The sequence below is a fragment of the Mucilaginibacter sp. P4_E8 genome (assembly GCF_056401495.1).
In genome coordinates this window covers 1-110,010 of record NZ_JBFUJG010000012.1, presented here as the reverse complement: position 1 = coordinate 110,010, position 110,010 = coordinate 1, and the positions used below count along the sequence as shown (strand labels likewise).

92 protein-coding genes, 1 tRNA gene and 1 pseudogene are annotated in these 110,010 nt (G+C 44.0%); 51 read left to right on the top strand and 43 right to left on the bottom strand.

Features of this window, described 5'->3' with window-relative positions:
• The 4 genes from AC1DRQ_RS07925 to AC1DRQ_RS07910 all read right to left on the bottom strand — a co-directional run.
• The coding region (locus AC1DRQ_RS07925; protein WP_477423445.1) for a DUF4974 domain-containing protein at positions 1-1,329 on the bottom strand (1,329 nt) is incomplete at its 3' end.
• Between the two features lie 203 nt (positions 1,330-1,532).
• The gene (locus tag AC1DRQ_RS07920; protein WP_477423444.1) at positions 1,533-2,579 is read right to left on the bottom strand and encodes a FecR family protein; all 1,047 of its coding nucleotides are present in this window, start codon (positions 2,577-2,579) and stop codon (positions 1,533-1,535) included.
• Positions 2,580-2,727: 148 nt separating this feature from the next.
• Positions 2,728-3,300 (bottom strand): RNA polymerase sigma-70 factor, encoded by a 573-nt coding sequence (locus AC1DRQ_RS07915; protein WP_477423443.1) that lies wholly within the window; start codon positions 3,298-3,300, stop codon positions 2,728-2,730.
• Positions 3,301-4,467: 1,167 nt separating this feature from the next.
• On the bottom strand, positions 4,468-5,358 hold the full coding sequence (locus AC1DRQ_RS07910; protein WP_477423441.1) for a winged helix-turn-helix domain-containing protein: 891 nt from the start codon (positions 5,356-5,358) through the stop codon (positions 4,468-4,470).
• Positions 5,359-5,600: 242 nt separating this feature from the next.
• On the opposite strand from AC1DRQ_RS07910, the gene AC1DRQ_RS07905 reads away from it, so the two are divergent.
• A complete protein-coding gene (locus AC1DRQ_RS07905) occupies positions 5,601-6,698 on the top strand; it encodes a WD40/YVTN/BNR-like repeat-containing protein (RefSeq protein WP_429393520.1) in 1,098 nt (365 codons plus the stop codon).
• A gap of 914 nt (positions 6,699-7,612) precedes the next feature.
• Positions 7,613-10,051 (top strand): TonB-dependent receptor domain-containing protein, encoded by a 2,439-nt coding sequence (locus AC1DRQ_RS07900; RefSeq protein ID WP_477423438.1) that lies wholly within the window; start codon positions 7,613-7,615, stop codon positions 10,049-10,051.
• A 320-nt stretch (positions 10,052-10,371) separates the two neighbouring features.
• On the opposite strand, the gene AC1DRQ_RS07895 is transcribed toward AC1DRQ_RS07900, so the two are convergent.
• From AC1DRQ_RS07895 to AC1DRQ_RS07875, 5 genes are all read right to left on the bottom strand, one after another.
• Positions 10,372-10,665, bottom strand: coding sequence for a hypothetical protein (locus AC1DRQ_RS07895; protein WP_477423436.1), 294 nt, complete (start codon positions 10,663-10,665; stop codon positions 10,372-10,374).
• Positions 10,666-10,841: 176 nt separating this feature from the next.
• Positions 10,842-11,528, bottom strand: a complete 687-nt coding sequence (locus tag AC1DRQ_RS07890) for a hypothetical protein (RefSeq protein WP_477423435.1) — start codon at positions 11,526-11,528, stop codon at positions 10,842-10,844.
• A gap of 13 nt (positions 11,529-11,541) precedes the next feature.
• Positions 11,542-12,183, bottom strand: coding sequence for a hypothetical protein (locus tag AC1DRQ_RS07885; protein WP_429393529.1), 642 nt, complete (start codon positions 12,181-12,183; stop codon positions 11,542-11,544).
• A gap of 150 nt (positions 12,184-12,333) precedes the next feature.
• Positions 12,334-12,597 (bottom strand): hypothetical protein, encoded by a 264-nt coding sequence (locus AC1DRQ_RS07880; protein WP_477423433.1) that lies wholly within the window; start codon positions 12,595-12,597, stop codon positions 12,334-12,336.
• Between the two features lie 86 nt (positions 12,598-12,683).
• Positions 12,684-14,204 (bottom strand): SGNH/GDSL hydrolase family protein, encoded by a 1,521-nt coding sequence (locus tag AC1DRQ_RS07875; protein WP_477423432.1) that lies wholly within the window; start codon positions 14,202-14,204, stop codon positions 12,684-12,686.
• Positions 14,205-14,504: 300 nt separating this feature from the next.
• Between AC1DRQ_RS07875 and AC1DRQ_RS07870 the strand changes: the two are divergent.
• Positions 14,505-14,922: pseudogene (locus AC1DRQ_RS07870) on the top strand (HAD-IC family P-type ATPase); the annotation flags it as partial.
• A 448-nt stretch (positions 14,923-15,370) separates the two neighbouring features.
• On the opposite strand, the gene AC1DRQ_RS07865 reads toward AC1DRQ_RS07870, so the two are convergent.
• Both AC1DRQ_RS07865 and AC1DRQ_RS07860 read right to left on the bottom strand, forming a co-directional pair.
• Entirely contained in the window at positions 15,371-16,735 is a 1,365-nt protein-coding gene (locus AC1DRQ_RS07865; protein WP_477423430.1) for a D-alanyl-D-alanine carboxypeptidase, read from the bottom strand.
• 68 nt (positions 16,736-16,803) lie between these two features.
• Positions 16,804-18,888: a S9 family peptidase gene (locus tag AC1DRQ_RS07860; protein ID WP_477423428.1), complete on the bottom strand. Its 2,085-nt coding sequence runs from the start codon at positions 18,886-18,888 to the stop codon at positions 16,804-16,806.
• A 339-nt stretch (positions 18,889-19,227) separates the two neighbouring features.
• On the opposite strand from AC1DRQ_RS07860, the gene AC1DRQ_RS07855 reads away from it, so the two are divergent.
• Both AC1DRQ_RS07855 and AC1DRQ_RS07850 read left to right on the top strand, forming a co-directional pair.
• Positions 19,228-22,359: a SusC/RagA family TonB-linked outer membrane protein gene (locus AC1DRQ_RS07855; protein ID WP_477423427.1), complete on the top strand. Its 3,132-nt coding sequence runs from the start codon at positions 19,228-19,230 to the stop codon at positions 22,357-22,359.
• 10 nt (positions 22,360-22,369) lie between these two features.
• A complete protein-coding gene (locus AC1DRQ_RS07850; protein WP_477423426.1) occupies positions 22,370-23,797 on the top strand; it encodes a SusD/RagB family nutrient-binding outer membrane lipoprotein in 1,428 nt (475 codons plus the stop codon).
• Positions 23,798-24,032: 235 nt separating this feature from the next.
• Here the strand turns inward: AC1DRQ_RS07850 and AC1DRQ_RS07845 are convergent, their stop codons facing one another.
• The gene (locus AC1DRQ_RS07845; RefSeq protein ID WP_477423425.1) at positions 24,033-26,051 is read right to left on the bottom strand and encodes a M13 family metallopeptidase; all 2,019 of its coding nucleotides are present in this window, start codon (positions 26,049-26,051) and stop codon (positions 24,033-24,035) included.
• Positions 26,052-26,810: 759 nt separating this feature from the next.
• Here AC1DRQ_RS07845 and AC1DRQ_RS07840 point away from each other — a divergent pair.
• From AC1DRQ_RS07840 to AC1DRQ_RS07830, 3 genes are all read left to right on the top strand, one after another.
• Complete coding sequence (locus tag AC1DRQ_RS07840) at positions 26,811-27,386, top strand: helix-turn-helix transcriptional regulator (RefSeq protein ID WP_477423423.1); 576 nt, start codon at positions 26,811-26,813, stop codon at positions 27,384-27,386.
• Positions 27,387-27,478: 92 nt separating this feature from the next.
• On the top strand, positions 27,479-29,170 hold the full coding sequence (locus AC1DRQ_RS07835; protein ID WP_477423422.1) for a serine hydrolase domain-containing protein: 1,692 nt from the start codon (positions 27,479-27,481) through the stop codon (positions 29,168-29,170).
• Between the two features lie 286 nt (positions 29,171-29,456).
• Positions 29,457-30,185, top strand: a complete 729-nt coding sequence (locus AC1DRQ_RS07830; RefSeq protein ID WP_429393555.1) for a hypothetical protein — start codon at positions 29,457-29,459, stop codon at positions 30,183-30,185.
• Positions 30,186-30,213: 28 nt separating this feature from the next.
• Here the strand turns inward: AC1DRQ_RS07830 and AC1DRQ_RS07825 are convergent, their stop codons facing one another.
• The 3 genes from AC1DRQ_RS07825 to AC1DRQ_RS07815 form a co-directional block, all read right to left on the bottom strand.
• Positions 30,214-31,068, bottom strand: a complete 855-nt coding sequence (locus AC1DRQ_RS07825; protein WP_477423421.1) for an ABC transporter permease — start codon at positions 31,066-31,068, stop codon at positions 30,214-30,216.
• Positions 30,984-31,235 (bottom strand): hypothetical protein, encoded by a 252-nt coding sequence (locus AC1DRQ_RS07820; RefSeq protein ID WP_477423420.1) that lies wholly within the window; start codon positions 31,233-31,235, stop codon positions 30,984-30,986. Before AC1DRQ_RS07820 ends, AC1DRQ_RS07825 begins: the two co-directional genes overlap by 85 nt.
• Positions 31,236-31,415: 180 nt before the next feature.
• The gene (locus tag AC1DRQ_RS07815) at positions 31,416-32,564 is read right to left on the bottom strand and encodes an acyltransferase family protein (protein ID WP_477423418.1); all 1,149 of its coding nucleotides are present in this window, start codon (positions 32,562-32,564) and stop codon (positions 31,416-31,418) included.
• A 118-nt stretch (positions 32,565-32,682) separates the two neighbouring features.
• On the opposite strand from AC1DRQ_RS07815, the gene AC1DRQ_RS07810 reads away from it, so the two are divergent.
• The gene (locus AC1DRQ_RS07810; protein ID WP_477423417.1) at positions 32,683-33,072 is read left to right on the top strand and encodes an Arm DNA-binding domain-containing protein; all 390 of its coding nucleotides are present in this window, start codon (positions 32,683-32,685) and stop codon (positions 33,070-33,072) included.
• On the opposite strand, the gene AC1DRQ_RS07805 is transcribed toward AC1DRQ_RS07810, so the two are convergent.
• Positions 33,056-33,343, bottom strand: coding sequence for a hypothetical protein (locus tag AC1DRQ_RS07805; RefSeq protein ID WP_477423415.1), 288 nt, complete (start codon positions 33,341-33,343; stop codon positions 33,056-33,058). The two genes, AC1DRQ_RS07810 and AC1DRQ_RS07805, sit on opposite strands and share 17 nt — an antisense overlap.
• A 20-nt stretch (positions 33,344-33,363) precedes the next feature.
• Here AC1DRQ_RS07805 and AC1DRQ_RS07800 point away from each other — a divergent pair, with 20 nt between their 5' ends.
• The 3 genes from AC1DRQ_RS07800 to AC1DRQ_RS07790 all read left to right on the top strand — a co-directional run bounded on the left by AC1DRQ_RS07800 (position 33,364) and on the right by AC1DRQ_RS07790 (position 35,262).
• A complete protein-coding gene (locus AC1DRQ_RS07800) occupies positions 33,364-33,546 on the top strand; it encodes a hypothetical protein (RefSeq protein ID WP_477423414.1) in 183 nt (60 codons plus the stop codon).
• A gap of 121 nt (positions 33,547-33,667) precedes the next feature.
• A complete protein-coding gene (locus AC1DRQ_RS07795; RefSeq protein ID WP_477423412.1) occupies positions 33,668-34,687 on the top strand; it encodes a metal-dependent hydrolase in 1,020 nt (339 codons plus the stop codon).
• Positions 34,688-34,692: 5 nt separating this feature from the next.
• Complete coding sequence (locus tag AC1DRQ_RS07790; RefSeq protein ID WP_477423411.1) at positions 34,693-35,262, top strand: CDP-alcohol phosphatidyltransferase family protein; 570 nt, start codon at positions 34,693-34,695, stop codon at positions 35,260-35,262.
• Positions 35,263-35,377: 115 nt separating this feature from the next.
• On the opposite strand, the gene AC1DRQ_RS07785 is transcribed toward AC1DRQ_RS07790, so the two are convergent.
• Positions 35,378-35,854 carry a hypothetical protein gene (locus AC1DRQ_RS07785; protein WP_477423409.1) on the bottom strand — a complete coding sequence of 159 codons (477 nt, stop codon included), beginning with the start codon at positions 35,852-35,854 and terminating at the stop codon, positions 35,378-35,380.
• Positions 35,835-36,140 carry a PRC-barrel domain-containing protein gene (locus AC1DRQ_RS07780; protein ID WP_477423407.1) on the bottom strand — a complete coding sequence of 102 codons (306 nt, stop codon included), beginning with the start codon at positions 36,138-36,140 and terminating at the stop codon, positions 35,835-35,837. The genes AC1DRQ_RS07785 and AC1DRQ_RS07780 overlap by 20 nt, the downstream gene beginning before the upstream one ends.
• A gap of 553 nt (positions 36,141-36,693) precedes the next feature.
• Between AC1DRQ_RS07780 and AC1DRQ_RS07775 the strand changes: the two genes are divergently transcribed.
• From AC1DRQ_RS07775 to AC1DRQ_RS07750, 6 genes are all read left to right on the top strand, one after another.
• Positions 36,694-37,377, top strand: a complete 684-nt coding sequence (locus AC1DRQ_RS07775; RefSeq protein WP_477423406.1) for a response regulator transcription factor — start codon at positions 36,694-36,696, stop codon at positions 37,375-37,377.
• Positions 37,374-38,741 (top strand): HAMP domain-containing sensor histidine kinase, encoded by a 1,368-nt coding sequence (locus tag AC1DRQ_RS07770; protein ID WP_477423404.1) that lies wholly within the window; start codon positions 37,374-37,376, stop codon positions 38,739-38,741. The genes AC1DRQ_RS07775 and AC1DRQ_RS07770 overlap by 4 nt, the downstream gene beginning before the upstream one ends.
• Positions 38,742-38,871: 130 nt before the next feature.
• The gene (locus tag AC1DRQ_RS07765; RefSeq protein ID WP_477423402.1) at positions 38,872-39,990 is read left to right on the top strand and encodes an efflux RND transporter periplasmic adaptor subunit; all 1,119 of its coding nucleotides are present in this window, start codon (positions 38,872-38,874) and stop codon (positions 39,988-39,990) included.
• A gap of 12 nt (positions 39,991-40,002) precedes the next feature.
• Positions 40,003-43,104: an efflux RND transporter permease subunit gene (locus AC1DRQ_RS07760; protein ID WP_477423400.1), complete on the top strand. Its 3,102-nt coding sequence runs from the start codon at positions 40,003-40,005 to the stop codon at positions 43,102-43,104.
• A gap of 11 nt (positions 43,105-43,115) precedes the next feature.
• Positions 43,116-44,414, top strand: a complete 1,299-nt coding sequence (locus AC1DRQ_RS07755) for a TolC family protein (RefSeq protein WP_477423398.1) — start codon at positions 43,116-43,118, stop codon at positions 44,412-44,414.
• Positions 44,415-44,425: 11 nt separating this feature from the next.
• A complete protein-coding gene (locus AC1DRQ_RS07750) occupies positions 44,426-44,800 on the top strand; it encodes a hypothetical protein (RefSeq protein ID WP_477423396.1) in 375 nt (124 codons plus the stop codon).
• Between the two features lie 37 nt (positions 44,801-44,837).
• Here AC1DRQ_RS07750 and mgtE read toward each other — a convergent pair whose 3' ends face one another.
• Positions 44,838-46,214 (bottom strand): magnesium transporter, encoded by a 1,377-nt coding sequence (mgtE, locus tag AC1DRQ_RS07745; RefSeq protein ID WP_477423394.1) that lies wholly within the window; start codon positions 46,212-46,214, stop codon positions 44,838-44,840.
• A gap of 593 nt (positions 46,215-46,807) precedes the next feature.
• On the opposite strand from mgtE, the gene AC1DRQ_RS07740 reads away from it, so the two are divergent.
• Complete coding sequence (locus AC1DRQ_RS07740; protein WP_429393617.1) at positions 46,808-47,389, top strand: Crp/Fnr family transcriptional regulator; 582 nt, start codon at positions 46,808-46,810, stop codon at positions 47,387-47,389.
• A gap of 101 nt (positions 47,390-47,490) precedes the next feature.
• Positions 47,491-48,207, top strand: a complete 717-nt coding sequence (locus AC1DRQ_RS07735; RefSeq protein ID WP_477423392.1) for an alpha/beta fold hydrolase — start codon at positions 47,491-47,493, stop codon at positions 48,205-48,207.
• A 371-nt stretch (positions 48,208-48,578) separates the two neighbouring features.
• Here the strand turns inward: AC1DRQ_RS07735 and AC1DRQ_RS07730 are convergent, their stop codons facing one another.
• The 7 genes from AC1DRQ_RS07730 to AC1DRQ_RS07700 form a co-directional block, all read right to left on the bottom strand.
• Positions 48,579-49,184: a hypothetical protein gene (locus tag AC1DRQ_RS07730; RefSeq protein ID WP_477423390.1), complete on the bottom strand. Its 606-nt coding sequence runs from the start codon at positions 49,182-49,184 to the stop codon at positions 48,579-48,581.
• A gap of 85 nt (positions 49,185-49,269) precedes the next feature.
• Positions 49,270-50,832, bottom strand: a complete 1,563-nt coding sequence (locus AC1DRQ_RS07725; RefSeq protein ID WP_477423388.1) for a M20/M25/M40 family metallo-hydrolase — start codon at positions 50,830-50,832, stop codon at positions 49,270-49,272.
• A 106-nt stretch (positions 50,833-50,938) separates the two neighbouring features.
• Complete coding sequence (locus tag AC1DRQ_RS07720; protein ID WP_477423387.1) at positions 50,939-51,424, bottom strand: GNAT family N-acetyltransferase; 486 nt, start codon at positions 51,422-51,424, stop codon at positions 50,939-50,941.
• 77 nt (positions 51,425-51,501) lie between these two features.
• Positions 51,502-52,305, bottom strand: coding sequence for a helix-turn-helix domain-containing protein (locus tag AC1DRQ_RS07715; protein ID WP_477423385.1), 804 nt, complete (start codon positions 52,303-52,305; stop codon positions 51,502-51,504).
• A 122-nt stretch (positions 52,306-52,427) separates the two neighbouring features.
• Positions 52,428-53,207: an ABC transporter permease gene (locus AC1DRQ_RS07710; protein WP_477423383.1), complete on the bottom strand. Its 780-nt coding sequence runs from the start codon at positions 53,205-53,207 to the stop codon at positions 52,428-52,430.
• Between the two features lies 1 nt (position 53,208).
• Positions 53,209-53,976 carry an ABC transporter ATP-binding protein gene (locus AC1DRQ_RS07705; protein WP_477423381.1) on the bottom strand — a complete coding sequence of 256 codons (768 nt, stop codon included), beginning with the start codon at positions 53,974-53,976 and terminating at the stop codon, positions 53,209-53,211.
• Positions 53,977-53,988: 12 nt separating this feature from the next.
• Complete coding sequence (locus AC1DRQ_RS07700; RefSeq protein ID WP_477423379.1) at positions 53,989-54,891, bottom strand: helix-turn-helix domain-containing protein; 903 nt, start codon at positions 54,889-54,891, stop codon at positions 53,989-53,991.
• A gap of 637 nt (positions 54,892-55,528) precedes the next feature.
• Between AC1DRQ_RS07700 and AC1DRQ_RS07695 the strand changes: the two genes are divergently transcribed.
• Positions 55,529-55,741 carry an FAD-dependent monooxygenase gene (locus AC1DRQ_RS07695; protein WP_477423377.1) on the top strand — a complete coding sequence of 71 codons (213 nt, stop codon included), beginning with the start codon at positions 55,529-55,531 and terminating at the stop codon, positions 55,739-55,741.
• 127 nt (positions 55,742-55,868) lie between these two features.
• Here AC1DRQ_RS07695 and AC1DRQ_RS07690 read toward each other — a convergent pair whose 3' ends face one another.
• The 4 genes from AC1DRQ_RS07690 to AC1DRQ_RS07675 form a co-directional block, all read right to left on the bottom strand.
• On the bottom strand, positions 55,869-56,477 hold the full coding sequence (locus AC1DRQ_RS07690; RefSeq protein WP_477423376.1) for an FMN-dependent NADH-azoreductase: 609 nt from the start codon (positions 56,475-56,477) through the stop codon (positions 55,869-55,871).
• Positions 56,478-56,627: 150 nt separating this feature from the next.
• Complete coding sequence (locus AC1DRQ_RS07685; RefSeq protein WP_477423374.1) at positions 56,628-57,326, bottom strand: SIP domain-containing protein; 699 nt, start codon at positions 57,324-57,326, stop codon at positions 56,628-56,630.
• 76 nt (positions 57,327-57,402) lie between these two features.
• Positions 57,403-58,260, bottom strand: a complete 858-nt coding sequence (locus tag AC1DRQ_RS07680) for a helix-turn-helix domain-containing protein (protein WP_477423372.1) — start codon at positions 58,258-58,260, stop codon at positions 57,403-57,405.
• Between the two features lie 29 nt (positions 58,261-58,289).
• Entirely contained in the window at positions 58,290-58,544 is a 255-nt protein-coding gene (locus AC1DRQ_RS07675) for a hypothetical protein (protein WP_477423371.1), read from the bottom strand.
• A gap of 284 nt (positions 58,545-58,828) precedes the next feature.
• On the opposite strand from AC1DRQ_RS07675, the gene AC1DRQ_RS07670 reads away from it, so the two are divergent.
• Complete coding sequence (locus AC1DRQ_RS07670) at positions 58,829-60,061, top strand: phospholipase D-like domain-containing protein (protein WP_477423370.1); 1,233 nt, start codon at positions 58,829-58,831, stop codon at positions 60,059-60,061.
• A 557-nt stretch (positions 60,062-60,618) separates the two neighbouring features.
• Here AC1DRQ_RS07670 and AC1DRQ_RS07665 read toward each other — a convergent pair.
• Entirely contained in the window at positions 60,619-64,089 is a 3,471-nt protein-coding gene (locus tag AC1DRQ_RS07665) for an ABC transporter permease (protein WP_477423368.1), read from the bottom strand.
• 113 nt (positions 64,090-64,202) lie between these two features.
• On the opposite strand from AC1DRQ_RS07665, the gene AC1DRQ_RS07660 reads away from it, so the two are divergent.
• Entirely contained in the window at positions 64,203-64,400 is a 198-nt protein-coding gene (locus tag AC1DRQ_RS07660) for a hypothetical protein (protein ID WP_477423367.1), read from the top strand.
• A gap of 158 nt (positions 64,401-64,558) precedes the next feature.
• Here AC1DRQ_RS07660 and AC1DRQ_RS07655 read toward each other — a convergent pair whose 3' ends face one another.
• Positions 64,559-64,942 (bottom strand): winged helix-turn-helix transcriptional regulator, encoded by a 384-nt coding sequence (locus AC1DRQ_RS07655; RefSeq protein WP_477423366.1) that lies wholly within the window; start codon positions 64,940-64,942, stop codon positions 64,559-64,561.
• Between the two features lie 103 nt (positions 64,943-65,045).
• On the opposite strand from AC1DRQ_RS07655, the gene AC1DRQ_RS07650 reads away from it, so the two are divergent.
• Entirely contained in the window at positions 65,046-65,789 is a 744-nt protein-coding gene (locus AC1DRQ_RS07650) for an SDR family NAD(P)-dependent oxidoreductase (RefSeq protein ID WP_477423365.1), read from the top strand.
• A gap of 424 nt (positions 65,790-66,213) precedes the next feature.
• Here AC1DRQ_RS07650 and AC1DRQ_RS07645 read toward each other — a convergent pair whose 3' ends face one another.
• The 4 genes from AC1DRQ_RS07645 to AC1DRQ_RS07630 form a co-directional block, all read right to left on the bottom strand.
• On the bottom strand, positions 66,214-66,408 hold the full coding sequence (locus AC1DRQ_RS07645) for an alpha/beta fold hydrolase (RefSeq protein ID WP_477423363.1): 195 nt from the start codon (positions 66,406-66,408) through the stop codon (positions 66,214-66,216).
• Positions 66,409-66,597: 189 nt separating this feature from the next.
• Positions 66,598-66,864 carry a hypothetical protein gene (locus tag AC1DRQ_RS07640; protein ID WP_477423361.1) on the bottom strand — a complete coding sequence of 89 codons (267 nt, stop codon included), beginning with the start codon at positions 66,862-66,864 and terminating at the stop codon, positions 66,598-66,600.
• A 60-nt stretch (positions 66,865-66,924) separates the two neighbouring features.
• Positions 66,925-67,158: a (4Fe-4S)-binding protein gene (locus tag AC1DRQ_RS07635; RefSeq protein ID WP_477423359.1), complete on the bottom strand. Its 234-nt coding sequence runs from the start codon at positions 67,156-67,158 to the stop codon at positions 66,925-66,927.
• Between the two features lie 194 nt (positions 67,159-67,352).
• Complete coding sequence (locus AC1DRQ_RS07630; RefSeq protein ID WP_477423357.1) at positions 67,353-67,937, bottom strand: Crp/Fnr family transcriptional regulator; 585 nt, start codon at positions 67,935-67,937, stop codon at positions 67,353-67,355.
• 442 nt (positions 67,938-68,379) lie between these two features.
• Between AC1DRQ_RS07630 and AC1DRQ_RS07625 the strand changes: the two genes are divergently transcribed.
• Positions 68,380-69,033 (top strand): hydrolase, encoded by a 654-nt coding sequence (locus tag AC1DRQ_RS07625; protein ID WP_477423355.1) that lies wholly within the window; start codon positions 68,380-68,382, stop codon positions 69,031-69,033.
• A 305-nt stretch (positions 69,034-69,338) separates the two neighbouring features.
• Here the strand turns inward: AC1DRQ_RS07625 and AC1DRQ_RS07620 are convergent, their stop codons facing one another.
• The 3 genes from AC1DRQ_RS07620 to AC1DRQ_RS07610 all read right to left on the bottom strand — a co-directional run bounded on the left by AC1DRQ_RS07620 (position 69,339) and on the right by AC1DRQ_RS07610 (position 71,325).
• Positions 69,339-69,551, bottom strand: a complete 213-nt coding sequence (locus tag AC1DRQ_RS07620; RefSeq protein WP_477423353.1) for a hypothetical protein — start codon at positions 69,549-69,551, stop codon at positions 69,339-69,341.
• Between the two features lie 423 nt (positions 69,552-69,974).
• Positions 69,975-70,547: a DinB family protein gene (locus AC1DRQ_RS07615; protein ID WP_477423351.1), complete on the bottom strand. Its 573-nt coding sequence runs from the start codon at positions 70,545-70,547 to the stop codon at positions 69,975-69,977.
• Positions 70,548-70,581: 34 nt separating this feature from the next.
• On the bottom strand, positions 70,582-71,325 hold the full coding sequence (locus AC1DRQ_RS07610; RefSeq protein WP_429393673.1) for an isocitrate lyase/PEP mutase family protein: 744 nt from the start codon (positions 71,323-71,325) through the stop codon (positions 70,582-70,584).
• A gap of 94 nt (positions 71,326-71,419) precedes the next feature.
• Between AC1DRQ_RS07610 and AC1DRQ_RS07605 the strand changes: the two genes are divergently transcribed.
• The 9 genes from AC1DRQ_RS07605 (at position 71,420) to AC1DRQ_RS07565 (ending at position 83,423) form a co-directional block, all read left to right on the top strand.
• Complete coding sequence (locus AC1DRQ_RS07605) at positions 71,420-72,382, top strand: GlxA family transcriptional regulator (protein ID WP_477423350.1); 963 nt, start codon at positions 71,420-71,422, stop codon at positions 72,380-72,382.
• Positions 72,383-72,492: 110 nt separating this feature from the next.
• Entirely contained in the window at positions 72,493-72,744 is a 252-nt protein-coding gene (locus AC1DRQ_RS07600; RefSeq protein ID WP_477423348.1) for an alpha/beta fold hydrolase, read from the top strand.
• Positions 72,745-72,910: 166 nt separating this feature from the next.
• Positions 72,911-73,171 (top strand): alpha/beta fold hydrolase, encoded by a 261-nt coding sequence (locus AC1DRQ_RS07595; RefSeq protein ID WP_477423346.1) that lies wholly within the window; start codon positions 72,911-72,913, stop codon positions 73,169-73,171.
• A 72-nt stretch (positions 73,172-73,243) separates the two neighbouring features.
• Positions 73,244-73,660 (top strand): BlaI/MecI/CopY family transcriptional regulator, encoded by a 417-nt coding sequence (locus AC1DRQ_RS07590; RefSeq protein ID WP_477423345.1) that lies wholly within the window; start codon positions 73,244-73,246, stop codon positions 73,658-73,660.
• A complete protein-coding gene (locus AC1DRQ_RS07585; RefSeq protein WP_477423343.1) occupies positions 73,661-74,794 on the top strand; it encodes a M56 family metallopeptidase in 1,134 nt (377 codons plus the stop codon).
• Between the two features lie 95 nt (positions 74,795-74,889).
• A complete protein-coding gene (locus AC1DRQ_RS07580; protein ID WP_477423341.1) occupies positions 74,890-77,283 on the top strand; it encodes an ABC transporter permease in 2,394 nt (797 codons plus the stop codon).
• Positions 77,284-77,312: 29 nt separating this feature from the next.
• Entirely contained in the window at positions 77,313-77,711 is a 399-nt protein-coding gene (locus tag AC1DRQ_RS07575) for a hypothetical protein (protein WP_477423339.1), read from the top strand.
• Positions 77,712-78,146: 435 nt separating this feature from the next.
• Complete coding sequence (locus AC1DRQ_RS07570; RefSeq protein WP_477423337.1) at positions 78,147-81,782, top strand: ABC transporter permease; 3,636 nt, start codon at positions 78,147-78,149, stop codon at positions 81,780-81,782.
• A gap of 87 nt (positions 81,783-81,869) precedes the next feature.
• Complete coding sequence (locus AC1DRQ_RS07565) at positions 81,870-83,423, top strand: alpha/beta hydrolase-fold protein (RefSeq protein ID WP_477423335.1); 1,554 nt, start codon at positions 81,870-81,872, stop codon at positions 83,421-83,423.
• Between the two features lie 555 nt (positions 83,424-83,978).
• Here AC1DRQ_RS07565 and AC1DRQ_RS07560 read toward each other — a convergent pair.
• Positions 83,979-87,542 carry an ABC transporter permease gene (locus AC1DRQ_RS07560; RefSeq protein ID WP_477423333.1) on the bottom strand — a complete coding sequence of 1,188 codons (3,564 nt, stop codon included), beginning with the start codon at positions 87,540-87,542 and terminating at the stop codon, positions 83,979-83,981.
• A gap of 846 nt (positions 87,543-88,388) precedes the next feature.
• Here AC1DRQ_RS07560 and AC1DRQ_RS07555 point away from each other — a divergent pair.
• From AC1DRQ_RS07555 to AC1DRQ_RS07535, 5 genes are all read left to right on the top strand, one after another.
• The gene (locus AC1DRQ_RS07555) at positions 88,389-91,808 is read left to right on the top strand and encodes an FtsX-like permease family protein (RefSeq protein ID WP_477423331.1); all 3,420 of its coding nucleotides are present in this window, start codon (positions 88,389-88,391) and stop codon (positions 91,806-91,808) included.
• Between the two features lie 430 nt (positions 91,809-92,238).
• On the top strand, positions 92,239-93,489 hold the full coding sequence (locus AC1DRQ_RS07550; protein WP_477423329.1) for a rhodanese-like domain-containing protein: 1,251 nt from the start codon (positions 92,239-92,241) through the stop codon (positions 93,487-93,489).
• A 7-nt stretch (positions 93,490-93,496) separates the two neighbouring features.
• Positions 93,497-93,868, top strand: a complete 372-nt coding sequence (locus tag AC1DRQ_RS07545) for a TSUP family transporter (RefSeq protein WP_429393706.1) — start codon at positions 93,497-93,499, stop codon at positions 93,866-93,868.
• Positions 93,869-93,915: 47 nt separating this feature from the next.
• Positions 93,916-95,079 carry a sensor histidine kinase gene (locus tag AC1DRQ_RS07540; protein WP_477423326.1) on the top strand — a complete coding sequence of 388 codons (1,164 nt, stop codon included), beginning with the start codon at positions 93,916-93,918 and terminating at the stop codon, positions 95,077-95,079.
• Positions 95,063-95,830, top strand: a complete 768-nt coding sequence (locus AC1DRQ_RS07535; protein WP_477423324.1) for a LytR/AlgR family response regulator transcription factor — start codon at positions 95,063-95,065, stop codon at positions 95,828-95,830. Before AC1DRQ_RS07540 ends, AC1DRQ_RS07535 begins: the two co-directional genes overlap by 17 nt.
• 56 nt (positions 95,831-95,886) lie before the next feature.
• Here the strand turns inward: AC1DRQ_RS07535 and AC1DRQ_RS07530 are convergent, their stop codons facing one another.
• Entirely contained in the window at positions 95,887-96,249 is a 363-nt protein-coding gene (locus AC1DRQ_RS07530) for a winged helix-turn-helix transcriptional regulator (RefSeq protein WP_429393715.1), read from the bottom strand.
• Positions 96,250-96,359: 110 nt separating this feature from the next.
• On the opposite strand from AC1DRQ_RS07530, the gene AC1DRQ_RS07525 reads away from it, so the two are divergent.
• From AC1DRQ_RS07525 to AC1DRQ_RS07515, 3 genes are all read left to right on the top strand, one after another.
• Positions 96,360-97,112, top strand: a complete 753-nt coding sequence (locus AC1DRQ_RS07525; protein WP_429393718.1) for an SDR family NAD(P)-dependent oxidoreductase — start codon at positions 96,360-96,362, stop codon at positions 97,110-97,112.
• 61 nt (positions 97,113-97,173) lie between these two features.
• The gene (locus AC1DRQ_RS07520; protein WP_429393721.1) at positions 97,174-97,797 is read left to right on the top strand and encodes an NADPH-dependent F420 reductase; all 624 of its coding nucleotides are present in this window, start codon (positions 97,174-97,176) and stop codon (positions 97,795-97,797) included.
• Between the two features lie 33 nt (positions 97,798-97,830).
• Positions 97,831-98,589, top strand: a complete 759-nt coding sequence (locus AC1DRQ_RS07515) for an SDR family NAD(P)-dependent oxidoreductase (protein ID WP_429393723.1) — start codon at positions 97,831-97,833, stop codon at positions 98,587-98,589.
• Positions 98,590-99,347: 758 nt separating this feature from the next.
• Here AC1DRQ_RS07515 and AC1DRQ_RS07510 read toward each other — a convergent pair.
• Positions 99,348-99,421, bottom strand: a tRNA-Ile gene (locus AC1DRQ_RS07510).
• 66 nt (positions 99,422-99,487) lie between these two features.
• On the opposite strand from AC1DRQ_RS07510, the gene AC1DRQ_RS07505 reads away from it, so the two are divergent.
• The gene (locus AC1DRQ_RS07505) at positions 99,488-100,117 is read left to right on the top strand and encodes an HAD family hydrolase (protein ID WP_477423319.1); all 630 of its coding nucleotides are present in this window, start codon (positions 99,488-99,490) and stop codon (positions 100,115-100,117) included.
• A 46-nt stretch (positions 100,118-100,163) separates the two neighbouring features.
• On the opposite strand, the gene AC1DRQ_RS07500 is transcribed toward AC1DRQ_RS07505, so the two are convergent.
• Positions 100,164-101,363: a proline dehydrogenase family protein gene (locus AC1DRQ_RS07500; protein WP_477423317.1), complete on the bottom strand. Its 1,200-nt coding sequence runs from the start codon at positions 101,361-101,363 to the stop codon at positions 100,164-100,166.
• Between the two features lie 58 nt (positions 101,364-101,421).
• On the opposite strand from AC1DRQ_RS07500, the gene AC1DRQ_RS07495 reads away from it, so the two are divergent.
• From AC1DRQ_RS07495 to AC1DRQ_RS07460, 8 genes are all read left to right on the top strand, one after another.
• Positions 101,422-101,628 (top strand): RNA-binding S4 domain-containing protein, encoded by a 207-nt coding sequence (locus AC1DRQ_RS07495; RefSeq protein WP_429393732.1) that lies wholly within the window; start codon positions 101,422-101,424, stop codon positions 101,626-101,628.
• A 2-nt stretch (positions 101,629-101,630) separates the two neighbouring features.
• A complete protein-coding gene (gene aroB, locus AC1DRQ_RS07490) occupies positions 101,631-102,689 on the top strand; it encodes a 3-dehydroquinate synthase (protein ID WP_477423314.1) in 1,059 nt (352 codons plus the stop codon).
• Between the two features lies 1 nt (position 102,690).
• Positions 102,691-103,590 carry a sterol desaturase family protein gene (locus tag AC1DRQ_RS07485; protein WP_477423312.1) on the top strand — a complete coding sequence of 300 codons (900 nt, stop codon included), beginning with the start codon at positions 102,691-102,693 and terminating at the stop codon, positions 103,588-103,590.
• A gap of 235 nt (positions 103,591-103,825) precedes the next feature.
• Positions 103,826-104,725 carry a prephenate dehydratase gene (locus tag AC1DRQ_RS07480; RefSeq protein ID WP_429393746.1) on the top strand — a complete coding sequence of 300 codons (900 nt, stop codon included), beginning with the start codon at positions 103,826-103,828 and terminating at the stop codon, positions 104,723-104,725.
• Between the two features lie 92 nt (positions 104,726-104,817).
• The gene (locus tag AC1DRQ_RS07475; protein ID WP_477423309.1) at positions 104,818-105,945 is read left to right on the top strand and encodes a chorismate mutase; all 1,128 of its coding nucleotides are present in this window, start codon (positions 104,818-104,820) and stop codon (positions 105,943-105,945) included.
• Between the two features lie 7 nt (positions 105,946-105,952).
• Positions 105,953-107,266: a 3-phosphoshikimate 1-carboxyvinyltransferase gene (gene aroA, locus AC1DRQ_RS07470; RefSeq protein WP_477423307.1), complete on the top strand. Its 1,314-nt coding sequence runs from the start codon at positions 105,953-105,955 to the stop codon at positions 107,264-107,266.
• Positions 107,267-107,512: 246 nt separating this feature from the next.
• Complete coding sequence (gene aroC / locus AC1DRQ_RS07465) at positions 107,513-108,607, top strand: chorismate synthase (RefSeq protein ID WP_477423305.1); 1,095 nt, start codon at positions 107,513-107,515, stop codon at positions 108,605-108,607.
• 121 nt (positions 108,608-108,728) lie between these two features.
• Positions 108,729-109,967 carry an MFS transporter gene (locus AC1DRQ_RS07460; RefSeq protein ID WP_477423303.1) on the top strand — a complete coding sequence of 413 codons (1,239 nt, stop codon included), beginning with the start codon at positions 108,729-108,731 and terminating at the stop codon, positions 109,965-109,967.
• Positions 109,968-110,010 lie beyond the last annotated feature (43 nt).

The window sequence follows — 110,010 nt, the reverse complement described above, 5'->3', positions numbered from 1 at the left end:
ACCCTGCAATGCACGATAATTTGCAGAAACCAGGTAATTTGTTGTGCTGTTTCCACCTTTTACAGTCAGGTTATGAACTTGTGTAAACGGTGTCCGGGTTGCTTCCTTTAACCAGTCGGTGTTGCTTCCGGCATCCCATGAGGCAAGTCTTGTTCCGGCTTTAATCTGATCGCGGTAATCTTGCGCGGTAAGCATATCCAGCTTTTTTGAAATAACCTGGGTAGTGGTGTAGCCACTGTAATCAACACTGTTGGTATTTGTTCCTTTTGCCCTTTTGGTGGTTATAATAATCACACCATTAGAGCCCCTAACCCCATAAATAGCCGCCGATGAACCATCTTTTAATACATCTATTGATTCTATATCTTCGGGAGCTACCGTTTTAAGATCGCCGGGGACCCCATCAATGATTACCAAAGGGTTAGAATTAGCACCAAATAAAGTGGTGTTACCCCGTAATAAAATCTGTGTACCATCGGTTGGGTTACCGCTTGGAGCTGCAACCGTTAAACCGGCAACTTTGCCCTGCAATAACTGCCCGGCATCCAATACAGGTCCTTTAACAAAGTTTTCGGCCTTTACTGTAGCAACTGAACTGGTTACATCCGCTCTTCTTTGACTCCCATAGCCAATTACAACAACTTCATTTAACGAGTTAGGCGATGCTTTAAGCAGTATATTAATGATACTACGGCCGTTAAGTACAACTTCCTGCTGTATATAACCAATAAAAGAAAACACCAGCGCAGCATTATCATCAGGAACACTTAAGGAGTACTTACCATCTGTATCTGTTTGTGTACCTAAACTGGTGCCTTTAATTTTAACGCTTACCCCGGGCATGGGCTTATCGTTTTCATCAGTTACCCTGCCGGTTATAGTTTTGGCATTTAATTCTGTTGCATTGACCTCTGCAGGTATAATCTGTTCCTTAGCAACAGGTAAACCGGTTGTGTTATCCTCTTTATTGACCTTACTTAACACAATACGGTCGCTAATRATCTCAAAGGTAATACCCCTTGACTGTAAAAGTTCAGTAAGTATTTCCTTTAACTTTTCCTGCTTTGCATCAATAGATATTCCCTGTTCCTTTTCAACAAGGCTTTTGCGGTAAACAAATTTTAAATTTGTTTCTTTCTCCAATTGTTTCAAAACTGTATTCAAGCTCGAGTTATGGATATTAAAATCAAGCCGCCGGTCCAATACAGCCTGTCCTTTGCTTGAAGTAGCATAGGACATTCCTGTAAAAATGAGCGCTATTACGAGCTGACTAAAAGTGACTTTCATAATTTTAAACCAGTCAAAATGGTTTTGTAAATAAATCTTCATACATTTAAGTGTTTCGTTTGATAAAAATTGAGACATAGAACTGCCCGGATCACCTGTATAAGGCGTCGCATTCCGGGTATAAAAGATTTAGGAGTGTCTCCAGCACTCCTATTCTTTTTTCAAGAAAATTTAAGGGGTTAAGTACTAATTCGTTTTTTCATATTTTTAATTATTAGGGGTTAATTGGTTATTTATATAATTGGTTATTGATGACTTTCAAGTACAAATTCGCTTCCATGTACACTGTAGCTTACATCCAAAGTTTTTTTCAGTATCTCCATGATAGCAGGCAGGTTTTCATTAGTAAAATCGGCCTTCAAATAATCTGAGTTGATCTTTTCATCACTGGAACTTATATGAACATGGAAGCTTTTATTTAGTACAGCAAATACCTCTTTTACCGGTGTGTTATTAAAAGACAAACTCATCTTTTTCCACATGTCTATAGATACGTCCTTCACTTCATTATTTTTTTGCAAATGGTCAAGTTGCTTATCATAAACAGCTCCCTGGTTGGGCAACAACATTACCCCCGCGTTTAAATCATTGGTTTGGCCTGCGGTATTTAATACCTTATTTTTTTCCTTTTGGCCGGCAACGCTTACAGAAACTTTTCCGGTAACCACATCAACTTTTGTGGTCTTATCCTCCGTATAAGACCGGATGCGAAAGCTTGTCCCCCATACCTTTGTTATAATGTTTCCGGTATAAATTGAAAAGGGTCGTTTATGATCTTTTGTTACTTCAAAAAAAGCCTCGCCTTTTAAGGTTACTTCCCGCTTTTGCTTATCAAATACTTTTAAATAAGTTAATGTTGATTTTGGGCTTATCCACACCATACTGCTATCAGAAAGTATTATTTTCCGGATGGTATTCGAGGTATTGGTGACCATTACTTTTTCATTATTTTCTGGCACCGGGTTTTGGGAAGGCCCCTTATATTTTACTAGAAACAGGATTAATAATACCGCGGCACTGCTGGTTACCCAATATATAACCGACCTGAACCGCGTTGACCATAGCTTACGAAGTTGAAAAATATTGTCATTTTCAGCATCTTTAATATGGCTCCCGATGCTGTTCCACATTAATATTTTGAAAGCTTCCCTTTCATCTTCAGACAAACTGGAAACATCGTCCTGATCCAATTCAAATGATTCATACCAGGAACGTATCTCGGCCTTTTCCCGTTCATTACAGTTGCCGGCAAAATATTTCTCCAACAGATCGGCAGGTAGTTTCTTTTTCATTAAGTGCTTGTTAAAGACAAGATTTAATTAGGGTTTATAATAAGATGTAACCTGAGCAGGCCCTATCCCCTACTTTATCCGGAATAATTTTTAAAAAAAAAACAAAGTTGTTCTTAAAACCTGATAAAACAGGATTACTCTTAAACACCTACCAAAGGAAGAAAAAAAGAAAGAAGACGTTAATATTAACCCGTAAATAGCGAAGCGCTTTAGTAAGATGATTTTCTACGGTTTTTTCGGATATCCCTAAAAGCCGGGCTATCTCCTTATTAGTTTTATATTGATTGCGGCTTAGTTCAAAAACAAACCGACATTTGGAAGGTAATTGATTTACCTCTATATCAACCCTTTCTTTTAACTCCTTGTACCTGAAATTTTCCTCAGTAGAGTTATCAAAACGATCATTCACCAGCAGCAATAATTCATTGTAAGTGTTTCTTACGGCCTCAGCTCTTTTATAATTTAATACTAAATATCTTATTGATGTAAACAAGTATCCCTGAAGAGAAGACTGTATTTTAACCTGAGTTCTGTTGATCCAAAAGCTTGTAAAAAAATCCTGGACGATTTCTTTAGCGGGCTCTCTTTCTTTAAGTCGTTTATAAGCAGCCGCATATAAATCTAACCAATACCGATTATAAATTTCTTCAAAAGCTGTAATATCTCCCTGTCCGAAAAGTTCGACTAACTCGTTATCCGGAAGATCACATAACTTCTTCATTTTTATTGCTTTGTGCGTTTGCAAAACAGGAACAATAGCTTCATTCTGTTAGTATAATTACGAACAGTTAATTTGTAAACTTATTTAACACAGCTTTATTTGATGAGTGTCTTTAATTTCAGTGAATTGTGCATTTTCACATTTCATCTATCATCAATACTGCATTAGCATATAAGCGTGTCATGAACACTACTTAGGTTATAATTAGAGGCAAGCTAAGCAATATTTTTTATTTACAAGTTAAAAAAGGAAAAATAATTGTATATAGAACACTAATAATTAAATTTTAACTTTAACGTTAACAAGTGAAATACAAAGTCCTGTTATTTTAACCGATTAAACAGCAATAATTATTATTTATTAAACTTAAAAGTTTAATAAATAAGGCACTTTATTACCTTATAAATAAGTGTTAATAAAACGATTATTTGCAAGATACGGTATACGACCCACCGCACCATAATCACGGAACAAATAAGAATACCAGGTCCCATTTGGCGCTTCGACCAATCCTCCTTGCGCCACACCTAAATCCTGGAGGCCAATTCGTCCTTCATACGGACCGGTGAATATTCACAATAAATATAAAAACATATTGAATAACAAATGTTTATCCAAAAAAATGAACAAAGCGAGTATCTAACTCGTTAGCAATCACTTCTTGCGAAACAAGTGATTAAATCTTCGTACATCACATTTAACTTTTAGGTGGTTAGTTGTATCACACCGCTCACAAATCTATCGTAGCCGATACTAGTAATGGATATATAAACGCTCTAATTATTAAGGATGATACTGTCGGCATGCTACACGAACTCATAACCGCCGGTCACAAGTCGGAATCAACTAAACATATAATTCCAAATAGCGGTTGAACGGTTCGATAAATTTCCGCCACCATATATAAAAAGCTTGTTTCAGGCCGTTAAACGCATTAAAACTTGCAAATCATCCAAAAATCGGTTCGATATTTGTATCGTCAGGAGTACTTAAACAAATCGACACAAAGCCTGATATGAAAATATCGGGCTTTGTTGTTTTAATTATGGCGGTTCGACGCCGGCGCTGAGTAATTCTTTTAATGATACCACATTAGTAATTCAAGATAGAATTTTACAATGCCAAATTGAATTCTAATAAGATCAACTCGGAGCGAGGAGATTCTTCTTAAGAGTTAATCTCAAGCTTATATCCCTTGCCGCGTATAACAACAATGTTGATATTGGGATCAAATTCCAATTTTTTTCTAAGTTTTGATATGAACATATCCAGACTGCGGCCCACAATAACACCTTCGTCTTCCCATATCTCTTTTTGCAGCCGGCTTCTCTCTATGGTCTCGTTAGGAGATGCCGCGAAAATATGCAGTACACGCGTTTCAGTTCCGGTTAAGTCTATCGTCTTTCCATTTATTATCAGCTTCCGATTCTTTGCATCGAACAACGCCGAGCCCAAAGTGAACATACTAGTATACTGACCGTCCGGTAGCGCTCTCCGCGGCTTAACCGATCTCAAAAAAACAAACCCAATAAATGCTAAAAATGGCAGGCTGCCCAGAAGATATCCATTCTTTGCTGTATTTATGCCCTTCGGTTTGAATTTAACGTTGATCATGTAACATGCTCTGGGTTGCACTCTTCCTTTACAAGCTACAATATCATCTTTTTTATTTTTGGATATAGCGTATCCATAAGCTACACTGGAGTTGCCACAGTTCAAAACGTTAACAACATAGTCATGTGCGAGGGGGTCTTTGGCCAACAAACGCCGGGTAGTATTTACCAGGGAATCCGGTTGAAAAGTTAGCTCATGCTCAAACCTGATCTGGTATTCATTTTCTGCGATCTTTTTCACCGGAAGTACCCTTGATTTACTGTCGCCCGACTGTGTGAGTAGTTCATCTCCTATCCTCCGGAGTAAAACTTCCCTTCTGGCGATAATAAAGTCGTCACTGCCGGTCATACTGAAAACCGCGCAGATTACAGAGATAAACGAGAGTAATATTAATCCGAACAGGTATTTGCGTTTCCCGTAGAGGAGACTTCGGCTAAGATGCATAGTGTCAAGTTTTTATTTACAAAGTTTACATTTTTATTTACAATCCAAATTCTCCGCGATGAAATATCTCAAAGTAATTTCGCTGAATCAAATTTGAAAGGATATGAAAAATAAAAGAAACGTTGTATACAGCCTGATTATTTGATTTTAAAACTAAAGGAGGGCAGAAATAATGTGTATTGCCCGACTTGCTACTTTCCGCTAATTACTAATCAATATATTTTACTTTAAATTTAAAAAAAATGAAAAGATTATTTGTATTTGTTCCGGCTATCCTCCTGGTATTATTTCTACTAAATTCTTTTGTACTAAAAGAAAAGGAAGCAGGGGAGAAAACAACAGGGACTAAATCAGGGCTTGTAAACATCGTTTTCAAATCTACTGATGGCGGACAAACATGGCAGGACATTAGCGAAGGACTGCCTGAAAATTTGCAGAGAGAAGGTGTGTGGAGTCATAGTTTATTTGCAAATGACCGTGGGCTCTATTTACTTGCCGGCAATGGGGTTTATCACAGTGAACCAAATTCCACAACTTCTTTTTGGACAAAAGAGATTTTCCCTGGTAAACAGCGTGAGATTGCCCCTGGCAAGAATGGGATACTTGCATATAATTTCAGGGGGCAATTTTTACAAAAAATAAACGGAACGAGTGATTGGTCGCCCATGTACACAAATTTTCAAGAGCAAGCCGTACGCATAGACAAAACGATAGATTGGATGTACAAGAATTATAAAGAGAGAGAAGTACGCTCCGTTTTTGAAACTGCCGGAGGCACAGTTTTCATTGGCTCCAATAACTGCCTTTTTAGATCCACTAACAGTGGAAAAACCTGGAAACAAATGCATGTTGGAGACGGTTCAATGAAATTGGTAGAGTCAAACGGTGTACTTCTGTCTACCAGCAAAGATGGAATATTAAGATCGACCGATAATGGTCAAAACTGGGATGGTGTGATTAGTGAAGGGGGCGTTGGCATCGCTGTGGAACGTATCGATAGAGGATTTGCTGCTATAGTTTATAACACAATAACCCAAACAAACAGCATACACATTTCACTGGATAGCGGAAAAACCTGGAATGCCATAGGTGAAGAACTTCAGCCTTCCTGGAGTAGCTTATTAATGAAAAAAATAGGCTTAGTTAAATCTTCATCGGATATTTTATCAATTAAACAAATGGGCAAATATTTAATATGTGGCCGCTCAGATGGTATATTCCGGTCATCTGACATGGGCAAAACATGGAAACAACTGTTACTTCCTTCTGTAGAAAATTATGGCTTCAATTTATCTGTTTCGGGCAACGTAATTTATGTCATACCAAATAAAGGATGTTGAAAAACTCCAAACTCAGAAATAATGTGTATTGCTGATTTAAATTCTTAAGTAATTAAATAAATTATGAAATACAAAATCTTTAAACGGCCTTCAAATAATTGAAGGCCGTTTTTATAATCCCTTTCTTTTTTAAAGACGTAAATGACATGGAGTTTTTTGTTCCTCCTTATATATTACACTCACTTTAAAAGGGTTCTTGTTTTCATACTTGTTTTTCACGATTAGTTGCCATCTTTCTTAAAAACTTACACTTTAGAGCATTTTTTAACCGCCTATACATTTTCAAATCAGTTTCACCCGAAATAGAATGAACCGATTCAGGTTCGCTGGCAAGCGGGACATGTTCTACACCCTGTAATGCATCAGCAAGTTCTTTGGTAATGGGTCCGAATCCATCAGGCCCCTACATGGTGAAAGATCGGAACGTTCAAGGCCTTAAGCGTTAGCAGGTTCATCAGCAGGCCGGGTTAGTGATCGATCAGGATTACTAAGGAGCTGTCAGCTGTTCGTTTGGTGCTTTCGGACAGCCTGCAACAAAATAAATTTGAATCCAGGTTATTATTCAACAACACAATTCATTGATCTAATGCGCAGGGAACAGCATAGTCAAGCATTCCAGAATGTCCAGCTCCAGTCATATCTCATTCCATTATTGGGTTCAGGTTTGGGAACGATCAATGCTTTTGGGTCCCCTTTGGCTTGAGTACAGCCTCCGCATACATCAAAGGCCCATTCAAAAAACGGCGACTGATACCGCTGCAGTTTTATAAAATTTTTATTTCAAGTAAGTGTAACAAATTCGTTGAGGCTGTTGTCATATGTTTATAGTACTATGTATTACATGGTATTATGCAAGTTGCAACATTCATTGGAAGGGCTCAAAAAAATATTGTCAAACATTTACCTATCACATCATGAAATTAAAGTTTTTACTCATCATCCTGTGTTCACTCGCTAGAATCGCGGCATTCGGACAGGCCGGGCAGGCATTATTTGCAGTAAACGGCGTTGCCACCGATTCGCTATCGAAACAACCGGTCGGCTATGTAACCGTAAACCTGCGCAATCAAGCAAAGCAATTGGTGCGCACAGCTGTGACTAAAACAGACGGGACATTCAGGTTTGAAAAGCTGCCATCAGGAAAATACCTCCTCTCGATGATAAGTGTCGGTTTTAACCCAAAAACACTCCCTGTTGATCTGGCAGAAAATACGAAACCTTCCACCAATCTGGGCAGCATTGCCATCAGCGAACAAACTACACAGCTTAAAACGGTGGTTATTACAGCCGATCGGCCCATCATTAAACAGGAGGTTGATAAACTCACCTACGACTTAAAATCCGACCCCGACAGCAAAAGCAACAGTGTGCTGGAGATGATGCGAAAAGTGCCTTTGTTGAGCGTAGATGGCGACGACAATATCCTTCTGAAGGGGAATAGCAGCTACCGGATATTTGTTAACGGCAAGCCATCGAGTATGATGGAGCGTGACCCCAAAAATATCCTCAAAAGCATGCCTGCGTCAACCGTTCAAAGCATCGAGGTAATTACCAACCCTTCGTCCAAGTATGATGCCGAGGGAATGGCGGGTATCATCAATATTGTAACCAATAAAAAAGTGAATAACGGGTATAATGGTACGCTAAACGTTAGCCAGGTATTTCCGGTAGGCGGCCCAAGGTTGGGCGGGTCGTTTTCGTCTAAACAGGGCAAGCTGGAGCTATCGGGCTATTTTGGCGCGAATATTTCCAATTCGCCAGAAGTGATCAGTTCCATTACAAGACTTACTACCGGGAGCAACTCTACCAGCCTCAACCAGCATAACTCGGCAGAATGGGATGGCAAAAATGGCTATACGGAAGTTGGGATCAGCTACGAAATAGACAGCCTTGACCTTATCTCGGGGCAATTCAATGTTAACGGAAATAACCAGGACGGCATCAATACGCAAAGTTCCGTTTTGAACGAAGCAGGCAACATGGTTCAGCAGTACGACCTGTACAATAACAATACGGCAGGCGGCAGGGGCCTGAATGTGGCTTTAAATTACCAGCGGGGTTTTAAAAGCAGCAAGCAAAGGCTGCTCACCTTTTCGTACCAGTATTATACATTCAACAACAGGCAGCATGCGGCGCTGACGGCGTCAAACCGCGTGAACTATACGACGCCCGATTACCTGCAGAACAACGAAGGCGAATCTTCTGAGCAGACTTTCCAGGTAGATTATGTACACCCCGTAAACAAGTTGACTATTGAAATGGGGGCGAAAGCAATTATGCGCGATAACAACAGTGATTTTCAGTACCTCGGATATAATGCGGCAACAGGCAGTTTTGAGGCCGACCCGTCGCGAAGCAATAAGTTTGATAATAGCCAAAATGTATTGGGCGCATATAACAGCTATAGCTACACCCTGCAAAACTGGAGCTTTAAAGCAGGCGCGAGGATAGAGGAGACACTGATCGATGCCGACTTTATTTCTACCGCATCGCAGCTKAACAAAAACTTCTTTAATATCGTACCTTCAGTAAGTATCAATAAACGGTTTAAAAACTCCAGTACAGTAAACCTCGGGTTTTCACAAAGGATACAGCGCCCGGGTATATACCAGCTAAACCCCTTTGTAGATCGCTCGAACCCAAATTTCGAATCGTCGGGGAACCCTAACCTCAGGCCCGCGGTATCCAATAATATCCAGTTAGGTTATAGCAGAACCCAAAAGGCTTCGTTGAACCTGATGCTTGGCTATAATTATTTTAATGACCTGATCATGCCTGTTGTCGTTTTCGATCCGGCCACGAATATTACCCGCAACAGTTTTGATAACACCGGTAAGGCCCGCCTGTTTACCTTCAACGGCAATATCAATTACCCCATTACCAAAAAATGGAGCTCATCGTTCAACGGAAGAATTGCGCATGGCCGTGTGCAGGGTATTGTGAATGGTCAGCTGGTAAAAAATCAGGGCTTTATGTATGGTGCATCGGTCAACAGCGGTTATAATTTTGAGACGGGCTGGCGCGTTAGCACCAACGTGTTTCTGAATGGCCCTAACCTTTCCATCCAGGGTACTTCAAACCCTTATGCCAGTGTATCGTTCACGGTTAATAAAGATGTGGTGAAGGATAAACTTTCGTTCTCGGCCACGGTCAATAACCCTTTCACTAAATATAGGAATAACATCAGGAATTCATTTGGACCCGATTTTACCCAAACAAATATTAACCGTGCCTACTTCAGAGGCTTTACCGCCAGCCTGAATTACCGCTTCGGCAAGCTGAAAGAAGCGGTGAAGAAAAGCAAGAGGGGTATCAGTAATGACGATGTTCAGGGAGCGCCTTCGGGGAACTAAAAGCATTTCTAACGTGCAGCCAGTTGATTGGTTTGTTCCTTTTCGTAAGTGGTCTTCTCAGCAAAAAATGTTTATAATCTTCGCATAAGAAATCGTCCGAATCATGAAACCGAATATGATTACCCGCAAAAGCGACACATTATTAGCCTACTCTACTTTATTTACGCTATGAAGTTTGAGCGAGTTGTTATTTAAATAATCAGGTAATGTATATACAAGATCGCCGGCCGGTATCAAGTTCAGAATCAATTGTGATTCCTGCTTTATAAGCTGATCTCCGACTTTCAATTCTGCATTAAAGGTAAACTTCCGTTTCCTAATCATACTTTTTCATTGGCGGCACGGAGTGCGTTATGAACATACCAGGCAAATTCGTCATCTTCGGAGGCGCTCAGCATCCTTTCACTAAGGTTATGCTGCCAGTTCGCAAGTGCCTCGTCTGCCGTACAACCAAAGCCGAAGACTCCTTTCTGCGGATCAGGGCCTAACAGGCAACAGTAGGCATCCCCTTTCCGGAAAACAACCGGCCTCAATTCCCGCATTTCCATGGACAGGTTATCCGCATCAAAATTTACCTCAACCTTCTTATCCTCATCAATTTCCATCTGTTTCATAACGAAATTTTAAGGTTATAAAAGGATAACAGCGCACCGGTGTTTATTGTTTTTGATCAGCCATGCCTTTCAGCGATGGGAGATCATGCCATTAAAACTAAATACTTTGAGTGGGTTTTCAAGCCTCCCGGAATATCCAGGTTAGGGGCACAAAAAGGAAATAAAGTAAACACCAGCTACCTTGTAAACGTCAATACCGTTCCTGCAGAAATTCTAAGAAGATTTTGAGTGTCCCCTGTTACTTCCTGAACCTGAAGTCTTTGTGAATCTAAAATCTTTAGTTTGATCGTACCCGACATCGTGTTTTGCAAATGAGGCATAAAAGCCCACTCACCCTTTATAATGTTGCCACTAATTTTTCCATACAGAATAGTTGGCCATTGGGCCTTTGAATCTCTTGTTGTCCACCAAACGCTGTTTCCAGCTCTGTTAATTTGATACTCAACTCCTTTACCATCTTTATAAACTCCTGATCTAGCCTTACTTGCCCTTACGTGTACAGTAGTGGTTGCTTTTTTTTGGTCTTCTGAATCTTTTTCATTCAAAGCTTTTTTTACATACCCCAATAATCCAAGATCATCAGCTTTCCCAGAGGAACCCGGTCCCGCCTTGTTCTTTCGAACTTCCTTCAAAGCGCGATTAATTTCAGCTTTAAACCTCTGATCTGTTCGATATGGCTCTGCATTACGTTGAATTAAGGCATATAGACAAGCTTCTGCTTTCCTAAAATCTTTCCCATCAACATATTGATTAGCTCTTTCTACTAAATCACGGTCGCTAAGAATTAGTTCAGTTTGTGCTATCGAATTGTTTCCAAATGCTAACGATATTAAAATGATCGCTGGGAAAAACAGAGTTTTCATAGTAATAAATTAATTATTTGATCGAATCTAACGGAAAAACCACTTTTGGCCCTTTTGGAGTAAGGGAAACAGTTCCTGGCTCCAAATAGACAGGCGCATCATTTACACTAACCGTATGCTGCATCACTATAGTCATTATCATTAAACAGGTTCCCATAACGGCAAGAATAATACCTGGTGAAGAGCTTTTTATAGAAAGATTTGCAGAATAAATTGATGCCCCAACTACTGATCTTTCTACTTGTAATTTACCTAGAATAAATATTGCTCCAATTAGTGCTAATATCATCCCGGTTACAAAAGCTAAATACCTTACCCACATACTTGACATCAGGGTAATATAGGCATGATGATGCCTTCGTGCCAGTGTATTATTTTCCAATAAAATCTGAGACTTCAAAATAACCGCTTCTTTTCTTTCCTGAAATGTACTTTTTTCGTTGGGAGTCAGATAAACAAGCGTTTCAGATAGATCTAATTTGGGGAAAGACAATACAACATATTGTAGGTATGCCAATTGGCACAGGGTTGCCAGGAAGAAAAATATGGCGAGGCCAATAATCATTCTTTGCATTGATGGCAGCATTTTATTCTGCCAGGAAGCAATATCATTATCGACGACATTTATTGATTCTGCTAAATCAGAAGGTTCCATAATGAAGAATTAAAAGAGGTAAATCAACTAATCGGGACCCGATATCCGCATTTTACAACTCGTGCAAAGTTTATAACATACAGTCTGGCTGTACGGGAAAATTAAAAGACAACGCTTGTATTTAAATCGATCACTATAATTGTCGCTCAGTCACAATGCTACTCCGAATGATTTAATAGCAGCATCGACAGAGACATTGATTGGAGAATCCCCCTCTATTCGAATATTTAGTGACCATCGATTAGCAGCCGCAGCAAGCGCAAGTGAATACRGTGCATTATAATTTGCATGATCAAGTTTCAATCTCCATAAATTGTCTTTAGGACCTAATTTAGGATCATTGTCCAGCCCTATAAATGCACCTTGCCTATCCGCAATCAAGGTAATTACTTTCCCAGTTACTCTAGTTGCCATATCAAATCCTTTCTGTTAATTGCTACGATTATATTAACTATATATTATCTTCCCACGAGTCCTAAGGCAAAAGACATCCTTGTTTTTCAAGTCATCATAACATGCAATACAGGTTCAAGCCAATTCGCTTGACCAGGTGCTTCGCGAGTGAAAAGTTCCCTTTGTAATACTTTCGCGATGCAATCCCGAGCTACTTCGTGACMCAACTCATTAGGGTGTAACATGCCTTCGAAATCACCTTGCTTTAAACATGATTCTTCTGCAAAAACAAAAAACGAGCTTTTTGAGCAATAACCATGACCATCAAAACCTGATGCTATTCCGTCAACTAAAATCCATCCGAATTCCTCAGCTTTTTCACGGATCTTATTATTAAGTTTTATGCCCAATGCTCCTAATGCTTTAGCGTCGGAAGTGTCAAGATCTAAAAAGCCCTTACCAAGAATTGGGCGATCCTTAACTCCCAAAACACCACAGGGACCTTGAGTTTCTATTTCTTTGTAAACACCAACTGGATATTCGGTTATGAAAATTTTCCCTGGCCTGAGTTGATTATCAATAGTGTCTTTTAGTAGTTGCAGGTTTCGCGGGAAATCATCCATTATTTTTTTTTCAGTTGTAGCAACCCTGTCTTTCCTTTTTTCGCCCGTTTCCCAAAGTATAGAATCCGAAGTAAGGCTTGAAAAACCCAGGTCATTTACACCAATGGAGATTATTAAAGCATCCACCGGTCTATTTTTAACTGTGTCTATAGCTTCCTGAATTTGACCTTTATTGCCTATCCAGCCATCAAGTGAAATGTTATCTAAAGACTCTGTCCCAAATGCATTCGGGTTTACCATACGTGGTCCCAATAATCCATCTTTTATTTCCGAGCCTGTCCGGGCAAAAGACAGGAAGGTAACACAACGATTACTCATCGCCGTCTCTATCTGCCTGGCAGCTAAAGAATGTCCTGAACGATATGATCGGTATGCTTTTGGTTCTTGCCATTTAGCGGCTTTGGACTGAATCTCCTCAGACTCGCCTCCGTCTCCAAAACCAAACCAACTTGCAACTTCTTCCCCACTTTCCATAGCTAATCCAACAACATCTTTACCTGCATTTACTACCACATTTTTCAAATCTGAAACCCTATCCTTTACAAATCCTATTAAATCTCCCAATGCATTGATATCTGCCACTATAACTTTCCCGAGGTAGGGAATGGATTCTGCTATCTTATCTTTAACTTCTTCCTTAAGTCCGGTTAAAAATTTAACCAACTTATCCTTTAACTTTGTAACACTTAACAATAAAGTTGTTGCTTTACAGGCGGCCTTTTCATCAATTGAAGGAATGGCTGGAACATCAGGATTTCCTTGTCCTGAAGCGAATGAGTCACCAATTGATACTATTAAATAATCCCGGAAATTGAAATTTTTAGTATTAGATTCACTTGACCCGTCAGAGAGGTTTACTTGTAAGGTAATTTCATATTCACCCTGAGCGGGGATATTTACGACTGTTGCCCCAGTTATATGAGAACTATTCACAGGGATAGTAACTTCAAATAATCCACGGACTTGTTTAACCGTCCAAATTAGTGAGGCAATATTAACTGCCATGATAGGTCTTCCATTATTGTCTTCACCCGCAAATACTGAAGACGGAGGCCGCAAATGAACATGCCAAAACTTAGGGTTCACATATTCTTCCCTATAACAATGTCTGATTGAGTCGTACCCTTTCTGGTTAGCAGGGTGTCTTGATGGACGGGATACAAAGAAAACACTGAACTTGGACATAATTAATAGTATTGAAAATACATCAACTATAACAATTCAACATAAATATAACACTATATTACTAATAGTCAAAACATAATCACATTTAAGGAAAGTGATCACTTTTATAATATAAATGAGTTAGGTCATTCATTGCCGCATCAGAAATTGGAAAAAATCAAAGAACTGCAAAGCAAAGGCGAGTTTGTAGCCATGACCGGTGACGGTGTTAATGACGCACCTGCGTTTGCATAGGCAGATATTGGTATAGCCGTTGGGTCGGGAAGAGATATTGCAGCAGAAACTGCCGGGATTGTTTTGGTAAACAGCAATCCAAAGGACATTGTCAGCCTGATCTTATTCTGTAAAGCGACCTACCGGAAAATGGTTCAAAACCCGGCCTGGGCGACCGGTTACAATGTAATCGCGTTGCCGCTGGCTGCCGGTGTGCTGTATAGCCAAGGTATTGTATTAAGCCCAGCCGCGGGCGCAGTCCTAATGACGGTCAGTACGGTTTGTCGTGGCTATTAATGCGAGCATGCTTAAGGTCAAGCGGTAATCACTTACTAATAGGTGCCGATGTAAGGATAAAGCGTGTGCATTGAGACACACACGCTCTTTTAACTGATACCAACGGATTACATGGCAGGAATGCAATTAATTGTTGATTATCAAATACTTATTTATCAAAAATAACAAATAGGTAACATAACCTTTATTTAAACAGGATACTTAGTCGGATTTAAATTTCAAAAAACAGCAAATAAACATTTTTATTTTACACGCCAATCAATCCCATCCGATCCACATTTCATCAATGATAGATATTAAATCTTGATTGTTATAAAATGAGTTATTACTACTGTTGTTATTGTAGAACAAACAAGCTAGTTTACAAAATTCGGGTTGTTCTGACCGGTCAAGCCGCCCGGATTATACAAAATATCCTAAGTAAGTCCGCGACCTAAGCGGTATAAGCCGTGAATAAGGCATACCCACGTCGATGTTTAAAAGCAGTTGTGAATTTCAGTCATTACACGTACCATTTCGCCACGGATATCCGTTGTTGAACGCGTAAAATTATTGTTCATGTAGGAGAACAGCAGTCTTTTACCTTTTCGGGTAATGATGTATCCGCTTTGGTTGTGGTTATTTGATAACGAGCCAGTTTTACCCCACACAAATGGTACGCCATTATCTGTTTTATAGGCATTGCGCAGTGTGCCAGAAACTCCGCCTGTAGGAAGTAAATTATGCAACCGTTTTTCGCTGCCAATTTTATTAGCTATTTTTTGCAGCAGTGCAATAGTTGTTCTGGGTGTAAAAAGATCCTGGCGGGATAAACCTGAACCATCTACCCATTGTGGTTCATCGGGCAAATCGTTCATGAAATTTTTTTTACTGTATGCTATTACAGTTTGTGTATTCAGTTTGCCGCCAGGCAGTGTGGATGAACACACCAGTAACAGCTGTTCGGCTATAAAGTTGTCGCTGGGTAGCAGCATACTTTTATAAACAGAATCAGCAGCAACGCTGTATAAAATTTTTGCGGTATCAGGCATATTCATTTTTATAAGTTCAACCGGCTTTTTGAGTGTATCCTGCAATAAAGCCTGAGTGAGTTCAAGGCTGGTTTTCCATGGGATCTCCCCCTTGTATTTATCAGGTATCACCCCTGTCGGATATGTAAATCCATTATCAAACAGGTTTCTTTTTACCATAAATGATTTGGGGTGGAATGCAGAGTCCGGCATCAGGAATTTTTGCAGGTAGGATGGTTTTATAAGTAAACCGCCATGATGATCGGGGGTAATTACAGCTACATTGTCTTCGACGGGCAAAGCGTTTATTTCGGCCTGATAGTAATCCCCATAATTACCATATGGCCAACCCAGGCCATAAAAGTTTCCGGTGTAATTGTCGGCGTAAAAAAGCTTTTTCGACGTTTGCTTCAGCAGCTGATAAGCTTTGGTTGATTTTATAGTAGAATGCAGAAATGAAGGATCGCCTGTGCCCCAGAAAATCAGGGAGTCGCCCTTATTGATATAGCGCAACCCCGGAATAGAATCGCCGAGCATTTGCAGCGCGGTGTAAAAAGTGTACAGCTTGGTGTTGGAAGCAGGAATGAAATATTTATCAGCGTTTGATTGATAGATCATTTCCCTTTTCTCCGGATCATATAAGGCAAAGCCGGTAAAATGATCACGGTTAATAGCTGATTCTTCTATAAGCATACGAATCTTCCGTTTCGGCACACGCTGTGTGGTGCAGCTAAATAGGAAGCTTGTTACCAAAAGGCAGGCACTGTACAGAAAAACGTGACGGAAAGTTTTCTTAAAAGGAATACCGGTTACGCGTGTATTTTTATTCATAAGCGATCACTACATATTTTTTATTCATGTATCAGAAAATACTGTGCGTTAAAATTCATTTTGAGCAACTAGGGTAAAAGTTTTCTTTTTAAAAATTCGGCAGTAGCTTCACTAACCGTCACCGCGTTGGAAAACCTCATCCAATGATGTGTATCATCAGGGATACTCAGGTATTCATAAGGTACACCTTTAACATCAAATCTGCGTATGAGATCAACACTTTGGCTAAATGCTACATTACGGTCATCATCGGCATGAATAATAAGCACCGGCGATTTCCAGCTATCCACCCACGATACAGGGGATGATTGCAGGGCCACCTTAGCGGCTTGAACGGCGTCCGGGGCTGGTTCACCGGTTGTAACAGGCTTTGCCCATTTGTGTACACCATGAATATCTACACCTGCGGCAAACAATCCGGAATCATGGCTCAACGCCATAGCCGTCAGATAGCCGCCATATGATCCGCCATAAATGCCGATGCGACCGGCATCTACTTCCGGCTGGGAAGAGAGCCACTCGCCGGCAGCTTTAATGTCCTGATACTCTGACGCACCGGTTGCACCCGCATGGGCTGGTTTATGAAATTCATATCCATAGCCGATACCCAGCCGGTAATTTACAGCCAATACATAAAATCCAATACTTGCCAGGTATTGGTTAACAGCATAGTCGATAGCGTAATAGTCCATAAAATGCCAACCTAACACCATTTGGCGCTGCGGGCCGCCGTGCACATATACTATGGCCGGTTTTTTTCCCTTACCCCCAGCAGGTTCAAAAAGCTGGGCGTGTATTTCGGTGCCATCGGGCGCTTTAAATAGTATCTGCTTAGGTGTAATTAATTTCTGGGGGAAATTTTCTGGTATCAGGTCCTTACCTAAAAGCGCTATTTTCTTTCCCTTTATGGTTGTTAAAGCCGGCAGCAGGGGGCGTTGGCCGGTCGAGCTTAAAAAAGCCACTGTTGAGGTATTATCGGCCATTACGGGGTATGTCTCTATCCCGGTTCCGGTACTGAGCATTTCCATAGTGGCTTTATTAACCGGAACCCTGGCAAGATGCCGGCGGTCAATGTCCTGCTTTTCGGCTCCGGTATTTGCGCTGAACAACACAAACTTTTTATCAGGGCTCAATTTAATTTGTTCGGTCATAAATGCTCCCGGGGTAAGCAATAAAGGTTGCCCACCTGTGGCTGGTATAGAATACAGGTGAGGCCATCCGTCATGATAGGATAAAAAAACAATCCGGTTATCTGCAGCCCAGTTAAGATTAACTCCGCCATCCGTTGTAGGTACAGAACCGGCCAGCGTTTCAGGCGCTTTCCAAATCATAGAAGCTTTACCCGAAGTAACGTCGGCTTCCCATATTGCCCATGGCTGATGTTTTCTGACTAATACAGAATCGGGGGTGCCACCCAGACCAGGAGTTCTTATAAATGCGATTTTACTGCCATCAGGCGACCAGCGGGGCGAGGCATCTCTGGAGAATGCCGGAGCTATCCATTGAATGGGTTTATCAACGCTGGTAAATATTCCGATAAAAGCGTGGTCTTTACGATTGGATACAAATGCCAGCTTGCTGCCATCAGGAGACCATTCCAAAGCGTTGCACATACCATGCGTTTCGAACAGCGTTTTGGCAGGTGTTGAACCGTTAACGGGCGCCAGCATCACCTGGCCATTTTTTATAAAAGCTACATGATCACTTTTGGGGGATAAAACCGGAAGATCACCTTCCCCTAATAGTTTAGGTTCTCCGCCTGCAAATGGTATACTCCATACCTGAACCTTTGTTCCCATGGGATCAAATGCGGGGTTAACCGCAACGTTCCCTTCACTTGAGCTGTGATCACCTCCCCTTACGTAGACAACTGCCTTTCCATCAGCCGAAATAGATAAGCTGGTAAGTTCCTGCCCGTCATCAGTCATGTAGCTGGTAAGTTTTCTGGGTTTATAATCAGGTCCTGCAGCTACATATATATTCCTTAACCCACGAAGGTTTACCGCCCAGGCAATTTCCAAATAAGCCGGACAGCTGGTTAATTGCGTAGGGAACGGATAGCTTAATGCCGCATCAAGCGTGAATTTTTGCGAGAAGGCATCGTTACAAAATACAAGTGAGAAGAGACAGCTTAAAAAGTATAATTTTTTCATAAAAACACCTGATACACTAAACACAATCATACCTAATTTCCATTCAAAATTTGCTTAATATGTAAAAATTTATTGTATTTTTTTTAATACATAATCAATATAATTTCGATTATTGAATAATATTTTCAATAATAGTAGCACAACGGCAGCAAATTTTCGATAAAAATAAAATACTACCTAAAAACATAAGTATAATTGGTGAATTTTTATCGCAAAAATTGCTTTAACGATAATTTTATCAAAATAAAGCAACTAGCATTAATGATTAATATAAAAACTACCACTTTTAAGAAATATTAAATCGAATTTTAAACTATTTATTACATTTTAATCCACCTTATGAAGAAAATTTTTACGTTAATCATTTCATCATTACTATTATTCGGGGCCGGGAATGCCATCGCTCAAAATGGCCCGGTTAGCGGTAAGGTACTGGATGCCGGGGATGGTACAGCGATTCCTGGAGTTACCATATCCCTTAAAGGCGCTACTTCCGCCACAAGTACAGATGTTAAAGGCATTTATCAACTAAAGAACGTGCCTGTTAACGGTGTTTTGGTGTTCAGGTTTTTGGGGTATGTAACCCAGGAAATTCAAATCAATAACCGAACTACCATTGATGTTCAATTAGCAACCGACAGCAAAATGCTACAGGAAGTAACCGTGTCGACCGCATTGGGTATAGCCAGGCAATCCCGCGAATTAGGTTATTCTGCGCAGGGCGTAACCTCGCAGGAGCTCAATGAAAACCACCAGCCCAACGTTGTGAACGCGTTGCAGGGAAAAGTAGCCGGTGTAACCATATCAAGCATTGGCGGTGGCCCGGGCCAGGGTGCAAACATTAAGATCAGGGGTGTAAACTCTATTGATGTAGGTCTCGATAACCAGCCCCTGTTTGTTATTGATGGGGTACTGATGGATAACAGCACATCGACCCTGGGGGCCGGGTCCGGATATAACGTTCGGTCGGTAAGTAACCGGGCCTCAGATATTAACCCGGATGATATTGAAACCATGAACGTATTAAAAGGCGGCGCAGCTACAGCTCTGTACGGTTTGCGGGGGTCAAACGGCGTAATCGTCATTACAACCAAACGGGGTAAGGCCAATGGTGTACAGGTTAATTACTCCAGCACTTATGGTTTTGAGAATCCTGATAAACTACCGGCGGTTCAAAAAACCTATACAGCTGGTATTTTAGGGGTATATACGCCAATTGGTCTTGGTCCGGCATGGGGGCCTACAGTACAGGAGGCTATAGCGATTGACCCAACCCACCCGGCCCAGCTTTATKATAACTATAAACAAGCTTATCAAACAGGTAAACAAAACCGTAATTCCCTTTCCGTTGCAGGAGGAAATGATATAGCGAGATTTTATTCATCGGTTTCTTATTTTGATCAAACCGGCATGCTTCCGTTTACCAATTATAAAAACTTTTCGGGCAAATTAAACACAGATATTAAAATCAGTCCAAAGTTTAAAACCAGCATCAACATGACCTTTACCAATTCGGGCGGTTATTCCTATGATGCTGACCGTTTTGGAGAAAGCCTGGCTTATTTTTCACCGCGCTGGGATGTTAGTGATTATTTGAATCCTGACGGCACCCAAGTTTGGCGCGGAACCAACAATCCTATATATGGTGCCGCTACAAACAGGCTTAAAGGTGATGTTAACCGGTTTATTGGAGGAATTAGTTATAGCTATACCCCAACCAGTTGGCTTGATTTTACCTATAGGGCGGGTTTGGATACTTACAATGACAACCGGGTTCGTACCGCTCCGGGGCCCCAGGGAATACCGGGAGAACATTTATATGATAATGCAGACGGTTATGTAGGCGAGTATAATATTAAATTCCGTGCTATTACCTCCACATTTATAGCAACGTTTAACCATAAAATAACGCCTGATCTGCATGCGACCGTGCGCATAGGCCAGGATATTTACGATAGACGGGAAACCGATAAAGGTATATTAGGAACAAAGCTCGGCGTCTATAACTTTTATGAATTGACTAATGCATCTGTTTTTACTGATATTAATGACACGTTAACACAATATCACCTGATGGGGCTTTTTGGGGAGGCTGATTTTGATTATAAGAATTACCTTTTTTTGTCCCTTACCTTGCGCAGGGACATCACATCAAGTTTAGCTAAAGAAAACCGGGGTTTTAATTATCCTTCGGCAAGTTTATCTTATGTATTTTCTGACCACTTAAAATTGCCTGGATTTATGAGCTTTGGCAAGCTTAGAGCTTCCTATGCACAATTGGGTAAAGATGCGCAGCCTTATGCAATTTCGAATGGATATGCTCCATATACCAGCTTACCTACCGGAAATACAGGTTATACAAGAAGCGCCTCATTAGGAAACCCTAACTTAAGACCCCAATTCACCAACACCTATGAAGGTGGTCTAGAAATGGGCTTTTTTAAAAATCGTGTAAGTTTTGACTTTACCTATTACTATTCACTAAGTAAAGATCAGATTATAAAAGCCGATGTATCGTCAACAACCGGCTATGTAAACACCTATATAAATGCCGGCACTATGCGTAATAAAGGCATTGAACTTATATTGAAGGGCACCCCAATTAAAGCAAGGGACTTCGCCTGGAATGCGAGCCTTAACTTCTCAGCTAATCGTAATAAGATACTAAGTCTGCCGGCAGGGCTTAATTCAATTACCTATGGTGGTAGCAGTGGCGGTTATTTAAATTCGCCGGCAACCATGAAGCTGATTGCCGGGCAATCCTATGGTAATATTTACGGTACCATTTGGCAACGTTATTACGGATCAGGCCAGGAAGATCCGGTAACTACCGACAAAAGCAAGCCGATGCTCATAGGTGCAAATGGTTTTCCGGTATTGGGGGTAGTGTCAGATCAAAAACTTTTAGGCAATTCGCAACCTAAATGGATTGGCGGTTTATCTAATACATTCACCTATAAAAGCCTTAGCTTAACTGCTTTATTTGATGGCAGATGGGGATTTCAGCGTTTTAATCGCTTAGATAACTTTTTCGCGGCATTTGGTATTGCCGATTATACCGCCAACCGCAGAGATTTTAAAGTATTTCCCGGCGTATTGGCCGATGGGACGCCTAATACCAAATCAGTTTGGTTAGGTCAGGGCGTTGGACCCGATGGCGTAAATTACGGAGAAGGGTACTACCGTAATTATTACAGGGCAATTTCTGAACCCTTTGTGGAGGATGCTTCATGGATCCGTTTGCGAACCTTAACCCTAACCTATGCTTTGCCCGCAAAGTTCCTGCCCAAAAAGGTTATTCACAGTGTTGCTATTTCGGCTACTGGAAATAACCTCTGGTTACATACCAAGTATTACGGTTTAGACCCAGAATCCATTTCGGCGGATGCCGGGAGTAATGTTGATGGCTGGTCTGGGTTCACCTATCCGGCTGCCAGGCAAATTTTATTTACACTTAACGTAGGTTTTTAAACAAGTAATCATGCAAAAGTTCTCCAAATATATTTTAATCATATTTTTTGCGGTAGGATCATTAACCTTCTCAGGTTGCAAAAAGTATTTTGACCTGGATAAAAACCCGAATCTGGCGAGCGATCCGGTGTTATCCTCGAGGCTTACCACCGCGACCTATAAAAGCGGTATGGATAGCTATAGTGTTGGCAGCATCGTTGCACCTTATGTGCAATATACAGCTAATCCATCAGCCGCTGCTGYAAGTGATACTTACCAGATACTGGATTTTTCAAGCACCTGGGATGCGTTGTACTATGCCATGGCTGATATTTATGATATGAAAACAAAAGCAACCGCTCAAAACTCAAGCGAGTATATAGGTGTAGCGGATGTACTTTTAGCCTATCATTTAGGTATGGTGAATGATTTATGGGGAAGTGCCCCATACACAGAAGCCTTCAAAGGCACCACGTTTACGCCTAAATATGATGCCGACCAGGATCTGTACAAATCATGCACGGGCTTACTTGATGAGGCTATAACCCAGTTAACTAAAACAGACGCAACTATTAAGCTTTTAGCCACAAGCGACTTAATATATGTCGGCGATAGAACTAAATGGCTTAAAATGGCTTATGCTTTAAAGGCCAGGTTGCTGAACAAGATAAGTAAAACATCAACCTATGATGCAACCGCTGTTTTACAGGCGGTAAGTAATTCATTCACTTCCAATGCGGATGACGCGGGCATGGCTACTTTTCAGCTGCGTAATCCATGGGCAGGGGTAGCATTGAGCAACGCCAGCTTAAGTCTTGGCGGCTGGCTGTCTAACCAGTTGATAGATCAGTTAAACGGTACTACTTATGGTGTTTTTGATCCCCGTATCAGAAAAATTACGGATACAACAATAACCGGAAAATATATAGGTACTGTAAGTGGCGCAGGAAACAGGCCTCCTGGAAACAATACCGTTCATGATGAGTGTTACATTTCAGAAACCTCGACATGGACAGGTGATAAATCACCTGTTTTAATCATTACATATGCAGAAGTTAAATTTATCGAAGCCGAAGCTGCTTTCCGCGCCAACGATCGCGAAAGGGCCTATACCGCTTATTTGACAGGTATAAATGCCAATATGGATAAGTTACAAGTTCCTGCTTCGGATCCTGATCGTATTGCCTACTTAGCCAGCCCGGCTGTCTCTGTTGGTGTCCAGGGGTTAACTTTAGATTTAATTTTTAAAGAAAAATATATAGCTACTTATCTTAATCCGGAGGCCTGGAATGATGCCCGCAGGTTTGATTATAAATACAAAAACTTCAGCCTGCCGGTAAATGCAGTGTTATCTTCTTTTATTCGCCGTGTTGATTACACCGTAGGGGAACGGAGCAAGAACGGGACTAATGTTCCAAAGATAGGCTCCCTTCTTGACAGGCTTTGGTGGGATAAATAATGCTATGACTCGTCTTATCCGCCCACTCACAACTATTGCGGAGCAGGTATATTATTTTAATTAACCTCAGAATTCCATGCTTTGATTTAATAAACCGTCTGTCAATAAATTGGCGGACGGTTTATTATCGTTTGTTTAGAAGTAAGCTTGTAATTTAAAATAAGTTCCTTAGCTTTTTCAAATGGCTCATCAATACCTGCTTTAATTCCTTTAGCAGGTTTTACCTCCACCCCTTTTACCAAATCTTTACTCTTTGATCATCGGGTTTGTAATTCTTATCGCCTGGTTGCAGGTTAAATGCACGGTAAAAAGGAGCAAAATTCATCAATGGGCCATTTACCCGCCACATGGCCGGCGAATGCGGATTAGTGTTCACGTACGTACGCAGGAACGCATCTCTTGTTTTTACCCTCCATATCCTGGCCACTGACAGAAAGAAACGTTGGTCTGGCGTAAACCCATCAATTTTTTCAGAACTCTTCCCTTGTTGCGTCATCTTAAATGCATCATACGCGATCGCAACGCCACCATTATCGGCGGTGTTTTCGCCCAATGTCAAGGCTCCCTTAATATGAACAGTATCCAAAACAGTAAATGAAGTATATAGGTCGGCTAATTGTTTTGTTTTCTCCCGGAATTTTTGATAATCTTCCTTTGTCCACCAGTTTTTGACGTTACCGTCCTTATCAAACTGTGCGCCCTGGTCATCAAAGGCGTGTGTCATCTCATGGCCGATCACCATGCCAATACCTCCGTAATTGATTGCATCATCTGCCGAAAAATCAAAATAAGGGAACTGCAAAATACCCGCAGGGAAAACAATCTCATTTTGGGATGGATTATAATACGCTGTAACCGTACCCGGCGTTGTGCCCCATTCTGTTTTGTCAACCGGTCTGTTCAATTTTGCCAGTTGAAACTGGTAGTCGTTTTGGTTTAGCGAGAGCACATTTTCAAAGTATTCTGTTCTGTTGATTTGTACCTTATTGTAATCTCTCCACTTATCCGGATAACCTATTTTTTTTGTGATCGTATATAATTTTTCCTTTGCTTTTTGTTTCGTACTGTCACTCATCCAATCAAGATGATTGATCCTATTTTCGAAAGATTTCTGGAGGTTGTTTACTAATATCAGCACACGTTTTTTTGAATCCTCGTTAAAATATCTTTTTACATACAGTTGCCCCAAAGCCTGCCCTAAATAGCTATCAACGCTTTCCGTCATGATTTGCCTGCGGGATTTTTGCGTGACTTGCCCGGATAATACTTTATTAAATTCAAATGAGGCATCAACAAAAGGTTTACTGAGTGTTTCAGCATAGTTTTCGAGGGTGCCGGCCTTTAAATATACTTTCCAGTCACTGATGGTGACTGAACTTAACAACGTGTTCAACTTATCGTAATAAGCGGGTTGGGCCATATCAATCGAGTCGGTTGTTGCGCCCAAACCCGCAAGCAAAGTCACCCAACCTATATTGGGTTGTGAGTTACTGATAGAGGCAACAGCTATTTTATGGTAGTTTGCATTGACATCTCTTAGTTCAATATTTGATTTATGCGATGCAGCAATTTGTTTCTCGATTCCATAAGCTATAGCCGCATCCCTAATTGCGGCGGCACGGCTGCTGCCGGTTAATTCAAACAAGGTACGGACATATTCTTTATAGGCTTGTTGAATGTGCAGCGTAGGTGAATCGGTTTTAAAATAATAATCTCTATCGGGCAAACCGATACCTCCCTGGTAGACATGGGCAATATTTAAGCTGCTATTTTTGTTGTCGGGAGAAACTCCAAAGCTAATGATTGAACGATTACCCGATTTTAATTCCGTTCCTACAAATCTGAGTAACGATGGTACATTATTGATGGCATCAATACCTGTGAGTATTGGTTTAATAGGCTGATATCCGCGATGATTAATCGTTGCGATATCCATACCGGATGCGTAGAAGTCACCTATCTTTTGCTCAATGCTTCCCATCTTGTTATTAGTTCTTGAAACGCTATCCAGGATGTTTTGCAGCAGTTGTTTTTGCGGGATGTTCAGGAACGAGTAAGAGCCCACACCTGATTGATCGCTAGCAATTTTTGCGGTGTCGTCCCAGCGGCCATTAACGAAGCGAAAGAAATTATCACCGGGTTTTATTTGCGGGTTCAATCCGGCTACATCAACAAAACCTGTCTTTTGAGCATACGAATAGTTCCATATGCTGAAAAATACTGCCGTTAAACACAAGCAAAATAATTTTTTCATAAATTGAAGATTTGTTTAAAGATATTAAATTTTCATACTCCGCAAGAAAATGACAAAGGAAGAAAACTTGCCCGAAAATACAAACATCCCCGACCATTCAGGATTACCCACTTTGAGCGCGAAAAATGAGGTGTGAATAACAGTAATAGCAACGAATGTAAAAGGTTGAATGATGTATACTAAGTAAACATGAGATACTTTTTATCCTTGGCATTGCAGCGTGTGCATAAGCGCCTAAATTTAAATCTCCGGAATACAAAAAGAGCTTCAAATATTTCGACTTGTGGCCTCTGATTTAAAAGGTAGTCCGAGTCGGATTGTACTTTTTTTATTTCGACAAGAATGGAGGGTATTAGATACCACCATACTGGACAGATCGGTTAATTCCGGTTCTGTCCAGTTCTTTTTTACATCCAATCGTTTATTAATCAAAAAAACACACCTACAGTTTCATTGAGCCGATTAGTTCGATGTTCTCCCCACTTCGCCACATTTGATTTGATCATTTTTGATACTAATAACCGTACTTTTACTGGTAATATGCTGAGACTAAGCAAAGGACAATATTGTAGTACAACCAATAAAATTTATCATGCTGACAATGTGCTTGCCGGCCTGACGAATTACCACAAGGATATGGGCACAAGTGCGCTACATTACCATGAGAACGCACACTTGAGTTTTGTTTTACGGGGGGAAATGCAAGTGAGGCGCCAAACGCTCTTGTCAGACAGAACGACGACTGAACATATTTCCTTTATGCATTCAGAAGAAGTACATCAAAATACGGTGCTTACCCGGATGTGCAACAACGTCAATCTTGAACTGGAATCAGGTTTCTTTAACAAATATGGCCTAACGGAGGCAATTGTGGCTAACGGTATTCATAGAATTGGCTTTAGAGGCGAACTGTTAATGACGCGCCTGTTTAAAGAAATTTGTTTTTATGACGAATATTCCGCAGACAGTATCCACATGCTTTTGCTGGATGCCGCATCAGGTTGGCTGCGTAATTTAGATACTGTTCCTCCATGGCTGGCACAAGTAAGAGCGTTACTGCACGACAGCTGGCAGGAAAAAATAGGGATAGAAGAGATCGCTGCGGCAGTTAACATCCATCCCGTTAATATCTCCCGTTATTTTGTTCGTTATTTCGGTACAACACTTGGAGAATACCGTCGGAGGATAAAAATTGAGCGGGCGATAGTTCTTATTGCCTATACACATAAGCCGCTTGCCGAAGTGGCATACACTTGCGGCTTTTTTGACCAAAGCCATTTTATCCGCGCTTTCAAAGAGCAAACAGGGTTACTTCCAAAGGATATGCGTGCTTGATTAATGTTGTTACAAATGGCAGTCGCAAGTAAGTACCCTGCGCTAAATTTGTACAATTTATTGAAATGGTTAGTGTTTACCTTTAGTGCACTATGAAAAGTTTATTGATTTGCACTTTTTTCCTTTTGGGTGTGCTGGATAATTGTTTTGCGCAGGCTTTATCACCGGAGGCCATGCAACGCATCGACAGTGCATTTTCCGGATGGAAAACAGCTACCGGCCCGGGTTGCGCTGTTGCGATCACCCAAAATGATGCGGTTATCTACAGTAAAGGCTTCGGTCTGGCCAACCTGGAAGATGGTGTCCCTAATTCACCAGAAAGTGTGTACTACCTGGCCTCACTGGCAAAACAGTTCACAGGATATGCCATCGCGCTATTGATCCGTGATAAAAAGGTTGACCCCGATGCTGATATCCACACTTACCTTACCTGGCTGCCAGGTTACGGCGCGAAGATATCCGTGATGAACCTGCTGCACCATACCAGCGGTTTACGTGATGATTTTGCGCTGCTGCCCTTTACCGGTTTTAACATGGATGGTTTATTGTCGCAGGATATGGCGCTTGGTATGATCAAAAAACAGCATACACTTAACTTTAAACCGGGAGAAAAGTTCTCCTATTGCAATACCAATTATATCCTTTTATCTGAGATAGTCGCTAAAGTCAGTGGAAAACCATTCGCGGCTTTTGTGGACTCGGCGATCTTCCGCCCCCTGCAAATGACCAGCAGCCGCATCGTACCGGGCTCGGCTGAGATCATCAAAAAGCGGGCGGACTCCTATGCCGGTGACCAGGGCGGATACAGTAACGTCAACCACAATATTTACACCCAGGGCGATGGCGGCATGTTCAGTACGGCCGCTGATCTTGCCAAATGGATGCGCCATCTTTATCATCCTGCTCATAAAGATACCGCGATAATACACTTGCTCACTGCACCAGGCAGGCTAAATAATGGCCGAATGCTGGATTATGCGATGGGGATCATACCGGATCAATATTGGGGACAGCGGAGGCTTACACATAAAGGCGGCCTGGCGGGCTACAAAAACTTTATGGCTGTGTTTCCCGATGCAAAGACCGGTATCATTATTTTAACGAATGGTGATGACGGCCCAAAGACGAACAGGGCTATGGATGCGATAGTCAGGATTTTGCTACCCCATCCGGTGGCAGGCATGGCCGATGACCCAATAAGTAAGGCATCTGGCGCCCCAGTATACGCAGGCACTGTCCCGAACGGGCTTACAGGGGATTATATCGCCCATAACGGATCAAGGATTAAAATTAGTGTAAAAAACGGACAGGTATATGCTGGTGATCTGGCACTGCTGGCTGTGGCCGATAGTTCTTTTCAACAAGCAGCCAACAGGCAGGTAAACTATCATTTCATAAAAGCAGGTACAACGCAAAAACTCGAACTGGAAAAACCGGGGCCGAATCCTGCAGAGCTTTATCGAAGGGTTCCTCCTGATGAAAAAACTGTTTTAAAGGAATTTGTCGGTTCTTATACCTCCACAGAATTGGATTTTAATTTTACGATCTCGCTCAAAAACGGACGGCTCTGGCTGAGCAACAATCGGCATGGAAGTTTTGAATTGAGACCTGTAGGCGCTGATGACCTTTTTACCGAACTATTTTTCTTTGACCACGTTGTGGCAGTTAGAGATAGTAAAGGGACAATCACGGCCCTTGAGTTTGCCAGTGGCGACACGGCAGGATTGTTATTTAACAAAACAAAGTATGGGGCCACCAAAAAGAAGTATGGCAAGTCACGGTGAACATCAGCTTGCCTGTTTTACTTTCGCTTAGCGAATCCGGTACAGGCTTTGTAATTTTAAAGGAGAAAGCTCAACGCCTGTTCCATTTTTCGCTGGATCTTTGATAGCGTTTTCAATAATTTGGCGCCGAATTCCGACTGATCGGGCCGTAAAAAGCTGCAAATCGCCATTTAGTCACCCTAAACCCCAGCCATAACCGCCAACCAGGAATCAGATGGATCACAAATCCAATTATACGGTTTTGATATTTTATAACTAATATTGATGTATTTATCAGGATTAAACAATGAGCACCAACGAAGTTATCAAGCATTCGCGGCGGGTTTTTGGATTGCTGAAAAAGGACAATTTGAAACCGGGGCATAAACTGGGAGAAATATTGACAGAAATCGCGATTATCGTATTTGCGATATCGCTTTCGCTGGTTTTGGAAAGATGGCGGCAAAACCAGGATGACCAAAAGCTGGAAAAAAAATTCCTGGCCGGTTTAAAAACCGATCTGACCCATGACCTGGAGGAATTAAAAGGTTCATCTGCAAAATGCATTTCGATGAAAAATGCAGCAAAATACTTCCTCAGACCAGAGAACGGCATCGACTGGTCTTCGGACAGCACGAAATATTATTCCTATAAGTTGTTTCATAACGTTTATTTTTTCCCCAACACTAACCGGTATGAATCGCTGAAATCGTCCGGCAAGTTAGATGTAATAGAGGATGAAGCGCTGCAAAATACCATTATCGACCTGTACCAGACAAAAATTCCCGACCTGGGGCAGCAAATCAATTTCTTCAATCAATTTTTAAATACCCAGGTTAAAGACTATCTCATTCATAATTTTAAAAGGGACACGAACAACCAGGTGGTTCTTGACCGTTCGTTTTTTACGCAACCTGGGATCAAAAACATTTTATCTTTTTATACGGATTTGGATGATGTATTAAAAAGGGCCAACGCGAGTTTGGACGAAAGCGAGGTCGTTTTAAAAAAGATCGATAGCCTGTTAAAGAAATGAATGCGTGCTATGAAAAGAAAATATTAAGCTAATCCCGGCTATAAAATTCAAGGCCGTTAAACCGTTGTCCCGCTTTTTGTTGCCGGGCCGCGCCAATGCTTTTGCGCACCCCCACTTCTTTTGCCCGTTGCATCGACTTTGCCGTAGCAAGGTTTACAAAATTTAAACAGGCAATAAGCAAGATGAAAATGGCAATGATGGTTAAAGCCCGCACATAGGTAATATTGCCGCGGCCGGGGATGTCGAATTTGAAATTGGCTGCGTATAAATGAATGTCAGCCAGGCGCTGAAAAACCGGCTTATTGCCGCCGTGTTTACTGTTCATAAACGGCGCCGACCGTTCTTTTACCAGCTTCTGAAATTTTGCCTGTAATGCGGGTACGTCTGTACCATTTTTTAAGAACTGCTGCCAAACCCAGCTTTGCATACGCTGTGCCGGTAACTGGGCCGCCGAAATAGGGATGAGGTAATTAAACTGGAGGTGGAATTTGGCATTTTTTTGAAAAACCCCTTTCACCAGGAGAGGCTGCTGATCCAATGTTATCTGTTTACCAACCGGATCTTGTTTGCCAAAAAAACGTTCGGCCATTTCCTCCGATAATACGATGGATGAACGGTCGTCAAGTGATCCGACGGATACCCCATGCGTAAATGAGAGGGGGAATACGCTGAAAAATGTGGAATCGACTAAAAGGCCGCTCGATTCATAAAACTGGTGGTTCCCCGCCGCGAAAAGCCTTTTTACTTGCGGCAACGCCATTACCCGCGTCACCGCCTCAATCTCCGGGTACTCCTGCTTCAGTGTTGTCGCAAACACAGGCGGCGCAACTGCGCGGTCTGCTTCCTCGTTATTGTCGGTATAATGGTTGTATATCCGGTACACGCTGTCGCCCCCGACATAAATTTATCATAGCTGTATTCATCCTGCACAAATAAGCCTATCAGCAGGCACGCAGCCATACCCAGCGTTAAACCGGCAATATTGATCAATGAAAAGCCCTTACGCCGCGATACGTTTCTAAAAGCGACCTTTAAAAAGTTTTTGAACATGGCAATGGTGATTAGGTGTACGAATGATTTATTTTCCCAACAAATACGCCACGCAGTTAAAGTATTTAAAATCAATACATTATATGCTTTTTACTTTAATAAACGTTCGAAAATGAACAGATGATGTACGTATACGATGTCGGCTACCTGAAAGAAGGCCACCCGAAAGCGTGGCCTTTGTTATTTTAATGCATTTTGGCTAACCACCTTTTTCATCAGGAAACGCTTTTTAAGCCATTCACGAAGGGGCTCATCGTAAAACCTCAGGCTCACCCATGCTATGGCTATTGCAATAATTATCAATCCAAAGCCACCCAAAAGGCCCTGGGCCATTGGTACCTTATTATTGTTTACCCATGCAATATGCAGATACATCAGCGGATAATGGGTGATATAAAGCGGGTACGATATGGCCCCGAGAAATCTGCAAACCTTGATGGAACTTTTGCTGATTAAACTCCCTCCCGCACCAATAGCTACAATAAGCGGGAAAATAACGATGATAACAAATGATTCATATATACCGTTCATCCACAAATGTGTGACGCCCCCAATCCTGGGGACAGATAAAAAAACAATAATAAGTAAACTGCAAACTGCAAACGCTCCTTTAATATGTATCAGTTTGCGCATACGCATCAACAATACTCCCGCGAAAAACGGATAAAGCAAACGTGTAAAGCCAATATTAACCTGCGTTTTATCAATAGACCAGCCGCCAATAACGTCACCTTGCGGTCCCCATACTAAAAAATTAACGAGTAAACAGGCCGATAATATGACAAATATGGTAAGCATCATTTTAGAGAAACGGCGAATCAGCACCGCATAAAGAATATTGGCAATGTATTCGTACAAAAGCGACCATGCGGCGCCGTTCAATGGGTACGTTTCCTGCCAGCCGCGGATATCCATTGAGGGAAGTAGCGGAATCATGGTAAAGCCAACCACCATCGCCACCAGCAGCTTCCAAACAGGCGTTGCAGCAACGAGCGGCATCGATGCCCCGGCCTGGAAGTAAAAAAGCAATGCGCCAATTATGGTGCCTACAATTACCATAGGCTGCAAACGGATAAGGCGGCGTTTGTAAAAATCCCACTGGGTCATTTTGCCCCAGCGGTCATCATATGCATAAGCTACCACAAAGCCCGATAATAAGAAAAAGAAATCGACCGCCAAATAGCCGTGATTAATTACCTGGTGAAAACGATCGCCGGAGTAAGTTTCAAATACATGAAATATAACTACCAAGATAGAGGCTACGCCACGTAATCCGTCGAGGATCTCATAATGGCTTTTTGATTTGAGATAAACTGTGGTTTGGGTCATTGCCCGGGTAAAATAAGTAAAAATTGAATAGGTTGTATTTTAATCGGATTGTTAACACAGTTATTACTACAATGAAAGATTTTCAAAATCCCTCAATTATCAATTAATCACAAAGGATATGAGAACAGTAAACACTTTCGGAAAGGTGCCTATTTACGCGCGCATTACCGTCAACAGGGAGATTATTCACCTCGGACTGAAGCAGTATATAGAGCCCCCTTCCTGGGATATCAGGCGGGGATTTGGCGAGTGCTACGGGGAATTGCAACTTAAAAAGCTGCCGATAACCGCGGAGGCTATAAAAAACACCTTTTTACGTACGGAAGAAGTCGAGCACACCTTAAGTCATCTTTTCGAGTACCACAATAAAACTGCGGTCCACCAGCTTTCCCCCAACACACTCAGTAATTATAAAACCCCACAGAAATATTTGAGATCGTTTCCATATTTGTCGCAGCGGCCGGTTTTATTGTCCCGTTCCGTCCAGCTATTTATATTCCTACCTTGAATTGCGGGTGCCCTATGATTTGGACAGCGATACTTTGCAGGTCCTGTCCCGTAAAGGCGCCGACACCGTCAAAGTCAAAATGAGTTTTGCTGTAGATGGTGATCGTACCCAAAAGCCCATCCGCGGGAATGTCCACCGAACGAGCTTGTTCCCGGTCGATCCAGTCCTCCGCCCGGTCTACGGCGTAAATTTTAAAGCTGTTCGCTTTTTCCTGCGGTTCGAATTTCAGTAAGTGCTGGCTTTGGCCAACGGGTATCTCAAAGCTTTTCATTGGCATGTTTATTAAGTGAATTGAAAACAGATGCAAGCCAGGAAGGTTTCAAAAATAAAAAAACACGCAATCAGGCGCTTTGTAATTTAAACAAAATCAGCCCGGTCATATCGGCAATGCTGGGCCCGGAAGAAGCCAGACAGGCGGAAGAACTGAACACAAAACCCTGCCGCCGCAGCAAGATCGTGATCAAAGTGGTGTGATCGCTTTTAACAAGCGCTTGGTAAAGTTGGAAAAATCCAGAATAGTTTGGAGAATAATTCCTATGAATCAAACATTTAATAAGGAGCGCACTTATTATATAGTTGGCGATATTGATGAAACATGGATATAATCACCCACCTGGCTTTAGGCGCTTGCTCCACCGAAGTTTTATTGACCAAAAAGCTGGGCAAAAAGGGCCTGATCTGGGGTGCATCGGCTCAGGTGTTGCCCGATATAGATACCCTTCCTGCCTTATTTTTACCTGCAGACCAATCCCTGCTGATCCATCGTGGTCTAACGCATTCCTTTCTATTCGCGTTGATTGCAGGAATATTTCTGGCATTCACGGTGCAGAAAATCTATAACCAGGCAGGTTTATCGTATACCGCACTCCTCTTTTTCTTTTGCTTCCAGTTCACGCTTCATGACCTGATTGATACCTGTAACAGCTATGGCACAGGCCTTTTGGAGCCTTTCCGTCACCAGCGTTTTTCCATCAATTTGTTATATGTGGTCGATCCGCTGCTTACGGCCGGATTGCTGGTTGGAAGCCTCGTCTTAATTTTTAAATGTACCCTGTATCCGCACCGAAAAAAATGGGCCTGGGCCATGCTCATCATTTCTGGCTGCTATACAGGCTTTGCAGCTATCAATAAAGTTTATGTTAACGGTAAGATCAATCATTCTTTTAAGTCACAGCAAATGAACGCAGCCGGCTATTTTACTACGCCGGCGCCATTCAATTGTATGCTGTGGTACCTTGTCGTGGCCGCCGATGGTGGTTATTATACGGGTTACAGTTCCGTATGGGATGATCCGCAGCAATCGGTCCGGTATGAAAAGCWTCTTAAAAATGATTCCTTGAATGTTAAGATCGGGGATAAAAGAGTACTACAGCATTTAATCACCTTTGCCGACCCATATTATACCCTTTCACAAACTGGCAGTTCCTTGTATTTAAATGTGTTAAGATTTGGGCAGGTACAAGGCTGGCGGATGCCCAATGCCCCATTTGTGTTGAGCTATCCGCTAACTGCCAGTGGCAACCAAACGGTGTTATTACAGAAGGGCAGACTGGCTGGATGGAACAAAAGCTCCCTGGAAGCTTACATCAGACGGATAGCAGGCAATACACCATGAAGCATATGACTAAAAATAGCTATTATATTATAAACGGCATTACCCTCTATCGGATGATAGCCGTACCATTTCTTATTTATCTGGCAGTTACACATCAATTCAACACATTTAAATGGCTGCTTGCGCTCAGTTTTTTTACTGACGCCATAGATGGATATTTTGCACGCCGGTATAAAATTATAAGTGCATTTGGGGCGAGGATAGACTCTATTGCTGATGACTTAAATATTATTGCCGCTATAATTGGCATGTTCATGAAAAATTCCGAATTTCTTTTAATGGAGATCATACCAATTATAATTTTACTTGTACTTTATCTTTCGCAAAACACTTTGGCTTTCATCAAGTATCGCAGGATGACCAGTTATCATACCTATATAGCTAAAATTGCCGCGGTATTCCAGGGAATTTTCCTGATCACTTTTTTCTTTTTTTCGCCCGTTTATTGGTTGTTCTATCTCACCATTATCCTCACCGGAATAGATCTGATCGAAGAAATCCTATTGACCCTCCTGCTCCCCGATTACCGGACCAATGTAAAAGGCTTATACTGGCTAAAAAAAAGCGAAAATTAATGCCTGTGCAAACCACGCCCAACCAGGAAAAACAAACAGTACCATAAATTCTTTCGCTTTGGCATCAATCAATTCTTTGTGTTATAACCCGAATAACGCCCTATATCTGTTAAATCTAACTATTATCAAACCCTCTATAATAACGGTAAAATTCATTTTCATAGGTTTCCGGCAGTGGCATTGAGGAATCATATTCCGGACTGTTCTTTACGGCGTTTACCGTGATATTGACATCAACCGAAGATTCTTCCCATTTCACCTTATTGATCCACTTGGGACTGATCAGGACTTTCTTTCCCGGAAACCAATGTCCTGTATCCACTACGAGGAAATGTACATTCCAGAATTGATCATCAACTATAAAGTCCGCTACGTCCCCTATTTCACCATTCGTAGCATGGATCCGGTAACCCGTAACTTCACTTGTACTCCGCAAGTGTGGATCAACCGGTTCTTTTTGGTCAGATGCCGCCAATATCCTTTCTTCAAACGGTATCCTTGATTCAGCCATACCCGACAAACCCATGCCGCCATAAAATCCAACGCCGACAGGACCATAATATGGCCAGCCATCAATGACTGTAAAGTTCAATTTCCTGCTGGCGGGAAATGGTTCTTTCTGTATCTATATCCGGACTGTTTTTAATTTGTTCTTTGGTAAGGTTTACCGGAAAAATTTTGTTTTCCCAGTCCGGTTCTTTTAGAGCCGTTGGGGATATAAGCACTTTACGACCAAACAGCCAGCCGCCTGTTTTTACAATAAGGTAACGTATGGTCCAGGTTTCGTCATCAAAATAAAATTCATCCACTTTACCAAACTCACCATCGGTTGCACCCATACTGAAGCCAACCAAATTTTTCACGTTACGTCTCATCATCCCTCCCTTTAATAGTCTGCATTTAATCTCCCTTTTATATACTTTTTATATGGATTCCCGCTTTAAAGCGATAATTATAGTTTATACCAGCCGGTTATCCAGTTTAAAAATAAAACCTGCAACAGCCGCAATAATTAATATAATCATCAATACCCAAAAGAAGATACCGATTGCCGCAACAGTTATTACCGCCGTTTCCTTTTCTTCCTGGATTTTTTCAGTAGTTGTGTTTTTTYTGATATTACCATTATTCCAWTTGCGAGGGACAGGAGATGCAGGCGTCACGGCTGCGATCAACAGCGCGAATATAATCGCCGCAATCAAGCCAGGCGCCCAATAATATCCCTATACGACAGGGCCTGCCGGCGCTGCCCACTCACCTGCGCTTAAGGAAACAAAAAACAACAGGAAGAAAAACGTCCAGAAGCCGCCCCAGGACTCATTTTTTCATTTTACAGTAACTGGATGCAAGCATTAAATATTTTATATTTAATGGTCCACTCTTATTGCAAATAATTAATTGTCTTAATTTGCAGGTGGTTAAAGATTAATCATGAAAATACTGATCATAGAAGATGAAGTCCGCATCGCCACGCTGGTACAGCAAGGGTTGGAAGAACGGGGGTACCTCACCACTATCGCCTATGATGGTATAACCGGTAAAAAGCTGGCCCTTCAAAATGATTATGATCTGGTGATCAGTGATATTATTTTACCCGGCCTGAATGGGATCGAAGTATGTCGCGAAATCCGTCGGGGCAAGCCCGATCTGCCTGTTATCCTACTTACGGCGTTAGGAACGACCGATGACAAGGTAGAGGGCTTTGATGCCGGGGCTGATGACTACCTGGTAAAGCCGTTTGATTTTCGAGAGCTGCTGGTGCGTATTAGGGCAGTAACGAACCGTAAAAGCGGAAACCAGATGATCCAATCTAACATTTTAAAATACGCCGACCTGGAATTAAACAACCAAACCAAAACAGTTACCCGGTTGGGTAAAACTATAAGTCTTACCCCTAAAGAGCTGAAACTGTTGGAATATATGATGCAAAACAGCGAACGGGTTTTATCCAGGGCCGAAATTGCGGAAAAAGTATGGGATACCCATTTTGATACGGGAACAAACTTTATTGATGTCTATATCAATTACCTGCGAAAAAAAATCGACAAAGACTTTGGCAGTAAGCTCATCCACACTAAATCCGGTTTAGGGTTTATTTTTCAGGAGGAGTCATGACCATACGTAATAAACTCACTTTGCTGTTTACCTCCATCATCGCGGCCTTATTATTGGCCTTTGCATTGGTGGTCTATTTTTCCTTTTCTAAAAACAGAGAGAATGAGTATTACAGTTCGCTGCGCCACACCGCCATTAATAAAGCGAACCTTTTGCTGGATGCCAAAGTGGCTCCTTCAGTCTTGCAGCTGATCTACCGGAACGCTGAAAACTCCTTGTTTAAGGAAGAAGTAGCCATTTATGATACCTCCTTTAATCTATTATATCATGATGCGGTGGATATCGACCAGGTAAAGGAAACCCGGCGGATGATCGATGAGATTGTCCAAAAAAAGGAGATTCGGTTTTACCAGGGGGAGATGCAGGTTGTAGGTATTTTTTACCATCACCATGACCAGGATTATGTGATCACAGCGATAGCCAATGACCAGGGAGGCTATGTAAAACTTCGCAATCTGAAATATACCTTGATCATTTCGTTTTTTGTAGCGGTATTCCTGATCTATATAGCAGGTCATGTCTTTTCGAGCAAAGCTCTAAAACCAGTCTCTGATATGGTGGACAAGGTAGAGGAAATTACCGCTACCAATTTGGACCTGCGTATCGATACCGGAAAGGAAAAAGATGAGATCAGCGAACTGGCGGTTACTTTTAATGAAATGCTGGACCGTCTGGAAAAATCTTTTGACGCGCAAAAGGAGTTTGTATCCAATATTTCGCATGAACTGCGTACCCCGCTTACGGCTATGCTCACCGAATTACAGGTTGCGGTAGAAAAAGAAAGGAGTAACGAATCCTATAAAGCATCCATACATCATGCGATCAGTGATGTGCAGAAACTGGTACGCCTATCCAATAGCCTGCTCGACCTGGCCAAAGCAAACTATGACCGCACAGAGATTTCCTTTAAAGAATTGCGTTTAGATGAAGTTATTTTAGATGCCCGAAGTGATGCCTTACATGACAGGCCAGGTTACAAGATCGATATCAGCTTTGAGCAGGAAATAGAGAATGATGATTTTATTTCTGTTTTAGGCAACGAATATTTGTTGCGGGTAGCCTTTAAAAACCTGATGGAAAATGGTTGCAAATTTTCCAACGCAAACGAAGCTACAGTATCTATCAATTACAGTAATGATAAAACTATTCTACGTTTCATCGATCAGGGTTTAGGTATAAATGAAACCGAACTCCCGCACATCTTTGAATCGTTTTACCGGGGTGCCAACAAACAGTTTGCCGGTGGCAATGGGATTGGATTATCATTAACCAAAAAAATCATCGAATTGCATAAAGGGTCAATAGGCGTCAGTTCTGTGATTGACGAAGGCACTGTGTTTACTATTGAACTACCCCATGTTTAGTGAATCCGCTCTAATGAATTTCTAATTTTTTTCTAATAGTCCTCTAACGGCCCGTTGAAAACAGGCCATCTACCTTTGCGCCGTAAATAATCGCTGTCTGCGGCAGTAATTATTGATTAAGCAAAAGGTCATGAAAAAAAATCTATTCTTCCTAATAGGACTTACCGTCAGCATGTTCCTGATGGCTGCATGCCATCAATCCGAAACTGCTAAAGAAACAAGCGACTATTCTTTATCCGGCGATACGATCCAGGTAACGCCGAACTCCAAACTGGCGGACAAGTTAAAAAAAGACGTGGTTAAAGAGCAATCTTACCGTTTACAGTTGTTAACAGCGGGTACGGTAAAAGCCATCCCGACCCAATATGCGGAGATTGCGCCGCCATTTTCAGGCCGGATCACCAAATCCTATTTAAAACTGGGGATGCGTACAACCCCGGAAACGCCTTTGTTTGAAGTGAGTTCCCCCGATTTTATCACCGCGCAAAAGATCTTTTTTCAGGAGAAATCGCAGCTGCAGCTGGCAGAAAAAACCCTGAAGAGGCAACAGGACCTAACAGCGCATGGTGTGGGTACGCAAAAAGATATGGAAGAAGCCAAGACCGCTTATGAAGTAGAAAAAAAGGAATATGAAAACGCGGTGATCGGTATTAAAATATTTAAGGCCGATCCTGATCATCTGGTTCTGGGCCAGCCACTGGTGGTGCGTTCGCCCATTGCCGGGCAGGTGATTGAAAACAAGGTGGTGCTTGGTCAATTCATCAAAAATGATGCGACCAGCGTGGCAACCGTAGCCGAGCTATCCAAAGTTTGGGTAGCGGGGCAGATCAAGGAAAAAGACATCCGCTTTATTCATGAGCTGGATGAATGTTCTATCCAGATCGCTGCCTTGCCGGAAAAACAGGTCAAAGGGAAAGTTTATCATGTAAATGATATGGTGGATGAAGACACGCGCAGTGTACAGGTACTGATCGAGTGTAACAATGCCGACCGGACCCTAAAGCCGGGAATGTATGTTACCGTAGATTTTGACAATGCCCCTTCCCAGGTTATCCTGATCCCGACGACCGCCGTACTGCAAATGAACGATGAGAGCTTTGTATTTACAGAACCGGCACCGGGAAAATATGTAAAGCGGAAAATTGAAACAGCGAATACCGATCACGACCAGGTGGTCATTAAATCAGGCTTAAAACCAGGCGACCGGATCCTGACCTCTGGTGGCTTTTACCTGCTGGATGCCAAATAAAATATAGCCATCATGAAGAAACTTATTTTTACAGCTATAAACAAACGCTGGCTTTTCGCAGCATTGTTCATCCTGCTGGCCATATTTGGCTATTATTCCTGGACACAGCTATCCGTAGAGGCCTACCCTGATATTGCCGATGTGACCTCGCAGGTAGTGACACAGGTACCCGGCCTTGCTGCCGAAGAGGTGGAGCAACAGATCACCATTCCCGTAGAAAGGGCCTTGAACGGGATGCCGGGCATGCACGTAATGCGCAGCAAAAGTACGTTCGGGCTTTCTATCATCACTATCGTTTTTGAAGATGGTATTGAGGATTACTGGGCCAGGCAACGCATTACCGAGCGCTTGGGCGATGTCACCCTGCCTTATGGCGCACAGCCTGGGTTAGACCCGCTAACCTCACCCATTGGTGAGATCTATCGTTATATCATCGAAAGCAAAAATCATGAGCTGCGGGAGATCACCGATCTGCAAACCTGGACGATTATTCCGCGCATCAAGCAAGTGGCAGGTGTTGCCGATGTGACTAACTTTGGCGGTATCACCACGCAATACCAGTTAGAAGTTGATCCCGGTAAGCTGGAACAATACAAACTGTCCCTTACCGATATACAAACTGCTATCAATAATAACAATGCCAACGCGGGTGGCAGTGTACTTACACGTGGCGACCTGGGTTATGTAGTACGGGGCATCGGCCTGGTAAAAACGTTGGAGGGTTTGGGTAACGTTGTGGTTAAATCTGTAAATGGTGTACCTGTTTTTTTAAAGGATGTAGGTACTTTGAAATACGGCAACCTGGAACGCAAAGGCATTTTAGGTTATACCGACCGTAAAGTAAATTACAGCGAAGGCGATGAAGGCATCGTATTGCTATTAAAAGGCGAAAACCCATCAAAAGTATTAGAGGGCATCCATGCCGCTGTAGAAGATCTGAATAAGAATGTGTTACCCGAAGGTGTAAGGATCAGGCCATACATTGACCGGACCAGCCTGGTTGACACCACCCTGCATACCGTATCGCATACACTGCTGGAAGGCATGACCCTGGTTATTATCGTGCTGATCGTTTTTTTGGGTAACTGGCGTGGGGCATTGATCGTAGCTATCACTATTCCTCTGGCTTTATTAGTTGCCTTTATCCTGATGCACTTTACCCATATACCGGCCAACCTGCTTTCGCTTGGCGCCATTGATTTTGGGATTATTGTAGATGGTGCCATTGTGATGATGGAAACCATTTTAAAAAAGCGGGAAGAAAGTCCCACAGAAGAATTGCAGGAAACTACTATTGGGCAAAGGGCATTGGCCGTTGCCAAACCCATTTTGTTTTCTACCGTGATCATCATCACTGCTTACCTGCCCCTGTTCTCTTTTGAAAGGGTAGAAAAGAAACTGTTTACCCCGATGGCCTTCACCGTCGGGTTTGCGTTGCTGGGTGCATTGGCTGTTGCGCTGTTGCTGATACCGGGGCTGGCTTATGCAGTTTATAAAAAGCCCAGGAAACTATTCCACAACAAATGGTTGGAAAAATTAACCACGGCCTATTTTGAGGGCGGTAAAAAGGTGATGAAAAAACCACAGCAGGTTTTCATTCCTTTGGCCATTGCCTTAATTGGGGCAGTAGTTCTTTCCATCACCGTAGGTAAGGATTTTTTACCCCCTTTGGATGAAGGTTCCATCTGGCTACAGGTACAATTGCCTCCCGGTGTATCCTTACAGAAATCGAAAGAAATGAGTGATACGTTACGGCAGCATACCATGAAGTACAGTGAGGTAACCTATATGATGGTGCAGGCCGGGCGTAATGACGACGGTACCGATCCCTGGACGGCCTCGCACTTTGAATGCAGCATTGGCATCAAACCTTACAGCGAATGGAAGAACGGCAGGACAAAAGCTGATCTAATTAATGACCTGGCTAAAGAATATGCAACCATGCCAGGCTATACGGTTGGGTTCAGCCAGCCGATGATCGATGGTGTAATGGATAAAATTGCAGGTGCACACAGCGAACTGGTGGTAAAAATATACGGGGAAGATTTTAAGGAGACACGCCGTATTGCAGAAAATGTAATGACCACGATCAAGAGCATCAAAGGCGCTGTTGATGTGGCCATTGACCAGGAACCTCCATTACCGCAATTGCAGATATCTGTTGACCGTGATGCTGTAGCACGTTATGGCCTCAACGTAAGCGATGTATCTGAACTGATCGAAGTAGCCATTGGCGGCAAAGCCATATCGCAGGTATTTTCCGGCAATAAAGTTTATGACGTAATCTGCCGTTATAATGAAGAAAGCCGCAACACGCCCGAAAAAATTGCCAACCTGATGCTCACCTCTCAAACAGGGGCAAAAATTCCTTTATCGCAAATTGCAACCGTAAAAACTGCTACAGGCGAAAGCACCATTACAAGGGAATTGAACAAGCGTCATTTGACCGTTAAACTCAATTTACGCGGCAATGATCTGACGGCGTTTTTAAACGAAGCGCAGAGCAAAATTGAAAGTACCATCAAGTATGATCACAACAAATACACGATCAAATGGGGCGGGCAATTTGAAAACCAGAACCGGGCTTATGCCAAGCTAATGGTGATTGTGCCGCTGGCATTGGCCATCATGTTTTTACTGCTTTATGGTGCATTTGGCAAATTCCGTCAGGCGGGATTGATCTTATCCATTGTGCCCCTGGCTTTATTCGGTGGTATGCTGGCATTGAACATCAGGGGTATGACATTGAATGTGTCTTCGGCCGTAGGTTTCATTGCCTTGTTTGGTGTAGCCATACAGAATGGTGTGATACTGATCTCGCACATCAACGACCTGCGGAAAAAAGGATACGATTTACTAAAAGCTGTTGTGGAAGGAGCTGAAGACCGTTTTCGTCCGGTGTTGATGACCGCTACGGTTGCAGCATTGGGTTTGCTGCCCGCGTCGCTGGCAACAGGCATCGGGTCTGATGTGCAAAGGCCATTGGCGACAGTAATTGTATACGGATTGTTTGTAGCAACTGCCATTACCCTGTTTGTGCTGCCGGCCCTGTATTACATGCTGGAAAGCAAATGGGGAAAGGATGATTTTAAACCGGCAGAGCCTCAGAAATAAGCTATAAAGACATGAAAACTAAGAATTTCAATATCATATACCTGCTGTTATTCATCGTAGTAATGAATAATACAAAAGCATTGGCGCAGCAAAGCGTTGATACCTCTTTTGTAAAGATCAAACTGCCGCTTACTACTTTTTTAAGTCTGGTGGGAAAACAGAACCTGGATTATCAGGCTCAAAAATACAATGTAAGTATTGCCGAAGCCGGAATAGAATCTGCGAAAGTATTTCCCGATCCTGAATTATCCTTCGGGGCATTTGATAATCAGAATGCCAGTAAGAAACTGGGTTACGGATATAACGCCGGCCTGAGCACCACGTTGGAATTAGGCGAAAAAAGAAGATCAAGGATAGATCTGGCTAAAAGCCAGGTGGAATTAAACAAAGCCATGTTGGACGACTATTTCCGTAACCTGCGGGCCGATGCATCCCTGGCTTATTATGCCGCCATACAAAACTTTTATATTTTCCAGGTTCAGAAAAACTCCTGGGAGAATATGGATAAGCTGGCCAAAGCCGACTCCATCCGTTTTAAATTGGGTGCTATTACAGAAACCGATGCCCGCCAATCCAAACTGGAAGCCGGTACCTTAAAGAATACCCTATACCAAAATGAGGCCGACTGGAAAACAGCCCTGGTACAACTAAACTTATTAACCGGAAAAGCGCATGCCGATACATTATTTATGCCATCTGGCGGTTTTGATAAACTGGACCGGGATTTTTCATTAGGTAACCTGATTGCCAACGCACAGAATAACCGGGCTGATCTGGTGGTAGCTTTAAACACCAAGACTGCTGCTGAAAAAAGCTTGCAATTAGTGAAAGCTAACCGGACAATTGACCTCGGCATTAACCTCGGGGGTACTTACAATGCAGCGGCTACCAATGAAATAGCACCAACCCCGGCTTATCGTAGTTTGAACGCCGGACTGTCTATCCCTCTGAAATTCTCCAATCACTATAAAGGAGATATTAAAGCCGCACAGTATACTATTAAACAGTCGGCGGTACAATATGATCAGGTGTTGCTGCAAATTCAAACGGAAGTAATGCAGGCCTGGATGAACTACAAAGCCGCGCAGCAACAGGCCACGCAGTTTAAGAATGGTTTACTCACCGAAGCGCAAAAAGTACTGGACGGTAAAACCTACAGCTACAAGCGCGGAGAAACCTCGCTGCTGGAAGTGTTGAATGCGCAGCGTACCTATAATGATGTGCAGCAGAATTACTACCAGGCTTTATTTAATTACGCATCGGCCCTGATTACGCTGGAGCGCTCAGCAGGTATCTGGGATTTACAATAATCAATTGAATCATGAAAAAGAAATTTTACTTAATCTGCTTATCGCTGGTTTTCCTGACCATGTTTTATTCCTGTGAAAAGGATCCCAGCGGTAATGGCAGTCTAATTATTACGGTGTATTATCATAACCAGCCTGTAGCAGGAGCCAAAGTATATTTAAAAATGGGTGTTTACACCAATCCAAACTTTACGGATAACCAGTATGATGACATCCTCACTGCGAATGGCGGTGGTGTTGCTACCTTCAGTAACCTGACACCGGGAAGATATTATATAAAGACCATTGGATATACAAACCAAACAACAGTACAGGGAGATAGTACTGCTACTGTGGTACGCCGCTATAGGGGAGATAATATATCTAACTTTACTATCAATGTACAATAAAGATTACTACAATTAAAAGTGTTAAAGGGGATCTTGTTTAAAGTAAGGTTCCCTTTAACATAATTGCCGCGATACTGAAATAAATCACTAAACCAGTCACATCCACCAGGGTAGCCACAAATGGAGCTGATGAGGTAGCGGGGTCCAGTTTTAATCGTTTGAGTAACATCGGGATCATGGAACCGCTTAATGTCCCCCATAATACAATGCCTATCAGTGAGAAAAAGATGGTAATGGCCATTAATATCCAGTGCTCACCATAATTATACCAATGCAAATACTGCCAAACGGTAATTCTCAGAAAACCGATAGCACCCAATATTGCGCCCAGGCATACACCGGAAAGTATTTCGCGCCGCATTACATACCACCAATCTTTTACGTTTAGTTCTTTTACCGCCATAGCCCTGATGATAAGCGTAGCAGCCTGTGAACCACTATTTCCCCCGCTGGAAATAACCAATGGTACAAACAAAGCCAGTACTACCGCTTTGGCGATTTCTACTTCAAAATAACCCATCGCGGTAGCTGTAAGCATCTCGCTTAAAAATAGTATAATGAGCCATCCCGCACGCTTTTTAATGAGTGAGAAAATTGGTGTATGCACGTAAGGATACTCCAGTGATTCCACACCCCCAAATTTTTGCATTTCACGAGTACTGCGTTGCTCGGCCACCTCCATCACATCGTCTACCGTTACCACACCAAGTAGCAGGTTATCCGTATTAGTTACCGGCAGCACAGTGCGGTCATACTCCTTGAATTTATGGATAGCCTCTTCTGTACTTTCGTCAATATTCAGTTGTAAGCAAACATGATCCATGATATCGCGGATCAGCTTGGTCGGTTCATTTAATACCAGCCTGCGTACAGGTACGTCGTCCAGCAGCTTCCCGTTTTCATCAACTACGTAGATCACATTGGCTGTCACACTATCGGTATGGTTTTTACGTAAATGTTCATTGGCTTCGGCGATAGTCATGCTTTCGGTTATGGTAGCAAAATCCGTATTGACCAACCTCGCTATACTTTGTTTAGGATAATCCAGCATATCCAGGGTCGCCTTTTTGTTTTCGTCATTGAGGTATTCCAGATATTTGGAACGTTCAAGGGCTTTTAGTGAAATAAAAAAGGAATACCGGTCGTCTGAGTTAAGCTTATCCAAAAGGTCGGCTGCTTGTTTTTCTGGCAGATGCTGAATAATTTTAGCCTGTAAAAAATGACCGGCAAAAGGAAAAATGATCATCTTCTTTTTTTCGGAAAAGCCCTCAAAAGAGTTTAGAGCAATGTCAACTGGCAGCGACTTTAAAATTTTGGCAACATCGGAAGGGTGAATTTCTGTTTCTGTCCCCTTATAGAAAAGTGATTTCAGATCGCCATTGATTATTTTATCCTTTATTTCCTTTAAATCCATACCGTAACTTTTAAATGCATACTTATGGGTTTGAAATTAAAACATTTGTGATGAATATAGGATGAAGTTTAACGATATATTACCTAAAGTTTAAAGCGGTTTTCAGCATATAATTTATTGTGGTGAATATTCTAAAAAGCAGTAAATTTCCATAAGAGTTTGAAAAAAATACCCTAATTTTATAAGTGGCATTTTTTGAAACCGTTACAAAAACAGCATTTTAATACTTTAAACAACGATTTTTTATGGATTTTTTTTAAGAAAAAACTCTGCCAAAACTCTGCCAGAAAATCCCCAATATAAAGATTTAGTGCGGGCTGATTCGTTAATATACAACATATTTAAATCAATGAAAGGAAAATTGAAGCTTTGCAATTACTTTCAATAATATTGCAATTTCATCAAAAAAGATATTCCTCTATTTATTGCCTGAGAACATTAGAAGCTCGGGCTATCTTAAGAAAAATCCGGGGATTGAGTTTTATAATTTCCTATTTATGAATTGTTAGTGCGGAATTCGCAACCACATTCATTCGGTTTAAGGCCTTTATTTTTCACTATATTGACCCTCAAAAATATTTGCATAAAAACCTGTGATTATAGACAAACTATTTTCAAGTTTCGATAATTATCTGCCACTTAATACAGCGGAAAAGCACGACCTGGCGGGGCGGGTCATTCAGCGGAAGATTAAGCGGAGGCAATTCATATTGCAGGAAAATGATGTTTGCAGGCATTATACCTTTGTGGCTGAAGGTTGTTTCAAAAAGTTCCAGGTGGATGATAAGGGCACAGAACATAACCTGCAGTTTGCTGCCGAGGGCGACTGGCTTATGGAGATCGTTAGCTTTTATTTCGAAAAGCCAAGCCGTGTTTATATTGAAGCCATGGAACCATCGGTTATATTCCAGATCTCCAAGTCTGATCTTTATCATCTGTATGATAATAATCCCAAGTTCGACAGAAATTTCAGGGTTATTGTAGAAAACCGTTTAGTTGAAACAGAGAACAGGGTTTTACAGGCGATCAGTTCAACGGCCGAGGAACGCTACCTGGCCTTCATGAAGCAATACCCACACTTGCTGTCAAGGCTTCCAAATACACAAATTGCCTCATACTTAGGGATTACCCCTGAGTTCTTGAGTAAAGTTCGTAAAGATCTCCTCAAAAAATAGGCGTTATCCTTAATCTACCTTAACGGTATTTCTTAAGTTACCTTATGTGTTGTTTGAACTATTAGCGACCATCTTTGTCTCGTCATCAATTAATAAAAAAAATGAACGAGATTGAAAAAACCTATGTGTTTATTCCTGGCGGATGGCACGGTGGCTGGGTTTATGACCCGATAACTGAAAGGCTGGAACAGTTAGGAAAAAAGTGTATTTCATTAACCTTACCGGGTCTTGAAACACAATCCGGGATATCAAACAGGATCATAAATTTAGATACGCATATCCAGTTCGTCATAGATGTCTTCTTAAAAGAAAACCTCACTGATGTGATCTTATGCGGGCATAGCTATGCCGGACTGGTTATCACAGGTGTTGCAGATAAAATTCCGGAAAGGATACATGCATTGGTTTATATTGATGCCTACATTCCCAAAGATGGAGATTCCTGCTGGAGTCTGACGAGTGAAGTATACCGACAACGTTTTGTAGCCGGAGCCGGCGATGATGGTTTTGCTGTAGCAGACCGGCCCGGGGTAGACAATCGAAGAAGACCACATCCGCTGGCAACATTCATGCAAAGTTTACATTTGAAAGGGGATTATGAACGAGTTCTTAACCGTACATTCATTTATCTCAGTGGTTGGGAACAGTCTCCCTTTGTCAAACAATATGAGAACTTAAAAAATTCTCCTGATTGGCATGTCGAAGCAATACATTGCGGGCACAATGTGATGAAAGAGCATCCGGATAAATTGGTTGATATTTTATACAGACTGGAAGATAAATATAGTCAGATCTTAAAAAACGACTGCTTACAATAGGACATCGCGAAAATCGGAACCAGCATCATCATTTGAAAAATCAGAAGATGGTCACCTGTATCTACAAAAGTCGGCATTATTAGCTCACAAGTGACTGCTGGTTAATTTCGGGCGAAGAAGCAGGCTTATCGTTAAAATAGGTTAGATTGATGGATTCTAAAAGTTTGCCGATCCGAAAACCATAAATGTATGGCAGCTTAATATCGTTACTGCCAGGGGTCAATAATGCTACCAGCCAACCTTCGAAATCGAAAATAGGTGCGTCACTGCAACCTTTTTTAAGTCTATACGCTACCGTGATGTTATCATTGGCAATAAAGGCTATTTTAGGAAAAATTCCGGACGGGTGTCGGCAGAATTGAAGAAATAAGTTATTGCTGATACTTGCGCGTAATCCGGTTCCCGTCAAACAGCATATATAAACCATAAGTGGCTGTAGCTATAGCCACGCCAATTCCTAAAAAGCCCAGAAAAAAGCCGGGGGCGTAACGTGGGTTGTTCATCAGCCAGATGCTGATCAGCGCACAAAGGATGGTCCACGTCGCAATATAATAGTCGATCGTGCGGTTAAATATTTTAGCCATGGGGTAAAAATGCAGGCCGATGATCAGGGCCATCGCGGGTAGTATAAATTGCTGGTAGCCCGTCATAAATAACAGACCAGCGATTACGGGTATCGCCGTAAACTCGGCACCGAAAATGATGCCATAACGTCTTAACATAGCCTTTGCCATTGCTTTATCTGCTGCCTTGGTAAACTTCGGAAACCTCCGGGCAGTAATGAACAGTTTTATCCCGTAGCAAACAAATGTGGCACTTAGGGATGCGAAGAAGACCAACACCAGGTAGTGGTCCCGGCCGGCCAGGCCTCCCTGGGCAATGCCTGTCCACATCATGGTGAATAATGCCATCAGCAGCAGACTGCCGCCGATGGACTGAAGGGTGATACGGGGGATGGTAGCTGAATTCGTTGTCATAGCTTTGGGATTTTATAATTTAAAAATTGTTTTTCATTAAAAATAATGGCGCATGTACGAAATCATACCACCTTCCTGATTATGTTCAGAAATCCTCATAGGGAAACGAATAGGGAACCAAAGGTTTCCTGGGCAATAGCTCCGGCCTGATGCTGGCCTGGTATACGAAAGACGCGACAATGATCGCAGCTTGTTTGAGATCATCCATTGCCAGGTGATCATAAGTATCCAGGTTGGTATGGTGCGTACGTGTTTCATAATCCAGCGGGTCCTGTATAAACTGGAAGCCGGGGATCCCCGCCCAGTCAAAAGCGATATGATCCGTCGAACCGGTATTCTTCATCGTTACCGTGGTGGCCCCAATATCATAAAAAGGTTTAAACCATTGCTCAAAAATCGGCTTGACTGCTGCATTATTCTGCGTATAGATCCCACGGATTTTGCCAGTTCCATTGTCCAGATTGAAGTAAGCCGAAACGCCGGCCTGCTCCGGCTTTATCTGGAGCGTAGCTCCATCCCTGAAATGATTTTTAACATAGCCATATGATCCCAATACACCTTGTTCTTCACCTCCCCATAAGGCGATACGTATGGTGCGTTTGGGTTTCAGGTGCAGCGAGTCCAGCAGCCGCATGGCCTCCATCATCACCACGCAGCCCGCCGCATTATCTGTAGCGCCGGTAGCCGCCTCCCAGGAATCAAGATGTGCACCCAACATAACTACCTGTGATTTCAGTTTGGGATCTGTGCCGGAAATCTCGGCAATCACGTTATACCCTTTAGTATCCGCTGTTGAAAATTCGCCTTTGATGTTGACCTCCAGAGAAACCCGGACCCCGGATTCGATCAGCCGCTTCATCTTTTGCGCATCCTCAATACCTATGCTGACTTCGGGAAGCGTGTTATGAGATATTAGCTTAAAGCCATCATTAGATTGCGCCATGATATGGCCGTTGGCACTAAAACTGGTGGTGTAAATTGCGCCTAATACCCCTACATCCTTTTTGATCTGGCTGATCCTTGCCAATGTTTTAAAAAGGGCAGGGAATGACCTGGTCAGCGAATCGGGTACCATAAAGGTGTCCCCCATATTGGCCAGTTCGGTATCCGAAAGCCTGCTTGTTACCGGGCCGGAGATATCTTTTTCACTCAATGGGGCGCCTGGGTTCAGGAGAAACTTCCCTTTAAGTAACGCCGCGTGTGTTTTAAGGTACACTGTGTCTCTGGACTGCTTCCGAGTCAGTATGATCACGTCACCCTTTAGCGGGCCGTCAGTATTGGCGCCCCAGGGCTCGGGGTAGCCGGCGATCAGCTGGTTGTAAGGCGCTCTCATGCTGATACTGAAATCCCGGATCTCCCATTGTTTGCCGAACTCTCCCCATGACTCCAGTCCGGCATTCGCCAGGCGCCATTTTTTCATCGTGGCGACCGCCCAGCGGCTTGCCCTTTGATAACCAGGCGAAGCGGTAAGCCGTGGTCCGGAAATATCTGTTAAATAATAGGCGATCTGCGGAATTTGCGAACTGGAAAGTTCGGCTTTTCTAATCCTGTTAAACACTGCAGTATCAACATCTTCCTGCTGAGCATATGTCTTCAGGCAGGAAAGCATGATTATGGTTGCGGTTAGTTTATAAAAAAGTGATTTCATGTTTCAAATTTTAGTGCAATAAGCTGCGGCTGCAAATTAAAAGATCCGGACAACTGAAAATTGTACCGGATTAGCGTTCCCTGATCTTTTTGGCACCGGATGTCGATCAGAGTTTCTTTACCATGCGGACGGAGCAGTAGTGATGACCCGAGTTCCCCAGTGGGTGTGTGAGATAGGTGAAGCCCGTTTGCTCATAAACGAAAATAGCCGCATTTAGCTCGGGCATGGTTTCCAGGTACATATGCGTATAACCCGCCAGCTGAGCTGACGAAAAGCAAATGGTCAATAATTTTTTCCCGATCCCTTTTCCGCGTGCACCGGCATGCAGGTAAAGTTTAACCAGTTCACAATAGCCATCAGGAAGGCCCTCGGTGGGATAAATACCGGCACCACCGATCAGTATATTGTTTTCTTCCGCTACCCAGTAACCGGAACCTTCCACCGTGAAAACCTCTGAAAGTGAATCCAGTTCTTTGTCAAAAAAAGCGGTTCCTGGTTTATTGGCGTCAAATTCGGTTAATACCTGCCTGATCAGACCAGCTATAGTTTTGTTATCACGGGGCTCAATAGGCCTGATGGTTATAGTATCCATGGTGCGCTGTATTTTCAGCAAAAATCCGGAAAAGGCACCTTCAGAAAATAGTATAGGATTAGCGTATGGCGGAGCGGTTATATACGGCGGTATTGTTTGGGCCGCATTCCGGTAACCAGGGTAAAAGTTTTAATAAAATGAGCCTGATCTGTAAATCCGCACTGGTAGGCAACCTCAGTTAAAGAATACCGGTTTGACCTGATCAGTTTTAATGCGCTGTCAACTTTGATCCGGCGGATGTAATCACCCAGCGTACAACCAAAATATTTTGAAAAGTATTTAGAAAGCGTAACCGGATGGATATCTAACAACCCGGCGAATTCCACCAGCGACCAGGGATGATTCCATTGGTCATTTAAGACCTCTATGATCTTACGCGTCCAGTCCGGATAGTTATTCCGGGTAGTAACGGGGCTTGCCGTGATCAGTTCGACACAGAGCTGTTCCACCGAAATCCTGCTGTGCTGATCCTGCCAGTAATGCTCTTTAAGAATTCTTAACAATCCCACAGTGTTTACCTTTAACCTGTCAGAGAACATCTGCTCTTCCGCCGGCATGTCCAGCGCGTGTTCTTTGAAGAAACCGCCCTCCAGTTCAATGTTAAATATCCGGGTGCCTGGCCGGTATTGCAGGTTCTGATGGGAAATGCCCGGGTAATAATAAAGGCCGTCGCCTGGCTGTTGCCATCGGGAAACACCTCCTCTGATCTCTTTGCTACCGCCGGATAAGATATGCGAATAATGCGGGTTCTGGTGATAATGCCAGTCGGAGCCAAAGCCTTCGGGGAAAACCGTTTCAGTAGTCAGGATCCCGCCAAAAGCCTGCTCCCTTATTTTAGTACCCACATAACAACCTTTTTCAAATTCAACCGGCTCTTTCATTCTTGATTCCGCAAATATATTTCAAAATTAAAACCCATAAAATTATCGCTTATTGCAGAATAAAACAATATTAACACGCCTGTTACTATACATTTCAGACATTTTGACCACCTCAGCAAAAACTATCTGTTACTCCCGTTTTTATACACCCTCATCGCAAAGACATAAGCTACGAGCATAATTCCGAACCACCAGGCGAGGGCAACCCATATGGTATGGCCTACCGGCTGGTTGGAAAGCAAGGCCCGGATGGTCTCCACGACTGGGGTTACCGGCTGATTTTCGGCAAAGGCGCGAACACCCGCCGGCATCGATCCGGTAGGCACAAACGCCGAGCTGATTAACGGCAGGAAGTGGATCGGGTAGGCAATCACACCTGCGCCATCCACCGAATTTGCAGACAATCCGGCAATCGCGGCGATCCATGTCAGGGCCAGTGTGAACAGCGCGAGTATACCGGCCACGGCAAGCCATGACAATACTCCTGCCGGTGAGCGGAAGCCCATTAAAAGCGCTATGAGAATAATGACGACAAGCGAGATCACGTTGGATAACAGCGAGGTCAGCACATGTCCCCATATCGCGGCCGAACGCGCGATCGGCATGGAATGGAAACGCTCGAATATGCCCCGTTGTTTATCTAAAAACAGCCGGTAAGACACATAGCCAACACCATTTGCAATGGCAATGAGCAATATGCCGGGCAACAGGTAATTCACATAGTTTGCTGTGCCGGTTTTTATGGCGCCGCCTAACACATAAACAAACAATAACATCATCGCTATCGGCATGATCGTAACGGTGATGATGGTGTCCAGGCTGCGAAGAATATGGCGCATGGAACGCCCGAGCATAACACTCATATCCATGAAAAAATAGTTCTTTATCTTTATTGTTTCCATTTTAATTTTCCTCCTTTTTGCCAATAATTGTAAGAAATATCTCTTCCAATGTCGGCTGTTTTTCAATGTATTCCACTTTTGCCGGTGGGAACAGCTTTTTTAACTCCGCGAGTGTGCCGCTAACGATAATCCTGCCCCCATGTAAAATGGCGATCCGATCGGCCAGCTGTTCAGCCTCGTCCAAATACTGCGTGGTCAGGAATACCGTTGTGCCGTTGCCGGCCAATTCTTTGACGATCTTCCAAACTTCCAGACGTGCCTCGGGGTCAAGTCCCGTGGTCGGCTCGTCGAGAAAAATAACCTGCGATTCTCCAACAAGGCTCATGGCGATGTCCAATCTGCGGCGCATACCGCCCGAATAGGTGGAAACCCCGCGGTCGGCGGCACCGGTCAGGCCAAAGCGGTTCAGCAGATCATCCGCCACCTGGCGCGGATTTTTGAGGTGCCGCAGCCTGGCGATCATGATCAGGTTTTCCCGCCCGGTCAATATCTCGTCTACGGCGGCAAACTGCCCGGTCAGGCTGATCGAAGCTCGTGCATGGTCGGGTTTTGATATAACATCAAATCCGTTTATGGCGGCGGTCCCGCTGTCCTGTTTGAGCAGTGTGGTGAGGATTTTCACAATCGTTGTTTTGCCCGCGCCGTTGGGGCCGAGCAGGGCGAAAATGCTGCCTGTTTTTACTTCAAAATCCACTCCAGTAAGCACAGGGACATTTTTATAGGATTTCTTTAATCCTTTTACCGAAATGGCTATTTCATTTGGTGACATATTTTTACCTCCTTATGCTGTTAACAATGTGATACCCGTTAAATCCGCTTTTCCGTTTTTCAAAAAAGCATAGCTCAAATTATCCGCTTTGCAGTCCATAAACTGGATCCGTTTTAATCTCCTGTTGTTTTTAAAGAAAGTGTTAATAAGGGTTGAATTTTGGAATGTCACCCGGGTAAATACGCAGTTTTCAAAGTAGCAGTCCTCCAATGTACCTTCGAAAACGATATCGGCCAGCTGTGAATCAATAAAGGAGCTGCGATTCCACACCGCATTTGCAATTGTATTATTCCCAAAGCCTCCGGATTTAAACACCATTCCGGTAAAATCGACGCCGGAGAAATCGCCGCCTTCGATATAGCTCCTTGAAAATTCAGTTTCTTTCAATGAACAGTTCTTAAATATATTTTTGGCTAAGTGGGAGTTCTGAAAGTGGCTGCTGCTGATATCAGAATTGGAGAAGTCACAGCTTTCCACATGATTGCTTTTTAGCAGCAATCCCGACAGATCTGCACCGACAAACAGGCATCGCTGCATATTAGAGTATATAAATTTTTCATGCAGGTTTTTCAACCCGGAAAAGTCAGTGTCCACGAGGTTCTCACGTGACATATCCCAGCTAAGCTTTTTCTTTTGCGCTCCGGATGGCAATTCCGTTGATTGTTTTGTCAAAGGCTCAATCAATATAACTTCATCATCCGCGGATGGGAAGTTTTCTGAAAAATAGTTCAGGTCAACACCCAGAATTTCCGCAAGCCGGTTAAATGTAGTAATGTCCGGACTTGATTCTCCCCGTTCCCATTTCCCAACGGCCTGTGGGCTGATAAATAGAAACCCGGCAAGTTGCGCCTGAGACATATTGAGTTTCTTTCGCGCTTCAGCAATTTTATTGCCGATCATTTTAGTATTTAACATAGTGCTATCTTTTATTTATTTTTTCGACAAGCAAAGATATACGGACTCATTTCCAGAAACCCTAAAAATGAGGACACGATTAGTTGTATTTACGCTACTTATAGTTGTTTGTTATTGAATAACCAATAGTTGTGTTTGCCGGAATTCAAATACGATCGATTGATCGACGTAACAGCGCCTTGGCGAAAAAGCATTGTGTGTACATTATGCCCGTTTCACCCAGCGAGCTAAGGGCATCGTTCACTTCCGAAGCATACCAAGCTTTGGTATCAATTATTATCAGTTTTTATCCGCTAACAGCAATTGTAGATTGGTAACCGTACAATCTATTAAATTCCCCGTTCGGTAAATAATATTTCTTTTCCAGGAAAAATTGCTGGCGGATGATTACTATTGATCTTCTCTGTTTTTGTTTCCATCATCTTAGCCTTTAAAGGCTATAATCTAAAGATAATCTACTTTCCATAGCTGTTTAATTTTGATGTGCTCTTTCAAAATAAGGGACTTTAGTAGATTTTATTTTGTATTACCCTTGGGCTCATGCTGCTTTAAGTTTTAAAGGATATGGCCGGCCTGTATTACGGTTCACTGGGACACCGCGCCGGACTTTTATTTCGATTCGGTGAGCCAGATCCGGATGGACCGCTGGTCAAAAGGCAGGGTCATCTTGCTGGGTGACGCGGCCTTTTGTGCCTCCCCGATGTCAGGCATGGGCACCAGCATGGTCGTCATCGGGGCCTATATTTTGGCAGGGGAATTGAAACAGGCAAATGGCAATCATGCCATCGCTTTTCCTAAATACGAAACAGCCATGCGCCCGTTGGTTTCCGCCTGCCAGAAGCTGGCCTAAGGAGCCGAATGGTTTGTGCCGCAAACCCGGTTCAAACTTTGGATGAGCCAGCAGATCTGGAAGCTATTGCCGTATACGCCCTGGAAAAATATGATGATCGAAATGCCGCTGAAAGCAGCCAATTCCATCAGCTTGCCGGAATACGCCAGTTAGCCATCGTCTTTTCCAAAGCTACCTGCTGCGCTGCCGGTACCGAAGACCCTTCTACCCGGAGTACGGTGACGTCGGTCATCCCCAGAAACTTCAGAATATGCCTTAAATAAGGCTCTACAAAGTCAAAAGCTTTCATTTCGCCCCCGGAGTAAACCCCTTTCGAACTGATGGCCAGGTAGACTTTTTTATGATGGACCAGTCCTTCAGGTCCGTGTTCGCCAAACCGGATGGTGCGGCCGCCGCGGACAATTTGATCGATCCAGGCTTTTAAAGTGGAATGGATATGGAAATTATAAACCGGGACGCTGATCACGATAATATCGGTCTCCATGATTTCGCTGATGGCTTCCTCCGATGGCCGGATGTCGGTGGTCTGTCCGGCGGTCCGGTTTTCCGGGCGCTTAAAGAAGGGATCCAGATGGGCCTGATCTAAATGCGCGAAGGGCAGTTGGGTGAGGTCGTGTACTTTTACCGTACGATCGGGCGTTGCTGTTTGTAGTTTTTCAATAATGGCCCGGCCTAATCGGGTACTGAAGGAGGCTTCGCCGCGCGGGCTGGAAATAATGTGCAGAATGTTTTTCATAAGTTATCTTTTAAGGTGGTTATTTCGGTTAATTCCAGGGGCAGCAGCTTCTTGGTTTTCAGGCAGGTCAGCCCCACGATCACCAGGCTGAGCCCGCCGCCGAACAAGACGGCAGGAAATCCCGGTAGGCTAAAGCGGTGAAACCTGCCCTCATGACCAGAAACCTTTAACCCTGATCTGCCTGGGTAAATAGCCCAGCGTTTTCAGTAAAGTGCGCAGCTGACTGACCAGCGTGTCGTTACCCGCCAGGTAAAAACTGGTATGTTCCGCGCAATAGCCTTGTGCCCCGACCCAATCCGACAACGCTCCGCGGCTGCCGACGGCCTGCAGGCCGGAACCGAAATAGGCACGCAGCAAACCATGGTGTTTCACTTCGGATAGCAGCACCGCAGCGCAGAAACGGCTGCTCAGTAAGGTCATTTGCTGCAGGGCCAGGAGGTGACCAAGGCTGCTCTCATCGCCCAAACCCACCACCAAATGCGTGGGGTCGGGCGCCTGACGGGTCGTGTCGGTCTTGAAGTACTGAATGGTATCGTTTCGTTCCAATCCCCTGGCCCACCTGCTTCCCGGCCCTTCGTGGGCAACATCCACCAAAATGCTGCAAGTATGCGTTTCGGCGTCCCAACCAAACGGAGTGTAATCCCGGTAGCAAAGATCGGCTACCCGCAGCTTGATATAAGGCACTTCGTTCCAGGCCTGCATATCGGCAAAGGGCAGGTGCAGGTCGACCTCGATGAGGGTCGCCGGCTCCCAGGGCCGCACGTCGAGGACACGGCCGGTCTTCAGTAGTTGCGGTTCAATGAACCTGCCGGCCTTTTTCTTAATATGATGTAAAATGGATGTTTCCATGTGGTCTGTTTTTAACAGTACAAAGAAACCCGCTTTTTAAGCGCGATAAAATAGCGACTTCGGGGTAATGATAGGACTATTTGCGGTATTGCTCCCGGAAAGCGATAGCAGAGCCACCCGTTACTTTACGAAAGAAACGGGAAAAATAAGAATGATCGGCATAACCCAGCGTGTGGGCGATCTCCTTTACATTGAGCTGACTATAATATAATAAGCGTTTAGCCTCCATCATTACTTCCTGCTGTATCCAGTAGCTCACCGGGAACCCTGTTGTTTTTTTAAGGGCTTCGTTCAGGTACGATTCCGACACGTTGAGTTTGGCCGCATAGACAGCCGGGCTTTTTACCGTCCGCACTTCCGCCACCAGCAGGTTTTTGAACCGGCTGGTCAATTCTGCGGGCCGCGATACTTTTAAACTGGCACCCGAAAGCCCATGGTAAGAGCCTGCCGCTATGGCCAGGAACGATTGCAGTAAAGCATGGATCACCGGTACATAAAACGGGTCGGTATCGTCCCCATCGCATTTTTTATGTAGCAATGCCAATAGATGATGGTATTGCTGCAGCTCGTCTGCGGTAAGCATACAAGGTTGCTGCAACTGCAGCCTGCTTTCAAAAACTTTGCGGCATTCCGGCGGTATCAGCGCCGTATCAACCGCAATGAACCAGCCTTCGGCTGCCTCGTTGCGGATACGGTGATGTACCTGCGTGGGCAGGATATAATAGAGCATACTTCCTGATAACACGATCTCATGGAAATCGATCATCAGTGAACCAGAACCGTTCTCCAGCACAAAAAAGATATAATGGTCATCCCGGTGAGCGCCCAGCGTTTCGGCTTTATCGGCCGACGGATCACCTTTTTTAAAGTACTGGAGCTGTAACCCCAGGCTGGTTCTGTCCTGTAATAAATGTACCGGAATGTCCTTCATCATCCAAAAGTAGTCAATTTGCGTTTACCTGCTCAGCTGCATTGCACAACCATCCTTTTGCCATCACCGCCTGCCCGTTCCCAGGCCGTTGCAATAGCCGATAAGGGTACTACCTCGGTATCGATAATCAGTTTACCTTCAACCGCCAGCCGGAATATTGCCGGAACTATTTCCGTAAAAAGGGAGGCCATCCCATCCTTACTCATACTACCACCGCCCGAGCCGTAAAGTTCCAGACCGGTGCTCTGTAATACCGCTCCCGGCAATTGTATCGTCGATCCTGCCATTTCGCCGATATGGATATAACGGGTGACTTAGTAACTAGGACATCGAAGTGGTCGCCTCCAGCCAAACTCCTCCAGCCAAACACCTTCTGATGTAACGTCATTTTCGCTAAATGTCTAACATTATCTTCGCAAACGGACAGCTGTAAATAACATCTTTTGATGTCGCTTTTTTACATTTACTGTCATTATTCACAGGTCATTATACACTTTATTCAAATATGGTCATACACTTTGTTTCTTATTGATCACGCATTTATTATTTTGTGCGGTCTTGTCAGTAGATCATGAAAAACTATTCCATTCCTTTTAGCACTAATGGCCCCTATCCTGTTCGTGAAGGCAACCGGCTGTTGCCACTAATCGACGGCGAACCCGCATTCCGCCGGATATGTGAAGCCATCGAAGCGGCCGAAAACAGTGTCTGGGTTACGATCACTTTTCTGTGGGCCAGCTTTGAAATGCCGGATGGACGCGGCAGTGTCTTTGACGTTTTAGACCTGGCAGCCGTCCGGGGTGTTGATGTGCGGCTCATCTGCTGGCGGCCGGATGACGAGACATCCTGGCTACGGGATAACGCGTTCTGGGGAGCAGCGGAACATTTTGAGTTGTTGAACGGACGGCTGTCCGGTGTCAAGATCCGCTGGGACCGTGCGCAGCCCGGCTTTTGCCAGCACCAGAAAAGCTGGCTTGTGGATGGAACTGCCTTTGTCGGCGGTATCAACCTTAACCCGCATTCCGTCGTAATGCCCGGCCATTTGGGTGCAGGGCAAAATCATGATGTTTACGTTGAAATTCAGGGCCCTGCGGTGATCGACGTTCAGCACAATTTTGTACAACGCTGGAATGGAGCGAGTGAACGCCTGGAACGGGACGGCTGCTGGGGAAAGGGAAGCGAAACCGACCTCAGCTTCCCTGATCGCGTTCCGGGAGCATGCGGCCAGGTGACCATACAGCTGCAACGAACAATGCCGGGCGGCGAGCGCGCTAATTTTGAGCAGTACGTGGCGGCGATCAATGCCGCGGGCAGAACGGTCTATATGGAAAACCAGCACGTGGACGTGCCGGAGATCATCGATAGCCTGCATCGGGCGCTTCAGCGTGGTGTCACCATCGTATTACTGATGCCTGCCGCACCTAACAATGCCCTCAGGCCGCTGCGGAAATTCGGCAACTTTATATTAGCCGGCATCGCCGGTCTGTCAGCCGACGGCAGGCGTCAGCCGGTCCATGTACACGCTAAGGTGATGCTGATTGACGATGAGTGGGGTACGGCCGGTTCGTGTAATTTACATCATTTCTCGCTATTCGGGAACAGTGAACTGAATGCTGCCTTCTACGATCCTGCTACCGTCAGGGCTTTTCGTTCGAACTTGTTCCTGGAACACCTTGGTCTGGATACTTCAGATATGGATGACAGGACTGCGCTGCAACTATTCCGCAGGATCGCGAAGGAAAACCGCGTCCGGTCTGACGTCCATGATTACCAATGGCAGGGCATTGCTTATGAGCAGCATTAAATCATTTCATGCTGATCAAAGCCACTTAGAGACAAATACCAACGCAAGTTTTTCTAACTATCAGGATGATTATCTATGAATAAAGTGTATGATGACCTGTGAATAATTACATTTACTGTAAATCATATAAGGTAAGTTTACAATTTTCACACAAGAAGAGTTTACGAAAAAATAGTCAGTACGGGTCTTACTACTCAAAAGCAATTTTGCGATACCTATTTCTAACTATTTCCTGTTATTAAAGCTTACGAGGAAATCAAGTCGGGTAATCAGGTTATGAAGATATCAACGGCCAGTATTCATTGCTGGAAATAACTTAATGATATGCGGTGGGGCTTGACGCCGGGTCAATTGATATATGGATATCCTATGCAGACGTTGCTTATCGGTTAGGCCAAGGCCACATCCATTCATTTTGCATTAGCCTGGTCCCTACCGGAATACGGTTTCTTTTTTTAAGATTAAAGTAAAATAAATGCGTTCCGTATCTCACCCCCGGAACGCACCACATCGTGTTCAACTAAATCCCAGATCATGTATCTAAGTTCTTTGGAGCATCATTCCGATCGAAGGCTTTTCACCGGGTTGGTCAATGCCGCCTTGATGCTGTGATAACTAACGGTGAGTAGCGTAATGAAGATAGCACCTGCTCCTGTCAGCGCAAATACCCACCAGGACAGTCCTGTACGATAGGTATAATGCTGCAGCCACTGGTGCATGAAATACCAGGAAACAGGAACGGCGATGAGCAATGCGATACCCACAAGGATAACAAAATCCTTGGACAATGAACCCCAGATGCTCATCACCGATGCACCCAGCACTTTTCGTATCCCGATCTCTTTGATACGCTGTTCTGCTACAAAAGATGCCACACCGAATAATCCAAGGCAGGATATGAAGATAGCGAGTACGGCGAACACGGAGGCCAGCTTTCCGGTACGTTCTTCCGCTATGAACTTTTGCGCATATTCACTATCCGCGAACTTGTAATTAAACGGAGCATCCGGTGCGAATTTTTTAAAGACCGCTTCGATCCTGGCTAATGCTCCGGAGGCAGGCATACCGGAATTAAGTTTTAAATTGACCACATTGAATGACCGCTCCCGGGCATCCATTAAAAACACCACTGGCGTAATGGGGTCAAAAGGTGAGGTCATCACCATGTCTTTGACGACACCCAATACTTTCCAGTCTTTTCCGTGCCATTTAATGGTTTCGTTCAATGGTTCTTTCAATCCCATCTGTTTGATGGCCGCTTCATTGAATAAAAAGCCTGATGAATCGCTCAGAAACCGCCTGGAAAAACTCCGGCCTTCTTTCATTTTCCAGCCCACCACGCTGCCGAAATCAGGGTCGACCAGCACCGTGCCGAATACCTCCTGGCGGTTAGGGTCTTTACCTTTCCAGCTCAGGTTATCTGCCGATGACCAGACGCCGGTTGCGGGATTGGAGGATGCCGATACGCCGGATACCGCGCCGGTCCTTAACAGTTCCTCACGGAAAGCGCTGTATCCCTTTATAGCGTTATAGGGGATAGATAACAGGTTGTCCCGGGTATAACCAACCGGCCTGTCCTTTGCAAATTCAATTTGCTTGAAAACTACGATAGTCCCGATGATTATGGTAACTGAAACAGCGAATTGAATGACCACCAATATTTTACGGGGTATGGCAGCCGCAGGGCCTGCTTTGAACGTGCCCTTTAATACTTTCACCGCATTAAAGGATGACAAATAGATCGCCGGGTAACTGCCTGCGACCAGCGCGGTGAAAAGGCAAAAACACAAGCATATCAGCCAGACGAGCGGGTCAGTCCAGATCAGGTGCAGTTGCTTGCCCGAGACATCGTTAAAAAACGGCAAAGCCAGCCAGGCCAGCAGTACAGCGATCAGGAATGACACAGCAACGATCAAAAAGGATTCACTGAGGAATTGGGCAACCAACTGACCGCGCAATGAGCCGATAGCTTTGCGTATCCCCACTTCTTTGGCGCGTTTTTCACTCCGGGCCGTGCTCAGGTTCATAAAGTTGATGCAGGCCAGCAAAAGCACGAACAGGCCGATGATGCCGAAAAGCCATACGAACTGTAGCCGCCCTGCAATGGCAACGCCGTTTTTGAATTCATATAGGTGCCATTCGCGCATCGGGAATAGGAAGAGGGCGGGCCTGGCGGCATCTTTCGAATGCGCATACAGGATATTTTGAATTTTACTTGAAACCTGGTGCAGGTCGCTACCCTGATTTAGCAAGGCATATACCTGGAATGAACTGTCATACCAGTTATGCATATCTCCGCCATTTTGATACAGCAGACCTACAGGTGCTATAAAATTCACGTTGCTGAACTGCGTATTCTGGGGCAGGTCCCGGTATACCCCGGTTACCTGCACCAGGTAAGCATCGTTAAGCTTGATCGTTTTATTGATCGGGTCGGCCCCGCCAAATATGGCCCGGGCCATTGATTCGTTGATCAATACTGTTCCGGGTGTTTTAAAGGACGTTTCCGATCCTCTGATCATATTCAGGGTGATAATATCTGTCATGGCAGGTTCAGCATAACAGCCGGTCCTGGAAAAAGCATGGTTGTTATAGCTGATGTTCTGCTCGGTAGTAACGGTCGAGGCCACTTGCTTAAAGTCGCTGCCGTATTGATCCCGGAGTTCCGCTGATAATGGCAAAGGCAGCGAGGACTGCGTGAACTGGCCACCTCCGGCATTGACATTGGCTAAAACCTGTACAATGCGGTCATAATTCATATTGGACTTATCGTAGGAGACTTCGTCCCATATCCATAAACCGATCAGCATAGCCACAGCCATACCAACGGCAAGGCCGGCAATATTGATGAACGAAGAGGCTTTGTTCCTGGTCGTATTTCGCCAGGCGATCTTTAAATAATTCTTAAACATATGATTGCGGTTTATCCGGTTCGAAATTAACGCTGCGGGCCGGTAACCATATGTCAAATTATAAGATGGTAGTTGTTTTTTGTATGCTGCAGGCGTTTTCCCCGTCAGCTGTTTGAATGCGCGGTGAAAAGTGCTGGGCGAGTTAAAACCGGAATCATAAGCTATACCCTGCAAGGTGAGGTGATCAAAAGCCGGGTCCTGCATCTTGCGGGCTACATCGGCTACGCGGTACTCATTGACAAAGTCATTGAAGCTTTTTTTAAGCACGGTATTGATGATCGCGGACAATTCGTGGGTCGTCAGCCCAAGCTTTTCGGCCAGTGTGGTCAAACTGAGTTCCGGGTCTTTGTAATAAGCACCATTCTTCACCATTTGTTTAAGCCAGCTGGCTTTATGCTTAAATTCATCCGGAGATGGTAGTTTCAAAAAATAGGGTTCATCTGCTGGCGAGTTCATTTCGGGCTTTAAGATCACCATTCCGGCCGTTCCTATCGCCGGGGCTGCCAAAAGGAGCCATAAAGGGTAAAATAACAGGTGTGATTGACTATTGTGGTATAAACATGCGATGATAGAAAGCGTTATCCACCATAGCCATAAAAAGGCGAAACCTGTCACCAAATTATTCAGCCACCGCAATTTCAGCCGGTAACGGTCGCCGCCTTTAAATTTCAACGCCAGGGAAAAGTCTTTGATCAGCTTGTGAGCGGCATACCAATAGCCGCAAACCGAAATAAATACCAGGGATGGGAACACCGTGTTCAGTCCCGGAAAGCGTGGCGTATAGAAAATACCAACGCCGGCTTCTACCAGCAAAGGGCAGAAATGCAACAGGTCGCGGGAACGAAATTTATAGTCTGGCTTTGTTATGCTCCATACATAAAAATAGAGGAGCGGGCCTAAGGCCAGCGAGAATTGCGGTACTTCCAGACGAATATCAGTGTTCAAAGCCCGGATCATCTCACTAACGGTAATCATAAGGATCAGGCCAAGTATCCTGTTTGCAGCCTTGTTGCCCTTTGGGGTAAGTAACAACATCAGGCCGAACGCGAGCCCGACAGATATCGTTCCCAGGAAAGCCAGGTCATAAAGATTGATATGGAAGGTATGCGATTTCAAGGTGTTTACTCAAATCAATCATTGTTCCAAAATTATAAAAAATTGATAAACAGTTACATATATAATCTTGATTGAATCGACTGTAACAGATACGAACATGGGTATGTGCGGTTTTGGATTATAAAATCTTGTTGTGTGAGAAGTGTACCGCACCGAATCAAAAATTCCATGCACTTTTTACCGCCGATTATTCTGAAGATACCAATGCATTGCCACAAACAGATTTTGCAGGCTTATCAAAATCTTTAGCACCGGACGCGCCTGCTTTATATGATGCAAACGGCAATTTGAATTGGGAAAATGGAACATGACAAAATCCATTGGCTAATACTTTCAATAAAAGCAACTGCTATTAGTGATAATATCAGAAGCAACAGGGTGCTCAGTTATACTATTATAAAAAGCTTAAATATTCAAAGCAAAAACGCCTTACCATAACCATGAGGTGTTTTTATGCACGAGAGCGTGCTTAAACTTCTGTCACTGCGCCGGTCAATTTCTGCTCGTTCAGATCGCGGTGCATGCTACCCCAGTCTGCCATCGCGTTGAGCATGGGCTGCATCGTATGGCCCAATTCGGTAATTTCATATTCTACCCGTGGTGGTACTTCTGCATAGACAATCCGGCGTACGATGCCATCCTGCTCCAGTTCACGCAACTGGGCGACCAGCATCCTTTCGGAAATGCCTTCAATGGACTTTTTTAGTTCATTATAACGCATTGTCCCATAGACCAGGCGGCACAAAATGGCAGGTTTCCATCTGCCACCAATTACGCGTAAGGCTACTGCCATGCCACAGGTATCAATGATGTGTTTTTCATTCAAAGCGTTGGTGGAATTCTCTTTTCTCATTGCTTACTTTTTTGTTAGTACCTAACAATTTGTTGCTTGCTTGCAAAGATACAAAGCTGGCTGTAGGTTTGTATGATAATCTGAAACACAAATAAAAATCAAGATGAAAAAACTAGCAAATAAAACAGCTCTGGTAACCGGTGGCAGCCGTGGCATCGGTGCCGCGATCGTACGCCGTTTAGCTGCCGAAGGCGCAAACGTAGCGTTTACCTATGCCCGCTCTGCCGAAAAAGCTGAGGCTTTAGCCGCAGAGGTCAACGCAGCCGGCGGCGGCCGTGCTATCGCCATTGCAGCTGACAGCGCCCAGGCAGCTGATATTATAGGCGCCGTGAACAAAACCGTCACCGGGTTCGGTGGCCTTGATATTCTGGTGAACAATGCCGGGATCTACATTGGTAAAGATTTTCAGGAGCACACGATCGAAGAATATGACCAGGTGATGTCGGTGAATGTAAAGGCGGTATACGTAGCCGCGTTGGAAGCCGTGAAACACCTCCAGCCAGGCGGACGCATCATCACGATCGGCAGCAATATGGGTGACAATGCCATCGGGCCGCAAACCACCTTATATACCATGAGCAAATCAGCGCTGCAAGGCTTTACGCGCGGACTCGCCCGCGACCTGGGTCCGAAGGGGATCGCGGTAACACTAGTACAACCCGGCCCGACGGACACGGATATGAACCCGGCTGATACCCCTTTCGCTGACTTTGCGCGCAGCCGGATGGCACTTGCCAATTATGGCACAGTTGAGGATATTGCCGGTCTGGTCGCATTTCTCGCCAGTCAGGAAGGCCGGCAGATCACCGGATCATGGGTAACCATCGATGGAGGGATGAACGCCTGATCAGCAAAACTGACTGATCTCAAACAACAAAAAGCCGCCTCAAACTAACTGATGAGACGGCTTTTTGTTAGTTACTGAACCCGTTACCCACGTCGATGGAAACCGCATGGCTGATGGCATCATTGTAACCGCTGTTCTGCGGAAAACACCAGGACTTTCAGGCCAGGCTGCACTTGCCTGGCCGCTGCGATCAGCGCCTCTCCCCCACTGATCTTTTGCTGGTTACCGTCATCTTCAAAAGAAAGATCGGTGCGGTGGAGTTTTATACGACAGATGGATTTCACCCGGTTAATACAAAAAGAAGGCTGAAGCCAATGACTGAACTTATCCTGAATAAATATGCAAGGGGTAATGCTGTTTTGCGGGCCGGGAATAATTAGGATTTAATGATTTTGAATTGATGTCAATGTATAATACACGGATATCACCCCGCCCATAGAGAAGCTGCCAAGACGGCACCCCTGGTCTCCAGTTCGTCGAGCACCGCTTTGATGTCCGCAGCAAAAACCTCGTAATTGTAGCTACCATAAGGTTTATCGGACCTGTCGAAGCCACGCAGCGTGATGCCGATCACACGGATGCCGCGCTCCACAAAATACTGGTACTGGTAGTCATCCATGGCGTTGTTCAGCGGCAAGCTATGGATCAAAACAAGTGGTTTGCCACCCCGATGTCGGTCACATACAGGTTCACATTCTCCGCCACAGTAATGAATTCTTTTCCTGCTGCCAAAGTTTTGTTGTTTGTGTTAGCTTGATCTTTCATAAATTTCAGATATAGGGTTAAGTTTTAAATTGATTAGGGTGAATCACATCGTACTTTCCGATACGCGCAGATCATTAATGTCCAGCAAATGTTCCGCTTTTCGTATCGCTTCGTCCGTGAACGTTCTTTCGTTCTTCATTTTGAATAATTCTTTGCGCTGATGGTCATGGATATCGGCCATAACCTGCTGGAATTCTTCCCGTTCAGAGGCCCTGTTAGTGCATACCTCAACCGAGTTCAGGTATTGCTGGTGCCCCTCTATCTCATGTTTAAGCTTTTCGGCATAAGCCTTTTCCGGCTTTGGTCTCATCTGTGAAAAGCTGCACCTCGCCGTAAGCAAGGCCTTTAAAAACTACTGTTGTGCTTTCCATTATGCTGTAGTTTCGTTTTCGGCAACTTCATTCTGAATGGTCAATGCGCCGGAGGGGCATTGGGCGACTTGACCGATCAGTTCCTTGGTCGTCGCATTTTGCGGTCGTATCCAGGGGCGGGCCTTAGGGTCATAGACCTGAGGCAGTGTCCTGACACAGACGCCGGAATGAATACATGCTTTCGGGTTCCAGAGGATCGTTATTTCTCCGTTTGGATATTTGAGTGTTTCCATAGCGTGCTTTTTATAGATCAATGTTGAAACTTATAAAAAGGCACAGATAGCGACCGTGTGTCGCCTTCCGTGACAATTGATATAAGTTGACACGCAAATCTCTGCAACCGGGCTAAAAAAGAAAGATGATATTTATCGCAAAAAGTAGTAGATAAAAGTCTACTTTCTGATCTGACAAAAAAGAAAAAAAGCAGTTATTTCAGGTTATGCTGACGTTTGACACGGCTTAGCGTATCCTTATTGATGCCGAGATAGGATGCGATAATATGCTGCGGAAAACGTTCAATAAGTTCAGGATAGCATTCTACAAGATCGGTATAACGCTTATCTGCCAGAGAACTTATAGCAGAGGTAAGACGACGGTTGTTGGCCATTATATTGCGCTCGTCGAGCTTAAGCCTCATTTCTCGATATGCAGGTACTTTTTCCTGCAACTCATTAACACCTTCCTTGGTAATATAAAGCAGTTCGCAATGCTCCCAGGCATCGATATGGTACCGGCTTGGCGTGAGATCCACAAAACTTTCGCGGTCACCCATCCACCAGTCTTCAACTCCCAGCCGTACGATGTGTTCAATGCCCCTGTCATCCACCGAATACATGCGCATAGCACCTTTCACGATAAATGCAAAATATTTACACTGGTCCCCGGCCTGTAACAGAAACTGTCTCTTCCTTAATCTATGTGGAATAAATGTCCGTTTGATTAATGCCTTTTCCTCGTCTGAAAGTGGATCTGAACTGAATTTCTTCAAATAGTGAAAAAAAGCATTGTGCATATAAGCTCTCGTGTCTTTTTAATATTATTGATGGTGGTACAAATATAAGATAAAACGCACATTCTTACCAACAGGCGAGCTACAGGCCCGATTTAACTAACTGATAGTTTGTTTTATATCAAATTAAATACCTCTGCCTTTCGAAGTTTTTCTAAAGATTTCATAGACAATTATCTACGTTATTTTGCTACAAACATCATCTTTCAGTTCTGTCAGGATCTTGAAATTTGCTTTATCAACATCTACAATAATTATCATGATATCTGTTCCAGGCTTTTCTTTGGTAATCTGCGTTACACGCCTTCTTTTGTCCCTTCCAAATTGCCAACCGAAAGGGGGTTGGACGAAAGACATTTGGAACAACCAAGAGTGTTTGCGAACCATTGTCTCTTACGCGCATCGCAATTTTTCAATTATTTATTAATTATACAACTATCAAACAATGTCAAAAAATGTAAAAACAGGCCTTGAGGCCCTCCTTCGTCCGGAAGACAGTATCGTCGTACTAATCGATCACCAGCCGTTCCAGTTCACGAACCTGAACAGCCATGATCCGCAGGCGATCATCAATGCTGCCGCCGGACTTTCTAAAGCGGCGAAATTATTCAACGTACCAACCATTCTTACCACAGTTATCGAAGAACGCGGAGGATTACTCCTCAAACAGATCCAGGATGTATTCCCGGAGCAAAAGCCCATTAACCGTACCTTTATCAACACCTGGCAGGACCCGAACGTTACCGATGTAGTAGCCAAAACCGGCCACAAGCAACTGATCATAGCGGGTCTCTACACGGAGATCTGTGTGGCTATGCCGGCGATCCAGGCTGCAGGGGAAGGTTATGATGTATTTGTTGTAACAGATGCCTGCGGAGCGGTTTCAGTGGAAGCTCATGATATGGCCGTACGTCGTATGGAGGCACATGGTATTACGCCGATCAACTGGATAGCCGTAGTTTCTGAGTGGCAGCGTGACCATGCCCGCACAGAAACGGGACTTGGATTTGCTAATATTCTTGTAGAACATGGCGGCGCCAGCGGTGTAGCATTTCTTTGGGAACAACAGTTATTGAATACGCCAGTACCGGCACAATAACCGAAGCCTCTGACAAGTCAACATCCTGACCGATCTCAGGATGTTGCTTTTGTTTATCCTGTCACCACGATATCTGGTGGAATTTCGTATCGAGCCGCAAGGAAAGGATCGAACAGGCAAAAGAAGACCGGATGCAGGAACGGATCCTGTTACCGCCAAAGGATAACGAGGCATTGCCCGCGAACCATTCAAGACCCGCGGGAGGACCGCCGCCGAATACCCTGTCCTGAGCCATCAATAAAGTATCAGCCTTATAAAAGGGCCGTATAGATCCAACGGTAAAAAACGGACACGGAATTCATTAATTAAAAGATCAAAAGAGATAATATGGAAATAGGTATAGACAGTTTCGCCTCGGCAATGTATAGCAGCAATGAACTGAACAGTGTTGGACAAAAATAGGCCGCGAACGCGGCTGGCCGCCTGTTACGAAAAGCCAGTTCGATGATCTGGTATCGGAAAAAGGTGTCCTTGTCGTTGGCGGGCCAGAAACGGTCGCTGAAAAGATATTGCGTCACAGCGAAGCCCTTGGGGGAATAGACCGGAGCCAATTTATTTTGGAAACAGCAAGGAAGTTCGAGCCAGGGCTATGTCTAACACCAAAGATGGCAGACATTATAATTTACAGGCCAAAATATCCTGAAAAATTTCTATTTAATTGATATATATCTTATTACGTTGAGATAATAAGTTAAAAGTTCCTGATTATTCAAATCAATTTCGCCATGCCAGTGACTTTTTCTCAAAACCTTTTCCATTTCCGGAATGTGACTCCATTTGTTGATTGGAAAAGCTTTGCCATGAGGTTCGTTCTTATAATAATTATCATATATTTCCTTCACTTTTTTGAACACATCTCCTCGCAGGCTTAGCTGACTACAATGCCAACATGTTGTCAGGGATCCCGGAGCTCGTTGTCCCGGCACCGAATTGGCGGCAGATCAGCGCTTTGGAAAATCCGGACTGGCTTTCACTTCGTCGATCTGTTGGGTGTGCCGGTTGCTGTGCGCGGCTATCAGGAGGATAAACTGATAGCTGTCATAAGTCCCCACAGGTAATACCACCACATGGTTGCGCAGGTCGACCTTTGTATTTTTAACCAGGGTGATCAGTTTCTCACGGCCGGCTTTGAAGGCGGCCAAAGCTTCGGGCACGGTCTGGTAAGGTGAATTGGCCGGTTCCAGCGCCGTAAAGGTTTTGGATTTATGAGTACGGTCTTCCACGGCCTTGACCAGGTCATCATCGCTGAACTTTAGCTCCGCTCTTTTTTCGGGGTTAGCCGGTTGGGATAACGCCGGTTCCGCCATCGCCCAAAGTTCCTTTTCGGCCGCGGCGATATGTTTGATACATTCGGTCACACTCCATTTATCTGCCGCTGGTCTAAAGTTCAGTTGTGCTTCGCTTAAACCTTTCGCGGCAGCAAAAACACCGGCTTCAGTCTGTTGTAATAATTCAATCGCTTTTGTGCGTTTTTGCGGTGTAAGCTGTTGTGCCCGGCCCTGATATATTGTCAAACTTAAAATTGCGCAGATTAGGATACTTTTCATTTTAAAATAAAGGGGTTAAAGTTTGAGATGTGTTGATGGCTGCAAGGGTTTGCTCCAGGTGCCGGTAAGCCGAGCGGTAAATCAGAACCGCCGTGCTGATCCTTTTCACACCGGCATTTCCCAAAGCTTCAACCGAAGCGAGGTTGGGATTACCCACGATATTAACCGGTAAGGAAACCGTTGAAGTGATCGTTTTTATTATCGACGGATCGCCGACGCCGGTAACAAAAAGCCCGTCCGCGCCAGCCTCCTGGTAAAGTTTCGCCCTGCGGATAACGGTTTCCATAGGTTCCGGCAGTTTTTGTAGAAAAGCATCGGTGCGGGCATTAATAAAAAGCTGCTGACCGGTTTTCACCAGGTAATTTTTTATACTTTCTAATTTCCTTAAATAAACCGCCTCTCCTTCGGCATCTTCTATGTTGACCCCTGCAATTCCGGTATCGAGCAGTTGCTGGATATGGTCGTTGATAACCGCCAGGTCATGGCTGTAACCTCTTTCAAAGTCTACGGACAGCGGTATATTTATAGCAGATTTTATTCGTTGAATGACATAAAGCAACTCTGTAAAAGGAATCTGTTCGCCATCGGCATAGCCAAGGGAATCAGCGATGGCGCCGCTTGAAGTGGCGACAGCAGGAAAGCCGCCAGCTTCAATCAGTTTAGCACTTTTAGCGTTCCATGCGTTCGCTAATAAGAACGGCGCAGGCTGATGATGCAGTTCGTAAAACGTTTCGTAATGATCCATGATCAAAGCTACCGCAATTGTCAAGCGTTGATAGGGTGTAATTTAGACATCTTGACGGGTTGATATGGACAATAAATACATTTATCTTTAGTCTATGAAACATTTGACTATCCTGGTGCCCGATGGAGAGAATAACCTCAGCAGTATTGTCGGCGCCTATAAAATATTCAGCCGGGCCAATGCTTACCGCAAGGAGGTGTTTAAGATCGAACTGGTCGGCGTTTCCAAAACGGTGGACTTTCATGGCGGTCTGTTCAGCGCGCGCCCGCATAAACAAATCTCGGAGATCAAAAGAACCGACCTGGTTATCATTCCTTCACTCAACCATAACTATCACCAAAGCACGGCCGTAAACACTGAACTTGTCGACTGGATAAGCAAGCAATACCGCGAAGGCGCAGCACTGGCCAGCATCTGTACCGGCGCTTTTTTGTTAGCGGAAGCAGGTTTACTGGATGGCAAAAGCTGTTCGACCCATTGGTCGGCGGAAGAAGATTTCCGGAAACGCTACCCAAAGGTCAACCTGCAAACCGACAAACTCATCACGGATGAACAGGGCATTTACACCAACGGGGGTGCCTATTCCTTTTTAAACCTTGTCCTTTATCTGGTGGAGAAATATTACGACCGGGAAACGGCGATCTATTGCGCCAAGGTGTTCCAGATAGAGATCGACCGGCACAACCAGTCGGATTTTATCATCTTCCAGGGTCAAAAAGCACACAGTGATGAGCTGATCAAAAAAGCGCAGGACTATATTGAGCACCGCCTCGATGAAAAGATCGCTACCGAAGACCTGGCCGCCAGTCTGGCTATCGGCCGGCGAAACTTTGACCGCCGCTTTATCAAAGCGACCGGCAATACCCCAACCGAATACGCCCAGCGCGTAAAGATCGAAGCGGCCAAAAAGGCTTTTGAAAACAGCCGCAAATCCATCAATGAGGTGATGTACGAAGTCGGCTATTCTGATCAAAAAGCATTCCGGGAAGTATTCCGGAAGATCACCGGGCTCTCACCGCTTGAATACCGTAACCGCTATAATAAAGATGCCGCTTAAATACTTTAGCCATCACAAAAATGACGGTTACCGGTTGCCTGTTTGCGATTAGACAAACGAACTAAAGCGGCTGCGCCAGGCCGACCTGAAGAGGGCTCTGGGTAAAGTTAATGAACTGGCTGGGCTACCCGCGGTTTGTCGCACAGGGCGGCGACTTCGGTGCGATCGTTTCCATGCGTATCGCTTTGAATTACCCAGATAGTTTGATCGGCCTGCATTTGAATTATATCCCGTTCAATTACCGGCCCTATCTTCCCGATGGCGAAAAGCTGACGGGCGACGAAATAGAAACGCAACGAAAAATCGGACAGTTTTTCCTGGCGGAAGGCACTTACGCGCAATACAGGCAACTTAACCATTAACGCTTTCTTACGGATTGATGATTCGCCGGTCGGCTTATGTGCCTGGATACTGCAAATCTTCAAAAGTTTTTCCAATCCGGGACTGAACCCGGAGGAGCTTTTCAGCCGGGATGAGTTGCTCCCCAATGTCACCCTGTACTGGGTAACTGGGACTATCTATTCCTCGATGCAGTTATACCGGGAGACCACCAGGGAACCGCCGGACTTCGGCCCGGCTGACTTCGTCCGGACGCCCACCGGGATCGCGCATTACCCCTACCCGACCAGTTTTCCCGCCAGGAAATACGTGGAGCGGGGCTTTAACATCCGCTACTGGAAAGATATGCCGCGTGGCGGCCATTTTGCCGCCCTGGAGCAACCGGAGCTTTTCGCCACTGACCTGAAAGAATTCGTGTCCAGGCTTTTACCGGGAATTGCGCGGGTGTAACTGGGTATAAAATTATTTTCAAATAACCTACAAATAATTTTGTAGGTACAAAATTATTTGTAGGTTTGTATTATGAAAGTGAACGAACCGGGTGAAAATAAGAAAATAGAACCGACCAAGTCTGAACTCCAGATCCTGCAGGTATTATGGGAGCACGGTCCTTCACCCGTGCGTTTTGTGATGCAGGAGATCAATAAAATCCGGGAGCTGAACTATACGGCAACGCTCAAGCTTATGCAGCTGATGGTGGATAAAGGTATCCTGAAAAGGGATGAAAGCAAGATGCAGCATATATATCATGCGGTGGAAGATGAGCAGCAAACAAAGGAACATTTACTGGATAAATTCCTGGATACCTTATATAAGGGTTCGCCGGCTAACCTGCTGATGCAACTGGCCGGGAATAAGAAAACATCTAAAGAAGACCTGCAGAAAATGAAAGCGCTACTGGACGAATTGGAAAAAAAAGTTGATAATAAGAAAAAATAAATGGAGCAGTTCGTCCAGCATATCTTACCGCAAAGTATTGCACAGGCCTTGTGCCGGACGCTGATACATTCCCTTTGGGAAGGTTTGTTGCTGGCCATACTGACCGGCCTGGTGATCCTGCTGACCAGGAAATCTAAAGCTGCACTGCGTTATCAATTGCTGGCTGCGGCACTGCTGCTGTATACGGCCGCAGCCGGCCTCACACTGGTTTTGGAGTTGAACAATAACAGTGGCAAAGGTTTGGAATTAGGCTTAAAGCCTAATGATGAGCCTGATTTCATTGCTGTATTGGTAGCACGATTTAACGACCTGCTGAAAACTACCCATGAGCATGCGGGCGTAGTATCTGGCGTCTGGCTGCTGCTGGTCGGCCTGCAAAATGCCAGGTTGCTCTTTGGTCTATACACCCTGGAACGACTAAAAAGGGTGAGGGTAAAACCTGCCGGACGACACTGGCAGGAAAAAACGGACCGCCTGTGCCGGGTCCTGGGGATTAGGCAGACCGTTTCTCTGCTGGAGTCGGCCATTATTAAAGTACCGCTGGTAATCGGCTATCTGAAACCGGTGGTGCTGGTTCCGGTAGGTTTGATTAATTCGCTGGAACCGGAGCATGTGGAAGCTATCCTGCTGCATGAGCTGGCGCACATCCACCGGAAAGATTATATCGTCAATATCCTGCAAACCGTTTTGGAAACACTTTTCTTTTTTAACCCGGCGGTGCTTTGGCTCTCCTGGCTGATCCGTACGGAAAGAGAAAACTGCTGCGACGATGTGGTCATAGCCCATACCCACAACGAGGTCGGTTATATGCGTGCGCTGGTTCGTTTCGAGGAATACCGGAATAATTTGCCGCTGCATGCTATCGCCTTGACCGGTACAAGGGGCAATATGCTGGACCGCCTGGAACGGATATTAGCCGGGAAGAACCGTTCACTGGGCAAGCTGGAGCTGACCGTTCTTGGGTTTATCCTGGTATTGAGTATAGTCTTCATTGCTGCCAGCCCCCGAAATACCGTCCGTTCCTTGCTCAAAACACCCGTCCCGGTGGTCAGCGGCTCTAACAGCAACAGCCTGGAAGCGAAGAAGAAGGCGGAAGCCGCCGAGCGAACGCGTCACAGGCAAGCCGGTCCTTAAGCCAGGGCACAACTACCTTATTTCTTAACCATTTTTTGCACACCAGCCAGTGTCCCTGGCCGGTTATTGCAGCAACATTTATAAAAATCAATCGCATGTTCAGGAATTATTTTCAAATTGCCGCCCGGAACCTCCGGAAAAACATCGCTTTTTCGGTGATCAATATTGCAGGCCTCAGCATCGGCCTGGCCTGCTGCACCCTGATTTTATTATATATCAAAGATGAGCTCAGCTTTGACCGCTTCCATGTACAGCAGGGCCATCTCTACCAGCTCACCTGCCTGCGCAGTGAACAGGACGGCAGTGTGAAAAAATTCTCCATTGCCGCGCTGGTGCAGGGGCCGGCCTTTCAACAGGAGATCCCGGAGATACGGGCTTATACCCGCGTCAACCCCAAGGATATCGTGATCAAAAACGGGAACGATGTCTTTAATGAGCAGGTCACCTGGGCGGATGCCAATTTCTTCAGCGTTTTTTCTTTCCAGCTGCGCTCGGGAAACCCCGCCACAGTTTTGTCAGATCAGCACGCCATGGTATTGAGCGAACAAAGCGCAATTAAATATTTCGGCAGCGTGCCTGCCGCGATGGGCAAAACCCTGCAGCTGGAGATCAACGGAAAATTCCAGCCTTTTACGGTTACCGGTGTTGCAAAAAAAGCACCGCAGAATTCCAGTATCCGGTTTAATATCGTCCTGCCGTTTTCCTATTTCGAAAAAGCCAGTCCGGATAACGGCTGGATGTGGGTATCCTTTCCTACTTATTTTTTGCTTTCGCCGGGCGCCAACCCCCAAAACATCGCCCGTAAAATGGACCAGGTATACCGTACCCGGGCCAAAGACGAGATCGATTTGAATAATCTGGCGGGTTACGGCAACCATTTCAGCTGGGGGTTGCAGCCATTGACGGCCATGCACCTCAACACGGATTACGAAGGAACGCCGGGGGTCAGCGATCCCATCTATTCTTATATCCTGAGCGGCATCGCGGTGTTTATCCTGCTGATCGCCTGCATCAATTTTGTCAACCTAACCGTGGCGCAATCGCTAAGAAGAAGCAAAGAGATCGGCATCCGCAAAGTGATTGGCAGCAAGCGCAGCCAGCTGACGCTGCAATTCTTAAGCGAATCGGCCGGCATCTGCCTGATCGCCTTTATCCTATCGGTGGTTTTGGCGGCGCTGTTACTGCCGCTTTTCAATGAGCTGGCGAATAAGCAACTGAGCTTTTTCTACCTGTTAGACTGGAAACTAATCGCGGGCTTTATTGGACTGTTCCTGTTGACGAGCTTTGCCGCCGGCTTTTACCCGGCGCTGGTCTTATCCGGTTTCAATCCTTCCGATGCACTTGCGGGCAAAGCGGGTTTAGGCGGTAAAAATACACTGGCGAAAAGCCTGGTTGTTATCCAGTTTGCGCTGGCCACCTTCCTGGTCATTTCTACCCTGTTTATTTACGCCCAGTTTGACTTGCTGACCCAGACCTCCGTTGGCTACCCGGATAAGGACCTGCTTAGCTTCACGGTGGGACAGGGAATCCGGAGTAAAGCGGTGATGGATCTTTACCAAAACGAATTTCCCAAAATACCCGGCGTGCTCGCTGCGGGTTATAAGAACGTCGGGCATTTTGGCGGTAAGACGCAGGCTGGGAATAAGGAATTTACCGCGACTTATGAACGCATCGATGTGGCGTATTTACCGGCATTAGGGGTCAAAATGGCCGCCGGCCGTAATTTCTCCCCGGAATTCCCGTCCGATTCCACGAATGCTGTGCTGATCAATCAAACGCTGGCCGGCCGGCTCGGCTGGAAGAATCCAATAGGCAAAACCATCGACTACATGAATTTTCCCGCCTGGGGCAACCGGAAGGTAACCGTTGTCGGCATGGTAAAAGATTATTATAACGAATCGCTGAAAGAAAAGATAAAGCCGCTAATCTTTACCGGTGAATCTTCGATGCCGCTGGGGCAAATGATCGTGCGCATCAGACCGGAGCATACGGCCGCCACTTTGCTTTCCCTGGAAAAAACCTGGCACCGGCTAAGCCCAGATCATCCCTTCCCGTATGAATTCCGGGAAGACACCAACCTGCGTAGTTATGAAGCGGAAAGCAAGTGGAAGCGGATCATCACGTTCGGCGCCGTCATCACCATTTTCATTTCCGGCATCGGTTTATTTGGCTTGGCCATGCTGTCGGCCAAACGGCGCGAAAAGGAGATCGGTGTTCGAAAAGTACTGGGCGCATCGGTAACGGAACTCGCCGGTATGCTCAGTATGGATTTTGCGCGGCTGGTGCTGGTCGCTTTTGTGATCGCGATTCCGGCTGGCTGGCTGGTCATGCATCGCTGGCTGCAGAGCTTCGCTTACCGGGTAGAGTTGTCATGGTGGCGCTTCGTGATTGCGGGCATCATTACATTTGTCATAGCCATGCTAACAGTGAGTTACCAAGCCATCCGGGCGGCGCTGGCCAATCCGGTCAAATCACTTCGAAACGAATAATCAATGCTTACTATTAAAAACAACAGATCATGAAAAAAGTAATCTTATGCAGTTTGATCATGCTGGCACTGATCAGCATGAAAGCCACGGCCCAAACCGGCGACCAGGCTACAAAACCAGTTAAAATCGGCGACGAATGGCAGATGCCTAAAGATGTGCTCCTGCGCGCCAAAAATTTTTCGGAAAGCCTGCAAAAATCCTTAGGACTGGATGGCGCGGTTACCAAAAAAGTATTTAACGCCTACCTGGGAAATACCAAACCGGTAGACGAGATCCGCATGGGGCAAGGTTCTGAAAGCGAAAAGAAAGCTGCCCTGGTAGCTAACCAGGCGGAGTTTGATCAAACGCTGAAGAGTATTCTGTCGCCGGGAGGGTTTGCGCAATATATTAAATCGAAAAAAAACGGGAAGTCATTGGCACAAAAATAGGCTGATGACCTAAAAGCTCAACCGCGCGCCTTAGGTGTTATGATCATGGGCTGATCGGCTTTTGCATTAAATTAGCTTGGCCGTCATCCGCAAACATTCATACAAGTCACGGCGAAACAGCTTTGCATTCAGATCGCCGCAGCGCTTTCTGACTGCCTGGCAGCTGTTTTTCCTATATCCGTCTACTAACTGTGCATTATGGTGTTCCTTGGCCGAGCATATTGAGTTTTTGATTTTTGTACGCCGGTCATTGTTGAAGAACGCCCGAAACAATTTAGTGCGTTTGGAAAGCCTAATGAAAGGAAATTTTTAAAGCAATTCAAAACCGTACGATCCCATGTCCGCTATCGTTACATTAATGGATATAAATAAAATATAATTTACTTTATATTAGCATGTTAACGGTTTGGAACGGGGATTGAAGTACAGAAAAACTTGAATGCATATATCTTTCATATCACCCCTTATGACCTGGCGTTCCTGGGAGTGATATTTATCGGATTTTCTTTTGCGATGCAGCTGGGATTCACCAAAAAGATCAACCGGGCTGCAAACCGCTTTTTGAGTTTAGCCCTAATTACGATGGCGCTGTGGCTGCTTTGGGTACTGGGTAAGGATATCGGTCTTGAAGCCTATTTTTCACATTGGAGCTGGCTGCCACTGCGGTTTACGCTTGCACTTGGCCCCCTGATCTTTTTTTATGTGCTTAAAATAACGCGGCCAAAATACCAATTCCGTTGGAAAGATCTCCTGCATTTCGGCCCGCTGTTACTCGAACAGGGCGTTTTGGTATTGGAGATTAAGGAGAGCATCAGGACGGGTGCGGCCACTTATCATACGCTGACCTTTCAGCAACTAAAGCCGGTATTGCAATTGCTGGCGTTTATTTCGGTCAGCACCTACCTGTACGCATCTCATAGGCTGATAGAACGCTTTTACCGGGGCCTGAAATTTAACGGGGGAGATCGGTACCGATACGAACTGCGGTGGCTGCATCGCTTACTGAGGGGGTTTGGCTTGTTGTGGCTATTGTGGATACCCTATGCTGCCGTGGATTATTTTTATTACCATAGTCAATTAAGCATACACGCTTATTATCCTTTGTATTTCCTTTTAGCGGTAATCTTCACCCGGGTGGCAATTGTGGCATACTTAAGGCCGGAAGTTGGCGTAACGGTCGGAGCACCTTCGCTTCAAAAACCAATGCCACCGATGGAGTTGAAGCAAAAAGGTGCCTGGCTGAAAAAGGCTATGAAAATCGGCCTGTATTATCAGGATCCGGAACTCAACTTAAGCTCGCTGGCTGAAAAGCTTGACCTGACTACCCATGAGCTGTCCCGGATCATCAATACGGTACTCAAAAAAAGCTTCAATGATTTTATCAATGAATTTCGCGTTGCAGATGTAGCCAGCAAAATGCAGGACCCCGCTTATGATCACATTACCCTGCTGGGCATTGCATTTGAATCGGGATTCAATTCCAAATCCACTTTTAACCGCGCTTTCCGGCAAATGACCGGGAAGGGCCCGGCGGAGTATAAACAAGAGCTGAAAAAAGAGCGCCCATTTTATAACTTGAGGCGCTATCCCCATTTTGCGGCGGTAAATTCATCTCATGAAGTGATCCAAATATGGTCTTCTGAGAAATTAAACCGCAATTTCATGATCAAAAATTATTTAAAACTCACCTGGCGCCACCTGACCAGGAACAAGGTGTATGCGGCGATCAATATCATCGGGCTTGCCACCGGCATGGCTGCGTGCATCGTGATCCTGCTATTCGTATTTTACGAAAAGAGTTTCGATAGCATGCACCACCGTAACATCTACCGGCTTAATGATGTGGAGACATTTACCAGCACGGCAACTTCTCAAAAGACAGCCATAACCATGTTCCCGATGGGGCCGACGCTGAAAGAAGAATTCCCTGAAATCCTGAACTACAGCCGCGTGGATGGTAAAAGTCAATACGAGATGACCTATGGAAAGAAAAGAGTGTTTTTTCCGCAGGCCTTCTTTGTGGATACCTCCTTTCTTCGGATGTTCGATTTTCCGCTGCTGAAAGGAGACCGGAAAACTGCCCTGCAAAAACCAAATAGTATTGTGCTGACGGAATCGGCGGCCCGGAAATTATTCGGCGCTGAGGATCCCATAGGCAGGACGGTTCAGCATTTTGGGGAGGATACCCTTGTTTATACAGTAACGGGCATATTGAAAGATGTGCCCGCCAACTCCCAATTCCAATTCGACGCCCTGCAATCTTTTAATACCATCTACAAACCGAAGTGGATGGACAAATGGAGTGATCATTGGGTAAACACTTACATTGAACTCGCACCTCATACCGATGTGGCTGCACTGGAAAAAAAATTCCCTTCCTACCTGAAAAAATATCATCTGTCGGGCAAAGATATACATTACGGGATGTTCCTGCTACCGTTAAGGGACGTTCATGCAGGTGCCGTCGATATCATCTATGACGATATCAATTTCCAGAAATTCGATGAGCGTTATACCAATATTTTTATGGGCATCGGGCTGCTCGTTTTGCTCATCGCCTGCATTAATTTCATGAACCTGTCCACTGCCCAGTCGGCGGAACGGAGCAAAGAGGTGGGCATCCGTAAAACGATCGGCGCCTTACGCTCACAATTGGGCCTCCAGTTCCTTGGCGAGGCAGTCCTGTTATCCTTGTTCGCATTGGTCATTGCACTGGTGCTGGTGAGCCTGACGTTGCCGTATATCAATAAACTAAGCGGGCGCGATCTGAGCGCAATTTTCTTTGTGCACCCCGGACTGCTGGTGGCTTTATTCCTCGGAACGATCCTGCTTGGCGTGTTATCGGGTTTGTATCCGGCCATTTACCTATCCTCCTTTCAGCCGGTAAAGGTGTTAAATGGTGTAGGTGAGTTAGGCAGAAAAAAAAGCACTTTTAGGAATGCCTTGGTTGTAGGACAGTTTGCCAGCGCCATCTTTCTGACTGTAGCTACCATTCTCGTGTTTCGTCAGTTAAATTATATGGAAAAGCGGGATCCGGGCTTTGACCGCGACCAGGTTGTCACCATACGACTGCATGGAATCACCTCCGGTAAATATGCTTTGCTGAAGGAAGAATTGTCAGCCGGTTTGCTCGTGGTAGGTGTAACCGGGGCGCAGGACCAGTTGGGAAGCGACGTGGGACAGCTTGGCTTCGGATTCTGGCCGGGCAACGGCCCGATGCGGGTAGTGATCACCCCCGGGCTGTTCGTAGATCACGATTATCTGAGCCTTTATAAGATACACCTGGTAGCGGGCAGGAACTTCTCCAGCGAAAAGTCCGCGCTCGCGAAAGAATTCATCATCAACGAGACCCTGGGCAGGGAACTGCTCAAAGATCAGCCAGGAATGCCGTTGTCATCGCTGATCGGAAAACATTTCGGGGGTGATACTTTGTCAAGCATTGTAGGTATTTCCAGAGACTTCAATTTCAATTCCCTCCATCATAAGATCGAACCCATGTTCCTGGGCGATCTAAACCAACCGGTAGGCGGAGGATTCAGTACAATGTCGGTGAAAATAAACGGTCAGCAGGCCAGCCAGGCCATCGCGTTTATCGAGTCTACCTGGAAAAAAGTTCTGCCGGAGTATCCTTTTGAATACCAGTTCCTGGACGACCATTTTAAGGAAATATACAGAACAGATACCCAGGTCTCCCGGATGGTGGCGATCATGACCGGCCTGGCGATCTTCATCTCCTGTTTAGGGCTTTACGGGTTGGCCTCTTTTTCCACGGAGAAGCGGGCCAAGGAGATCGGCATCCGTAAGGTCATGGGGGCCTCTGTAAAAGATGTCGTCTTCCTGCTGTCCAAACATTTTATCGGGCTGGTGATGATCGGGAATTTGATTGCCTGGCCGCTGGCCTGGCTGGCGCTTCATCGATGGATACAAGGGTACGCGTACCGGGTTCCTTTCAGTTGGTGGGTGTTCGTGCTGGCAGGGATAGCTGCGCTGCTGATAGCACTGGCGACCGTGAGCTTCCTGACGATAAGGGCGGCAACGAGCAACCCTGTAAAGAGCCTGAGAGCAGAATAGTTTTAAGCCTAATAATAAATTGTAAGGTAAAATAAGAAATACCATCTGAGATTTATAAAAGTAAAAAACAGCTAATAAAAACAAATAATGTTCAAAAATCATTCAAGACTTTATCTTATTAAGAATAAGATAACATTGGTCCTGTTTTTTTTAATGTCGTTCATAACGATTGGCAGTTTGAATGATCCTGCTACGGCACAGGGTACAGACGTCAATATCCGCGATCACGGTCTGCCAGACTCTCTCCATTCGTCCATACTCGACCAGGAGCGTCGGTTTAAGGTGATCCTGCCGCCCGGCTATAAGCCCGGAAGTGCTGAAAAATATGATGTAATGTATGTATTGGATGGAAGTGATTGGAACACAGGAACGATCGCACAGGTGCAGCATTTTGTCGAGGATCAGGGCTTCATGCCGCCAACCATTATTGTCAGCATCGTTGAACCCGACCGGAACGCCGATCTCGCACCTACGCATTTGGACACCTGGAAAAATTCGGGCGGAGCCGACAAGTTCCGCGCGTTTTTCAGGAATGAATTGATCCCATATATTAATAAGCAGTATCCCTCCAACGGAGACAACACCCTTTGGGGGCATTCTTTGAGTGGTATGTTTGTACTTTACGCACTGCTCACTGAGCCAACGCTCTTCAAATCTTTTATCGCGATCGACCCGAGTGCCTGGTGGGATAATAGTTATGTATTAAAAATGGCTGCAGCTAAACTGCCAACCCTGCCATTTCAAAATACAACGTTCTTTATCGCAGGCCGGGAAAGTACGCTGGGCAGTATGAAAACAGATACGCTGGAAACTATCCTAAAAAATAACGCGCCTGCAAGTCTGAAATGGAAGCTTGATGTTTATTCAGGCGAAACACACGGCTCCGTAAAATTCAAAGGCACCTATGACGGCCTGAAGTTTATCTATGAGGGGTATATCAAGAACATGCTTTTTTCTCCAATGAACGGCATTGTAATAAAAGATAAATCTTTTAAGCTTTCCTATTATGAGGATACAACCCGTATACACTACACGGTTGACGGAACGGTCCCAACACCCAACGCTCCAAAAATTCAGCAGGCGACCACAATTAACGGCCCGGCTACGGTCACCTATAAGGCCCTGACTAACCGAAGCAGGTACGATAGAATTACGACGGGTCTTTTTACTGACGAGGAAATTCCGAAGCCGCTCTCGAACGCTAAGCATTGGCAGCATGGTGGATTTAACTACGCTTATTACGAAGGAACCTGGGATAAATGGCCAGATCTTACCAAACTGAAACCTGTAAAAACCGGAATGACCGACAATAATTTTGATCCTGATAAGCTACCGCGGAAGAATCATTACGCGCTGGTGATCGACGGCTTACTCGAAACGAAGGAAGAAGGATATTACATTTTTGGAGTAGGTAGTGATAAAGGCAAGCTATATATTGGTAATAAGTTGGTCATTACCTGCGGTGGCGATTACAAGACATACATAGTACCCTTATCAAAAGGATTTTACCCGTTCCGGATAGAATACCTTCATCAAGAAGAGGAGTATAAATTAGACTGGCAACAATATTTGACGCCAAGCATCATGGACACCCAAAACACGATACTCATTCCGGTTAACCTACAATATAACAAAAGGTAAGCATAGGCAGTCGCAGGAGATGACATATCAACAGTTGACTTTGCAATCCTTGTTTTTTTAGCGTCTGCCCACATAGATCGCAGCGTAGCAGTGAGCATCATCTCAATAAGTCTCCTTTTGGAGCTCAGTCAATCTCCGGCATTTTTTTTAAGTCTCCAATAAATTGGTTCCTACCAGGCGCACTAACCGCACTCCGTGCGAAGTCGAAAACCACTTAAATCAGCGATTTAAGTGGTTTTTTCATTAATTATCCCCTTATCAACCCTTTGTAAAACCAAAGTTCTCGTTAACTATCCTGCTACCTGCTTTTTGTTTTTAACTTAGGCAACGCAAACCGCATTAATAAATTTAAATACAGTTTATTACATCGTTAAAAGTTGTTTTTTAAGGCGATTTTTATTGAGTTTGTGTTACCTAAACCCGGGGTGAAGTATGAAACATTTAAAACTTAAAAATTAAATTTTATGCAAACATCACAGTCGTTTGGTATTCATTTTAAGAATAATAGGTGATAATGATCCCCTATAGCGCAAGTGTTTTGATCGCATTGACGGCTCATTCGGAACGCAGACTTTTAACCGGGTTGGCCAGTGCCGCTTTAACGGCCTGCACGCTCACGGTAAGTAAGGCAATAACCAGGGCAGCCGCTGCAGCCAGGGCAAACATCCACCAGCTGATACCGATCCGGTAAACAAAGCCCTGCAACCACCGACTCATAGCCCACCCGGCAAGCGGTGCGGCGATCACGAAGGCAATGACCACCAGCCTCAGAAAATCTTTGGACAATAGCCGCACGATACCGGTAACACTTGCACCCAGGACCTTGCGGATGCCGATCTCCTTATTGCGCTGTTCCGCGCTGAAGGCCGTTAAGCCGAATAAGCCCAGGCAGGAAATTAAAATAGCGATCAGCGTGAACGAATTGATGATCTGCGACAACACGGTATCGCTTTCATAAGCGCTTTGCATCCGGTCATTCATGAAGGTATAGACAAAGGGCGTCTGCGGCAAATTTTCATGCCACACCCGCCCGACGTCCGCTAAGCATTTAGCATAATCCCTGGTATTCGTATTCACGATCAGTTTATCAACCTCAGCAGCTTTCGGCGCATACATGATCATGAACGGGGCAATATTATCATGCAAAGATTTGTAATTAAAGTCCTTTACCACGCCGGCTATTTGGAATTTGCGGTCGCCGTCTGAGAACAGCGTGGTTCCAATGGTCTTGTCGGGGTCAAGGCTCAATCGTTTGGCCAGCGTCTCGTTGATCAGCACTTTTCCCGAATCACCCACCATCAGGTCGCGGCCTGCAGTCAGCTTGAGCCCCATCGTTTTGACAAAATGCTCATCGGTATATAGGTTTTGCTGGTCGACAGCGTCAGCCGGGTTCATTCCGGATAAATACACACCCCAGTCAAAATAATGTTCCGCGCCAAAAGTATTGCTGACCCGTGAGATCGATCTCACGCCGGCCAATTGCTGCAGGCCGGCTGCCAGGGCGTTCATTTTGCTTTTGGTATCGTTAGTGTGAAACGTGAGAATGATCTGCTGGTCTTTGTCAAAACCCAGGTCGCGGTTTTTGATATAATTTAACTGGCTGTAAATGATGACCACGCCGGTAATCAGGATGATCGAGATGACGAACTGGAAGACCACCAGCGAGCGCCTCAGGACCTGCGTGGAAAACTGGCTGGTAAAATTCCCTTTTATCACCTTAATGGCTTTGAAGGCCGACATATAAAATGCCGGGTAACTGCCGGCGGCCAAGCCGGTGACCACTATCAACCCGCCCAGCATCAGCCATAAGCGCGGATCGCTAAAAAACAACAATTGAATGTTCGCCCGGGTGATCTGGTTCAGATAAGGCAACGCCAGCCACAACAGCGGCAAAGCGATAATTACGCCGATAAACGACAATAAAAAAGATTCGCCTAAAAACTGCGTGATCAGGTCATATTTTCCGGCGCCGATCACTTTTCTGACGCCCACTTCTTTTGCCCGCCCGGAGGCCTTGGCCGTGGACAGGTTCATAAAGTTGATACAGGCAATGAGCTGGATCAACACGGCTATCAGGATCAGTACATACAAAAAAGACGCACTCACGATCTTCCCACTTTCGGCATCATAACCTGATGTCGTATGAATGGAGGCCAGCGGCTGCAGGTGCAGGGATTTACTCATTCCGGAACTTTTCAACTGGTCCGCTCCATATTTGTTGAGGAAGGCAGGCAGCTTTTTTTCAAAAGCAGTAACGTTAGCGTCCGCTCGAAATTTCACATACGACTCTGTAAAGTTATTTCCCGCCCAGGAATTGTTCGTCAGGATGCCGCCGCCGTAACCATTTTTATTCAGGCGTATAAAAAGGTTGGCCGCAATTTGTGATTTCCCGGCACTTTGATCCACCACACCGGTTACTTTAAAAATGTTCTTACCATCCTGGTCGTCGATCGTAATGACCTTACCCACCGGGTCAGCGCTTCCGAAAAGCTTGTCCGCCACCGGTTTTAACAAAACGATACTGTTGACATCTGTGAAGGCATTTACCGGTGACCCATTGGTAAAATGATAGGTAAAAACGTTGAAAAAGGTGGAATCGACCATAATCGCACCCTCTTCATAAAACGCTTTGTCTTTATAGCTGACCAGGTGTTCGCTGATGCCCAGCGTAGGTATGACGCGGGTATATTGTAACACCTCCGGGAAATCACTTTTTATAGCCGGCGCGATCGGAGGCGAAGCGGTGGCCATGTTGCTGACATCGCCGGTATGCGCGATCGAAGTGGTCACCCGGTAAATAGCGTTGGCATCCTTATGGTGTTTGTCATAACTATATTGATCTTGCACATACAGCAGAATATACATACAGCATAACGTACCTGCCGCCAGGCCGGTAATATTAAGCAGGCTGAAAAAGCGGTTTTTTAATAAAAAGCGCAGCGAGACTTTGAGGTAATTTTTGAACATACAAGTGCGATTTAATTTGTCAGAAGACCATTGCGGAATGGCTTCCTGACGTAAAATTAACGCTCCGGACAAAGCTGCGGGTCTCAATTTATAAATTGGGAGTTCATTTTCCCGGCCGCCTTTGTAGTCGGCCGGGCTTTTACCGGTCATGTCTTTGAAAATGCGGTAAAAGGTACTTTTAGAATTGAAACCGGAATCATAGCCAATGCCGGCAAGGTTCAACCGATCATACGTTGGATCTTGCATTTTCCGGATCACTGCTGCCACCCGGTAGGCATTGATAAAATCGGGAAAACTCTTTTTTAGCCCGGTATTAATGATGCGGGACAGCTCATGCGCGCTGAGGTCAAGCTTTTCAGCCAGGGATGTTAAAGTAAGTTCCGGGTCCTGGTAATAGCGGCCGTTTTTCATCACCTGCTTCAGCCAGCTCGCTTTTTGCCTCAATTCCGTTCCAGGCAACGGTCTTAAAGCCAGCCGCCCGGCCACCCGGACTTCCGGCCGTAAATGCACTGCAACGGCGATCGCTATGATCATAATCGCTGAAAGCAGATATAAAGACACATCAACGGACAGGTCAAAATAACCGGCAACTGTGCAAGCCAGCCACAAGCACCACCACAGTGCAATGGCGTCTAGTAAACGCCGCAGCCAGCGGTATTCCAGGCGGGACCTGTCCATCATTACCGGCGGCAGCCGCCGGGAGTAATTTTGTAAGAGCTCATATGACCGGTACAAATAGCTGATGGCTGCCCCCCCTACCAGCAAAACTATTAGCAGGCTGCATTGCTGTAAGGCCGGGATGCAGCCGGCCAACCCTCCGATTAAAAGCGGGCTAAAGTGCAGCAGGTCTTTCCGCCTGAACCGGTATTCCTGACTGATCGTTTTTCGAACATAAAAATAAATGAGCGGCCCTGCCAGAAGCAGCGCAGGAACCGTGCTGTAAACGGGAAGATACACCGGCAGCCGGATATCAATGATTAACAAGCGGAAGATCCACCAGATCATGGTGAGCAACGCAAGCGCAAGCAATCGGTTAGCGGAGAGGCGGTTGTTTTTGAACAACGCTAATAAGGCGGCAAAAGCCAAACCAACGAATAGCATTCCGCAGAGCAGCAAGTCATACAGCGTAATATGGAGTGTATCTAAATTCAAGTAGTTTAATCGCATCAATCGTCGTTCCAAATATATAACACACTAAGGATTAGGACATTTACGAACACTTCAGAGCGAATAGTGTAATATAAGCGAACGGGGAGATGTTCGGTTCCGCTTAGCTATTGACTCAGCTAATACTCCAGATACCATTGGAATTAACGCTATCATCTTTAAATTCTTTAACAAGATCACTGTTAATATCATTTAATAAATATTGAACCCTAACCTTACCTGAAAGAGTGAACGGTTTTGGGTTTATCATTACATGCCAAAACAACGTCCCTATCCTCCCTATTAGTGATACCTTATCAAAAATCACTTGATAAAATAGAAAAAAGAAATCGCCTGTTCGATATCTTTAATAAAGCCCCACAAATTTTCCTCTAAGCGCGCTTTGTCTATATAGATTTGTGAAAAGAGGCTATTGTTACCGTGATTGTAACCTAATAACATTACGTCAGTCTAATCCTTAAAAAACGTATAAAACTCCATTAAGTGTTCTAAGAATTTCCCTTTGGGCTACTACAATAAGTTTAAACATCTAACAATTTGATTGTTAGAGGTTTACTTGTTTTTAAGCTAAGGTGTTTTCTCGATCGTACTTTTGCCGAATAATACAATTATCTAATAATCAGTAATTTAAACTGATTTAATGGTATTCTAATCCCTTTTGGAGGTTTGTTTTGAATATTCTTTAAACTTCAGACTCTAAATCTTTATCACCCACCCCGAACCGAACGCCCAATGTTCGCTTTTGTTACAGCAAATATTTCAATCGCCGTATAATTTTCTATATGCCAATATGTTGTAAATTTGAAACAGCCTTTGGGCTATTTGAATAACTTGAATCCTGATATATTTCATATTAACCTGTACCAACTGGCCGCCATGGCAACCCTGTTTTCGGGGTTTACACTTGCGGTGCTTGTAGCATTCGCAAAAAGAGAAGGCCAAGCAGCCAACCTGTTTTTAAGTGCCGCTTTAGCTGTAATTGTACTGAAGACTGGTGGGCTTTCGTCGATTTTTTTACCGGCGCTGGGGCCGCTGTTGTATTTTTATGTGCGGCGGATGACGGCACCAAACCTGCAACTTGGCCGAAAGGATATTCTACATTTTTGCCCTTTGCTGGTTGCGTATTGGATTCCGGGCTGGCTGGTGCTAATTTCGGTTGTCATTTATTTATATCTGTCGCACCGGCTGATACAGCATTTTTATAACCGCTTGCAGCCGGTGCTAATGGATAGGCCGCGCTTTGCTTTCCGCCGGTTAGATAAGGCCTTGCACCTGCTCGGCTTGCTTTGCATATTATGGCTGTTTAATGATGTCTTGAGTTTTACCATTGCTTTTGTGCTTATTGGCGTAGCCGCCGAAGTGATGCTAAAATTGGATAGCAGCACACAACTGGCAACGCCGATAACAGATAGATATGATGCAAAGGAAAAAAGCCGAAGGCTAAAGGAAGCCGTAGCTGCAAACCGTCTTTACGAGGATGCCGAATTGACATTGACCTCCCTGGCAGTAAAGCTGAATATCCATCCGCACGATTTATCGCGGATTATTAATGTGGGGATGGAAAAGAACTTCAGCGACTTTATTAATGAGTTCAGGGTTCGTGAAACTGCCCGGAAGATGCAGGACCCGGCCCACGACCGGCTCACACTGCTGGGGATCGCCTATGAATCGGGATTTAATTCCCAAAGAACTTTCAACCGCGTTTTTAAAGAAATGACCGGAAAAACGCCAATGGAATACAAGAACGGCCTGAAAAAAGAGTTGCCAAATGATAAGTTGGCCACCCCATCACACATCCCGTCGGTAATATTGCGTTCAGGAAGCCCGCCAGGTTGGGCTCCTGTAAAATTAAATCGCAATTATATGTTTAAAAATTATTTCAAAATTGCCTGGCGCAACCTTATTAATAATAAAGTATTATCGCTTATTAATATAGGTGGCCTTGCAGTGGGTATGGCAGTGGTAATGCTAATCAGTTTGTGGATTTTGGATGAAGTATCATTTAATAAGTACCACGGTAATTATCACCGTATAGCCCAGGTAATACAAAATGTGACCAATAATGGCGAAGTGAAAACCTCGTTCCATGTACCGTATCCTTTGGCAGCCGAGCTACGCAAAAACTATGGCAGCGATTTTAAGTCTGTAGCAATGTCGACACTTCCGAAAGATTATATATTGGCTTTAGGCGACAAAAAACTGACTGAGCAAGGTGCCTTCATGGAAGCCGGCGGGCCAGCCCTGTTTACACTAAATATGCTCGAAGGCAGAGGCGATGCTATAAAGGACCCATCGTCGATATTAATATCGGCGGCTACAGCGAAGGCATTTTTCGGCAATGAGGACCCCATGGGTAAAGTTTTGAAGTTAAATTTGAGGTGGAACGGTTTAGATAATCTAAAAATAGCTGGCGTTTATGCAGATCTGCCCGAAAATACCACGCTTGGCGGCACGGCTTTTATTGGTTCATGGGGCCACTTTGAGGCAGGCTTGAGCGAAATGAGGGAGCCATGGGGCCCAGGCATTGTTAACTTATATGTTCAACTGGCTCACAATGCCGACCTTGACAAAGTATCTTTAAAGATCAGAGATGAAATGCTCCGGCATTTAAAACCAGTTGCAGCTTCAGCAAAACAGGCGCTGTTTCTGCAGCCAATGAGTAAATGGCATTTGTACAGCGAGTTTAAGGACGGAAAAAACATTGGTGGCGAAATACAATATGTGTGGCTTTTTGGTATTGTAGGTGTGTTTGTACTGCTGCTGGCCTGTATCAACTTCATGAACTTAAGTACAGCCAGATCAGAGAAACGCGCGCGCGAAGTAGGTATCCGCAAGGCAATTGGTTCATCCCGCGGCCAATTAATAAAACAGTTTTACGGTGAATCATTACTTTGTGTATTGATGGCTTTTTTGTTCTCGATACTATTGGTGGAGTTAAGCCTTTCAGCCTTCGATCAGCTGGCTGGTAAACAAATAGTCATTCCCTGGAACAGTCCGGCGTTTTGGCTCGCGGGAATTGGCCTCAGTTTTATCACTGCTATTATCACCGGCAGCTATCCGGCCCTCTACCTGTCGTCATTTAAGCCTGTGAAGGTATTAAAAGGGGCGTTCCGGGTCGGGCGGCTGGCTTCGGCCCCGCGTAAAGTACTGGTGGTGCTTCAGTTTACAATTTCTATTGTGCTTATTATCGGTACCATTGTGGTTATCCGGCAGATAATTTTTGCCAAAGACCGCCCTGTAGGCTACAGCCAGGACAGATTGGTTGCCATACCCGTACGAACTTTTGAACTCCACCAACATTTTGATGCGATAAAACAGGCCCTTGCGAGCAATGGTACGATAACTGAAATGGCCGAAGCAGATGCTCCGCCTAACAAAGTTGCCGGTACTACTGGCGGCGTCGGATGGCCCGGAAAAGACCCTAACCTGGATGTCGGTTTCAGCCTGGAGGATATTTCATACGATTATGGTAAAACCATTGGTTGGGAATTCAGCGCAGGCCGCGACTTCTCACGTTCATTCCTTTCTGATTCAGCAGCGGTGGTCATCAACCAGGCAGCAGCTGACTTTATGACTATGAAAAAACCGACAGAAAATTACATAACCTTTTATAGTCAAAAGTTTAGGATCATAGGGGTGACTAAAGACATCATTAACCGTTCACCTTATGAACAGGTGCAACCTATGGTTTATTTTTTGACGAAATGGCCAGGAGGCTGTTTACTGCTAAAGATAAACCCGAAAATGAGTGCAGTTAAAGCTATTAGCAACATCGCTTCGGTGTTAAAAACCGAGAATCCCCAACAGCCATTTGAGTATCACTTCGTTGACCAGGAATACGCCAAAGAATTCGGTAATGAAGAACGCATAGGTAAGCTGGCTACTGTCTTCGCCGGCCTGGCTATATTCATCAGTTGTCTCGGGCTTTTTGGCATGGCATCATTCATGGCCGAACAGCGTGTTAAGGAAATAGGTATACGTAAGGTGCTTGGCGCTTCAGTGTTCGCCCTGTGGCAATTGTTATCGAAAGATTTTGCCATACTGGTGTTTATTTCAATAATTATAGCCTCGCCTGTAGCTTATTATTTCATGCACAACTGGCTGCGTAATTATCAGTATCACACCGATGTCGCCTGGTGGATATTTATCGTTACAGCTATTGGCGCTATACTAATCACATTAATAACGGTAAGCGTCCAGTCCATAAAAGCCGCATTGGCAAACCCGATAAAAAGTTTGAAGACAGAATAACAAGCTATGTATGCCGACTTTTTTATTTACCTCCTGAAGCAAGCCTTTTATTAAAGTCATGACCAACATGATAAAGATTTACCATGTTGTAACGCGGACTTCTTATTCAGTAAGAAAAGCAAAGAACCATATCCGGCATTTATGATTGTTCGAATCCCGTAGGGTTCACAAGGCCATTGTTCCTCAGACTAGGATCGAACCACAAAACATCGATAATCTACATTTAAAAATTTCACGTACTGCAATCTTGTTTTCATCTTTCAAAATCGGCTCAACTGCCTCTAAAAACTCCATTAAGTGTTCAAAGAATTTCCCTTCTGGGCTTCATTAATCTTACTTCACTCCGGGTATCCCCGCTTTCACTCCATTTTATTAGGCGGGCTGTTGCGCGCTTAATATCTTTAAGCAATAAAATATGAATGCTAATCCTATGAAATTTAAAATCCTTGCCTTTTCAATTTGTTGCATCGCTTGCCTCACGGCAAATGCACAAATAAACCAGCGTTTTGACAATAGTAATTACAAAGCAATTTACTTTAAGGAAGCTTGCGACCTGATCGCTAAAAATCCGGATATCGTTTTGCTGGACGTACGGTCGCCGGGTGAATATGCTGATACCAGCAAGTATATTAGTTCCAATATAGGAAGGTTCAAAGGGGCCATCAATATCTCCATTGACTCCATTGACAATCATGCTAAGGACCTGGAGACTTATAAGGATAAAACAATACTGGTTTATTGTTCGCATAGTCAGCGTAGCCGCGTAGTGAGTAAAGCGCTGGCTGATAACGGATTCACCAAAGTTTACAGTTTAAACGGTGGAATGACCGAGGTTGACAGGGCGGCGGATGCTGATTTCCCTTGTAAAACATCATTATTCACCACCGCGATGCCTTATAAATTAATGGGGCCGAAAGATGCTTTCGCATTTGTCAAAGATAAAAATAACGTCGTGATCGATGTCAGACCTGTTGCGGCATTTAACGGCACAGATAGCATGGACTATGCCAATGTAGGCCGGTTAAAAGGCGCTATTAATGTGCCTCTAAGTAATTTTGACCAGGAAATACCAAAACTTGAGAAATATAAAGAACGCCCTGTTTTAGTATACGAACTGCATACCGATGATGCGATGAAAGCCGCCTCGAAATTAATTAAAGCAGGGTTCCGGAACGTATCAGTACTTTTCGAAGGATATAATTCCTTTTTGACTAACACGGTATCGACATCAGATTTGCGAAAGGAATTAATTATTGGCGCCCCTGCCTATAAAATAATCGGCGTCAGGGAGACCGTGGATCTGGTGAATAAAACTCCCGGCTTAATAGTAGCGGACATCCGGCCGGCGATGGAGTTTAAAAATATGTCATCCAATAATTATTCAAATTTAGGGCACATCAAAAATGCTGTTAATTTTTCTGAAGAGGGCCTGGAAACCTACCTCAGAGATAAACCCAAATCGACCCCTGTTCTGATTTACGGAGCCTTTACCGCAAGTATGAAAATGCGGGGCATGACCGGGGTAGATGTGAGCTCACTTTGTAAAAAACTCACATCGGAAGGCTATACTCATGTATACCTGCTGTACAATGGCCTGTATTCGGTAGTATGGGCGTCAGGCAATGTTGAAAGCTGCCGCGACGCAAAGACCATTTTAACCGATCATCAAAACCTTTACTAATTATATCATGATGAGCGGGTCAACGTTTTTAATTCTTATATTGATAGGCCTGGCAGCGGGTTTCCTTGGCGGCATGGTCGGGCTTGGCGGGGGCATTATCCTGATACCGGCGCTGGTGTTGTTCCTGTCCATGGATCAGCGTATGGCGCAGGGAACAACTATTGCAATCATGCTGCCGCCGATCGGTTTTTTCGCCGCCTTTAATTATTACAAGGCGGGTTATGTAAACATCAAATATGCTTTGGTTATCGCTATCGTATTTATGTTGGGTGGTTATCTGGGTTCAAAGCTGGCGTTAAACCTCCCAGTCCCGTTATTAAAGAAAATGTTTGCGGTATTGTTGGTAGTTATCGCCGCTAAAATGATCTTTACCAAATAAATGCCCATGATATAATAAAAAGCGGCACAATTATGTAAATTGAAATTATGCATATCCCTTTTGGAACAGCCGTAGTGCTGAGCAATATTTTCTTCTTCTCGAGCATTGGGATCTATCTGTATTACCGGTCTGAAATCCTGTTCAGCGGGTTTAATATCAGTAGCTTTAACCGGCGCAGACTGGCGTTGTGCCTCATATTCCTGTGTTTTTACATGGCCATCATGTCGTTTTACCCGTGTTATAACGGGTTCGATACGTTTGAGCAATTTTGTCTTGTTTCCTTCTTTCATTTATTGCGGTCGGCTTTTTTCGTTTTCCTGCCCGTATTGGTCATATCCTATATACAACGATGGCTTGAAAACCGGGGCATGCCGCTCTTTAAGCAGCATTTGATTGTCGTGGCCTGTATATTTTTTTTCCTCACCTCTACCAATATCTGGATGGCTTTGCTTATAGCCCCCAGTCACCGCATCAATACCATTACTTATACATTCCTGATGTCGCTGCTGTTTAGCGGGATCGTTTCGGCACTATACCTCAATATTACCTACGCCAATCTCGCCGAAAAACGACTTCGTTTTGAAAGGGAACTGGAAATATCAAAATTGAACGAGCTAAAAACGAAAGCCGAGCTGGACGCGTTGCAAGCCAAAGTGAACCCGCATTTTTTATATAATACGCTTAATTCTATTGCCGAATTATCTTTGCACCAAGGCGCAAAAGCCAGGCAAATGACGATTGCCCTTGCTGACTTGTTTCGGTACAGCCTGAACAAAAAGAACGAAACCATGATCGCTTTGGAGGATGAAGTTGAAATGGTTGAAAATTACCTGATGATAGAAAAGATACGGTTTGAAGATAAACTGGAAATATCGATTGAAATGGATGACGCTGTAAAGCAGGTAAAAGTTCCTAAGTTTATCTTGCAGCCGCTGGTTGAGAATGCGGTGAAACATGGATTGAGAGAACCCAATAAAAAAGGGATCATCAAAATAACCATTGCGTATGAAGCGAATCATATTGACCTTAGAATATTTGACAATGGCGAACCATTTCCGGACGATATACAAATTGGTTACGGTTTAAAAAGCGTGATGGATAAGCTGAACCTGTTTTATCCTGATAAACATACCATCTATTTTGAGAACGAGCCGGTAAAACAAGTTACCATTGCTATTACTGACACTGTAAAAAATGCGCAACCCGTTTAAAGCCGTTATTGTAGACGATGAACCGCCGGCAAGGCGGCTGCTTGCCGAGCTTTTGGGCGAACACAGGCAAACGATCCATATTGCGGGCGAAGCCAGTAACGGAAGCGCCGCGATTGAACTGATCAATGAGCTGAGACCTGATGTCATCTTCCTTGACATTCAATTAACCGATATGCTCGGCTTTGATGTGCTAAAGGAATTAAACTACAAGCCTTTTGTTATTTTCACTACCGCTTATGATGAATATGCCATCAAAGCATTTGACGCGCTCTCGGTAGATTACCTGCTGAAGCCTTTAAAAGAAGACCGGATAGCACGTTCAATTAATAAATTACAGCATTTTGCAGGCGGTAACGATGCCAACCCGGTTTGGAATAATATCGAGTCAATGCTTAATGGGTTCAGTCCGCGAAAAGAGATCAAAACGCTTTCGGTAAAAAAAGGCACAAAATTCACCCTGGTACAACTGTCGGATATCGTTTATTTCGAAGCCTATGATAAATACACCTATGTGCATACACAGAACGGGCAAAAGCTCTTTTGCGATCACATGCTGGCTGTGCTGGAAGAAAAGCTGTCTGCCGATTTCATCCGCGTGCAGAAATCCTACATCGTCAACAAGCAAAAAGTAGTTGAAATACATAAATACTCCAATAGCCGGTACTCCCTGGTTTTAAGCAATCAGGATTTTACGCGCATTATTACCGGACCCTCGTATTTCGGAATCGTTAGGGAGGCGTTTGGGGTTTAAATTACGGTGTACTACTAGGCCCATCTTAGAAAAGTTGTTGCTCGCAAGAATTTACACTATCTGGCATAATTTACCCTATCAGTTTGTTTGGGTATTAAAGCTACTTCATATTTTAAATTCCATTCTTTTATATTTTCTAAAATTGGCAAAAAAGCTAGGCCTTTTTCAGACAACTTATATTCTACCCTTGGCGGTAATTCCTTATAGGCCAATCTTTCCAATAGTCCATCTTCTTCCAACTCTTTTAGTTGTTCGGTTAGTACCTTCCTTGAAATGAGTGGTACTATGGAATCGAGCTGACCAAAACGAATGGTACGGGTGCCAATAACATCTAATAAAATTGGTTTCCATTTATTACCAATGGTGCCAATAGCTCTCGTAAATGGACAATGCGAATTACAAAATCTTTCGTCTCTCATATGATTTTAAATTGTAGTTACCCAATGGTAACCAGAATATACTGTAATAGTTACAAATATAAACTATTGATAATACCTTTGCGAAACAGATTTTAAAAATATATCAAATAATGAGTAGATTAATAAACAAAGTAGCAGTTATCACAGGTGGTAATAGCGGCATTGGTTTTGGCATTGCCCTGGAATTTAAAAATGAAGGTGCTAAAGGAGTTATTGTCGGCAGAAACCAGAAAACTTTAGATAATGCTGTGGCTCAGCTTGGCGATAATTTTATAGCCATAAATGCCGATGTAACCAACCTTGCCGATCTGGAAAGAGTGTTTAAAGCAACAGCTGAAAAGTTTGGTAAAATAGATGTGATCGTAGCCAACGCGGGTGGTGGAGCTGTAGGAACTGTGACAACTCTTGGCGAAGCCGACTTTGACAAGACAATAGATTTAAACCTGAAAAGTGTTTACTTCACGGTTCATAAAGCATTGCCCTATATGAATGATGCTGGTTCTATTATTTTGATCGGGTCAAATGCAGCACATCGGGCTTATCCGAATTTTACGCTTTATGGTGCTGCAAAAGCGGCCGTGATCTTTTTTGCAAAAGCATTTTCAAGCGACCTTTTAGGCAGAAAAATCAGAGCAAATGTAATAACACCAGGTACAACAGATACACCGGCATTTGAAAAGTTTGTTCCCTTAGAACAAATTGAAGCTATAAAAAAACACTTTGCAGGTGAAATGCCGATAGGCAGAATCGGGCAACCAGCTGACATTGGTAAAACAGCAGTTTTCCTGGCCTCTGATGATTCTTCGTTTTTGCTGGGTGCTGAAATCCTTGTTGATGGCGGCATGACCTATTTGGCTAAGTAATTAACCCAGGCCGGCGCGAGTTATAAACTCGCGCCATTAAATAATTAAAATAATTTTCAAAATGAGCAAATCAGAAAATAAAGCAGCGAGCTACGCCATAATAGGCTTCGGCAATATCGGCAAAGCCCTGGCCAGGGCGTTTGCCCGCAACGGAATCGAAGTATCCGTTGCAACTACACGCAATCCGGAAAGTTTTGCATCCGATGCGGCCGCAATCGGACCCGGGATCATTCCCACAACACTGGCAGAAGCCGTCAAGGCAGACGTCATCTTTCTGGCTGTGCGTTTTGAATCGCACCCAGATGTGGCAAAGGCACTGCCCACTTGGCAGGGAAAGACCATCGTCGATGTGACTAATGCCTACGGCGTGCCGCCCGCGAAGTTGGGAGGAATGCCTTCTGCCGAGTTCGTCGCGCAGGCCTTCACCGGTGGAAAATTGGTTAAGGGCTTCAACCATCTGATCGCCGCCATTCTTGACCAGGCTCCGGCCGTACATGGTGGCAGGAGAGTCATTTTCCTGGCAAGCGATGATGACGGCGCAGCAGCAAAGATCGGTGCGCTTGCGGAAGATCTCGGTTTTGCACCAATCCAACTTGGCGGGCTTTCAGAAGGCGGACTGCTTGTACAGGCGCACGGAAATAGCTGGGGGCAACTGATTTTTAAGGACCTGGTCAAGTTCGACTGATGAATCGTGATTCAAATCTTTAATAATAAAACAATGAATAAATTAAAAAACAAAGTGGCGGTAGTTACCGGCTCTTCAAAAGGAATAGGCGCCTCTATTGCCAAATACTTTGCGGCAGAAGGCGCAAAGGTAGTTGTGAATTATGCCTCAAGTAAAGAAAGCGCAGATAGCGTAGTGAAGGAGATCACGGACAATGGAGGAATTGCCATTGCGGTACAGGCCGATGTATCGAAAGAAGCCGATGTAACCAGGCTGTTTGAAGAAACCAATACGGCTTTTGGCTCATTGGATATTTTGGTAAACAACGCGGTCTTTCAGCAATTTTTACCTATTGAACATGCATCGGTAGAAGCTTTTCATCAGCATTTCAACGTCAATGTTTTGGGTCCTGTACTTACTATCCAGGCATCTTTAAAACTGTTTGGCGATAAGGGTGGCAATATCATCAATATCAGTTCGGGTGCAAGCAAATCGCCGATGGCGGGAGTCTCTTTGTACTCTGCAACTAAAGCAGCATTAGATGCCATAACGATTTCTTTGTCGAAAGAACTGGGTGCAAAAAACGTTCGTATCAATTCTATTTTGCCTGGCGCTACGGAAACAGAAGGAGCAACCAGTGCGGGCGTTACCCCTGGCAGTGAGTATGAAAAAATGTTTGTTGCCAATACCCCGCTTGGTCGCAGAGGTCAGCCCCAAGATATTGCAAAAGCTGCCGTATTTCTTGCTTCCGATGATGCAGCCTGGATTACAGGAGAGCAAATTTCCGTTTCGGGTGGTATGTATGGTTTTTAAATCATCATATTACTGCTAGTCACAAATCATTGACATCGAATATGTAAACAAGGCATTTGAACACTTGGAAAAAGTTGTTGTAAAATATCGCTTTGTTATAGATATGGCAAGCCTCGGAAATTAATGGAGTTCCCTTATTTTAAAAGCAGCTTCTTTGGTAACAGGGAAGCTGTTTTGTTTAAGGTTATATTCGGGAAAGGCGCTTGGCTAGCCCGACCATGGCTATCAACCAGTCGGCCGCTCGGTGCATCGCAACTCCGACAGTAAAATTACAGTTATCTTTGATTTTTTTTCAGCAATCCCAATGAACTTCAAACACAAAGTCTTGTCACTCCTTTATATAATTATTTGACATAAATTTCATTCATCAACAAATTTTCCGGGTCTGCTATTAACTTCTGCCGCTTGTCTTGAATACCCACGAAACTGGAATAACGAAACTTTTACTCAAAGTTCTGTCAAATACTCTAATTTTCACATTGTAGGTTCCGTCGGCTTTTTTCTGATCCTCGTAAACCACTGCGCTAACTGTCGCCATAATTAAGTTTCTTTAGCGACGAAAATCATCCAGACGTATTCCAGACGATTTTTCGTCAAGTTCAACAAAAAATTATGTAAGACCTGACTTTAACATGGGTGATCACCTGGTCAAGCTGCGCGGCAGAGAAAGCCACTATTTTTAACAAAAATAGCCCTTTCCGTGCAGAAAAGGGCTATTTTGGATCGTGAAATAAAGGCAAAAAATGCTTTATTTTTCGTGCGCCCACCTGGGCTCGAACCAGGGACCAAAAGATTATGAGTCTTCTACTCTAACCAACTGAGCTATAGGCGCAGCTATTTGTGTTTGTTTAACGGGTGCAATTTTACATATTTGTCGTCAAATTACAAAACCCTTTTTATGCAAAATATCAGAAACATCATCTTTGACTACGGTAACGTTATATTTAGTATCGACTTTTTAAGGGCGCAGCAAGCATGGAAGCAACTGGGAATCAATAATGCAGCGGAATTTTTTGGTCATAAACAACAGGATGAAATTTTTGACAAATTTGATCGCGGCGAGGTTACAGCCGACGAATTCAGGACTTATATCAGGCAAAAAACAGGCAATCAAGCGTTGACAAATGATCAAATTAACACTGCATGGAATAGCATGTTACTCGGAATTGAGGCTGGCAACAACGAATTGCTGTTAAACTTGAAGGATAAATACCGTACTTTTTTACTGAGTAATATCAATGCTATCCATTACGACCATATTATGGCTTATCTGAAATCTGAATTTGGCTTTGATGGGAATGATCACATTTTCGAAAAAACATATTATTCGCACCTAACCGGCAAACGCAAACCCGAACCTGAAATTTTTGATTTAGTATTAAAGGAAAACAGCCTTGATCCTTCCGAGACATTATTTATTGACGATAGTCCGCAGCATTTAGCCGCCGCTCAAAAATTAGGTATCCAAACCTTTTTAATGACAGCTCCTGATACGCTGCAACAGTTCTTTAAAAGAGAAAAGCTATAGAATGTGCAAATTCTATAGCTTTTAACTCGAGTAAATTCAATAATTGTTACCCTCTTCTTCTTTTTTCTTTTACAATTAAACTTAGCTCCCGGCTCATTTGCCCGGCTATGGCTGTATTTTCCTGCGCACGTCTAAATAAATAGGGTAATACAGCCTTAATGGGGCCGTACGGGACATATTTAGCTACATTATATTGGGCATCAGCAAGGTTAAAGCTCAGGTTATCGCTCATGCCCAATAGCTGCGAAAAATAAACATGAGGGTTCTTATGGTCTATTTGTTTAGCATCTAAAAGTTCGGCAAGTAAACGGCAGCTTTCTTCGTTATGGGTTCCTGCTATAAAAGCTATCTTATTAATATGAGTAGTGCAATAATCGAGTGCAGAATCATAATCAAGATCGGTAGCTTTTTTGTCAGGTTGAATGGGCGATGGATAACCATTTTCTTCAGCACGCTTACGTTCCTTTTCCATATAGGCTCCGCGCACAATTTTTGCACCTAAAATAAACCCCTCACTAATAGCAATTTCATGGTCATTTAATATCGATGCCAGCTTATCATGCCTGTACATTTGATATGTGTTGTATACAATTGCCCTTTTAGTATTAAAGCGGCTCATCATAGTCAATGCTAACAGGTCAATGGTTTCCTGTATCCAGCTTTCTTCAGCATCAATCATTACTGGCACGTTACTGGTATGAGCCTTATCACAAATGGCCAGCACCCTGTTTTGAACTTTTTGCCATTCTTTTTCTTCGTCGGCGGTAAGCGGCAGCCGGGCATCAAGTTTTTCTAATAGTGCAAAACGGCCAACGCCGGTTATTTTAAAAACAGTGATAGGGACAGCTTTGTCTGTTGCAGCACGTACTATGGTTCGTATGATCTCATCGCGTGTATCGTCAAATACAGTTTCATCATCCTCACCTTCTATAGAGTAATCTAATATGGTACCTACCCCACCGCTGTGTAGATTTTTAATCGTATTATTACACTCCTCAATAGTTTCGCCACCGCAAAAGTGTTTAAATATGGTTGCCTTTATAAGGCTTTTAATGGGTAAGCCTATTTTCATAGCCAGGTTGGTTACCGGCGGACCTATCTTTACCAAAAAGTTAATGTTAATTATTCTGAACAACCAGTAGGCCCGGTTAAGATCAGCATTAGATGAATGACGGAAAGCGATTTCTGTATTTTCAAAAGAGAGCTTAGCGTGTTTGATGTTATTGTTCGTTTCGTTAGAAAGCATTTGCAAAATTATAAAATGATATCTCATTATTCCATGAATAGTTTATTTTTGCCCCTCCATGATAGAATTTAAATTAACGGGCGACTATATCCCCATGATACAATTACTAAAAGCCGCCAATCTGGTGTCAACAGGCGGTGAGGCGCAAATAGTTGTAAGTGAGGGCGAAGTGACTTATAATGGCCAGGTTGACTACCGTAAACGGCTTAAAGTTAAGCGCGGTGACCTGGTTGAATTCAGAGGTAATAAAATCATGGTGATATAATTATGGATACTATTCAAAGCGATAATTACCCTATTTATTTTAATAATAGCATTGACGAGCTGGTTAACTTTATTAAAAAAGGTAACTATTCGCGCTTTTTTATTTTAACCGATGAGAACACGGGTGTCCACTGCTTACCCATCATAAAAAGCAAGATTGATGGCCTGGGCGACTATGACCTTATCGAAATAAATGCCGGCGAAGAAAGCAAGGATATTGATTTTTGCATTGGTGTATGGAAAATGCTGATCGACTTTGATGCCGACCGTAAAAGCCTGTTAATAAATCTTGGTGGTGGCGTTGTAACGGATCTGGGGGGCTTTGCAGCCTCAACTTTTAAAAGGGGATTTGATTTTGTGCATGTACCTACCACCCTTTTATCTCAGGTAGATGCATCAGTAGGCGGTAAAACGGGGATTGATATTGATAGTATAAAAAATATCGTAGGTACTTTTACCCAGCCCAAAGCTGTATTTATTGAGTACGATTTTTTAAAAACACTTCCCGCCCGCCAAATCCTTTCGGGCATTGCAGAGATGCTTAAACATGGTTTAATTGCCGATGCTAACTATTGGGATCAGCTTAAATCAAGCGACCTGAAAAACCCTTCGGCACAATTGGTTTACCGCTCTGTAGAGATAAAGAATGTAATAACTATTGAAGATCCAACTGAAAAAGGCATCCGCAAAGCTTTGAATTTTGGTCATACCATTGGCCATGCAATCGAAACTAATTCATTAATAAATGATAAAGACTCTTTATCTCATGGTGAAGCGATAGCAATAGGCATGATCTGCGAGTCGTATCTCTCACACAAAAAAACAGGGTTAAGCGCTGCCGAATTGAGCGAAATAACAAATGTATTTAGCGATCTTTATCCAAAATATACAATTGCCGAATCGAGTTTTGATACCCTGTTTGCCATCATGCAAAAGGATAAGAAAAATCAGGATGGTAAAATAAATTGCACGTTACTGACGCATATTGGTCAATGCAATATTGATAATATCTGTACAGAAGCCGAACTTTGTGAAAGTTTAATGTATTACATTAATTTGTAAGATGTCCAGCTTAGATTCCAGGGATAAAGCAGCACTTGTGCTGATGGGTTTACTGGTAGTATTAACCCTTGTTGAAATGGGTTTAAGCTACTGGGAAAATCGTAAATATTATGAAACGCGCGATACGCTGACTAATATCTATCTTACTTCACTTGCGGTTATTACTAATTTGATAGTTAAAGTAAGCACATTTGTTATCCTTACCCTTACTTATCAATACCGGCTTTTTCAAATACATAACGTTTATTTGTATTGGTTTTTACTGGTTGTGGTGCAGGATTTTTTATATTGGGTTTTGCATTATACGGGCCATTACTGCCGGCTTTTTTGGGCCATGCACGTAACCCACCACTCATCAGAGCACTTTAACTTTACTACAGGATTCCGTTCAACCGTATTTGAGCCATTTTACCGTGTGTTTTTTTACCTGCCGCTCGCTTTGATGGGTTTTACAGCATTAGATATATTGTATGCTTATTTAATTACCCAACTTTATGGTAACCTGGTACATACACAATATAAAATACCGCTACCAAAATGGTATGGCTGGTTATTTGTAACCCCCTCACATCACCGGGTACATCATGCATCAAACATTCCATATCTTGATAAAAACATGGGTATGATGCTTATCATTTGGGACAGGATGTTTGGAACTTTCAGAGATGAAGATTTGGAGGAACCCGTTAAATATGGTTTAACCAAACAACCCGAAGACATGGGTCCGGTAAATGTACTTTTTCATGAGTGGAAAGCCTTGCTCCATGATGTTAAACATGCACCGGGCGTTAAAAACAAGATCGGGTATTTGTTAAACCCTCCGGGTTGGAGCCATGATGGCAGTACACAAACTGCACGGGTTATGCAACGGGAATACAAAAAACAGGCTTTTGGCAAATAAAATTTGGTTGGACAAAGTTATTTTACAAAAATTAAAATTTTCTATTGACAAATACATTTTTAGCCGTACATTTACAACGTAATAAAAAACAAATGAAATTTACAAGCGCATATTATTTCGGTTACTACTTTTACTTTAACAGTGAGAGCCGGGACTAATATGTACTTAACACACACATAAAGAAACTAAAAAGTCCCGGCACAAAATGCCGGGATTTTTTGCTTTAATAGGGTTTATGAAAATAGAAAAACCACGGGTTGCAATACAGGGAATACGCGCTTCTTTTCACGAAGAAGCAGCCATAAGGTACTTTGGCGAGAATGCCCAAACCATTGAGTGTAACTCTTTTAAGCAAACATTTGAGGCCTTAAAAAATAAAGAGGCTGATTATGTAGTAATGGCAATTGAAAACAGTATTGCAGGAAGCATATTGCCAAACTATACTTTATTGCTTGATTATGGTTTCCCGGTAGTGGGCGAAATTTATTTACCTATTCAGTTACACTTAATGGCATTGCCAGGTGTAAAATTTGAAGATATAAAGTACGTAACCTCGCACCCTATAGCTTTACGTCAGTGTGTTGATTTTTTTGATGAATACCCGCATCTTAAAATTGTGGAAAGTAATGATACGGCGGCCTGTGCTAAACGTATTAGGGACGAACAATTAACTGATACTGTTGCCATAGCCAATGCACTGGCTGCGAAACTTTATGGGCTTGATGTATTGGAACGCAGAATTGAATCAAACAAAAAGAATTTTACCCGTTTCCTGATCCTTACCCATCATGATAATGTAGAAAAAAAGAATGCCAACAAAGCTTCTCTTTGCTTTCAGGTGAGTAACAAGGTTGGGGCTTTAGCCAAAGTGTTGAATATTTTTGCCGATGAAGGCGTAAATATGAGCAAGATTCAGTCAATGCCTATTTTGGGTAAACGCAATGAGTACAATTTTTATGTAGACATTGAATGGGAAGAACAAAAACAATATGATGCCTCCATACGACAAATACTTAAATACACGCACAATTTTAACATACTTGGTGAATATGAAAGACATGACGATGAATTAACTCCAAAACCACTAAAAAACGACAGGGTCCGGAGATATATCAATATAAGAAGGAACATCTGAGCCTGCATTACAGCAATCAAAAAGTAAAAGAAAAATTAACATAAAATATAAAAACACCGGTATAAATAATCTGCCGGACTAATAACAAAACAATGAAATTAAATTTAAACATACAGCCGCTTCATACCTGGATCAAGACCGGAAAAGAACCATTGGTAATAGCAGGCCCATGTAGCGCCGAAACGGAAGATCAACTGGTGGCTACTGCCCACTTATTAGCCCAAACGGGCCGCGTATCTGCATTACGTGCAGGTATCTGGAAACCACGTACACGTCCGGGTGAATTTGAAGGTATTGGCAGCATTGGTTTAGAATGGCTTAAACGTGCAAAAGCTGAAACCGGCTTACCTACTGCCATTGAAGTTGCAACTGGCAAACATGTTGAAGAGGCATTAAAAGCTGGCGTTGATATATTATGGGTAGGTGCCCGTTCAACCGTTAATCCTTTTACTGTACAGGAAATTGCTGATGCCCTAAAGGGGGTTGATATTCCAGTAATGGTTAAAAACCCGGTAAATCCTGATCTTTCTTTATGGGTTGGCGCGTTGGAGCGTATCAACAACGCCGGTATCACTAAACTGGCCGCTATTCACCGTGGTTTCTCATCTTACGAGAAATCTGCTTTCCGTAACGAACCAATGTGGGATATCGCTATCGCCTTAAAAACCTTAGCTCCTGAATTGCCTATCATCAACGATCCAAGTCACATCTCTGGTAACCGTGACCTTATCGGTTACATATCACAAAAAGCTTTAGATCTTGATATGCAAGGCTTGATGATCGAATCGCACATTGACCCAAGTGTAGCCTGGACAGATGCTAAACAACAGGTTACCCCTGCGGCCCTTGCTGATATTATCGATCACCTGGCTTTACGTAAACCGGAGATCCGTAATGCAGAAGTAAACGATAAACTGGCCGAGTTACGTAACCAGATCGACAAAATTGACGATTTAGTTATTCAGAAAATTGCCGAGCGTATGCAAATTGCTGATAAGATCGGTCAATACAAAAAAGACAATAACATTACCATTTTACAAGTTGGCCGTTGGGACGAGATTCTTCAAAAACGCACCAACTATGCAAAAGCTTTAAAATTAGGCGAGGAGTTTACTGAGAAATTATTGGAGCTTTTACACGCCGAATCTATCAGCAGGCAAACAGCTATCATGAATAAAAGTGAAGCCGGACAAGCAGCAGAAAAACTAACCCACGCATAACTATATAATGATGCAAAACATCATCCTGACAAAAAGTAATAAGCAAATAAATGGCACGGTACACCTTACCGGATCAAAAAGTGAGTGTAACCGTGCACTGATCATCGAGGCATTAAGCGATGGTAAAGTAAAAGTTGAGAATGTTTCGGACGCGGCCGACGCGGTGTTGCTTGCTGGTATTTTGAGAGGTACGAAGTCTGAAGTTCTGAGTCTTGAGCCTGAAGTCTTAAGTCAAAGATCAAAAGACTTAGAACTCAGAACTCAAGACTTAAGACTTGTAGACATTGGCCCCGCAGGTACAGCCATGCGTTTTTTAACAGCTTATTTTGCAATACAGGATAATGAAGTAATACTAACCGGCAGTCAGAGGATGAAAGAAAGACCAATAGGTATATTGGTTGATGCGCTGAGAGAGTTGGGTGCCCATATTGACTATGAAGAAAAAGAGGGCTTCCCTCCTATAAAACTAAAAGGCAGTTTCGAGCAGCAAACTAGTAAGATCAGTATTAAAGGTAACATTAGCAGTCAGTATATTACCGCGTTGTTACTCATCGCTGCCCGACTGCCTTTTGGTTTGGAATTACATATTGAAGGTGAGTTAACTTCCCGTCCTTATGTTGAAATGACACTTGCGATGTTAGAAACCGCAAAGATACAGCACAGTTGGGAAGGTAACGTCATTACAATATCAAATCAGGAGTTTGCAACAACTTCATTACATGTTGAACCCGATTGGAGCGCGGCATCATACTGGTATGCCATTGCAGCACTGGCAGATGAGGCTGAGTTATTGTTAACCGGCTTAACCCAATATAGTTTACAAGGTGATAGCGTGATAACCGAGATCATGGCCAATTTTGGTATCACTTCGCAATTTAAAGATGGCGGGGTGCATTTAACAAAAGAGGTTAAACCACTTGCACGTAAAATATTCGACCTTAAGGAATGTCCTGATCTGGCACAAACCATCATTGTAGTATGCGCGGCTTTGGGCCATGAAGCTACTTTTACAGGCCTGGAAACTTTAAAAATAAAAGAGACCGACCGTATTTTGGCTCTACAGACCGAGTTGGAAAAAATGGGTGTAAAATTGATCGAAAAAGGTCAGGTTTATAAACTGGACTGTAGCGAAAAGTTTATACCCGAACGTATGTTTATCAATACCTATCATGATCACCGTATGGCTATGGCATTTGCACCGCTGGCGCTCATCATCCCGCAACTTGAATTTGAGAACGGGCCGGTAGTTGATAAATCTTACCCTGCATTCTGGACCGATCTGGCAAAGCTTGGATTCGGAGTTCAGGAAATAGAAAGATAAGGCTAAGGATTAAAGCTGAAAGGCAAAAGGTTAAATTAATATCCACCCGTCATTGCGAGAAAGCCCCCTCTAAATCTCCCCTTTGGGGGAGATTTTAAAAAAAAGTATTTTAAAGCCCTCTCCTTTGGAGAGGGTTGGGTGAGGCTTTTTGCTTTCTTACAATAACTTAAATAACAAAACCAATTATTGATATTTGCAATGAGTTATCTCAAATCTCATATCTAACATCTCATATCTAATAAGACAATGGCAGGCAATTCATTCGGGCAAATATTCAGGATAACCACTTTTGGAGAATCGCATGGCGAAGCTATAGGGGTAATTATTGACGGCTGTCCGGCGCAATTAACGGTCGATCTGGATTATATCCAGGGCGAACTGGATAAACGCAAACCCGGTCAGTCAAAAATAACCACGCAACGTAAGGAAAGCGATACAGTAAAAATATTATCCGGCGTGTTTGAGGGTAAAACCACGGGCACTCCTATCGCCATGCTGATCCCTAATGAAGATCAACGCTCAAAAGATTACAGCCATAATGTGGATGTATTCCGTCCCTCCCATGCTGATTATACTTATCAGGTAAAATATGGCATCCGTGATCATCGTGGCGGGGGCCGTTCATCAGCCCGCGAAACTGCCGCACGTGTGGCAGCCGGCGCATTGGCCAAACTATTGCTTAAAAGCCAGGGAATTGAAATTGCGGCTCATGTAAGCAGTGTTGGCACCATCAATGCACCCAATGTAAGTATTGAAAATATACAGGAATTTATTGACGATCGTGAAAAGAACATCGTACGCTGTGCCGACCCGGCGACAGCCGAAGAAATGATCGCTTTTATTGATAGCGTACGCAAAGACGGCGACACTGTAGGCGGTAAGGTAAGCTGCTATATTAAAAATTGCCCGGTTGGCCTTGGCGATCCGGTATTTGATAAACTCCATGCCGATCTGGGCAAAGCCATGCTGAGCATTAACGCGGTTCATGGTTTTGAATATGGTTCGGGCTTTGCCGGCAGCGAAATGCGGGGCTCAGAGCATAATGATATTTTTGTTAAATCGCATTTAGGCACTGTGAGCACCATAACCAATTTTTCGGGTGGTATACAGGGCGGTATCAGCAACGGTATGCCTATTGAATTTAAAGTAGCTTTTAAACCGGTGGCCACCATCATGAAAAACCAGGCTACCATTGACAGTGAGGGCAATGCCGCCGAAATATCAGGCAAAGGCCGCCATGACCCTTGTGTAGTACCACGTGCTGTACCCATTGTTGAAGCCATGGCCGCATTGGTTTTAGCTGATCATTGGCTCAGGAACAGAAACTCCATTTTAAGCTAAAAGCGTAAGGCAGAAAGCTTAAAGCAAGCTTTTAATAATTTACAATTAGATGCCCAAAGCGTATAAAAGCTTTGGGCTTTTTGCATTAGGCTTTAAGCTTAATCCCTATCTTTGCTGAGTAATGCTAACGCCTGTCATCCAATTATACAAAAAAGCCTATAGCGGACTATCTAAAAACAGCTGGTACTTAAGCCTGGTTATGTTCATTAACCGGAGCGGTACTATGGTGGTACCGTTTATGAGCATTTACACCATTCAGCAACTGCATTTTACTATTGTACAATCTGGTTGGGTGATGGCATTTTTTGGCGCCGGAGCCATATCAGGCGCATTTATTGGCGGCAAACTAACCGATAAGATAGGCTTTTATGATATCCAGGTTGGCGCATTGCTTATTGGCGGCATATTGTTCCTTATTTTAGGCTATCAGCATACTTTCATAACTGTTAGTATTGGTACGTTTATCTTAAGTATCTGCAATGAATCTTTTCGCCCGGCTAATTCAACAGCTATTGCACATTATAGCAACGATGAAAATAAAATACGCTCCTACTCGTTAAACCGGTTAGCTACAAATCTGGGCTGGGCTTTTGGCGGTGGTTTGGGAGGATTCCTGGCATCGTTCAACTACCATTTACTTTTTTGGGTTGATGGTTGTACCAATATTTTTGCCGCGCTCCTGTTATTAAAACTGATGCCCCGCTCAAAGATCATTAAAACCGTTAAAGCAGCGGGCCAAATAGTCAAATCAACATCGGCTTATAAAGACGGGGTGTATTTGATATTTATTTTATTGAGCACACTTTTTGCCACCTGCTTTTTCCAGTTCTTTATTATGCAGCCCGTATTTTATAAGATACAGTGGCATTTTAACGAACGCTTTATTGGCTTTTTGCTGGCATTAAACGGCATTTTAATAGTGATGGTTGAAATGGTATTGATCCATAAATTAGAAGGCAAAAGAAACCCGCTTACCTACATCAGTACGGGTATTATTGTAGCTGGTGCCAGCTTTGTTTTATTAAATCTATTGCCACATACGGCATGGATTGCTATACTGATCGTAGCCATGATCACTTTAGGCGAAATATTGAGTATGCCTTTCATGAATTCTTTTTGGATAAGCAGAACAACCAACAACAACCGCGGAGAATATGCGGCATTGTACAGCATGTCATGGTCGGYCGCTCAAATTATTGCTCCCGCAGTGGGAAGCCAGATCATTGCATACGGCGGATTTAATTTGCTGTGGTGGGTATTAGGAGCAGTGTGCTTGTTTTCGTCAACCGGATATTTTATCCTGAAAAAGTTCACACATCCTTATAAACAAGCGACAATCATAGTTGAAAAAGTTATTTAACATGAAAAAAGCTATAATATTAGATCTGGATAATACCATATAT

Bases quoted from the DNA above. Each gene is read 5' to 3' on its own strand.
- AC1DRQ_RS07860 (WP_477423428.1), bottom strand. From the start codon at position 18,888: ATGAAAAAATTATACTTTTTAAGCTGTCTCTTCTCACTTGTATTTTGT.
- AC1DRQ_RS07765 (WP_477423402.1), top strand. From the start codon at position 38,872: ATGAAAAAAAATCTATTCTTCCTAATAGGACTTACCGTCAGCATGTTC.
- AC1DRQ_RS07565 (WP_477423335.1), top strand. From the start codon at position 81,870: ATGTTCAAAAATCATTCAAGACTTTATCTTATTAAGAATAAGATAACA.
- AC1DRQ_RS07690 (WP_477423376.1), bottom strand. From the start codon at position 56,477: ATGAAAAACATTCTGCACATTATTTCCAGCCCGCGCGGCGAAGCCTCC.
- AC1DRQ_RS07485 (WP_477423312.1), top strand. From the start codon at position 102,691: ATGTCCAGCTTAGATTCCAGGGATAAAGCAGCACTTGTGCTGATGGGT.
- AC1DRQ_RS07915 (WP_477423443.1), bottom strand. From the start codon at position 3,300: ATGAAGAAGTTATGTGATCTTCCGGATAACGAGTTAGTCGAACTTTTC.
- AC1DRQ_RS07910 (WP_477423441.1), bottom strand. From the start codon at position 5,358: ATGCATCTTAGCCGAAGTCTCCTCTACGGGAAACGCAAATACCTGTTC.
- AC1DRQ_RS07735 (WP_477423392.1), top strand. From the start codon at position 47,491: ATGAACGAGATTGAAAAAACCTATGTGTTTATTCCTGGCGGATGGCAC.
- aroA (WP_477423307.1), top strand. From the start codon at position 105,953: ATGATGCAAAACATCATCCTGACAAAAAGTAATAAGCAAATAAATGGC.
- AC1DRQ_RS07495 (WP_429393732.1), top strand. From the start codon at position 101,422: ATGATAGAATTTAAATTAACGGGCGACTATATCCCCATGATACAATTA.
- AC1DRQ_RS07645 (WP_477423363.1), bottom strand. From the start codon at position 66,408: ATGGATGACTACCAGTACCAGTATTTTGTGGAGCGCGGCATCCGTGTG.
- AC1DRQ_RS07650 (WP_477423365.1), top strand. From the start codon at position 65,046: ATGAAAAAACTAGCAAATAAAACAGCTCTGGTAACCGGTGGCAGCCGT.
- AC1DRQ_RS07685 (WP_477423374.1), bottom strand. From the start codon at position 57,326: ATGGAAACATCCATTTTACATCATATTAAGAAAAAGGCCGGCAGGTTC.
- AC1DRQ_RS07475 (WP_477423309.1), top strand. From the start codon at position 104,818: ATGAAATTAAATTTAAACATACAGCCGCTTCATACCTGGATCAAGACC.
- AC1DRQ_RS07715 (WP_477423385.1), bottom strand. From the start codon at position 52,305: ATGAAAGAGCCGGTTGAATTTGAAAAAGGTTGTTATGTGGGTACTAAA.
- AC1DRQ_RS07810 (WP_477423417.1), top strand. From the start codon at position 32,683: ATGAGAACAGTAAACACTTTCGGAAAGGTGCCTATTTACGCGCGCATT.
- AC1DRQ_RS07580 (WP_477423341.1), top strand. From the start codon at position 74,890: ATGTTCAGGAATTATTTTCAAATTGCCGCCCGGAACCTCCGGAAAAAC.
- AC1DRQ_RS07545 (WP_429393706.1), top strand. From the start codon at position 93,497: ATGATGAGCGGGTCAACGTTTTTAATTCTTATATTGATAGGCCTGGCA.
- AC1DRQ_RS07760 (WP_477423400.1), top strand. From the start codon at position 40,003: ATGAAGAAACTTATTTTTACAGCTATAAACAAACGCTGGCTTTTCGCA.
- AC1DRQ_RS07725 (WP_477423388.1), bottom strand. From the start codon at position 50,832: ATGAAATCACTTTTTTATAAACTAACCGCAACCATAATCATGCTTTCC.
- AC1DRQ_RS07865 (WP_477423430.1), bottom strand. From the start codon at position 16,735: ATGAATAAAAATACACGCGTAACCGGTATTCCTTTTAAGAAAACTTTC.
- AC1DRQ_RS07505 (WP_477423319.1), top strand. From the start codon at position 99,488: ATGCAAAATATCAGAAACATCATCTTTGACTACGGTAACGTTATATTT.
- AC1DRQ_RS07675 (WP_477423371.1), bottom strand. From the start codon at position 58,544: ATGGCAGGATCGACGATACAATTGCCGGGAGCGGTATTACAGAGCACC.
- AC1DRQ_RS07625 (WP_477423355.1), top strand. From the start codon at position 68,380: ATGTCAAAAAATGTAAAAACAGGCCTTGAGGCCCTCCTTCGTCCGGAA.
- AC1DRQ_RS07700 (WP_477423379.1), bottom strand. From the start codon at position 54,891: ATGTTAAATACTAAAATGATCGGCAATAAAATTGCTGAAGCGCGAAAG.
- AC1DRQ_RS07640 (WP_477423361.1), bottom strand. From the start codon at position 66,864: ATGAGACCAAAGCCGGAAAAGGCTTATGCCGAAAAGCTTAAACATGAG.
- AC1DRQ_RS07820 (WP_477423420.1), bottom strand. From the start codon at position 31,235: ATGTTCAAAAACTTTTTAAAGGTCGCTTTTAGAAACGTATCGCGGCGT.
- AC1DRQ_RS07815 (WP_477423418.1), bottom strand. From the start codon at position 32,564: ATGACCCAAACCACAGTTTATCTCAAATCAAAAAGCCATTATGAGATC.
- AC1DRQ_RS07720 (WP_477423387.1), bottom strand. From the start codon at position 51,424: ATGGATACTATAACCATCAGGCCTATTGAGCCCCGTGATAACAAAACT.
- AC1DRQ_RS07520 (WP_429393721.1), top strand. From the start codon at position 97,174: ATGAGCAAATCAGAAAATAAAGCAGCGAGCTACGCCATAATAGGCTTC.
- AC1DRQ_RS07710 (WP_477423383.1), bottom strand. From the start codon at position 53,207: ATGGAAACAATAAAGATAAAGAACTATTTTTTCATGGATATGAGTGTT.
- AC1DRQ_RS07590 (WP_477423345.1), top strand. From the start codon at position 73,244: ATGAAAGTGAACGAACCGGGTGAAAATAAGAAAATAGAACCGACCAAG.
- AC1DRQ_RS07610 (WP_429393673.1), bottom strand. From the start codon at position 71,325: ATGGATCATTACGAAACGTTTTACGAACTGCATCATCAGCCTGCGCCG.
- AC1DRQ_RS07575 (WP_477423339.1), top strand. From the start codon at position 77,313: ATGAAAAAAGTAATCTTATGCAGTTTGATCATGCTGGCACTGATCAGC.
- mgtE (WP_477423394.1), bottom strand. From the start codon at position 46,214: ATGGATTTAAAGGAAATAAAGGATAAAATAATCAATGGCGATCTGAAA.
- AC1DRQ_RS07595 (WP_477423346.1), top strand. From the start codon at position 72,911: ATGCAGTTATACCGGGAGACCACCAGGGAACCGCCGGACTTCGGCCCG.
- AC1DRQ_RS07895 (WP_477423436.1), bottom strand. From the start codon at position 10,665: ATGAAACAGATGGAAATTGATGAGGATAAGAAGGTTGAGGTAAATTTT.
- AC1DRQ_RS07730 (WP_477423390.1), bottom strand. From the start codon at position 49,184: ATGACAACGAATTCAGCTACCATCCCCCGTATCACCCTTCAGTCCATC.
- AC1DRQ_RS07845 (WP_477423425.1), bottom strand. From the start codon at position 26,051: ATGAAAAAATTATTTTGCTTGTGTTTAACGGCAGTATTTTTCAGCATA.
- AC1DRQ_RS07780 (WP_477423407.1), bottom strand. From the start codon at position 36,140: ATGATGAGACGTAACGTGAAAAATTTGGTTGGCTTCAGTATGGGTGCA.
- AC1DRQ_RS07670 (WP_477423370.1), top strand. From the start codon at position 58,829: ATGAAAAACTATTCCATTCCTTTTAGCACTAATGGCCCCTATCCTGTT.
- aroC (WP_477423305.1), top strand. From the start codon at position 107,513: ATGGCAGGCAATTCATTCGGGCAAATATTCAGGATAACCACTTTTGGA.
- AC1DRQ_RS07920 (WP_477423444.1), bottom strand. From the start codon at position 2,579: ATGAAAAAGAAACTACCTGCCGATCTGTTGGAGAAATATTTTGCCGGC.
- AC1DRQ_RS07525 (WP_429393718.1), top strand. From the start codon at position 96,360: ATGAGTAGATTAATAAACAAAGTAGCAGTTATCACAGGTGGTAATAGC.
- AC1DRQ_RS07500 (WP_477423317.1), bottom strand. From the start codon at position 101,363: ATGCTTTCTAACGAAACGAACAATAACATCAAACACGCTAAGCTCTCT.
- AC1DRQ_RS07635 (WP_477423359.1), bottom strand. From the start codon at position 67,158: ATGGAAACACTCAAATATCCAAACGGAGAAATAACGATCCTCTGGAAC.
- AC1DRQ_RS07885 (WP_429393529.1), bottom strand. From the start codon at position 12,183: ATGGAACCTTCTGATTTAGCAGAATCAATAAATGTCGTCGATAATGAT.
- AC1DRQ_RS07790 (WP_477423411.1), top strand. From the start codon at position 34,693: ATGACTAAAAATAGCTATTATATTATAAACGGCATTACCCTCTATCGG.
- AC1DRQ_RS07830 (WP_429393555.1), top strand. From the start codon at position 29,457: ATGAGCACCAACGAAGTTATCAAGCATTCGCGGCGGGTTTTTGGATTG.
- AC1DRQ_RS07775 (WP_477423406.1), top strand. From the start codon at position 36,694: ATGAAAATACTGATCATAGAAGATGAAGTCCGCATCGCCACGCTGGTA.
- AC1DRQ_RS07655 (WP_477423366.1), bottom strand. From the start codon at position 64,942: ATGAGAAAAGAGAATTCCACCAACGCTTTGAATGAAAAACACATCATT.
- AC1DRQ_RS07630 (WP_477423357.1), bottom strand. From the start codon at position 67,937: ATGCACAATGCTTTTTTTCACTATTTGAAGAAATTCAGTTCAGATCCA.
- AC1DRQ_RS07750 (WP_477423396.1), top strand. From the start codon at position 44,426: ATGAAAAAGAAATTTTACTTAATCTGCTTATCGCTGGTTTTCCTGACC.
- AC1DRQ_RS07770 (WP_477423404.1), top strand. From the start codon at position 37,374: ATGACCATACGTAATAAACTCACTTTGCTGTTTACCTCCATCATCGCG.
- AC1DRQ_RS07705 (WP_477423381.1), bottom strand. From the start codon at position 53,976: ATGTCACCAAATGAAATAGCCATTTCGGTAAAAGGATTAAAGAAATCC.
- AC1DRQ_RS07540 (WP_477423326.1), top strand. From the start codon at position 93,916: ATGCATATCCCTTTTGGAACAGCCGTAGTGCTGAGCAATATTTTCTTC.
- AC1DRQ_RS07905 (WP_429393520.1), top strand. From the start codon at position 5,601: ATGAAAAGATTATTTGTATTTGTTCCGGCTATCCTCCTGGTATTATTT.
- AC1DRQ_RS07550 (WP_477423329.1), top strand. From the start codon at position 92,239: ATGAAATTTAAAATCCTTGCCTTTTCAATTTGTTGCATCGCTTGCCTC.
- AC1DRQ_RS07840 (WP_477423423.1), top strand. From the start codon at position 26,811: ATGCATTCAGAAGAAGTACATCAAAATACGGTGCTTACCCGGATGTGC.
- AC1DRQ_RS07695 (WP_477423377.1), top strand. From the start codon at position 55,529: ATGGACCGCTGGTCAAAAGGCAGGGTCATCTTGCTGGGTGACGCGGCC.
- AC1DRQ_RS07835 (WP_477423422.1), top strand. From the start codon at position 27,479: ATGAAAAGTTTATTGATTTGCACTTTTTTCCTTTTGGGTGTGCTGGAT.
- AC1DRQ_RS07605 (WP_477423350.1), top strand. From the start codon at position 71,420: ATGAAACATTTGACTATCCTGGTGCCCGATGGAGAGAATAACCTCAGC.
- AC1DRQ_RS07480 (WP_429393746.1), top strand. From the start codon at position 103,826: ATGAAAATAGAAAAACCACGGGTTGCAATACAGGGAATACGCGCTTCT.
- AC1DRQ_RS07755 (WP_477423398.1), top strand. From the start codon at position 43,116: ATGAAAACTAAGAATTTCAATATCATATACCTGCTGTTATTCATCGTA.
- AC1DRQ_RS07530 (WP_429393715.1), bottom strand. From the start codon at position 96,249: ATGAGAGACGAAAGATTTTGTAATTCGCATTGTCCATTTACGAGAGCT.
- aroB (WP_477423314.1), top strand. From the start codon at position 101,631: ATGGATACTATTCAAAGCGATAATTACCCTATTTATTTTAATAATAGC.
- AC1DRQ_RS07585 (WP_477423343.1), top strand. From the start codon at position 73,661: ATGGAGCAGTTCGTCCAGCATATCTTACCGCAAAGTATTGCACAGGCC.
- AC1DRQ_RS07600 (WP_477423348.1), top strand. From the start codon at position 72,493: ATGAACTGGCTGGGCTACCCGCGGTTTGTCGCACAGGGCGGCGACTTC.
- AC1DRQ_RS07805 (WP_477423415.1), bottom strand. From the start codon at position 33,343: ATGAAAAGCTTTGAGATACCCGTTGGCCAAAGCCAGCACTTACTGAAA.
- AC1DRQ_RS07515 (WP_429393723.1), top strand. From the start codon at position 97,831: ATGAATAAATTAAAAAACAAAGTGGCGGTAGTTACCGGCTCTTCAAAA.
- AC1DRQ_RS07535 (WP_477423324.1), top strand. From the start codon at position 95,063: ATGCGCAACCCGTTTAAAGCCGTTATTGTAGACGATGAACCGCCGGCA.
- AC1DRQ_RS07680 (WP_477423372.1), bottom strand. From the start codon at position 58,260: ATGATGAAGGACATTCCGGTACATTTATTACAGGACAGAACCAGCCTG.
- AC1DRQ_RS07890 (WP_477423435.1), bottom strand. From the start codon at position 11,528: ATGAAAACTCTGTTTTTCCCAGCGATCATTTTAATATCGTTAGCATTT.